Origin of the sequence: Kitasatospora sp. NPDC017646 (genome assembly GCF_044329365.1) — a bacterium.
In the GTDB taxonomy this organism is placed as follows: domain Bacteria; phylum Actinomycetota; class Actinomycetes; order Streptomycetales; family Streptomycetaceae; genus Kitasatospora.
In genome coordinates, this window is the sequence record NZ_JBIRJC010000004.1 from 8,455 (window position 1) to 105,901 (window position 97,447).

Annotated in this window: 88 protein-coding genes, 3 tRNA genes, 1 other RNA gene and 5 pseudogenes; 52 read left to right on the top strand and 45 right to left on the bottom strand. The window is 73.2% G+C overall.

The genetic code is table 11. The annotated features are described in order from the left end of the window. Positions 1-261: 261 nt before the first annotated feature. A complete protein-coding gene (locus tag ACH4J0_RS08225) occupies positions 262-762 on the bottom strand; it encodes a MarR family winged helix-turn-helix transcriptional regulator (RefSeq protein WP_396237528.1) in 501 nt (166 codons plus the stop codon). A gap of 39 nt (positions 763-801) precedes the next feature. Further along, complete coding sequence (locus tag ACH4J0_RS08230) at positions 802-2,478, bottom strand: FUSC family protein (protein ID WP_396237530.1); 1,677 nt, start codon at positions 2,476-2,478, stop codon at positions 802-804. Between the two features lie 167 nt (positions 2,479-2,645). Here ACH4J0_RS08230 and ACH4J0_RS08235 point away from each other — a divergent pair, with 167 nt between their 5' ends. Further along, a complete protein-coding gene (locus tag ACH4J0_RS08235) occupies positions 2,646-3,434 on the top strand; it encodes an alpha/beta fold hydrolase (RefSeq protein WP_396237532.1) in 789 nt (262 codons plus the stop codon). Between the two features lie 79 nt (positions 3,435-3,513). Next, the gene (locus ACH4J0_RS08240) at positions 3,514-4,140 is read left to right on the top strand and encodes an RraA family protein (protein ID WP_396237534.1); all 627 of its coding nucleotides are present in this window, start codon (positions 3,514-3,516) and stop codon (positions 4,138-4,140) included. Positions 4,141-4,296: 156 nt separating this feature from the next. Here ACH4J0_RS08240 and ACH4J0_RS08245 read toward each other — a convergent pair whose 3' ends face one another. Then, positions 4,297-5,115: an isocitrate lyase/phosphoenolpyruvate mutase family protein gene (locus ACH4J0_RS08245; protein WP_396237536.1), complete on the bottom strand. Its 819-nt coding sequence runs from the start codon at positions 5,113-5,115 to the stop codon at positions 4,297-4,299. A gap of 113 nt (positions 5,116-5,228) precedes the next feature. Between ACH4J0_RS08245 and ACH4J0_RS08250 the strand changes: the two genes are divergently transcribed. Continuing rightward, positions 5,229-6,266 (top strand): DUF5937 family protein, encoded by a 1,038-nt coding sequence (locus tag ACH4J0_RS08250; protein ID WP_396237538.1) that lies wholly within the window; start codon positions 5,229-5,231, stop codon positions 6,264-6,266. Between the two features lie 152 nt (positions 6,267-6,418). After that, on the top strand, positions 6,419-7,093 hold the full coding sequence (locus ACH4J0_RS08255; RefSeq protein ID WP_030288117.1) for a Crp/Fnr family transcriptional regulator: 675 nt from the start codon (positions 6,419-6,421) through the stop codon (positions 7,091-7,093). A gap of 82 nt (positions 7,094-7,175) precedes the next feature. Here the strand turns inward: ACH4J0_RS08255 and ACH4J0_RS08260 are convergent, their stop codons facing one another. The 5 genes from ACH4J0_RS08260 to ACH4J0_RS08280 all read right to left on the bottom strand — a co-directional run bounded on the left by ACH4J0_RS08260 (position 7,176) and on the right by ACH4J0_RS08280 (position 9,980). Continuing rightward, positions 7,176-8,009, bottom strand: a complete 834-nt coding sequence (locus tag ACH4J0_RS08260) for an MBL fold metallo-hydrolase (protein ID WP_396237540.1) — start codon at positions 8,007-8,009, stop codon at positions 7,176-7,178. 150 nt (positions 8,010-8,159) lie between these two features. Continuing rightward, positions 8,160-8,333, bottom strand: a complete 174-nt coding sequence (locus tag ACH4J0_RS08265) for a hypothetical protein (protein ID WP_396237542.1) — start codon at positions 8,331-8,333, stop codon at positions 8,160-8,162. Between the two features lie 94 nt (positions 8,334-8,427). After that, complete coding sequence (locus ACH4J0_RS08270; RefSeq protein WP_396237544.1) at positions 8,428-9,294, bottom strand: NUDIX hydrolase; 867 nt, start codon at positions 9,292-9,294, stop codon at positions 8,428-8,430. Positions 9,295-9,357: 63 nt separating this feature from the next. Next, positions 9,358-9,825, bottom strand: coding sequence for a RidA family protein (locus ACH4J0_RS08275; protein WP_396237546.1), 468 nt, complete (start codon positions 9,823-9,825; stop codon positions 9,358-9,360). Continuing rightward, positions 9,822-9,980, bottom strand: a complete 159-nt coding sequence (locus tag ACH4J0_RS08280) for a DUF4177 domain-containing protein (RefSeq protein WP_094743074.1) — start codon at positions 9,978-9,980, stop codon at positions 9,822-9,824. Before ACH4J0_RS08280 ends, ACH4J0_RS08275 begins: the two co-directional genes overlap by 4 nt. 247 nt (positions 9,981-10,227) lie before the next feature. Between ACH4J0_RS08280 and ACH4J0_RS08285 the strand changes: the two genes are divergently transcribed. Together ACH4J0_RS08285 and ACH4J0_RS08290 are read left to right on the top strand one after the other, a co-directional pair. Continuing rightward, a complete protein-coding gene (locus tag ACH4J0_RS08285; RefSeq protein ID WP_396237548.1) occupies positions 10,228-11,301 on the top strand; it encodes an ArsA-related P-loop ATPase in 1,074 nt (357 codons plus the stop codon). Between the two features lie 17 nt (positions 11,302-11,318). Next, positions 11,319-12,473: an ArsA family ATPase gene (locus ACH4J0_RS08290; RefSeq protein ID WP_396238257.1), complete on the top strand. Its 1,155-nt coding sequence runs from the start codon at positions 11,319-11,321 to the stop codon at positions 12,471-12,473. Between the two features lie 51 nt (positions 12,474-12,524). On the opposite strand, the gene ACH4J0_RS08295 is transcribed toward ACH4J0_RS08290, so the two are convergent. Further along, a complete protein-coding gene (locus ACH4J0_RS08295; protein WP_030240986.1) occupies positions 12,525-12,848 on the bottom strand; it encodes a WhiB family transcriptional regulator in 324 nt (107 codons plus the stop codon). Positions 12,849-13,352: 504 nt separating this feature from the next. Here ACH4J0_RS08295 and ACH4J0_RS08300 point away from each other — a divergent pair. Further along, complete coding sequence (locus ACH4J0_RS08300) at positions 13,353-15,608, top strand: transglycosylase domain-containing protein (protein ID WP_396237550.1); 2,256 nt, start codon at positions 13,353-13,355, stop codon at positions 15,606-15,608. 95 nt (positions 15,609-15,703) lie between these two features. Here ACH4J0_RS08300 and ACH4J0_RS08305 read toward each other — a convergent pair whose 3' ends face one another. Then, positions 15,704-16,156, bottom strand: a complete 453-nt coding sequence (locus ACH4J0_RS08305) for a GatB/YqeY domain-containing protein (RefSeq protein WP_396237552.1) — start codon at positions 16,154-16,156, stop codon at positions 15,704-15,706. 86 nt (positions 16,157-16,242) lie between these two features. On the opposite strand from ACH4J0_RS08305, the gene ACH4J0_RS08310 reads away from it, so the two are divergent. The 3 genes from ACH4J0_RS08310 (at position 16,243) to ACH4J0_RS08320 (ending at position 18,054) form a co-directional block, all read left to right on the top strand. After that, positions 16,243-16,911: a CGNR zinc finger domain-containing protein gene (locus ACH4J0_RS08310; protein WP_396237554.1), complete on the top strand. Its 669-nt coding sequence runs from the start codon at positions 16,243-16,245 to the stop codon at positions 16,909-16,911. A gap of 24 nt (positions 16,912-16,935) precedes the next feature. Continuing rightward, complete coding sequence (locus ACH4J0_RS08315; protein ID WP_396237556.1) at positions 16,936-17,880, top strand: metallophosphoesterase; 945 nt, start codon at positions 16,936-16,938, stop codon at positions 17,878-17,880. A gap of 100 nt (positions 17,881-17,980) precedes the next feature. Further along, positions 17,981-18,054: transfer RNA gene (locus ACH4J0_RS08320), tRNA-Pro, on the top strand. Positions 18,055-18,361: 307 nt separating this feature from the next. Here ACH4J0_RS08320 and ACH4J0_RS08325 read toward each other — a convergent pair. Next, positions 18,362-21,148, bottom strand: coding sequence for an ATP-binding protein (locus tag ACH4J0_RS08325; protein WP_396237558.1), 2,787 nt, complete (start codon positions 21,146-21,148; stop codon positions 18,362-18,364). Between the two features lie 156 nt (positions 21,149-21,304). On the opposite strand from ACH4J0_RS08325, the gene ACH4J0_RS08330 reads away from it, so the two are divergent. The 4 genes from ACH4J0_RS08330 (at position 21,305) to ACH4J0_RS08345 (ending at position 25,876) form a co-directional block, all read left to right on the top strand. Next, positions 21,305-21,682, top strand: a complete 378-nt coding sequence (locus tag ACH4J0_RS08330) for a nuclear transport factor 2 family protein (RefSeq protein ID WP_396237560.1) — start codon at positions 21,305-21,307, stop codon at positions 21,680-21,682. 144 nt (positions 21,683-21,826) lie between these two features. Beyond that, positions 21,827-23,260, top strand: coding sequence for an MFS transporter (locus ACH4J0_RS08335; protein WP_396237562.1), 1,434 nt, complete (start codon positions 21,827-21,829; stop codon positions 23,258-23,260). A 94-nt stretch (positions 23,261-23,354) separates the two neighbouring features. Continuing rightward, positions 23,355-25,205, top strand: a complete 1,851-nt coding sequence (locus tag ACH4J0_RS08340; RefSeq protein WP_396237564.1) for a S9 family peptidase — start codon at positions 23,355-23,357, stop codon at positions 25,203-25,205. Beyond that, positions 25,202-25,876 carry a hypothetical protein gene (locus ACH4J0_RS08345; RefSeq protein ID WP_396237566.1) on the top strand — a complete coding sequence of 225 codons (675 nt, stop codon included), beginning with the start codon at positions 25,202-25,204 and terminating at the stop codon, positions 25,874-25,876. The genes ACH4J0_RS08340 and ACH4J0_RS08345 overlap by 4 nt, the downstream gene beginning before the upstream one ends. A gap of 74 nt (positions 25,877-25,950) precedes the next feature. Here ACH4J0_RS08345 and ACH4J0_RS08350 read toward each other — a convergent pair whose 3' ends face one another. The 10 genes from ACH4J0_RS08350 to ffs all read right to left on the bottom strand — a co-directional run bounded on the left by ACH4J0_RS08350 (position 25,951) and on the right by ffs (position 35,967). After that, positions 25,951-26,742 carry an SURF1 family protein gene (locus tag ACH4J0_RS08350; protein WP_396237568.1) on the bottom strand — a complete coding sequence of 264 codons (792 nt, stop codon included), beginning with the start codon at positions 26,740-26,742 and terminating at the stop codon, positions 25,951-25,953. A gap of 84 nt (positions 26,743-26,826) precedes the next feature. Next, on the bottom strand, positions 26,827-27,999 hold the full coding sequence (locus tag ACH4J0_RS08355; protein ID WP_396237570.1) for a hypothetical protein: 1,173 nt from the start codon (positions 27,997-27,999) through the stop codon (positions 26,827-26,829). After that, positions 27,992-28,537: a SigE family RNA polymerase sigma factor gene (locus ACH4J0_RS08360; protein WP_396237572.1), complete on the bottom strand. Its 546-nt coding sequence runs from the start codon at positions 28,535-28,537 to the stop codon at positions 27,992-27,994. Before ACH4J0_RS08360 ends, ACH4J0_RS08355 begins: the two co-directional genes overlap by 8 nt. Positions 28,538-28,973: 436 nt before the next feature. Then, positions 28,974-30,035 carry an aspartate-semialdehyde dehydrogenase gene (locus ACH4J0_RS08365; protein ID WP_396237574.1) on the bottom strand — a complete coding sequence of 354 codons (1,062 nt, stop codon included), beginning with the start codon at positions 30,033-30,035 and terminating at the stop codon, positions 28,974-28,976. Between the two features lie 28 nt (positions 30,036-30,063). Continuing rightward, on the bottom strand, positions 30,064-31,344 hold the full coding sequence (locus ACH4J0_RS08370; RefSeq protein WP_380417395.1) for an aspartate kinase: 1,281 nt from the start codon (positions 31,342-31,344) through the stop codon (positions 30,064-30,066). 358 nt (positions 31,345-31,702) lie between these two features. Then, complete coding sequence (locus ACH4J0_RS08375; RefSeq protein WP_396237577.1) at positions 31,703-32,410, bottom strand: DUF5063 domain-containing protein; 708 nt, start codon at positions 32,408-32,410, stop codon at positions 31,703-31,705. Beyond that, positions 32,403-33,002 carry a recombination mediator RecR gene (gene recR / locus ACH4J0_RS08380; RefSeq protein ID WP_396237579.1) on the bottom strand — a complete coding sequence of 200 codons (600 nt, stop codon included), beginning with the start codon at positions 33,000-33,002 and terminating at the stop codon, positions 32,403-32,405. The genes ACH4J0_RS08375 and recR overlap by 8 nt, the downstream gene beginning before the upstream one ends. Positions 33,003-33,144: 142 nt before the next feature. Beyond that, positions 33,145-33,483 carry a YbaB/EbfC family nucleoid-associated protein gene (locus ACH4J0_RS08385; RefSeq protein WP_396237581.1) on the bottom strand — a complete coding sequence of 113 codons (339 nt, stop codon included), beginning with the start codon at positions 33,481-33,483 and terminating at the stop codon, positions 33,145-33,147. Positions 33,484-33,588: 105 nt separating this feature from the next. Beyond that, positions 33,589-35,784, bottom strand: a complete 2,196-nt coding sequence (locus ACH4J0_RS08390) for a DNA polymerase III subunit gamma and tau (protein ID WP_396237583.1) — start codon at positions 35,782-35,784, stop codon at positions 33,589-33,591. Positions 35,785-35,876: 92 nt separating this feature from the next. Further along, positions 35,877-35,967, bottom strand: an RNA gene (gene ffs, locus ACH4J0_RS08395) — signal recognition particle sRNA small type. A gap of 110 nt (positions 35,968-36,077) precedes the next feature. Here ffs and ACH4J0_RS08400 point away from each other — a divergent pair. Both ACH4J0_RS08400 and ACH4J0_RS08405 read left to right on the top strand, forming a co-directional pair. Further along, positions 36,078-36,162, top strand: a tRNA-Ser gene (locus tag ACH4J0_RS08400). A gap of 204 nt (positions 36,163-36,366) precedes the next feature. Beyond that, positions 36,367-37,431 (top strand): PP2C family protein-serine/threonine phosphatase, encoded by a 1,065-nt coding sequence (locus ACH4J0_RS08405; RefSeq protein WP_396237585.1) that lies wholly within the window; start codon positions 36,367-36,369, stop codon positions 37,429-37,431. Between the two features lie 178 nt (positions 37,432-37,609). Here ACH4J0_RS08405 and ACH4J0_RS08410 read toward each other — a convergent pair whose 3' ends face one another. Further along, complete coding sequence (locus ACH4J0_RS08410; protein ID WP_396237587.1) at positions 37,610-40,348, bottom strand: SpoIIE family protein phosphatase; 2,739 nt, start codon at positions 40,346-40,348, stop codon at positions 37,610-37,612. A gap of 283 nt (positions 40,349-40,631) precedes the next feature. Here ACH4J0_RS08410 and ACH4J0_RS08415 point away from each other — a divergent pair, with 283 nt between their 5' ends. The 4 genes from ACH4J0_RS08415 to ACH4J0_RS08430 all read left to right on the top strand — a co-directional run bounded on the left by ACH4J0_RS08415 (position 40,632) and on the right by ACH4J0_RS08430 (position 43,463). Then, complete coding sequence (locus ACH4J0_RS08415) at positions 40,632-40,994, top strand: helix-turn-helix transcriptional regulator (RefSeq protein WP_396237589.1); 363 nt, start codon at positions 40,632-40,634, stop codon at positions 40,992-40,994. After that, complete coding sequence (locus tag ACH4J0_RS08420) at positions 40,978-41,391, top strand: STAS domain-containing protein (RefSeq protein ID WP_396237591.1); 414 nt, start codon at positions 40,978-40,980, stop codon at positions 41,389-41,391. The genes ACH4J0_RS08415 and ACH4J0_RS08420 overlap by 17 nt, the downstream gene beginning before the upstream one ends. A 171-nt stretch (positions 41,392-41,562) precedes the next feature. Beyond that, positions 41,563-42,024, top strand: coding sequence for a pyridoxamine 5'-phosphate oxidase family protein (locus ACH4J0_RS08425; protein WP_396237593.1), 462 nt, complete (start codon positions 41,563-41,565; stop codon positions 42,022-42,024). Positions 42,025-42,089: 65 nt separating this feature from the next. Next, entirely contained in the window at positions 42,090-43,463 is a 1,374-nt protein-coding gene (locus tag ACH4J0_RS08430; RefSeq protein ID WP_396237595.1) for a GAF domain-containing protein, read from the top strand. A 78-nt stretch (positions 43,464-43,541) separates the two neighbouring features. Here ACH4J0_RS08430 and ACH4J0_RS08435 read toward each other — a convergent pair whose 3' ends face one another. Then, the gene (locus ACH4J0_RS08435) at positions 43,542-44,750 is read right to left on the bottom strand and encodes a PP2C family protein-serine/threonine phosphatase (protein WP_396237597.1); all 1,209 of its coding nucleotides are present in this window, start codon (positions 44,748-44,750) and stop codon (positions 43,542-43,544) included. A 472-nt stretch (positions 44,751-45,222) separates the two neighbouring features. Between ACH4J0_RS08435 and ACH4J0_RS08440 the strand changes: the two genes are divergently transcribed. Further along, a complete protein-coding gene (locus ACH4J0_RS08440) occupies positions 45,223-45,669 on the top strand; it encodes an ATP-binding protein (RefSeq protein WP_396237599.1) in 447 nt (148 codons plus the stop codon). Between the two features lie 24 nt (positions 45,670-45,693). Here ACH4J0_RS08440 and ACH4J0_RS08445 read toward each other — a convergent pair whose 3' ends face one another. Further along, positions 45,694-45,831, bottom strand: coding sequence for a hypothetical protein (locus ACH4J0_RS08445; protein WP_396237601.1), 138 nt, complete (start codon positions 45,829-45,831; stop codon positions 45,694-45,696). A 223-nt stretch (positions 45,832-46,054) separates the two neighbouring features. On the opposite strand from ACH4J0_RS08445, the gene ACH4J0_RS08450 reads away from it, so the two are divergent. Continuing rightward, positions 46,055-46,534 (top strand): DUF5994 family protein, encoded by a 480-nt coding sequence (locus ACH4J0_RS08450; RefSeq protein WP_396238259.1) that lies wholly within the window; start codon positions 46,055-46,057, stop codon positions 46,532-46,534. A 65-nt stretch (positions 46,535-46,599) separates the two neighbouring features. Here the strand turns inward: ACH4J0_RS08450 and ACH4J0_RS08455 are convergent. Then, positions 46,600-46,752: pseudogene (locus tag ACH4J0_RS08455) on the bottom strand (VOC family protein); the annotation flags it as partial. An 89-nt stretch (positions 46,753-46,841) separates the two neighbouring features. Between ACH4J0_RS08455 and ACH4J0_RS08460 the strand changes: the two are divergent. The 5 genes and pseudogenes from ACH4J0_RS08460 to ACH4J0_RS08480 all read left to right on the top strand — a co-directional run bounded on the left by ACH4J0_RS08460 (position 46,842) and on the right by ACH4J0_RS08480 (position 51,070). After that, a complete protein-coding gene (locus ACH4J0_RS08460; RefSeq protein WP_396237603.1) occupies positions 46,842-47,222 on the top strand; it encodes an ArsR/SmtB family transcription factor in 381 nt (126 codons plus the stop codon). Beyond that, positions 47,219-47,968: an aquaporin gene (locus ACH4J0_RS08465; RefSeq protein WP_396237605.1), complete on the top strand. Its 750-nt coding sequence runs from the start codon at positions 47,219-47,221 to the stop codon at positions 47,966-47,968. Before ACH4J0_RS08460 ends, ACH4J0_RS08465 begins: the two co-directional genes overlap by 4 nt. Before the next feature lie 36 nt (positions 47,969-48,004). Then, positions 48,005-48,424, top strand: a complete 420-nt coding sequence (locus ACH4J0_RS08470; RefSeq protein ID WP_396237607.1) for an arsenate reductase ArsC — start codon at positions 48,005-48,007, stop codon at positions 48,422-48,424. Between the two features lie 49 nt (positions 48,425-48,473). Continuing rightward, positions 48,474-48,889, top strand: a pseudogene (locus ACH4J0_RS08475) (GNAT family N-acetyltransferase); the annotation flags it as partial. Positions 48,890-49,414: 525 nt separating this feature from the next. Further along, positions 49,415-51,070: an arylsulfotransferase family protein gene (locus tag ACH4J0_RS08480; protein ID WP_396237609.1), complete on the top strand. Its 1,656-nt coding sequence runs from the start codon at positions 49,415-49,417 to the stop codon at positions 51,068-51,070. A 138-nt stretch (positions 51,071-51,208) separates the two neighbouring features. On the opposite strand, the gene ACH4J0_RS08485 is transcribed toward ACH4J0_RS08480, so the two are convergent. The 3 genes from ACH4J0_RS08485 to ACH4J0_RS08495 all read right to left on the bottom strand — a co-directional run bounded on the left by ACH4J0_RS08485 (position 51,209) and on the right by ACH4J0_RS08495 (position 53,356). Then, a complete protein-coding gene (locus tag ACH4J0_RS08485; RefSeq protein WP_396237611.1) occupies positions 51,209-51,853 on the bottom strand; it encodes a hypothetical protein in 645 nt (214 codons plus the stop codon). Beyond that, on the bottom strand, positions 51,850-52,437 hold the full coding sequence (locus ACH4J0_RS08490; protein WP_396237613.1) for an RNA polymerase sigma factor: 588 nt from the start codon (positions 52,435-52,437) through the stop codon (positions 51,850-51,852). Before ACH4J0_RS08490 ends, ACH4J0_RS08485 begins: the two co-directional genes overlap by 4 nt. Before the next feature lie 250 nt (positions 52,438-52,687). Beyond that, complete coding sequence (locus ACH4J0_RS08495) at positions 52,688-53,356, bottom strand: hypothetical protein (RefSeq protein WP_396237615.1); 669 nt, start codon at positions 53,354-53,356, stop codon at positions 52,688-52,690. Positions 53,357-53,466: 110 nt separating this feature from the next. On the opposite strand from ACH4J0_RS08495, the gene ACH4J0_RS08500 reads away from it, so the two are divergent. The 3 genes and pseudogenes from ACH4J0_RS08500 (at position 53,467) to ACH4J0_RS08510 (ending at position 56,163) form a co-directional block, all read left to right on the top strand. After that, positions 53,467-54,138, top strand: a complete 672-nt coding sequence (locus tag ACH4J0_RS08500; protein WP_396237617.1) for a TetR/AcrR family transcriptional regulator — start codon at positions 53,467-53,469, stop codon at positions 54,136-54,138. A gap of 308 nt (positions 54,139-54,446) precedes the next feature. Continuing rightward, on the top strand, positions 54,447-55,139 hold the full coding sequence (locus ACH4J0_RS08505; RefSeq protein ID WP_396237619.1) for a transglycosylase family protein: 693 nt from the start codon (positions 54,447-54,449) through the stop codon (positions 55,137-55,139). A gap of 709 nt (positions 55,140-55,848) precedes the next feature. Continuing rightward, a pseudogene (locus ACH4J0_RS08510) lies at positions 55,849-56,163 on the top strand (hypothetical protein). Between the two features lie 53 nt (positions 56,164-56,216). Here the strand turns inward: ACH4J0_RS08510 and ACH4J0_RS08515 are convergent. The 3 genes from ACH4J0_RS08515 to ACH4J0_RS08525 form a co-directional block, all read right to left on the bottom strand. Then, positions 56,217-56,864, bottom strand: coding sequence for an isochorismatase family protein (locus ACH4J0_RS08515; RefSeq protein WP_396238261.1), 648 nt, complete (start codon positions 56,862-56,864; stop codon positions 56,217-56,219). Between the two features lie 82 nt (positions 56,865-56,946). Beyond that, positions 56,947-58,128 (bottom strand): 3-deoxy-7-phosphoheptulonate synthase, encoded by a 1,182-nt coding sequence (locus tag ACH4J0_RS08520; protein WP_396238263.1) that lies wholly within the window; start codon positions 58,126-58,128, stop codon positions 56,947-56,949. 47 nt (positions 58,129-58,175) lie between these two features. Next, positions 58,176-59,519 carry an NADP-dependent malic enzyme gene (locus tag ACH4J0_RS08525; protein ID WP_396237621.1) on the bottom strand — a complete coding sequence of 448 codons (1,344 nt, stop codon included), beginning with the start codon at positions 59,517-59,519 and terminating at the stop codon, positions 58,176-58,178. 283 nt (positions 59,520-59,802) lie between these two features. On the opposite strand from ACH4J0_RS08525, the gene ACH4J0_RS08530 reads away from it, so the two are divergent. The 4 genes from ACH4J0_RS08530 to ACH4J0_RS08545 all read left to right on the top strand — a co-directional run bounded on the left by ACH4J0_RS08530 (position 59,803) and on the right by ACH4J0_RS08545 (position 66,629). Further along, on the top strand, positions 59,803-61,857 hold the full coding sequence (locus ACH4J0_RS08530) for an anthranilate synthase family protein (RefSeq protein WP_396237623.1): 2,055 nt from the start codon (positions 59,803-59,805) through the stop codon (positions 61,855-61,857). A 115-nt stretch (positions 61,858-61,972) separates the two neighbouring features. After that, positions 61,973-63,307 (top strand): peptide ligase PGM1-related protein, encoded by a 1,335-nt coding sequence (locus ACH4J0_RS08535; RefSeq protein WP_396237625.1) that lies wholly within the window; start codon positions 61,973-61,975, stop codon positions 63,305-63,307. Between the two features lie 46 nt (positions 63,308-63,353). Beyond that, on the top strand, positions 63,354-64,673 hold the full coding sequence (locus ACH4J0_RS08540) for an MFS transporter (protein ID WP_396237627.1): 1,320 nt from the start codon (positions 63,354-63,356) through the stop codon (positions 64,671-64,673). A 225-nt stretch (positions 64,674-64,898) separates the two neighbouring features. Next, a complete protein-coding gene (locus ACH4J0_RS08545; protein WP_396237630.1) occupies positions 64,899-66,629 on the top strand; it encodes a LuxR C-terminal-related transcriptional regulator in 1,731 nt (576 codons plus the stop codon). A 258-nt stretch (positions 66,630-66,887) separates the two neighbouring features. Here the strand turns inward: ACH4J0_RS08545 and ACH4J0_RS08550 are convergent, their stop codons facing one another. Together ACH4J0_RS08550 and ACH4J0_RS08555 are read right to left on the bottom strand one after the other, a co-directional pair. Continuing rightward, positions 66,888-67,853 (bottom strand): molybdopterin-dependent oxidoreductase, encoded by a 966-nt coding sequence (locus tag ACH4J0_RS08550; RefSeq protein WP_396237632.1) that lies wholly within the window; start codon positions 67,851-67,853, stop codon positions 66,888-66,890. Between the two features lie 214 nt (positions 67,854-68,067). Further along, positions 68,068-69,594, bottom strand: a complete 1,527-nt coding sequence (locus ACH4J0_RS08555) for an MFS transporter (protein ID WP_396237634.1) — start codon at positions 69,592-69,594, stop codon at positions 68,068-68,070. Between the two features lie 259 nt (positions 69,595-69,853). Between ACH4J0_RS08555 and ACH4J0_RS08560 the strand changes: the two genes are divergently transcribed. Beyond that, the gene (locus tag ACH4J0_RS08560; protein ID WP_396237636.1) at positions 69,854-70,630 is read left to right on the top strand and encodes a TetR/AcrR family transcriptional regulator; all 777 of its coding nucleotides are present in this window, start codon (positions 69,854-69,856) and stop codon (positions 70,628-70,630) included. Positions 70,631-70,658: 28 nt separating this feature from the next. Here ACH4J0_RS08560 and ACH4J0_RS08565 read toward each other — a convergent pair whose 3' ends face one another. After that, positions 70,659-71,486, bottom strand: a complete 828-nt coding sequence (locus tag ACH4J0_RS08565; protein ID WP_396237638.1) for an isocitrate lyase/phosphoenolpyruvate mutase family protein — start codon at positions 71,484-71,486, stop codon at positions 70,659-70,661. Further along, positions 71,483-72,742 (bottom strand): hypothetical protein, encoded by a 1,260-nt coding sequence (locus tag ACH4J0_RS08570; RefSeq protein ID WP_396237640.1) that lies wholly within the window; start codon positions 72,740-72,742, stop codon positions 71,483-71,485. The genes ACH4J0_RS08565 and ACH4J0_RS08570 overlap by 4 nt, the downstream gene beginning before the upstream one ends. Before the next feature lie 82 nt (positions 72,743-72,824). On the opposite strand from ACH4J0_RS08570, the gene ACH4J0_RS08575 reads away from it, so the two are divergent. Then, positions 72,825-73,652, top strand: coding sequence for an ArsR/SmtB family transcription factor (locus tag ACH4J0_RS08575; RefSeq protein ID WP_396237642.1), 828 nt, complete (start codon positions 72,825-72,827; stop codon positions 73,650-73,652). A gap of 121 nt (positions 73,653-73,773) precedes the next feature. Here the strand turns inward: ACH4J0_RS08575 and ACH4J0_RS08580 are convergent, their stop codons facing one another. From ACH4J0_RS08580 to ACH4J0_RS08595, 4 genes are all read right to left on the bottom strand, one after another. Then, a complete protein-coding gene (locus ACH4J0_RS08580; protein WP_396237644.1) occupies positions 73,774-74,265 on the bottom strand; it encodes a DinB family protein in 492 nt (163 codons plus the stop codon). Next, complete coding sequence (locus tag ACH4J0_RS08585) at positions 74,265-75,059, bottom strand: VOC family protein (protein ID WP_396237646.1); 795 nt, start codon at positions 75,057-75,059, stop codon at positions 74,265-74,267. The genes ACH4J0_RS08580 and ACH4J0_RS08585 overlap by 1 nt, the downstream gene beginning before the upstream one ends. A 131-nt stretch (positions 75,060-75,190) precedes the next feature. Continuing rightward, complete coding sequence (locus ACH4J0_RS08590; RefSeq protein WP_396237648.1) at positions 75,191-77,602, bottom strand: germacradienol/geosmin synthase; 2,412 nt, start codon at positions 77,600-77,602, stop codon at positions 75,191-75,193. Between the two features lie 270 nt (positions 77,603-77,872). Beyond that, positions 77,873-78,220: a DoxX family protein gene (locus ACH4J0_RS08595; RefSeq protein WP_396237650.1), complete on the bottom strand. Its 348-nt coding sequence runs from the start codon at positions 78,218-78,220 to the stop codon at positions 77,873-77,875. Between the two features lie 295 nt (positions 78,221-78,515). Between ACH4J0_RS08595 and ACH4J0_RS08600 the strand changes: the two genes are divergently transcribed. Then, positions 78,516-79,169, top strand: coding sequence for an HhH-GPD-type base excision DNA repair protein (locus ACH4J0_RS08600; RefSeq protein ID WP_396237652.1), 654 nt, complete (start codon positions 78,516-78,518; stop codon positions 79,167-79,169). Between the two features lie 25 nt (positions 79,170-79,194). On the opposite strand, the pseudogene ACH4J0_RS08605 reads toward ACH4J0_RS08600, so the two are convergent. Then, positions 79,195-79,314: pseudogene (locus tag ACH4J0_RS08605) on the bottom strand (KTSC domain-containing protein); the annotation flags it as partial. Between the two features lie 214 nt (positions 79,315-79,528). Further along, entirely contained in the window at positions 79,529-81,010 is a 1,482-nt protein-coding gene (locus ACH4J0_RS08610) for an MFS transporter (protein ID WP_396238265.1), read from the bottom strand. Positions 81,011-81,140: 130 nt separating this feature from the next. Between ACH4J0_RS08610 and ACH4J0_RS08615 the strand changes: the two genes are divergently transcribed. Then, the gene (locus tag ACH4J0_RS08615) at positions 81,141-82,214 is read left to right on the top strand and encodes a helix-turn-helix transcriptional regulator (protein ID WP_396237654.1); all 1,074 of its coding nucleotides are present in this window, start codon (positions 81,141-81,143) and stop codon (positions 82,212-82,214) included. An 11-nt stretch (positions 82,215-82,225) separates the two neighbouring features. Here the strand turns inward: ACH4J0_RS08615 and ACH4J0_RS08620 are convergent, their stop codons facing one another. Further along, on the bottom strand, positions 82,226-82,744 hold the full coding sequence (locus ACH4J0_RS08620) for a YbhB/YbcL family Raf kinase inhibitor-like protein (RefSeq protein ID WP_396237656.1): 519 nt from the start codon (positions 82,742-82,744) through the stop codon (positions 82,226-82,228). Between the two features lie 83 nt (positions 82,745-82,827). Here ACH4J0_RS08620 and ACH4J0_RS08625 point away from each other — a divergent pair, with 83 nt between their 5' ends. Both ACH4J0_RS08625 and ACH4J0_RS08630 read left to right on the top strand, forming a co-directional pair. Continuing rightward, positions 82,828-83,544, top strand: coding sequence for a rhomboid family intramembrane serine protease (locus ACH4J0_RS08625; protein ID WP_396237658.1), 717 nt, complete (start codon positions 82,828-82,830; stop codon positions 83,542-83,544). A gap of 87 nt (positions 83,545-83,631) precedes the next feature. Next, positions 83,632-84,798 (top strand): hypothetical protein, encoded by a 1,167-nt coding sequence (locus ACH4J0_RS08630; protein ID WP_396237660.1) that lies wholly within the window; start codon positions 83,632-83,634, stop codon positions 84,796-84,798. Positions 84,799-84,957: 159 nt separating this feature from the next. Here the strand turns inward: ACH4J0_RS08630 and ACH4J0_RS08635 are convergent. After that, a pseudogene (locus ACH4J0_RS08635) lies at positions 84,958-85,083 on the bottom strand (helicase HerA-like domain-containing protein); the annotation flags it as partial. A gap of 173 nt (positions 85,084-85,256) precedes the next feature. On the opposite strand from ACH4J0_RS08635, the gene ACH4J0_RS08640 reads away from it, so the two are divergent. Both ACH4J0_RS08640 and ACH4J0_RS08645 read left to right on the top strand, forming a co-directional pair. Beyond that, on the top strand, positions 85,257-85,553 hold the full coding sequence (locus tag ACH4J0_RS08640) for a type II toxin-antitoxin system VapB family antitoxin (protein WP_014136828.1): 297 nt from the start codon (positions 85,257-85,259) through the stop codon (positions 85,551-85,553). 254 nt (positions 85,554-85,807) lie between these two features. Further along, positions 85,808-86,476: a LytR C-terminal domain-containing protein gene (locus ACH4J0_RS08645; RefSeq protein WP_396238267.1), complete on the top strand. Its 669-nt coding sequence runs from the start codon at positions 85,808-85,810 to the stop codon at positions 86,474-86,476. A 71-nt stretch (positions 86,477-86,547) separates the two neighbouring features. Here the strand turns inward: ACH4J0_RS08645 and upp are convergent, their stop codons facing one another. Beyond that, entirely contained in the window at positions 86,548-87,183 is a 636-nt protein-coding gene (gene upp / locus ACH4J0_RS08650) for a uracil phosphoribosyltransferase (protein ID WP_189913140.1), read from the bottom strand. A 162-nt stretch (positions 87,184-87,345) separates the two neighbouring features. Here upp and ACH4J0_RS08655 point away from each other — a divergent pair, with 162 nt between their 5' ends. From ACH4J0_RS08655 to ACH4J0_RS08690, 8 genes are all read left to right on the top strand, one after another. After that, complete coding sequence (locus ACH4J0_RS08655) at positions 87,346-87,582, top strand: hypothetical protein (protein ID WP_396237663.1); 237 nt, start codon at positions 87,346-87,348, stop codon at positions 87,580-87,582. 292 nt (positions 87,583-87,874) lie between these two features. Further along, a complete protein-coding gene (locus ACH4J0_RS08660; RefSeq protein ID WP_396237665.1) occupies positions 87,875-88,426 on the top strand; it encodes a tRNA adenosine deaminase-associated protein in 552 nt (183 codons plus the stop codon). Between the two features lie 50 nt (positions 88,427-88,476). Then, positions 88,477-89,004: a tRNA adenosine(34) deaminase TadA gene (gene tadA, locus ACH4J0_RS08665; RefSeq protein ID WP_396237667.1), complete on the top strand. Its 528-nt coding sequence runs from the start codon at positions 88,477-88,479 to the stop codon at positions 89,002-89,004. A 68-nt stretch (positions 89,005-89,072) separates the two neighbouring features. Beyond that, a tRNA-Ser gene (locus tag ACH4J0_RS08670) sits at positions 89,073-89,159 on the top strand. 450 nt (positions 89,160-89,609) lie between these two features. Further along, positions 89,610-89,774 carry a hypothetical protein gene (locus ACH4J0_RS08675; protein ID WP_396237669.1) on the top strand — a complete coding sequence of 55 codons (165 nt, stop codon included), beginning with the start codon at positions 89,610-89,612 and terminating at the stop codon, positions 89,772-89,774. Positions 89,775-89,786: 12 nt separating this feature from the next. After that, positions 89,787-90,080, top strand: a complete 294-nt coding sequence (locus ACH4J0_RS08680; protein ID WP_396237671.1) for a Dabb family protein — start codon at positions 89,787-89,789, stop codon at positions 90,078-90,080. 276 nt (positions 90,081-90,356) lie between these two features. After that, entirely contained in the window at positions 90,357-91,196 is an 840-nt protein-coding gene (locus ACH4J0_RS08685) for an RNA polymerase sigma factor SigF (RefSeq protein WP_396238269.1), read from the top strand. Between the two features lie 144 nt (positions 91,197-91,340). Beyond that, positions 91,341-92,228 carry an RNA polymerase sigma factor SigF gene (locus ACH4J0_RS08690; RefSeq protein ID WP_396237673.1) on the top strand — a complete coding sequence of 296 codons (888 nt, stop codon included), beginning with the start codon at positions 91,341-91,343 and terminating at the stop codon, positions 92,226-92,228. A 12-nt stretch (positions 92,229-92,240) separates the two neighbouring features. On the opposite strand, the gene ACH4J0_RS08695 is transcribed toward ACH4J0_RS08690, so the two are convergent. After that, positions 92,241-93,089 carry a tyrosine-protein phosphatase gene (locus ACH4J0_RS08695; protein ID WP_396237675.1) on the bottom strand — a complete coding sequence of 283 codons (849 nt, stop codon included), beginning with the start codon at positions 93,087-93,089 and terminating at the stop codon, positions 92,241-92,243. Between the two features lie 455 nt (positions 93,090-93,544). Between ACH4J0_RS08695 and ACH4J0_RS08700 the strand changes: the two genes are divergently transcribed. Together ACH4J0_RS08700 and pelF are read left to right on the top strand one after the other, a co-directional pair. Beyond that, a complete protein-coding gene (locus ACH4J0_RS08700) occupies positions 93,545-95,833 on the top strand; it encodes a hypothetical protein (protein WP_396237677.1) in 2,289 nt (762 codons plus the stop codon). 114 nt (positions 95,834-95,947) lie between these two features. After that, the coding region (gene pelF, locus ACH4J0_RS08705; RefSeq protein WP_396237679.1) for a GT4 family glycosyltransferase PelF at positions 95,948-97,447 on the top strand (1,500 nt) is incomplete at its 3' end.

Genomic DNA, 97,447 nt, shown 5'->3' on the forward strand with positions numbered 1-97,447 from the left:
GGCGGGGGGCGGGCCGGGTGTGGCGGGGGGTGGCGGGGCTTGGCGCGCTGCCCGCCCCGGGGGGCCCGCCGGGGGGGGGCCGGGGGGGGCCCACCCCCGGGGGGGGGGGCCCCCCCCGGGGGGGGCCCACGGCCGTCAGTTGGTGTCCCAGGCCGTCGCGGTTGCGGACCGTGGCCAGTACCGAGGCCGCGAAGAAGGCGACGGCCACCAGGAGGACGATGCCCCGGGTGAGGCGGGTCATCGGGTCCGGCCGGAGGGTGTTCACCGCAGCGGGCGGCCGATGGTGCCCTCAAGGGTGTTGAGCAGGCCGGCCAGGGCCTCGGCGAGGCGGTCCTGTTCGTCGGGGGTGAGACCGGAGAGCAGGGCGCGGTCGTAGGCGACGAGTTCCGGGATCAGACCGTCGACCAGCTCCCGCCCGGCGTCGGTGAGCGAGAGGTGGGCGACCCGGCGGTCGCGGTCGTCGGTGCGGCGGCTGACCAGCCCGCGTTCCTCCAGCAGCCGCAGGCGCTTGGTCACGGCGGCGCCGGAGGCGAAGCTCTCGCGGGCCAGCTGGGTGGGCGTCAGCTCGACGTCGACCCGGCGCAGGGCGCCGAGGATGTCGAACTCGGCGCGGGTGAGGCCGGCCCGGGTGAGCGGGTCGGGCGTCTGCTGGAGCAGCGCGGCGCAGCGGTTGATCCGGCCGAGGACGGCGATCGGGCCGGTGTCCAGGCCCGGATAGGCGCGCTCCCACTGGCGCAGCACACCTGCGACGACGTCCTCCACGTGCGCTGCTCCCGTTCTGCGACCGACCGTCCGTCGATCCTAGGGCGTGGCGGCGCGCGCTCCGGCTCCGCGCCGCTCCAGCAGGGCTGCCAGCAGGTGGTGGGCGTGCTGCTCGGTGTCGGCGGTGCGCCGGTGGGGGAGGGCGGGGCGGCGCCACTCGCCGGTGGCGGCGTCGGCGGCCTCGCGCAGCTCCAGCAGGGCGGCGGCCAGTCCGCTGCGGGCGGCCGCGGCCGCGGCCTCGGAACCGACGGCCGCGACGGCGGCCCGGGCCTCCCGGGTGGCGGTCTCGGCCCCGGCCAGGGCCCGGGACAGCCGGGTGGCGGTGCGGCGGTTGGTGACCAGCAGGCAGGCGGCGAGGCCGGTGAGCGCGCCCACGCAGGTGTCCAGCCAGCGGTCGGCGACCAGGGTCCGGGCGGGCTGGAGGCCCGCGAACTCGGTCATCAGCAGGGCCATCGGGGTGACGAAGGCCGTGGCCAGCCAGTAGCTGCGGGCGATCGTCGCCTCCGCACCGAACTGGCACAGCAGCCCCAGCCCGATCGGCGCCACCGGCCCGGAGTGGGCGAGGGGCAGCGCGGCGGTGAACACCACCAGGCCGATCAGGTTGCCCAGCACCCGTTGCAGCGCGCGCTGCCAGGAGAGCGTGCTGTTGGCCTGGAACACCGCGGCCGCGGTGACCACCGCCCAGTACGGCCGGCCGACGCCGAACGCCAGCGAGAGCCACCCGGCGGCGGCGCAGCCGACGGCGACCCGCAGGGCGATCGGCAGCAGCGCCGAACCGGGCCCCACGGCCCGGCCCAGTGCCTGACGCGGTGACGGGCGGGGGCCGGGGCGGTGGGCGCGCAGTTCGGCGGCCTCCGCCCCGGTGAGGTCGGGCAGCGGCAGCGGGCGGCCCCGGCGCAGGTCGCGGGCCCAGGCCGCGTACCGCTCGGCGGCAGCGCCGGCAGTGTCCGGCTCGGCGGCGGCGTCGGAAGGGGCCGCCCCAGCGGACGTGGCCAGAGCCGACTCCGCGTGGACGAGCAGCCGCTCGGGCGCGTCACCGAGGGCGCGCCACCGGGCCGGGGAGGAGAGGGCAAGGCTCTGCCGGGCCGCGTCGACCGCGCCGACCAGGGCGGTCCGGGTGGCCGCGTCCGGGGTGCCGGGCGCGGTGCGGGCCAGCCGGGCGGCGGCCTCCAGCGCCCGTGCGGTGGCGATCCGCTCGGGCCCGTACGGGCGCAGCAGCGCCGGGGCCATGCAGACCAGCCAGGCCAGTGCGGCTCCGAGTGCGGTGAGCGCCAGGTGCGGCGGGAGGTCGGCGGGGCGCTGCGGCACGAAGGCGCAGCTGGCGGTGGTGAAGGTGATGATCAGGCTGCCGGGCGGACCGATCCGGGCGGCGTCGCAGCACAGTCTGTGCAGCGCGGCGAGCCCGGCCGCCACCGCTACCAGCACCACGGCGTCGCGGGTCAGCGCGGCGGCGGTGAGGGCGGCGGCGGTGCTGAGCACGGTGCCGAGCAGTACGCCGACCAGGGTCCGGGCCCGGGTGCGGTAGGGCAGGCCGTGGCCGTACAGCGCGCCGAGGCCGCCGGCCGAGGTGTAGAGCGCGAGGTCGAGTCGGCCGAGGGCGAGCAGGGTGAGGTTGAGGGTGCCGAGGGTCACCACGGCGCTGAGCGCGGGCTTGTGCCAGATGTCCCCGGGCGGGCCGACCCGGAGTGCCTGTCGGAACTGGGCGGTTGTGACCATGCAAAGAGATTAGCAGGTAATTTACCCGCGAAACATTTCGGGGTCCCCGCGTCGCGGTCATGAGGTCACGAGGTTTCGCGAAGGGAATCCTCCGCCGGAGCGATGAGTTCTGCGGCGAGCCCCGGTCTACCCCTGCGACCGACTCGTACGACCGAAGGAAGACCCCCATGGCCTCCGTGATCTCCGCCGACGGCACCACCATCGCCTGCACCGTCACCGGCTCCGGCCCGGCCGTCATGCTGGTCGACGGGGCGATCGGCCACCGCGCCTTCGACCCGGGCGTCGCGGTCGCCGAGCAGCTCTCGGCCCACCACACCGTGTGGGCCTACGACCGGCGCGGCCGCGGCGCCAGCGGGGACACCGCGCCGTTCGCCGTGGAGCGCGAGATCGAGGACCTGGCCGCCGTCGTCGCGGCGGCCGGCGGCTCGGCCGCCGTCTTCGCCATCTCCTCGGGCGCCGCGCTCGCGCTGCGGGCCGCCGCCACGGGCGTCGGCATGAGCCGACTCGCCGTCTACGAGCCGCCGTTCAGCACCGCGCAGGGACAGGCCGAGCGCTTCGTCGGGTACGTCACCGAGCTGGAGGCCGCGCTCGCCGAGGGGCGGCGCGGGGATGCCGTCGCGGCCTTCATGACCTTCGTGGGGATGCCCGGGGAGATGGTGGACGGGATGCGCTCCGCCCCGGTGTGGCCGGTGCTCGAGGCGGTCGCGCCGACCCTGGCGTACGACGCGGCGGCGCTGGGCGCGCGGACCGGGGCGCCCGTGCCCGTCGAGCTGCTGGCCACCATCGCGGTGCCCACCCTGGTCCTGGACGGCGGTGCAAGCCCGGAGCTGCTGCGGGCCCCCGCCCGCGCGGTGGCCGGGGCCGTACCGGGCGCCGAGTACCGGACGCTGGCCGACCAGACCCACGAGGTGGCGGCCGAAGCCCTGGTGCCGGAGCTGCTGGAGTTCTACGCCTGAGCGCCCGAGCCACGACCGAATCCCCGTCCGCCTCCGCGTCCTAGTCTTCCGACGGACCGACTTCGAGGAAAGAGGAAGCATGGACGGGGACTTCAAGGACTTCGCGGACATTCCCACCACCACCCTGGCCGACGTCCTGGGCCGCGCCCAGGTCATGGACACCGGCCTGCGCCCGCTCTGGGCGGGCATGCCCCGGGTGGCCGGACCGGCCTTCACCGTGCAGTGCCCGCCCGGCGACAACCTGATGCTGCACGCGGCGATCTACCGGGCCGAGCCCGGCTCCGTGATCGTGGTGGAGTCCGGCGACCTGGACCACGCGCTGGCCGGCGGCAACGTCTGCGCGGTGGCGCAGCGCCGGGGCGTCGCCGCGTTCGTGGCCGACGGCCTGATCCGGGACCTCGGCGAGGTACGGGAGCTGGGCTTCCCGGTGGTCGCCAGGGGCGTCATCCCGATCCCCGGGGCGAAGGAGCGGCTGGGCACCCACGGCGGCCCGGTGCGCTGCGGCGGCGTGCTGGTGGCGCCCGGCGACATCGTGGTGGCCGACGAGGAGGGCGTCGTGGTGGTGCCCGCCGCCGAACGGGCGAGGGCCCTGGAGGCGGCCCGGGCGAAGCTGGCCAAGGAGGCCGCCGAGACCCTGGACGACTGGGAGACCGCCCATCACGCCCGGATCGAGCAGAGCCTCGCCGAGCTGGGCTTCACCGGCTGACGCCTCCGGGAGCCGTGACCACGGCCCGCCGGTACCGCGCGTCGGTACGGTCCGTCAGCACAGCGGGCCAGTACCGCGCGTCAGTAAAGCCCGTCAGTAGAGCCCCTCGGCACAGTCCGTCAGAACGGCGCGACATTACGCCCGCCGACGGAGCCGTCAGTACAGCCCGTTCAGTTCCCCGAAGCCGAGCGCCCCGTCGAGCTCCGTCAGCGTTCCGGCGCCGAGCAGTTCGACGGCGGCCCGGTGGGCCGTGGTGTACGCGGCCTGGGCGAGGCCGGTGCCGACGCTGATCCGCCGCACCCCCGTGGCGGCGAGTTCGGCGACGCCCGGGCCGCCCGCCCCGGCCATCGCGTTCACCGGCAGCGGGGAGCGCCGGCACAGCTCGGTGAGGGCGTCGAGGTCCAGCAGCCCGGGGACGAACAGGCCGTCGGCGCCCGCTTCGGCGTAGGCCTCGGCCCGGAGCAGCACGTCGTCGAGCCCGCCCAGGCCGAACAGGAACACGTCGGTCCGGGCGTTGACCAGCAGCTCGGGCAGTCCGGCCGCCGCTGCCGCGCTACGGGCGGCGCGCAGCCGCTCGGCCTGTTCGGCCACCGGGAACAGCGGCCCGCCGACGGCCGTCGAGTCCTCCAGGTTGACCCCGGCCGCGCCGACACCGACCAGTTCGGTGACGGTCGCGGCCACATCGGCGGGCAGCGGCCCGTACCCGCCCTCGGCGTCGACGGTGACCGGCAGGTCCACCGCGGCGACGACCCGGCGGGCCGCTTCGACCGCCGCCGCCCGGTCCATCCGCTGGCCGTCGCCGTGGCCCAGCGACCAGGAGACGCCGCCGCTGGTGGTGGCGATCGCCCGGGCGCCGGCCGAGGCGATCACCGCGGCGCTGCCCGCGTCCCAGGCGTTGGGCAGGACGAGCAGGCCCTCCGCGACGAGCTCGCGCAGCCGCAGCGCCCGCTCGCGGGTCTCGGAGGTGGTGGACATATCGGGTCACCGGCTTTCGTGCGGATCGGTGGGGACGCGGTCATCCTGCGCCCCGGCCCGAGCCCGCCACCAGTGATTAAGCTGGGGCCGAATCTTCCGAAGGGGGCCTGCAGATGCGGACGGAACTCCACTTCTCCGCACAGGACTTGGCACTGACCCGGTTCGCCGTCAGTCCGATGCAGGAGGTGGTGACCAGCCTGCGCGCACTGGCCCACTCCCCCGCCCCGGCGCTGCACCGCCGCTGGGCCGGGCAGGTGCGCGCCCGGCTGGCCGCCGCCGGGCTGGACCGGGGCCGACTGGCCGCGATGGTCCCGCCCGACGGCCACCTGCCCGACTTCCTCAACCCCGCCCCGGCGGGTTGCTCGACCACGCTCGCCGAGGAGCTGGGCGCGATCGCCGCGACCGGCGCCGAGCAGGTCCGGGCCGACCTCGACGTCCTGGCCGCCGAGGCGGGCGGACGGCTGCCGGCCGCACTGGTGCCGCTGCACCGCGACCCGGCCGGCCAGCTGCCCCGGCTGGCCGCCGAGATCGAGGCGTACTGGGAGCTGGCGCTCGCCCCGTACTGGGCGCGGATCCGGGCACTGCTGGCGGCGGACGTCTTCCACCGCTCCCGGCAGGCCGCCGAGCACGGCACCGCGCGGATGCTGGACGACCTGCACGGGACGGTCCGCTGGGACAGCACCGCGCTGCTCCTGGAGCAGCGGCACTGCGCCGTCACCCGGCTGACCGCCGGGGCCGGGCTGCTGCTCGTGCCCTCGGCCTTCGCGTGGCCGCGGGTGCTCACCAGGGTGCTGCCGCCGGACCCGCCGCAGCTGGTCTACCCGGCGCGCGGCACGGCCGCTCTGTGGGAGGAGCGGACCGGCTCGGCGGCGCGGACCGACGCGCTGGCCGCCGTCCTCGGCCGGTCCCGGACCCGGTTGCTGGCGGAACTGGACTCCCCGGCCTCGACCACCGAGCTGGCCCGCCGAACCGGACTGTCCCCGGCCGCCGTCTCCCAGCACCTCACCGCCCTGCGCGCGGCGGGCCTGACCAGCGCCCACCGGGCCGGACACGCCGTGCTCTCCGCCCGTACCGCGGTGGGCGATTCCCTGTTCGATCCCGACGGACAAGCGTTCGACCGATCGGCACCCGTCGGACGTCCCGACCCGTGACCCGCCGGTACGAATGGCCCCGCACCGCACCCCCGGACACACCCCCTCCTCATATGATCGGAGCGACATGCGCCATGCTTGGTGATGCAGAACACTGAACGGAACTTGCGCCGGACGGCCCACCCGCCGGACGGCCGAGAAGGAGGAAGCACGTGGACGACGTTCTGCGGCGCGCCGCACTCTTCGCGGCACTCGACGACGAACAGGCCGGCGAGCTGCGCGCTTCCATGACCGAGGTCACCCTCGCCCGTGGTGAGTCACTGTTCCACGAGGGCGACCCGGGCGACCGGCTGTACGTCGTCGCCGAGGGCAAGGTGAAGCTGCACCGCGCCTCGCCGGACGGCCGCGAGAACATGCTGGCCGTGCTCGGCCCCAGCGAGATGATCGGCGAGCTGTCGCTGTTCGACCCGGGCCCGCGCACCGCCACCGCCAGCGCGCTGACCGAGGTCAAGCTGCTCGGCCTCGGCCACGGCGACCTCCAGCCCTGGCTGCACGCCCGCCCCGAGGTCTCCATCGCGCTGCTGCGGGCCATCGCCCGCCGACTGCGCCGGACCAACGACGTGATGTCCGACCTGGTCTTCTCCGACGTGCCCGGCCGCGTCGCCAAGGCCCTGCTGGACCTCTCCCGCCGCTTCGGCGTGCAGTCCGAGGAGGGCATCCACGTCGCCCACGACCTCACCCAGGAGGAACTGGCCCAGCTGGTCGGCGCCTCCCGCGAGACGGTCAACAAGGCGCTCGCCGACTTCGCCGGCCGCGGCTGGCTGAAGCTGGAGGCGCGCGCGGTGGTCCTGCTGGACGTCGAGCGGCTGTCCCGCCGCTCGCGCTGACGTTCCGAGCACCGCGGAGGGCCCGTCCGGCAGCGGACGGGCTCTCCGGCGTTCCCGGGCCCGGCCCGGCCCGGGTCCGGGGTCAGTCCCGGTCCGGGATCAGTCCGTGCTCCTCCAGGTACTCCAGCTGGGCGCGCACCGACAGCTCGGCGGCCGGCCAGAGCGCCCGGTCCACGTCGGCGTAGACCCGGGCGACCACGTCGGCGGCCGTCCGGCAGCCCGCCTCGACGGCGGTCTCCACCTGGGCGAGCCGGGTGGCCCGGTGCGCCAGGTAGTAGTCGACGGCGCCGAGCGCGTCCGCGAGCACCGGCCCGTGGCCGGGCAGCACGGTCCGGACGCCGTGCTCGGAGGCCATGGTGTGCAGGTGGCGCAGCGAGTCCAGGTAGTCCCCGAGCCGGCCGTCCGGGTGCGCGACCATCGTGGTGCCGCGGCCGAGGACGGTGTCCCCGGTGAGGACCGCGCCGTCGTCCGGCAGGTGGAAGGTCAGCGAGTCCGAGGTGTGGCCAGGGGTGGCGACCACCCGCAGGTCGAGGCCGCCGACGTTCAGCCGCTGCCCGCCGACCAGTCCCTCGGAGCCCAGCCGGTGCGCGGGGTCCAGCGCCCGCACCTCGGTGCCGGTCAGCTCGGCGAAACGCGCCGCGCCCTCGGAGTGGTCGGCGTGGCCGTGGGTCAGCAGGGTGAGCGCGATCCGCTTGCCGCGCTCCTCGGCGAGGTCGAGCACCCGGCGCAGGTGGCCCTCGTGCAGCGGGCCGGGGTCGATCACCACCGCGAGGTCCGAGCCGGGCTCGGAGAGCAGCCAGGTGTTGGTGCCGTCCAGCGTCATCGGCGACGGGTTCGGCGCCAGTACGCACAGTGCCCGGGAGGTGGCCTCGCCGCCGACCACGGCGGCGGGGTCACCGGGCAGGAGTCCGCTCATGCGCCCGCCTCGCTACGCTCGGTGGGCGCTTCGCGCAACGCGCCCCCCTCGATGATTCGCTCGCTCCGCCCGCTCATACGCCCGCCCCGCTACGCTCGGTGGGCGCTTCGCGCAACGCGCCCCCCTCGATGATTCGCTCGCTCCGCCCGCTCACCGGCCGCCCTCGCCGTCGCGGTGCAGGGCCCGCAGCGGCAGGACCCGGACGAGTGCGCGCTGGGCGACCTCGACGAACGGGACCTGGCTGTCGCAGGCCGCGGAACGGGGGTTCAGTCGGCGGGCGGGCAGCTCGGGCGCCGTCCGGCGAGCCACGTCGTTGTGGTTCATCGGTCGTCGGTCCTTTCTGGTCGTCTGATCGGCATCTTTTCAGCGGTGGTCAGGAAGTTACGGGCCCGGTGTACGTGGCTCAGGTGCCGCCGGGTCAGGAGCCCTCCGGGAACTCTCCGTCGATGGTCAGTTCGTCGTACCCGGGCCAGCGGACCGTCATCCGGTCGCCGCGCACCTCCGCCCGGCCCAGCACCGGCTCCAGCGTCCGCCCGGCGGCCGCGGCCAGCGCCTCGGCGGCGGTCCGGACCGGCGACAGCTCGCGCAGCACCGTCACGGTCGGCGGCAGCATGCCGAACCGGCCCTCGTGGTAGCCCCGGACCGCCTCGGCCGGCGTCAGCCAGGCGACCCGGTCGGCCTCGCCGACCTCCAGCGCCGCGCGCTGACCGGCCGGCAGGGCGGCGACGAAGAACCAGGTGTCGTAGCGCCGCTCCTCGAACTCCGGGGTGATCCAGCGGGCCCAGCCGCCCAGCAGGTCACTGCGCAGCACCAGGCCGTGGTCCCGCAGGAACTCGGCGAGGGACAGCTCGTGCGCCTCCAGCGCGGCCCGTTCCGCGGACCAGTCGCGCGGCTCGGCCACGCTCCCCGCGTCCGGGCCGGCCAGCAGCACGCCGGCCTCCTCGAAGGTCTCGCGCACGGCCGCGCACACCACCGCCCGCGCCGTCCGGGCGTCCACCCCGAGGCGGCGCGCCCACTCCTCGGGCGACGGCCCGGCCCAGCCCGGCTCGACCTCGGCGTCACGCGGGTCCACCCCGCCGCCCGGGTAGGCGTACATCCCGGCCGCGAAGGCCATCGAGGTGCGACGGCGCAGCAGATAGGCCTCCGGCCCGTCGGCGCAGTCGCGCAGCAGCACGACCGTCGCGGCGGGCCTGGGCGCCGCGGGGGTGAGCAGGCCGGAGTCGACCGCCCGGATCCGGGCGGGCCAGCCGGGCGGCATCGGGAGCGTCGTTGCTCGATGGTCCATGCCCGGATGCTAAGCGCACGGAGGTGGGGTTGGACAGGCCCAACCCCGCCTCCGCGATCACATTCAGGCGCTCTTGACGCGCACCTGGATCTCGACCTCGACCGGGGCGTCCAGCGGCAGCACCGCGACGCCGACCGCGCTGCGGGCGTGCACACCGGCCTGGCCCAGCACCTGGCCGAGCAGCTCGCTGGCACCGTTGATCACGGCCGGCTGGCCGGTGAAGTCGGGGGCCGAGGCGACGAAGCCGACGACCTTCACGACCCGCTCGATCCGGTCCAGGTCGCCGATCACGGACTTCACGGCGGCCAGGGCGTTCAGCGCGCAGGTCTGCGCCAGCTCCTTGGCCTCCTCCTGGGACACCTCGGCGCCGACCTTGCCGGTGCTCGGCAGCTTGCCGCCGACGACCGGCAGCTGGCCGGAGGTGAACACGAACTCACCGGACTGCACGGCCGGCACGTACGCGGCGACCGGGGCGGCCACCGGCGGCAGGGTCAGACCCAGCTCGGCGAGCTTCGACTCCACCTTGCTCATGCGTTCTTCTCCCGCTTGAAGTAGGCCACCAGCTGCTCCGGGTTCGGGCCCGGCACGACCTGGACGAGCTCCCAGCCGTCCTCGCCGAAGTTGTCCAGGATCTGCTTGGTGGCGTGCACGAGCAGGGGCGCCGTCATGTATTCCCACTTGGTCATGGCCAGACTCTAGACGAGCCGTCCCGGCGATCGCCGCCGCCCGCCGACCGGCGTGTGAGGTGAGGCACAAAGGGGGCATGATTCAGTCCTCGTACCCCGGGTGCTCCGGGCATCGGGAGCGCTCCCTGGTTACCCTCGCGAGAGGGCACCCTCATGGAGGGACACCCCGCCCGCGCGCGGGCACCCCCGGCAGGGGCACCTCGCGGGAGGGGACGCCCGTAGGGACGGAGACGGACGGAGACGCAGCGTGGCACGCACCCCCGGCCAGGCGGCCCGGCGCGACCCCGACTGGGAAGGCGTCCGGCTTCACGTGGTCAGCGGCAAGGGCGGCACCGGGAAGACCACGCTGGCCGCCGCGCTGGCCCTGGCCCTGGCCGCCGACGGCGGACGGGTGCTGCTGATCGAGGTCGAGGGGCGGCAGGGCATCGCCGAGCTGTTCGGGATCGCCGCACTGCCGTACGAGGAGCGCCGGATCGCCTCGGTCTCCCGCGCCCAGCTGGGGCTGCCGGCCGGGGAGGCGCCCGCCGGCGAGGTTCTCGCGCTGGCGATCGACCCCGAGCAGGCGCTGCTCGAGTACCTGGAGATGTTCTACAAGCTCGGCCGGGCCGGCAAGGCGCTGCAGAAGGTCGGCTTCGTCGACTTCGCCACCACCATCGCCCCCGGCGTGCGGGACGTGCTGCTCACGGGCAAGGCCTGCGAGGCGACCCGCCGCAAGGGCCCGGACGGGCGGCGCCGGTACGACGCGGTGGTGATGGACGCCCCGCCGACCGGGCGGATCACCCGGTTCCTCAACGTCAACTCCGAGGTCGCCGGGCTGGCCCGGATCGGCCCGATACACACCCAGGCGCAGGCAGTGATGCGGGTGCTGAGGTCGCCGGAGACCGCCGTGCACCTGGTCACCCTGCTGGAGGAGATGCCGGTGCAGGAGACGGTCGACGGCATCACGGAGCTGCGTGACGCGAAGCTCCCGGTGGGCGGGGTGATGGTCAACATGGTCCGGCCGCCGGTACTGGACGCGGCGGCGGTCGCCGCGGTGGACGGGGACCACCGCGAGGAGGTGGCGCTGGCCCTCGGCGAGGCCGGGCTGGGGGGCCGCTCCCGCAGGGCGGAGACGGTCCGGGCGGCGGTGGAGCCGCTGCTCGACCCGCTACTGGAGCAGGCCAGGGAGCACGCCGAGCGGGTCGAGCTGGAGCGCGAGCAGCGCGCCGACCTGCAGCAGCTGCGGCTCCCGACGTACGAACTTCCGCTGCTGGGCGAGGGCCTGGACCTCGGCGGGCTGTACCGGCTGGCGGGCGAACTGAAGCGGCAGGGGGCGGCGTGACTCCGGCGAACAACGGCATGGCGTCGACCGGAAGCCGGCTCGCGGTGGACGGGCTGATCGACGACCCGAAGACCAGGATCATCGTCTGCTGCGGCTCCGGCGGCGTCGGCAAGACCACCACCGCCGCGGCGATCGGCCTGCGGGCCGCCGAGCGCGGCCGCAAGGTCGTGGTGCTGACCATCGACCCGGCCCGGCGGCTGGCCCAGTCGATGGGCCTGACCGAGCTGGACAACACCCCCCGGGTGGTCAAGGGCGTCACCGGCGACGGGGAACTCCAGGCCATGATGCTCGACATGAAGCGGACCTTCGACGAGGTCGTGCTGGCCCACGCCGAGCCCGAACGGGCCAGGGCGATCATGGAGAACCCGTTCTACCAGTCCCTGTCGGCCGGCTTCGCGGGCACCCAGGAGTACATGGCGATGGAGAAGCTCGGGCAGCTGCGCGCCGCCGAGGAGTGGGACCTGATCGTCGTGGACACCCCGCCGTCCCGCTCGGCGCTGGACTTCCTGGACGCGCCCAACCGGCTCGGATCCTTCCTGGACGGCCGGGTGATCCGGATCCTGACCGCGCCGGCCAAGGTCGGTGGCCGCAGCGCCATGCGGTTCCTCAACGCCGGGATGGGCCTGCTCACCGGCACCCTGGGGAAGATCTTCGGCGCCCAGCTGCTCACCGACGTGCAGACCTTCGTCAGCGCGATGGACTCGATGTTCGGCGGCTTCCGCGAACGCGCCGACCGCACCTACCAGCTGCTCAAGGCGCCGGGCACGGCGTTCCTGGTGGTGGCGGCGCCGGAGCGGGACGCGCTGCGCGAGGCGGCGTACTTCGTGGACCGGCTCGCCGCGGACCGGATGCCGCTGGCCGGGCTGGTGCTCAACCGGGTGCACGGCACGGGCGCGCCGCAGCTCACCGCGGAGCGGGCGCTGGCGGCCGCCGAGGCGCTGGAGGAGAACGGCTCGGAGCACTCCGCGCCCGAGGCGGAGCTGCTCGCGGCCGGGCTGCTACGGCTGCACGCCGAGCGGATGCAGATCATGGGGCGCGAGCGGCGCACCCGGGACCGCTTCGTATCGGTGTACCCGGACGTGCCGATCGTGGAGGTGGCGGCGCTGCCGGGCGACGTGCACGACCTGGACGGCCTGCGGGCCATCGGGGAGCGGCTCAGCGGCGCGGCGTGAGCACCCCGGGGGGCCGGTGCGGCCGACGGAGCCGGCGCCCTGCCGTCGGGCTCAGCCGGCCTGGGCGTAGTCCGTCAGTATCACTCCGGTCGCGAGGGACTCCTCGTACTCGGTGCGGGCCGTCTCCAGCAGCCTGCGCCACGAGATGACCGTCGGGCGGCGGCGCAGCAGCGCCCGGCGCTCGCGCTCCGTCATCCCGCCCCAGACCCCGAACTCCACCCGGTTGTCCAGTGCGTCCGCGAGGCACTCCGTACGGACGGGGCAGCCGCTGCACACCGCCTTCGCCCGGTTCTGTGCCGCCCCCTGGACGAACAGTTCGTCCGGATCACTCGTGCGGCAGGCGGCCTGCGCACTCCAGTCGTCAACCCAGCCCATGCCGGCGCCGTCCTCTCCCGATGATTCGAGGCTCCCCCACGGCGGCAACGGCATACTCACCGTTGCCAGTTGAGGACGTTACGGAAGAAGGACAGCTTGCAACAGCCCCTTCGGGCTCAATCTCGAATGACCCGATCGGACTATGGGTATCGGTCATCTCACTCGTTGGAGTGATCGCAGGTCGCGGGCCTTGCCATGGCGGAAGCCCCCACTCTCGCCGCAAGTGCCGTCACGGAGCGCAACCATCTACTCGAACACGACAGGCCTCGGCCGCCTCAAAACCCGTGTGATTCCGGGTAATTCGGGCAAGTCTCTCCACTCACAAGAGTGAATGATGTTGACGCACCGAAGCTGTCGCAAGCTTGTGACAAGCCTAGGCGAACACCTGCCCCCATGTGCGGGAATCGGGGACGTAGGGTTCTCCCCATGGCACCGAAGCGCCCACCGGCATCCCAGCCCCCAGGCAACCCCGGAGCTCCGCGCCGCAAGAGCAGCGGATCACCGATGGACCACGTCGGCAACGGCGTGAAGTTCCTGGGCGTCAGCGTGCTCTCCGGAGTCCTGCTGGCAGGCCTCGCCCTGCCGGCCGTCGGCGCCATGGGGCTGACCGCCAAGGACACGGCGGAGAGCTTCCAGAACATCCCCGACGACTTCAAGACCCCGCCGCTCACCCAGGCCACCCAGATCTTCGACGCCAAGGGCGGCCTGATCGCCAAGGTCTACGAGCGCGACCGCACCGTCCTGACCGCCGACCAGATGTCGCCGTACATGCGGCACGCCCAGGTCGACATCGAGGACGCCCGGTTCTACGAGCACGGCGCCGTCGACCTCAAGGGCATCCTGCGCGCGGTCGGCAAGAACGCGGAGAGCGGCACCGCCTCCCAGGGCGCCTCCACGCTGACCCAGCAGTACGTGAAGAACGTCAACGTGGAGAAGGCCGGCGACGACCAGGCCGCCGTCCTGGAGGCCCAGCGCAAGACCCTGGGGCGCAAGATCCAGGAGCTCAAGGTCGCGATCAAGCTGGAGGAGGACCTGAGCAAGGACCAGATCCTCACCAACTACCTCAACATCACCTTCTACGGCCACCAGGCCTACGGGGTCGAGGCCGCGTCCCAGCGCTACTTCAGCAAGAGCAACAAAGACCTGACCATCGCCGAGGCAGCCACCCTCGCCGGTCTGGTCCAGAACCCGTCGCAGTACGACCCGGTGCGCTACCCCGACAACACCGTCAAGCGCCGCAACGTCGTCATCGACAAGATGCTGGAGAACAAGCACATCACCGCCGACCAGGCGAAGGAGGCAAAGGCCGCCCCGCTGGGCCTGAAGTACAAGGACCCACAGAACGGCTGCATCACCGCCCAGGCCGGCATGGGCTTCTTCTGCGACTACGTCCGCCACGTCGTCAAGCAGGACCCGGCCTTCGGCAAGTCCGCCGACGACCGCAAGAAGCTGTGGGACACCGGCGGTCTGAACATCTACACCACGCTGGACCCGGACAAGCAGGCCGCCGCCCAGAACGCCGTCACCAAGAAGGTCAACGTGACCGACCAGGTGTCGGCCGCGGCGACCATGATGGAGCCCGGCACCGGCAAGATCCTGGCCATGGCCCAGACCCGCCCGTACGGCCTGGACCCGAACAAGAACCAGACCGTCGTCAACCTCAACGTCGACGCCTCGATGGGCGGCGGCAACGGCTTCCAGACCGGCTCGACCTTCAAGCCGATCATGGCCGCGGCGGCGCTGGAAGCGGGCATGTCGAACACCCAGGCGTTCCCGTCGGAGAACAAGATCGACTACCCCCAGATGTCGACCTGCAACGGCACCTGGAAGAACACCGACAAGCCCAAGGCCACGGTCAAGAACGAGTCGGCCAGCGAGGTCGGCCCGTACGAGCTCAAGCAGGCCATGGCGCTCTCGGTCAACACCTACTTCGTCGAGATGGAGCAGCAGGTCGGCCTCTGCGCGATGAAGCAGATGGCCAACAAGCTGGGCATCACCCAGTCCGCAAAGGGCGACCCGTTCCAGGAGGTGCCCTCGATGGTCCTCGGCACCCTGGAGCTCTCCCCGCTGACCATGGCGAACGTCTACGCGACCTTCGCCGCCCGCGGCAAGTACTGCACCCCGATAGCGATCAACAAGATCACCACGGTGGACGGCAAGGAACTCAAGGTCCCGCAGTCCCAGTGCAACCAGGTCTTCTCCGAGCAGACCGCCGACTCGGTCAACACCGTCCTGCTCAACGTGACCGAGAAGGGCACCGCGGCCGCCCTCGGCCTCGACGACGGCCGCAAGATCGCCGGCAAGACCGGTACCACCGACGAGAAGAAGGCCGCCTGGTTCGACGGCTACACCCCGTCGCTGGCCACCGCGGTCTGGCTCGGCGGCCCGGCCGGCGGCGTCAAGATGAAGAACATCAACATCGGCGGCAAGCACTTCGACGAGGTGTTCGGCGCCGACGGCCCCGGTCCGATCTGGCAGATGGCGATGAACCAGGCGCTCAAGGGCACGCCGCTGGAGCCCATCCAGACCACCAACATCCCGGACCCCCAGCCGACCACGCCCCCGCCGGGCACCGCCCCGACGACCGACCCGAACGCCCAGCCGCCACAGCAGCCGGCGCAGAACCCGCCGCCGCCGGCCGCCCCGGGGAACGGCGGCCCCGGTGGGGTGATAGGAGGAGGGTTCACCCTCCCGCCGGGCATGATCGGCGGCGGCGGGAACGGGAACGGGAACGGCAAGCACGGCGGCGGCAACGGCTGACCGGCCCTCCTCCGTACGAACGGCGAAGGGGCGCCCTCCGGATCTTCCGGGGGCGCCCCTTCGGCGTGCCGTCCGCTGCGCGGGGGATGGTCCGGTCAGGCCAGCGCGGCCTTCACCGCGGCGGCCACCCGGCCGCCCTCGGCCAGGCCGTCCACCTTCGGCTTCACCAGCTTCATCACGGCGCCCATCGCCTGCGGGCCGCTCGCCCCGCTCTCGGCCACGGCGGCGGCCACGATCGCGGCCAGCTCCTCGTCCGACAGCTGCTTGGGCAGGTAGCCCGCCAGCACCTCGCCCTCGGCGCGCTCCCGCGCGGCCTGGTCCGCCCGGCCACCCTGGTCGAAGGCCTCGGCCGCCTCGCGGCGCTTCTTCGCCTCGCGGGTGATCACCTTGAGCACCTCGGCGTCGGACAGCTCGCGCTTCTCCTTGCCCGCCACCTCCTCGCTGGTGACGGCGGACAGCGTGAGCCGGATGGTGGACGAGCGCAGCTCGTCCCGGTCCTTGATGGCAGCCGTGAGGTCCTCCTGCAGCTGCGCCTTGAGCGTCGTCATGGCCACGAGTCTCCCACCTGCACCGTTCGGTCGCCTGCCATTAAGCGCCGGGCATCGTCGGTCGGGCCTGTAACTACCCTGGTTACATGACCGATCGAGACGGAGCACCGGACCCCGCGCCCGGCCTGGTCCTCACGGCTCCGGGCGACACCGCCTTCCTGTTCGACCCCGGTGCCCTCTGCCTCGAACTGCTCACCACCGGCGGCCCCGGCGACCTCTCCCGGTTCGAGGCCCTGCACCGCCCGCCCGACCTCACCGACTGGCTCCCCCGCTCCCGGCTGCGGCTGCCCCCCGGATCCGTCCGGATCACCGCCGAGCAGCTCACCGACGCCCGCACCCTGCGTGACGCCCTCTGGCGGCTCGCCGCGGCCCGCGCCCACGGCACCACCGGCACCGCCGCGGACCACGCCGCCCTCAACCGGGCCGCCGTCCACCCGCCCCTCGTCCCGCAGATCGCCCCCGACGGCACCGCGGCCGCCCCGCTGCCCGCCGACGGGGCGCAGCTGGTCTCCACCCTCGCCCGGGACGCCATCGCCCTGCTCACCGGCCCGTACGCGGACCGGATCCGGGAGTGCGGGGCGCACGACTGCCGGCTGCTCTTCGTCGACACCTCGCGACCCGGGCGGCGGCGCTGGTGCTCGATGGAGCGGTGCGGCAACCGCAACAAGGTCCGGGCCCTGCGCGCCCGGCGCGAGTCCGAGGAGCCCGCCGCGGGGGCCGTTCCCGCAGCGACCCACCGGACGTTCACCAGCTGATCCACCGTCTGAGAGCATGGGCTGATGCGACCGCTGTACTCCGTCCCCCTCGGTGTCGCCGCCGCCGGCGCCGCCTGCCTCGCCTACTCCGTCGGGTACGAGGTGCGTGCCTTCCGGCTCCGCCGGGTCGAGGTCCCCGTCCTGCCCCACGGCGCCAAACCCATCCGGGTCCTCCAGGTGTCCGACATCCACATGGTGAGCGGCCAGGGCAAGAAGCAGCGCTGGCTGCAGAGCCTGGCCGGTCTGCGCCCGGACCTGGTGGTGAACACCGGCGACAACCTCTCCGACCCGCTCGGCGTCCCCGCCACCCTCGACGCGCTCAGGCCGCTCATGGACTTCCCTGGCGTCTACGTCTTCGGGTCCAACGACTACTACGGCCCGGCCCGCAAGAACCCGGCCCGCTACCTCCAGGCCATGCGCAGCGGCGTCCACGGCATGAACAACCCCGACGGCACCGGCAACCGCGGCATCAGCGGCGCCGTCCACAACCCCTGGGAGAAGCTCCGCGACGGCTTCGACGCGGCCGGCTGGCTCGACCTGACCAACACCCGCGGCCGCCTCACCGTCAACGGCCTGGACCTCGAGTTCACCGGCCTCGACGACCCGCACATCCGCCGCGACCGCTACGCCGAGGTCTCCGGCGGCCCCTCCGCCGACGCCGACCTCTCCCTCGCCGTCGTCCACGCGCCCTACCTGCGCGTCCTCGACGCCTTCACCGCCGACCGCTACCCGCTGATCCTGGCCGGGCACACCCACGGCGGCCAGCTCTGCATCCCCTTCTACGGCGCCCTGGTAACCAACTGCGACCTCGACACCCGCCGGGTCAAGGGCCTCTCCACCCACCAGGCCGGCGGCCACCGCTCCTACCTCCACGTCTCGGCCGGCTGCGGCACCAACCGCTACACCCCGGTCCGCTTCGCCTGCCCCCCGGAAGCCACCCTCCTCACCCTCACCCCGACCCCCCGCTGACCCCGACCGGACGCCCGCCCGAAACCGGATTTCGTGTCTCGGCGAGCGTCCGGTAGAGTTCTACTCGTCGCGAAGGAGACGGAGCGACAAACAGAAGGACCGGGGTGTGGCGCAGCTTGGTAGCGCGCTTCGTTCGGGACGAAGAGGCCGTGGGTTCAAATCCCGCCACCCCGACCCAGTACAGAGGGCCCATCGGAGAAATCCGATGGGCCCTCTGACGTTGTATCCGGAAGATTCCCCAGCGACCCGGGCCGTACGCGCCCCGCAGTGATGCCCGTCACCTGGGAGGCCCGGAGCCTTGTCGAGCGACTCCGCTCCGCTCACCAGCAGGACCGCCGGTGGGCCGGTACGGGTCGTCCGGGCCGAAGAGCCGAAGGGGGCCGGTACGGCGGGGTGCTCCGGTTCGAGGGGCGCCGGTTCGAGAAGGGGCGGTCGGACTCCCCGGTCCGACGCTAGCGGCTGGTGCTCCCCGGGTGAGCGCTCAGAGCACGGTGGGCAGGGCCGTGCGGGAGGTGATGCCGAGTTTGGGGTAGGCCTTGTAGAGGTGGTGGGCGACGGTGCGCGGGCTGAGGAAGAGTTGGGCGGCGATGTCGCGGTTGGTGAGGCCCTGGGCGGCGAGGCGGGCGATCTGGAGTTCCTGGGGGGTGAGGGAGTTCAGGGGGGTGTGGGGGGCCTGGGGCGCGGGGGTGCCGGTGGCGGAGAGCTCGGTGCGCGCGCGGGTGGACCAGGGGTGGGCGGCGAGGCGGTCGAAGGCCTCCAGGGCGGCGGTGAGGTGGGGGCGGGCGTCGGTGCGGCGGCGGGTGCGGCGGAGCCACTCGCCGTAGAGCAGGGCGGTGCGGGCGTGTTCGAAGGGCCGGTGGGTGGTGGCGTGGAGGTCGAGGGCCGCGCGGTAGGCGGGTTCGGCGAGCTCGTCGGGGCCCAGGAGGGCCTGGCAGCGCAGGCGTAGGGCTTCGGCCCAGGGACGGTCGGCGGCGGCGGTCCAGCGGGCGAAGCGTTCGTAGGGTTCGGCGGCGCGTTCCGGGGTGCCGAGGCGGACGGCGGCTTCGACCAGGTCGGGGACGGCCCGGGTGGCGCTGACGTGGTGGCGGTGCGGGCCGGTGGTGAGGGCGTGGAGGCGGTCGGCGGCGCCGGCGGCGCGGCCCTGGCCGAGGTCGAGCAGGGCGAGCGCCCACTGGACCCACGGGTGGCCGGCGGCGGGGGCGGCGGTCTGTGGGCCGGTGGTGGCGAGGGCGGTGGTGGCCAGGTCGGTGCAGCGTTCGGTGCGGCCGTCGAGCGCGGCCAGGTAGGCGAGCAGTGCGCTGAGTTGGCTGACCCACTGGTGCTGGCCGGTGTCCTGGGCGAGGTCGAGCGCCTCGATGGCGGTGAGTTCGGCGTCGGCGTGGCGGCCGTGGAAGAGCTCGGCTTCGGCGAGGAAGAACTGAAGGGTGGGCATCACCCCGAGGCTGCCCTTGGCACGGGCCTCGGCGACCAGTTCGCCGCCGAGCTCGACGGTCTCCTCGTCGCGGCCGAGGACGAGGGTGGCGCCGCAGAGTTGGACCAGGTCGGCGGGGCTCTCGGCGCCGGCCCGGCGGGCGGCTTCGACGGCCTCCCGGGCGGGCGGCAGCGCGGCCGCGGGCCGGCCGAGGGCGGGGAGGACGGCTGCGGGCAGGTAGCGGGCGAGCGGGGCGAGGGGGTCGTCGGCGGCCAGCGGGAGCGCGGCGAGTCGGTCGAGCACGTCGGCCACCGGCTCCTCCCCCGCGTACCAGGCGGCGTGGAAGGCCTGCACCAGCATCCGGGCGGCGTGGGCGGGTTCGACCGCGGCGTCGTCCACGGCGGCGTGGTCCACGGCGAGGGCGGCGTCGAGCAGCAGCCGGTAGGCCGTCGGGTACGAGCCGCGCCAGAAGTGCGCGGTGGCCCGGACGTGGTCCAGCAGGGCGTGGGCGAGGGGGTTGTCGGTACGGGCGGCGGCCTCGTCGGCGAGTGCCTCGGCCCGGACCAACTCGCCTTCCTCGGTGGCGGCTTCGGCGGCCAGGACGAGGCGGCGGGTGGCACCTTCGCGGTCGGGGGTGAGCCGGGCGGCCCGTTCGTACGCGGCCGCGCCCCCGTGGCCGCCGCGTCGTCCGGCGCGGACGGCGGTGCGCTCCAGCGAGTCGGCGAGGGCGGCGTCGGGGGCGGTGGCGGCGAGGGCGAGGTGCCAGGTGCGGCGGTCGCCCTCCGGGAGGGCCTCGGCGATGGTGCGGTGGACCGTGAGCCGCTGGTGGTGCGGGGCGCGCTGGAGGATGGCGGAGCGCAGCAGCGGGTGGCGGAAGGCGATCCGGCGGTCCGGGGTGACGGTGACCAGACCGGACTCCTCGGCCGGGGTGAGGTGTTCGGCACCGACCCCGAGCGCGGAGGCGGCGGGCAGCACGACGTCGAGTTCGCCGCTCTCCTCGGCGGCGGCGACCAGCAGCAGGGTCTGGGCGGCCGGGGGCAGGCCGGTGACCTGGCCGTGGAAGGCGATCAGCAGTCGGCTGGTGAGCGGCAGGCCGCCCGAGGTGTGCGCCTGCGGGCCGGTGGCGACGGGGAGTTCGGTGAGGGCGAGCGGGTTCCCGGCGGCTTCGGCGAGCAGCCGGTCGCGGACGGCGGCGGGCAGGTCGGGGCCGGCCCGCTCGGTCAGCACCCGGGTGGCGTCGGCCTCGGCCAGTCCGGTCACCAGGATTTCGGGCAGGCCGAGTTGACGCTCGGCCGGGGCGGTGCCCTCGGTGCGGGCGGCGAGCAGCAGGGCGACGCCTTCGGCCTGGAGGCGCCGGGCGGCCAGCAGCAGGGCGTCCAGGGAGGCCCGGTCGAGCCACTGCACGTCGTCGATAACGCACAACAGCGGCTGTTCGGCGGCGAGTTCGGCGAGAAGTCCGAGGGTGGCGAGGCCGACCAGCAGCCGGTCGCCCGGCCCGGCGGCCGGTTCCGCAGCGGCCGGTTCCGCAGCGGCCGGTCCTGCTGCGGCCGGCCCGTCGCCGAGCCCGAACGCCGCCTCCAGGGCACGCCGTTGCGGCCCGGGCAGGACGTCCAGCCGGTCCAGGCCGGGTGCCAGCAACAGGCTCAGCCCGGCGAAGGGGAGTTCGGCCTCGTACTCGACGCCCGCGGCCCGGATCACCCGGAAGGCCTGCCCGGCCCGCGCGACGGCGTCGTCCAGCAGGGCGGTCTTGCCGATCCCAGCCTCGCCGCGGAGCAGCAGCGCCCCGCTGCGCCCGTTCCGTGCCTGTGCCAACAGGCCGTCGACAGCGGCCTGTTCGTGTTCCCTCCCGTACAGCATGCCCCGACCCTACCCAGCCCGCCGCCGGTACCCGGGCGCAATACCTACGTAGGCAGGTACGGATACGTGACCGATTCGCCGCCGACCGCCCGTCCCTACCTTTGTGAGCAGCGGGAACGAGCCCGCCAACCACCCACCGGAACACGGGAGACGACCATGACCGAGATCACCACCGCCGCCCTCCAGCAGCTGGCCGAGCGCTACCTCGCGGTGTGGAACGAGACCGACCCGGCGGCCCGCCGCAAGCTGATCGACGAGGTGTGGGCCGAGGACGGCCGCTACACCGACCCGCTGGCCGCCGTCGTCGGCCGGGACGCGATCGACGCGCTGATCGGCGCGGCCCAGGCCCAGTTCCCGGGGCTGGAGTTCACCCTCGGCCCGGTGGACGCGCACCACGACATCGCCCGGTTCACCTGGAACCTCGGCCCGGCGGGCGCCGAGCCGGTGGTGATCGGCTTCGACGTGCTGGCGGCCACCCCGGAGGGCCGGATCGGCACCGTGCACGGGTTCCTGGACCGCGTGCCGGGCGCCTGAGCAGCCGGGAAACCCCACCACTGGGGCGCCGCACCCCACGGCGGCGCCCCTCCCCGCCCCCACCCGTCACACCCGCCCCTACCCGTCGCACCCCGCCCCCTCCCGCCCCCACGGCGGCGCCCCACCCCTGGAGGAGAGCCCGAGATGAGCACCGCCCTGGACACCCGGCGGCCCACCGAAGCCGCGGCCGCCCCGGCGGCACCCGCCCCCAGGGGCCTGCTGCCGGTCGTCCTGACCGCCACCTTCATGACCGCCCTCGACACCTTCGTCGTCAACGTCGCCGTCCCCTCCGTCCAGGCCGATCTGGGCGCCGGCCCGGCGGTGGTCCAGTGGGTGATGGCCGGGTTCGGCCTGGCCCTCGCCGTCGGGCTGGTCACCGCCGGCCGGCTCGGCGACCGGTACGGCCGCCGCCGGGTGTTCGCGCTCGGCCTGGCCCTGTTCACCCTCGCCTCCGCGGGCTGCGGCCTCGCCCCGACCGCCGCCGCGCTGGTCGGTGGCCGGGTCGCCCAGGGCCTGGCGGCCGCGCTGATGGGCCCGCAGGTGCTGGCGATCCTGCGGACGGCGTTCAGCGGCGCCGCGCAGGCCCGGGCCTTCGCGCGGTACGGGCTGACCATGGGCATCGGCGCGGTGTTCGGCCAGCTGATCGGCGGGCTGCTGATCCGCGCTGACCTTCTCGGCCTCGGCTGGCGCAGCTGCTTCCTGATCAACCTGCCGATCGGTCTGGCCGCCCTGGCCGCCGTCCGCCGCTGCCTGCCGGAGTCGCGCGCCCCGCAGCGGCCGGGCCTGGACCCGGTCGGCGTGCTGCTGGTGTCCGCCGCGCTGACGGCCCTGGTGCTGCCGCTGATCCAGGGCCCCGGGCTGCACTGGCCGCTGTGGACGCTGCTCTGCCTCGCCGCCGCCGCCGTCCTGCTCGCCGCCTTCGCCGTCCACCAGCACCGCGCCACCGCGAACCGCGCCACCGCACACGGCAGCCCCCTGGTCGACACCCGGCTGTTCCGCAGCGGCGCCTTCCGCACCGGGCTGCTCGCCCAGCTCGTCTTCTGGCTCGGCCAGGCCTCCTTCTTCCTGGTCCTCGCCCTGCACCTGCAACTGGGCCGCGGGCTGGACGCGCTCGGCTCCGGGCTGGTGTTCACCGCGATCGGCCTCGGCTACCTGCTCACCTCGAACGCGACCCACCTGGTCACCGCCCGCCTCGGCGAGCGCCGCACGATCACCGTCGGCGGGCTGCTGATGGCCGTCGGGCTGGGCCTGCTCGCCCTGGCCGCCCACGACGCGGGGGACGCGAGCGTCTGGTGGCTGGCGCCCGGGCTGTTCGTCGACGGCCTCGGCATGGGCCTGGTGATCGCGCCGGTCACCACCGTCGCCCTGGCGGCCGTCGAACCCGGGCTGGCCGGTGCGGCGGCCGGGGTGGTGGCCACCGTGCAGCAGGTCGGCGGGGCCGTCGGGATCGCGCTGATCGGCCTGGTCTACTACGGCGCCGGCGACCCGGCCGCCGCCTTCGGCCGCAGCGTGACGGCGCTGGCGGTGCTGGAGCTGGTGCTGGTGGGACTGGTCAGGCTGCTGCCGCGCCGTTCGTGAACACAGCACGCGACACGGCGGGAGCCGGGGCGGGTGGGGGTGAACCCCCACCCGCCCGTTCCGTTCCGTCCCCCCGATCGGGTTGGATGGTCGGATGAGCGAGGAGAAGAGCGCCGTACCGGCGTGGGAGCAGCGGTTCCGGGCAGCACGCGTGTCACTGCCCGACTGGGCCGAGGACGCACCCGACCGGGCGCTGTACGTGTCCAACGCGACCGGCACCTACGAGGTCTACGCCTGGGACCGTGCCACCGGCACCCACCGCCAGGTCACCGACCGCCCGAACGGCACCACCGACGCCGAGCTGTCCCCGGACGGCGACTGGGTCTGGTGGTTCGACGACCACGACGGCGACGAGTTCGGCGTCTGGCGCCGCCAGCCCTTCGCGGGCGGCCCGGACGAGGAGGCCGTGCCCGGCCTCGCCCCCTCCTACTCGGCCGGCCTGGCCCTCGGCCGCGACGGCACGGTGGTGGTCGGCCGGTCCACCGACGAGGACGGCACCACCCTGCACCTGCGCCGCCCGGGCGCGGCCGAGGCGGTCGAGATCTACCGGCACGAGGAGTACGGCGGCGTCGGCGACCTCAGCCACGACGCCACCCTGCTCGCCATCGACCACACCGAGCACGGCGACGCGATGCACTCCGCGATCCGGGTGGTCCGGCTCACCGGCAGCGGCACCGAGACCGTCGCCGAGCTGGACGAGGTGACCGGCCGGGACGAGCCGCGCGGCGTCGCCTGCCTGGGCTTCGCCCCGGTCGAGGGCGACACCCGACTGCTGGTCGCCCACCAGCGCACCGGCCGCTGGGAACCGATGATCTGGGACGTCGCCACCGGCGCCGAGACCGCCCTCCCGCTGCGCGACGAGCAGGGCCGCGAGCTGCCCGGCGACGTCTCCGCGCAGTGGCGCCCGGGCGCCGCGGAGCTGCTGGTCGAGCACGAGTACGAAGCGCGCAGCGAGCTGTTCACCTACACGCTCGCGGACGGCCTGCTCACCCGCCTGGAGACCCCGCGGGGCACCGTCGGCGGCGCCACCGCCCGTCCGGACGGCACGGTGGAGTACCTGTGGTCCTCCGCCGCCGAGCCCTCCGCCGTCCGTTCCACCGCCGGGGCGGTCGTGCTGCGGGCGCCCGGCCCGGTGCCGCCCGGCTCCGTCCCGGTCGAGGACGTCTGGGTGGACGGGCCCGGCGGGCGGGTGCACGCCCTGGTGCAGCGTCCGCGCACGGCCGGCCCGGGCCCGTACCCGACCGTCTTCGAGATCCACGGCGGCCCGACGCACCACGACAGCGACTCCTTCGCGGCCGGCCCGGCCGCCTGGCTGGACCACGGCTTCGCGGTGGTCCGGGTCAACTACCGGGGCTCGACCGGCTACGGCCAGGCCTGGACCGACGCGCTGCACGAGCGGGTCGGCCTGATCGAGCTGGAGGACATCGCGGCCGTCCGGGAGTGGGCGGTCTCCAGCGGCCTGGCCGACCCTCAGCGGCTGGTGCTCACCGGCGGCAGCTGGGGCGGCTACCTGACCCTGCTGGGCCTGGGCGTGCAGCCCGACAACTGGTCGCTGGGCGTCGCCGCCGTGCCGGTCGCGGACTACCACACCGCGTACGCCGACGAGATGGAGGCGCTCAAGTCGCTGGACCGCACGCTCTTCGGTGGCACGCCGGAGGAGGTCCCGGACCGCTTCACCGCCTCCTCGCCACTGACCCACGTCGAGCGGGTGCGGGTGCCGGTGTACATCAGCGCCGGGGTCAACGACCCGCGCTGCCCGATCCGGCAGATCGACAACTACGTCGAGCGGCTGGAACAGCTGGGCAAGCCGCACGAGGTGTACCGGTTCGACGCCGGGCACGGCTCGCTGGTGGTGGAGGAGCGGATCAAGCAGCTGCGGCTGGAGATCGACTTCGTCCGGCGGCACCTCGGCGTCCCGGGCGGGAGCACCGGAGAGGCTGGGTGAGACGTCTGCTGGCGCTCGCGGGGGCGGCGGTGGCCGGGGCGCTGGTGCTCAGCGGCTGCTCGGGCTCGCACGGCGACGAGGCCGACTGCCCGCCGCCGGTCGCCCCGCGGCCGACGAGCCCGGCGGCGGGCGTGCCGGCGGGCGTGCCGACGGCTGCCGCCACTCCGACGGGCACGACGACAGCGGCCGACGCGCCGTCCGGCTCGGCGACGAAGGCGAGCGCACCGGGCGCCGGGCCGGCCTTCGGGGCGGTGCTCGTACGGGCGTCGTACGGGCCCGGCTCGACGGAGTCCACAGGCGGGGAGGAGGACACGGCCGAGCGCGCCGGCTCTAGCGGCTCGCACGGGTCGAGCGGCTCGCACGGGGCGAGCGGCTCGCACGGGTCGAGCGGCTCCAAGGGCTCGTCCGGCTCGAAGGGCTCGTCCGGGTCCAAGGGCGGGGGCACCACCCACCACCACATCGACCATTACGGCTCGGACGACGTGGTCGGCGTCCACGGCGTCCACTGCCGCGGCGGCTCCGCGCCGGTGAACGACGACACGGCGGCGCCGTTCGGCGGCGACCAGAGCCCGACGGCCCCCTCGCAGTCCCCGACGGCGACCGTGGTGCCGACGCCGGCCGCACCCCCGGCCAAGCCCCTGCCGACGCCGACCGGCAAGCCGTCCAGGTAGACCGGTCGGGCAGGCCGGTCGGGCCGGCCGCCCAGGTGCCGGCCAGTCCAGGTGCCGGTCCGTCCAGGTGCCGCTCAGTCCAGGACCGGGTCCAGTCCCAGGGCCCGGTCCTGCTCCGCCTCCGCCTCCCGGCGCATCAGGCGGAACCACATGAAGATCACGAACCCCGCGAAGACGAACCACTCCAGGGTGTAGCCCAGGTTCTGGAACGCCCGCAGGGTGAGCCCGTCCCCGCCCTGTGGCTGGACGGCCGGGACCGCGGTCAGCCCGGCGGGCACCTGGTCGGCGGCCACCCAGCCGTCGTACCAGCCGTCGTACTCCAGCACGTTCAGCAGCGAGGCCCGGTTGATCATGCCGAGCTGCCCGGCCGGCAGCCCGCCCGCGACCGCGCCGTTGCTGCCGACCGACTCGTTGGCCTGGAGCCGCCCGGCGACGGTCACCTGCCCGGTGGGCGCGGCCTCGGCCGCGGGGGCGGAACCGGACGGGGCTCCGGGCGCCCAGCCCCGTACCACGGCGACGGCGTGTCCGTCGGCGGTGCGCAGCGGGGTGAGCACGTAGTAGCCCTGCTTGCCGTCCAGTACCCGGTTGGGGACGAGGAGTTGGTGCTCCGTGTCGAAGCTCCCGGTCACCGTGACGGGCTTGCCGACGGTCTCCGTGGTCACCTGCGGGGTGGCCGGGCCGAGCAGCGCGTCGATCGGCCGGGCCTCACCCGGAGCGGTGAGCGAGGCCTTGCTCTCCTGGTGGGTGGAGACGCGGTCCTCGAACCGGCCGAGCTGCCAGGAGCCCAGCCAGACGCACACCGCCACGGCCGCCATCGCCAGGGCGGTGCCGCCCAGCCAGCGCGGAGTCAGGAGGAACCGGTACACACCCCCCACGGTAACCACTCCTCACACCGCTTCCGACCACAGGGTCCGTCGCCGGACGGCGCGGCGGCCGGGGCGGGTGCCCGCTCAGCCCGTCGCGGGCGTCCCGGTCGGCTGGGCCACGGAGCCGCCGGCCGGCTGCACTCCGCCCCGGTAGAACGTCCCCCCGCAGCCGACCGGCAGCGAGGCCGTCGCGGCCTCCGGGCTGCCCGGGGCCGGGGTGTGGGCGATGGTGGCGGTGGCCTGCGCGGAAGTGGGGTTGCCGCTCGGGGTGGCCGTCGGGCTCGGCGCCGAGGTGGTTCCGGGGGTGGGCGAGGAGCTGGCCTGCGGGTTGGCGCTCGGCGCGGCCGAGGCGCCGGAGGCCGGGGCGGCACCGGAGGCGGCGGGGGCCTGGGTGGTCAGGGAGGCCTGGGTGGTCAGGGAGGCCTGGTTGGCGCCGGTGGTCGGCGCGGTGGTGAAGCCACCGGAGCCGCAGCCCTGGTCGGGGATCCACGCGAACGGCACCCGGTACCCGGCCTGCGGAGCGAGCACCGGCGGTTCGGCGTCCATCGCGGGCAGGCTGGCCGCCGGGTCGCCCGGAGCGTGGTCGGCGGTGCGGACCCGGCTGCGGTCGGTGCCGCTGACGCCGGTGACGGCCACGGCGCCCGGTCCGCCGAGGCGGCAGCTGTGCCCGGAGACGTTGTACACGGTGAAGGACCCGTAGATCCGGCCCTGGGCGTCCGCCAGGCCGACCTGTGCGGTGCCCTGTCCGAGGTCCGACCGGGTGCAGAGCGGGAGGATCCCGCCGTCCCCGGTGCCGGTGGCCCCGGTGGGGGTCGCGGTACCGGGGGGGGTGGCGTCCGCGCCGGGGCTGGGCGAGGCGGTGCCGACACCCGTCGAGGGGCCGGCACCCCCGCCGCCGGTGCCGGTGTGCGCGCCTGCACCGGTGGCACCGCCACCGACCGCCGCGCCGCTCGGGGCCGCGAGGGTCGCGCCGTCGGCGGTCGTGGAGCCGGGGCCGCCGGACAGTCCCAGGTGGTCGCCCTCGTGCAGGACGGGCAGGGCGATCGCGACCGCCAGGGCCAGCGCCGCCGCGCCCGTCCAGGCCCCGCGGCGGGCGGCCCGGCGCCGGGGTACGGCCTGGCGGATCCGGGGCAGGGCGCCGGCTCCGGGCTGGATCCCGGCCACCGCGTGCTGCATCAGCTCGCGCAGCGCCCGTTCCTCGGAGGAGAGGCCGGGGACGTCGTCGTCCTCGGGCCGCTGCCGGAGGCCGTCAGCCATGTCCGGCCTCCATCTGGATCCGGAGGGCGGCGAGTCCGCGCGAGCCGTACGCCTTCACCGAACCGAGTGAGATGCCCAGGGTCTCGGCGACCTGCGCCTCCGTCATGTCCACGAAGTAACGCAGCACCAGAACCTCCCGCTGACGGCGTTGCAGACCCTTCAACGCGGCCTTCAGCTGGTCGCGCTCCAGGGCATCGTAAGCACCTTCTTCTGCACTGGCCATGTCAGGCATGGGCTTCGGCAGCAGTCGAAGACCGAGGATCCGGCGGCGCAGTGTGGAGCGCGACAGGTTGACCACCGTCTGCCGGAGGTAGGCCAGGGTCTTCTCGGGCTCGCGCACCCGGCGCCGGGCGGCGTGCACCCGGATGAAGGCCTCCTGCACGACGTCCTCGCAGGTGGACAGGTCGTCCAGGAGCAGCGCGGCGAGCCGCAGCAGGGAGCGGTAGTGCGCCTTGTAGGTCGCGGTGAGCAGGTCCTCGCTGGTACCCGCGTCGGTACCGGCGCCGGAGTCCGCCGCACCGGGTGCGGCCGCCGTCATCTGGTCTTCTTCCGGCCTACTCGGCGACCACGGGGCGCGCGACGGGAAGGTCACCACGGCCCTCGCCGGGATGCCCGCCCTTGCCCCCACCATCACGTTCGCCACGCCCGTTGGACACTCGATCCCCTGTCATGGTTGCCCAGCCCGGGGCCCATTCTTCCGCATCGGCCGAAGAGGCCTCCAGGGGATTCCCACGGGATTCCGGACGGATTGTGTCGAGGAGCGGACACAGGTCCGGACATCCTCGGGCACAAGGGGCCCTCCGAACCGGGCCGGTGACGGTTCCTGGGGAACCCCGGGGCCCCGGCCGTCCTGAGACCGGCTGTTCCGAGACCGGCCGTCAGCTGGGACCGGCTGTTCCGAGACCGGCCGTCAGCTGGGACCGGCCGTCCTGAGACTGACCGTCAGCTGGGATCGGCCGTCCTGAGACTGACCGTCAGCTGGAACCGGCCGCCAGCTCACCGGCCACCAGCTCGGCGATCTGCAGCAGGTTGAGCGCGGCCCCCTTGCGCAGGTTGTCGCCGCAGAGGAAGAGGTCGAGCGCGTCCGGCTCGTCCAGCGCCCGGCGCACCCGCCCGGCCCAGACCGGGTCGGTACCGACCACGTCGTTCGGAGTGGGGAACTCCCCGGCCGCCGGGTCGTCGTAGAGGACCACGCCGGGCGTCTCGCGCAGGATGTCCTGGGCGTGCTCCTGGCTGACCTCGCGCTCGAAGCGGGCGTGCACTGCCAGCGCGTGGGTGCGGACGACCGGGATGCGCACGCAGGTCGCGGAGACCCGCAGGGCGGGCAGGCCGAGGACCTTGCGGGCCTCGTCGCGCAGGCCGAGTTCCTGGGCGGACCAGCCGCCCTCGCGCAGGCCGCCGGTCCAGGGCACGGCGTTGAGGGCGAGCGGGGCGGCGAACGGCCCCTCGTCGGCGATCACCGCGCGCAGGTCGCCGGTCTGCCGACCGACCTCGGTGCCGGCCACCAGCTCCGTCTGCTCGCGCAGCGCCGCCACGCCGGCCCGGCCCTCGCCGCTGGCGGCCTGGTAGGTGGCGACCACGAGCTGCTCCAGCCCGTACTCGGCGTGCAGCGCGCCGACCGCCGCGACCAGCGTGAGCGTGGTGCCGGCCGGGCTGGCCACGATGCCGCGCGGACGGATCCGCAGCGCGGCCGCGTTGACCTCGGGGACGACCAGCGGCACGTCCCCGGCGGTGCGGAAGGCGGCCGAGTCGTCGACCACCACGATGCCCTTGGCCGCCGCGATCGGCGCCCACTGGGCGGAGACCGCGTCGGGGACGGCGAACACGGCGACGTCGATCCCCGCGAAGGCCTCCTCCGCCAGCGGGACGACCCCCACCGCCTCCCCGCGCACCACCGGCGTACGGCCGGCCGAGCGCGGCGAGGCGACGAGTCGGACCTCGCCCCAGACGTCCTGACGGAGCGAGAGCAGGCCGAGCAGCACCTCGCCGACCGCGCCGGTGGCGCCGACGACGGCGAGGTTGGGGCGCCGGATCACGTCCGGGCACCCCTGCCCGGCTGCCGGGTCATCGCCCGGTGCCGCCGTAGACCACGGCCTCGTCGCTCTCGCTGTCCAGGCCGAAGGCGCTGTGCACGGCGCGGACCGCCTCCGGCACGTCGTCGGCGCGGGTGACCACCGAGATGCGGATCTCCGAGGTGGAGATCAGCTCGATGTTGACGCCCGCGGCGGACAGCGCCTCGAAGAAGGTGGCGGTGACACCCGGGTTGGAGCGCATGCCGGCGCCGACCAGCGAGATCTTGCCGATCGCGTCGTCGTAGCGCAGCGACTCGTAGCCGATGCCCTCCTTGACCCGGCCGAGCGCGTCGATGGCCTTCTGGCCCTCGGTCTTCGGCAGGGTGAAGGAGATGTCGGTCAGGCCGGTCGACGCGGCGGAGACGTTCTGCACCACCATGTCGATGTTGACCTCGGCGTCGGCGATGGCGCGGAAGATGCGCGCCGCCTCGCCCGGCTTGTCGGGCACGCCGACGACCGTGACCTTGGCCTCGGAGGTGTCGTGGGCGACTCCGGAGATGATGGCCTGCTCCATCTCGCCCCCTTCGGGCTGGTTCGGGTTGTCGTTGCTGACGATCGTCCCGGGAAGACCCGAGAAGGACGAGCGTACGTGAATCGGGATGTTGTAGCGGCGGGCGTACTCCACGCAGCGGTCGAGCAGCACCTTGGAACCGGACGAGGCCAGCTCCAGCATGTCCTCGTACGCGATCCAGTCGATCTTGCGCGCCTTCTTCACCACGCGCGGGTCGGCGGTGAACACGCCGTCCACGTCGGTGTAGATCTCGCAGACCTCGGCCTTGAGCGCGGCGGCCAGCGCGACGGCGGTGGTGTCGGAGCCGCCGCGGCCCAGCGTGGTGATGTCCTTGCTGCTCTGGGACACGCCCTGGAAGCCGGCCACGATCGCGATGTTGCCCTCGTCCAGGGCGGTGCGGATGCGGCCCGGTGTCACGTCGATGATGCGCGCCTTGTTGTGGACGGAGTCGGTGATGACACCGGCCTGACTGCCCGTGAAGGACTGGGCCTCGTGGCCCAGGGATTTGATCGCCATGGCCAGCAGCGCCATGGAGATGCGCTCTCCAGCGGTCAGCAGCATGTCGAACTCACGGCCGGCAGGGAGCGGTGACACCTGCTCCGCGAGTTCGATGAGCTCGTCCGTCGTGTCGCCCATCGCGGACACCACGACGACGACCTCATGGCCGGCCTTCTTGGCATCAACGATTCGGCGGGCAACGCGCTTGATGCCTTCGGCATCCGCAACGGATGAGCCGCCGTACTTCTGCACGACAAGGCCCACGTGCGCTCCTCGACTAGTGTCGTTCTCCGGGGGCGCCAGGCCCCCGTACCCCCGGGGGGAAGGGGGGTGCGGTCCGCGCCAGTCTACCGAGCAGGGGTGCCCTGACCGGCGCCTTCCATATGGTGAGACGGGGGTTTCAGCAGGTGGGCGGCGATTCGGACGGCGCCACCGGCAGGTCTGCGGGGCATTCGGCGCCGCTCCGCAGAATCCTCGGAGGAATGGCCGGTGCCGCGGCCGGATTTGTTTTTCGGGCGGTTTGTTGAGGCATTCGTCACAATGGACCTCCGCATCGGCCACCACCGGCCTCTGCTCGCTCTGGATTAACCGGCCGAGCGCCGGACTGACGGCGAGCGCCGGACTAACGGCCGAGACCGAGCTCGGCCGCCATCAGGTCGCCCGCCTGCTGCTCCAGCTGCTCGTCGGTGAGCCCGTCGTCGTCGATGTCCGCGCCGTCCGCCGCCGCACCCATCGGGCTGTCCAGCCGGACGTGGGCGATCAGCGACTGGAGCGCCCGCAGCACCGCCGAGCAGGTCGTGCCCCAGTTGGAGAGGTACGAGAACTGCCACCACCACAGCGCCTCGCTGACCCGGCCCTCGCGGTAGTGGGTCAGACCGTGCTGGAGCTCGCTGACCACACCGGCCAGGTCGTCCGAGATCCGGAAGGCGTTCGGCTTCTCCGGCGGACCGTACGGGTCGAAGACCTCGTGGTAGACGTCGATCGGCGCGAGCAGCTCGGCGAGGCGCTCGCGCAGCTGCTCGCCGTCCGGCTCGGGCCCGGCGTCGGGCTCGAAGCGGTCCTCCGGGACGACGTCCTCGATGGCGCCCAGCCGGCCGCCCGCCAGCAGCAGCTGCGAGACCTCCAGGAGCAGCAGCGAGACCGCGCTGCCCGGTTCGTCACCCTTGGCGACCTCGGTGACGGCGAGCACGAAGCTCTCCACCGAGTCGGCGATCTGCACCGCGAAGTCGTCCGGCTCGGAGCCGTGGCCGTGGGTGTGTGGGGCGTGGGCCTCGGGCTCCGGGTGGAGCTTCGGGCCGTGGGGCTGCTGGTTGATCGTCCGGTCAGACATCGAGCAGTCGTCTCCCTTCGAAGGCGCGGCCGAGGGTGACCTCGTCCGCGTACTCCAGGTCCCCGCCGACGGGCAGGCCGCTCGCCAGCCGGGTCACCTTCAGGCCCATCGGCTTGCAGAGCCGGGCCAGATAGGTGGCGGTCGCCTCCCCCTCCAGGTTGGGGTCGGTGGCCAGGATCAGCTCGGTGACCGTGCCGTCCGCGAGGCGTGCGAGCAGCTCGCGGATGCGCAGGTCGTCCGGGCCGACGCCCTCGATGGGGCTGATCGCGCCGCCCAGCACGTGGTAGCGGCCGCGGAACTCACGGGTGCGCTCGATGGCGACGACGTCCTTGGGCTCCTCGACCACGCAGATGACACCGAGGTCGCGGCGCGGGTCCAGGCAGACCCGGCACTGCTCGGCCTCCGCGACGTTGCCGCAGACCACGCAGAAGCGGACCTTGTCCTTGACCTCCAGCAGCGCGTGCGCGAGGCGGCGCACGTCGACGGGGTCGGACTGCAGCACGTGGAAGGCGATCCGCTGGGCGCTCTTGGGCCCGACGCCGGGCAGCCTGCCCAGTTCGTCGATCAGGTCCTGAACCACGCCCTCGTACAACGTCGCGCCTTCCCTCGGATGGTCGGTGTGCTCCTGGTCGGAGGTACTCCGGTGCCATCATCCAACGAATCGGGCGCCGGACACACCGGCCGACGCCCGACTCCCACAGAAATCACATGAGGAACGTCCTGGAAGGGACGTCCTAGAAGGGCAGACCCGGGATACCGCCGCCCAGGCCCTGGGTGAGCGGACCCATCCGCTCGGCCTGCATCTTCTGGGCCGCCGCGGCCGCGTCCCGGACCGCCGCCACGACCAGATCGGCCAGGGTCTCGGTGTCCTCCGGATCGACGGCGGCCGGGGCGATGGTCAGCGCCACCAGCTCACCGGAACCGGTCACCGTGGCCTCGACCAGGCCGCCGCCCGCCGAACCGTTCACCCTCGCGTCGGCCAGCTCCTGCTGGGCCTTCGCGAGTTCCTCCTGCATCTTCTGCGCCTGCTTGAGCAGCTGCTGCATGTTGGGCTGACCGCCACCGGGAAACACGGCTCACTCCTTGCTGTCACGCGGTTCTTCGTTCGTCACCGCTGAGCCTACGGGCCCGGACCCGCCCGTGGGGCCGCTCCCGGGTGCCCTGATCGCCCTGGCCGGCTAGTTGCCGCGGTGGTGGATCTCCTCCAGCACCGTGGCGCCCAGCTCGCGGATGATCAGCTCCTGGCCGGAGAACGCCTCCTCGTTGAGGTCCGGGTCGTCCTCCTCCGGGATGTCGTCCTCCGGAGCCACCGACTGCACCGGACGGACCGGGGGCACCGGCGCGGCCGGCGGGGCCTGCACCGGCGCGGGGGCCGGGGTCGGCGGCTGGGGCTGCGACTGGACCGGGGCGGGCGTCTGCACCTGCGGCTGGGGCTGCACGGGGGCGGGGGCCGCCATCGGCGGCGCGGCAGCCGCCGGACGGGCCGGGGCTCCCCAGCCACCGCCGGCCGGGACGGGAGCTCCCGGGGCCACGCCGCCGCCACCGCCGCCTCCGGACGGGTCGACGATGCACTCGATCCGCCAGTCCACGCCCAGCGCGTCGGACAGCGCCTGGCGCAGCACGTCGTCGCTGTTGCTGCCGACGAAGCTGTCCCGGGCACCCGCGTTGATGAACGAGACCTGGAGGGTGCTGCCGTCGAACCCGGCCACCTGGCCGTTCTGGCTGAGCAGGATCCAGGTGAAGCGGCGGCGGTTCTTCACCGCCTCCAGGATCTGCGGCCACAGCTGCCGGACCTGCGCCGCGCCCTGCTGCGCGGCCGCGGACGGCTGGCCACCGGCGGGGGCCGGGGCCCCGGGGGCCTGCTGGACCGGGGGCGGGGTGGGCGCGGTCTGCGGGACCGCCTGCGGCTGCTGCGCGGGCGCGGCGGCGGGCACGGGAGCGGACGCGGCGGCCGGAGCCGGTGCGCCGCCCGCAGGCGGGAAGCTGCGCGGGATCGGCCAGGCGCCCGGGGCGGGCCCGGCGGGGGCCGGGGGCGGGGGCGCCTGCGCGGGGGCGGGCGCCGCGGCGACGGGTGCGGGTGCGGGCGCGGGCGCCGGGCCGGGCACCTCCACCGACGGAGCGGCCGCCGGTGCGGCCACGGGCGGGGCCATCGGCGCGGCGGCCACCGGAGCGACGGCCACCGGCGCCATCCCGGCCGGCGCGGCGAAACCGCCCGCGGCCGCCCGGCGCTCCAGCTTGTCCAGTCGCGCCTGGAGCGACAGCTCGTCGCTGTACGCGCCCGGCAGCATCACCCGGGCACAGATCAGCTCCAGCTGGAGCCGCGGCGCCGCGTTGCCGCGCATCTCGGTCAGCCCGGTGTTGACGATGTCGGCCGCCCGGCTCAGCTCGGTCGCGCCGAACGCGTCCGCCTGCGCCTGCATCACGGCGATCCGGTCCGCCGGGGCGTCGATCAGCCCCTTCTCCCCCGCCTCCGGCACGGTGGCGAGGATCACCAGGTCGCGCAGCCGCTCCAGCAGGTCGGTGACGAAGCGGCGCGGGTCGTGGCCGCCCTCGACCACCCGGTCGATCACCTGGAACACCGTCGCCCCGTCGTGCGCGGCGAAGGCGTCCACCACCTCGTCCAGCAGCGCCGAGTCGGTGTACCCGAGCAGTGCCGTGGCCATCTGGTAGGTGACGCCGCCCTCGCCGGCACCGGCCAGCAGCTGGTCCATGACCGACATCGAGTCACGCACCGAGCCCGCGCCGGCCCGTACCACCAGCGGGAACACCGGGTCCTCGACCTGGATGCCCTCGCGGCCGCAGACCTCCGCCAGGTAGTCGCGCAGCGTGCCGGGCGGGACCAGCCGGAACGGGTAGTGGTGGGTGCGGGACCGGATCGTCCCGATCACCTTCTCCGGCTCGGTGGTCGCGAAGATGAACTTGAGGTGCTCCGGCGGCTCCTCGACCACCTTGAGCAGCGCGTTGAACCCGGCCGAGGTCACCATGTGCGCCTCGTCCAGGATGAAGATCTTGTACCGGCTGTGCACCGGCGCGAAGAAGGCCCGCTCGCGCAGCTCGCGCGCGTCGTCCACACCACCGTGCGAGGCGGCGTCGATCTCGATCACGTCGATCGAGCCGGGCCCGCCGGTCGCGAGGTCCCGACAGGACTGGCACTCCCCGCAGGGCGTCGGCGTCGGCCCCTGCTCACAGTTCAGACAACGGGCCAGGATGCGCGCGCTCGTCGTCTTGCCACAGCCGCGCGGCCCGCTGAAGAGGTACGCGTGGTTGACCCTGTTGTTGCGCAGGGCCTGCTGGAGCGGAGCGGTCACGTGCTCCTGCCCGATGACCTCCGCGAAGGTCTCGGGGCGGTAGCGGCGGTACAGGGCTAGGGACACACCACCGACGATATCGGGACGGGCCGACAAACGCGTCGCCCCTTCACCCCGGCCCCCGCTCCGCGGGGCCGGCCGACGTTCCCGGGGAACGCAAAGACCCCCCGTGCACCCGCCAGAGCCCTCCTACCCTTGCTGCCTTCCGGCCCTGGGGGGGTTCAGAGAGATGACGCCACACGAGGGGCTGACCCCCACACTACCGGATCCCGGCCCCGACGATCCACAGGCCACCCCCGGCCTCCGGCCTGGGGATAGGTGGTCGCGAGCACCCCGAAACATGTACTAAGCTCTCCCACGGAGGATTCGCCTAGAGGCCTAGGGCGCACGCTTGGAAAGCGTGTTGGGGGCAACCCCTCACGAGTTCGAATCTCGTATCCTCCGCCTTCACGAAGGCCCGAACCGCTCAGCGGTTCGGGCCTTCGTCGTCTGGTCGCAAGCCCTGCAGGCAACCACCAGCGTGTCCGAAAGATCGCGTAAGTCCGTGATGTGACAGGCTGGCCGAAGCCTGCGCTCTGGGCCTTGATCGGCCGGGACGGGAGATGCACCGTGAAAGTCCTGCGACCCACGCTGGTGAAGGTGCCGTGGATGCTCGCGGCGCTGGTCCTCGTGGCCGGCCTCCTGCTGGACCGTTTCGCGCCTCAGCCGTACACGGGACTCCCACTGGTGGCAGCCGCACCGCTCATCGCGGGTGCCACACTCTCCTTCCGGTCCGCGCTCGCCGTCGTGTGTGTCGCGTGCGTGGTCTCGGTGTCGGTGGACCTCGAACGCGGGCGTCCGGCGACACCACTGATTGTGGATCTCGCCGTGGTCGGCGTGATCGGCGCGCTGGCTCTCACAATCAACCGGCTGATCGTGCGGCAAGGGCGCGATCTGGCACTGGCCAGGGATGTCGCGGAGGGGGTCCAGCGGGCGGTACTCCCGGAGCCGCCGAGGACGGTCGGGCCGCTGGCCGTGGCTGCGGGGTACACGGCAGCGCAGGCCGAGGCACGGATCGGCGGCGACTTCTTCGCAGTGCAGGAGACGCCGTTCGGGGTGCGGATGATCATCGGCGATGTACGGGGCAAAGGCATTTCGGCCGTCGCCGCCGTGTCGATCGCGATCGGAATCTTCCGTCATGAGGCCGAGTCCGCTCCCACCTTGGTCACGTTGGGACAGCGGATGGACGAGGCGGTGAACAAAGACACGGCCCGGAGCGGCCCGGTGCCCACCATGGAGGGCTTCATCACCGCCGTACTGGCCGAGGTCTCCCCCGACGGCGAGACACTGAGCCTGGTGAACCACGGGCATCCGCCCCCGTACCTGATTCACGACGGACAGCTCGTGCGGCTCGATCCGGCCGTCCCACAGCTGCCCCTCGGCCTGGGGCTGGGCGATCTCACTCCTGACGGCCCCGCGCCCGCCAATGTCGTACGGCTGCCCCCGGGGGCCTCGCTGCTGCTGGTGACCGACGGTGTCACCGAGGCGCGGGACAAGCGGGGGACTTTCTACGATCCACTCGCCTCAGAGCGCATGCGCAGGCAGTTCAGTGATCCCGATGCAGTGGTGGATGCCCTCACCGAAGACGTCGGCCGCTGGACCGGGGGCAAACGCGACGACGACATGGCCATCCTGGTGGTCACCCGGCGCCACCGCCCTCCCCGCGTCGCCTGATCAGGAAGCGAACTCCCACAGCGCCGCCTCGCCCACGGCTCCAATACGGGAGAGGTGTGCCGCGGCCGGGGTGGTCAGGGGCTGGTCAGCGGCATAAGGAGGACCCACGAGGCCGACGTGATCCTCGCCCGGCTCGGCGACTGCACCAGCGTCCAGGACCACCTCCGCCACTCGGGCTCTACAGCAACCTCGCCTCGAACTGGAACTCGGGTGCGGTCAGCGGTTGCTCGGCCCAGATGACCTTGCCGCGGGCCGTGTACCTGGTCCCCCACCGCCCGGCCATCTGGGCCACCAGGAACAGGCCCCGGCCGCCCTCGTCCGTGGCGTCGGCGTAGCGCAGGTGGGGGGCGGTGCTACTGCCGTCGGAGACCTCGCAGACCAGGCTGGTGTCGCGCAGCATGCGGACGCGGATGGGCTCGGTGCCGTGGCGGAGGGCGTTGGTGATCAGTTCGCTGAGGATCAGCTCGGTGGTGAAGGTCAGTTCCTCCAGGTCCCAGGCGGTGAGCTGGTCGCCGCATGCGTTGCGGAGGCGGGAGACGGCGGAGAAGTCGTCGGGTACGTCCCAGGTGGCCACCTGAGACGGCTCGAACAGGCGAGTGCGGGCGACGAGGAGGGCGATGTCGTCACTCGGGTGTGGCGGGACCAGCGCGTCGAACACGGCCCGGCAGGTCTCCTCCGGGGATGCGTCGGCACGGGCCTCCACCAGGGAACGGCGCAGCGCGGCGAGTCCGGTCTCCAGGTCGCGCTCGCGGTTCGTGACCAGCCCGTCGGTGTAGAGGACCAGTGCGGTGCCGGGTGCCAACTGGAGCTCGGTGGTTTCGAAGGGCAGGCCGCCCACACCGAGTGGCGGGCCGGCGGGCAGGTCGACGAACTCCACGTTGCCGTCGGTGTGTACCAGGGCGGGCGGGGGATGGCCCGCCCGTGCCATGGCGCAGTGTCCGGAGACCGGGTCGTAGATCGCGTACAGGCAGGTGGCGCCCGTGACGGTCCCCGTCCTGTCGTCTTCGGCGGGTTCGCCCAGGTCGAGGTGGGCGACCAGTTCGTCGAGGCGGGCGAGCAGCTCGTCCGGTGGCAGGTCGAGGGCGGAGAAGTTGAGGACGGCGGTGCGCAGTCGGCCCATGGTGGCGGCGGCGTGCAGGCCGTGGCCGACGACGTCGCCGACGACCAGTGCCACGCGGAAGCCGGGCAGCGGGATGACGTCGAACCAGTCCCCGCCCACCCCTCGCTGGGCCGGCCGGTAGCGGTAGGCCGCCTCCAGGGCGCTCTGCTCGGGCAGTCCCCGGGGCAGCAGGCTGCGCTGCAGTGCCTCGGCCATCCGGTGCTCACGGGTGTAGCGGCGGGCGTTGTCGATGCTGATCGCCGCGCGGGCGACCAGTTCCTCGGAGAAGGTGACGTCCTCCTCCCCGAACGGCTCGGACTCCCCCGCGCGCCAGAAAGTGGCCGTGCCCAGGGTCAGGCCGCGCGCCTTGAGCGGTGCGGAAACCAGCGAGTGCACCCCGTACGCGAGGATCCGGTCGGCGGTCTGCGGGTCGCGTGCCCGCCAGGCGTGTGCCTGACGCAGGTCGGCGGCGAGCGCGGCGCACCCGCTTCCCAGGGCGGTCTCTTCCGGCGTGCCGGGCAGCGGGCTGATCTGCGAGCCCACCGGGTAGAACGGCCGGTCCTCGCGGATGCCTCCGGCCGCCACCCGGCGGATCCGCGGGCCTCCCGCGATGCCCGTGCCCGGGAGCGGCTCGTCACCGCGCAGCACCGCCTCGGCCAGCTCGACGGTGGCGAAGTCCGCGAAGCGCGGCACCACCACGTCGACCAGCTCCTGGGCGGTCCGCTCCACGTCCAGGGTGGTGCCGACCCGCAGCCCCGCGTCGTAGAGCAGCTTCAGCCGGGCCCGCGCCGCCTCGGCCTGCCCGGCCAGCGCCCGCAGCTCGGTGGTGTCCCGGATCGTCGCGACGCTGCCGGGCCCGCCGCCGAACGGCGCCGTGGGGCGGTTGTTGACGGCGAGCAGCCGGTCCTCGGCCGGGTACACCTCGTCGGTGGCGGCCCGCCCCGACGCCAGCAGCTCCGCCAGCCCCGGATCGAGCCCCAGCTCGGTGACGGGCCGCCCCTCCACCTCGGGCGGCAGCTCCAGCAGCCGCCGCGCCTCGTCGTTCGCCAGCACCGCCCGCCCGTCCCCGCCGACGATCAGCACGCCCTCGCGCACCGCGTGCAGCACCGCGTCGTGGTGCTCGTACATCCGCGTCATCTCGGCCGGGCCCAGCCCGTGGGTCTGGCGGCGCAACCGCCGCCGCACCAGCACCGCCCCGCCCGTGCCCACCGCGAGCGCGGCCGCCGCGCCGCCGAACAGGACCGGCAACTGCCTGCTCACCGCGCCGCCCGTGTTCACGATGTAGTACCCCACCGAGAGAAAACCGGCGACCGAACCATCCGGCCTGGTGATCGCCACGGTGGTGTCCACGTCGGGTCCCAGCGGTATGTTCTCGGTCACGGTGTACGGCCCCTTCAGGGCCGGTAGGTAGTTGCCGTAGACGTGCTTTCCGATCAGCTCGGGATGGGCGGTCTGGGCGTAGCGGGTCCCGTCGGTACCGAAGATCACGATGTAGTCGAAGCCGCCACTCCTCTGCACGTCGACGGCCAGGGGCTGCAGCACCGCGGTCGGATCGGCGCTGTCGAGAGCAGCCGCCAACCCGGGATAACGCGACAACGTGACGGCCGCAGCACGCGTGCTGTGCGCCGCATCACTCGTGGCGAAGCCGCGGGCCTGCAGGACGAGCGCCGTCAGCGCCGCGCCGACCAGCAGGACCACCACGACCAGCAGCCACAGGAACACCTGCCCGGCGACACTGGGCACCCGCAGCCCCGAGCGCAGCCGCCCCCAGGCGGACCGGTGTCCCCCCGGTCCGTCCTGTGCCTTGCTCAAGGGCATGCTCCCTGTGTGCATCCGGGCTGTCCCCGCGCTTCCGGGTCCCCTCCTCCACGCTGCCACCCGGCCCGAAGACGCGCACGTGCGAGGCCCACGGCGGGCAGGAGAGATCGCCGGCCGGGAACTCGCTCTCGGGTCTCGAAGCGGCACCCGGGGTACCCCACCGAGCCCACCGGAGTTCGGCCGGCGGTGGCCGGACGGCGCGCGGGGCGGCCGGACGGCGAAGACCATTGACGATCCCGGACTCGGGCATTCCGAAACCGGAATCCGAGGGCATACTTGTGGTATGCGGGACGAACAGGGGCCTCGGACGAGGTGGACCTTTCTGACGCATCACGCACGTGTACTGGTGGCGATCTCGCGTGACGCGGAAATCCGCCTGCGGGATCTGGCGACGACGTGCGGAGTGACCGAGAGGGCCGTACAGGCGATCATCAGCGACCTGGAGGACGCCGGCTTCCTCACCCGTACGCGGCACGGACGCCGCAATCACTACCACGTCGTCGGCGGCACGTACTTCCGCCATCCCGCCGAGGCCCACCACGAGATCGCAGGCCTGCTGGCACTGCTCGGCGGCCCCGGTCTCCGCCCCGGCTCCGGCCACCAACAGACGCTTCCTACCGGTGATCATCATGGTGAGCATCCGTGAGACCGCGCCCGACCGCCTCCAGCACCTCACACCGCATCTGCGAACCACCACCACGGTGGTTGACGGAGAGGCAGTGATCGTCTGCCTCGACGGCGAGGTGGACCTGGAGGACCGCCGTCCCTTGCAGCAAGCCCTCGCACGGGTGGTGCAGACCCGCCCGCGCCGGCTGATCGTCGATCTGACCGGCCTGGCCTTCTGCCACTCGGTATGCCTCAACGCCCTCCTCGCTGCCCGCCGGCGCGCGACGGCCGCCGGTGTGGAGATGGTGCTCGCCGCCCCGCCGCCTCAGACCAGACGAGTACTGGAGATCACCGGCGTCGACGAGGTCTTCACGATCTGCTCAAGCGTCCGCACCGCCCTGGCGGACGCCTACGCCGCCAGCCGGCGGACAGGATGAGGTGGTGACCGGACACAGTGGCCGCAGGACACCGTCCATGTCTACGCCCCGTGCGGCAGGCCACCTGCCGCACTGCCGATCGGTCGAGCCCCCGAACAGCGGCCGGACGGCGGCCGAGCAGGGCCAAGTGACCCATGCCGCGGCGCGTGCCGGGACGAGGACCATGGAGGCGTGGACGAGGCGACGCAGGTACCCGGTGGGCTGGAACGCCAGGAATGCCTGTCCCTGCTCGCGGGCACCGGCTACGGCCGAGTGGTGTTCACCGCGCGGGCCCTGCCCGTCGTCGCCCCGGTGAACTACCTCCTCGACGAGGATGTCGTGATCGGCGCCGGTGCCGATGCACGCCTCCAGCGGCTGGCGGAGGGCGACGTCGTGCTCTTCGAAGCGGAGGGTGCCGACTCCGGCACCGCGTGGAGCGTCAGTGTGACCGGCTACGTCCACCCCGTGACCGATGCCGGGGAAGCCGATCGCCTCATCAGCCGCACGGGGTCCGAGACGCCCTGGGTTCCCGGCCCGGCAGAATCCCTGCTGCGGATCACGACCACGCAGGTGGACGGCCGGACGTTCCCGATCACCGGAGCCGGTCCCGGCCGTGCCGGGCTCCCGTACCCCGGCGCTACGCCCAACGCCTGAACGGCCCGCGAACGGGCATAAGGACTGTGCCGGGAAAGTCGTGAGACGTGCGGAGGTGCGGCCCGGTGGGAACTCCTGCGAACGGTCCGCCCGGTGAGCTGCCCGGCTTCGTGCACATCCCCGACCCCGCCCGTCTGGAACTCGACCGTGCCGTCCAGGCCGTCGTGACGCGAGCCAATGACGTCCTGCACGCGGAAAGCCGCCTGCGTGACCTCCTGCGGGCGGTTCTCGCGGTCACCACGGACATCGCCTCACCAGGGGTGCTCGACCACCTGGTGAACGCCGCCCGTGAGCTGCTGGGAGCCCACTTCGCCGCCCTGGCCGTACTCGACGACGAAGGTCGGCTCGTCCAGTTCCGGCACAGCGGCATCGAACCGGCCGCCGCCCGGGAAATCGGTCCGTGGCCCCGGGGCGAAGGTGTCCTCGGCCGCCTGCGGACGCAGTCCGGTCCGCTGCGGATCGACGACATCGACGCGGCCCCTGACACGTACGGCTTCCCGCCCGGCCATCCGCCCATGCGGACTTTCCTCGGCGTGCCGATCCGGGCCCGCGGCCGGACGTTCGGAGCCCTCTACCTCGCCGACAAGCAGGGATCCGGCACCGTGCCGGCACCGTTCACCACGGAGGACGAGGAACTCCTCCAAGCGCTGGCCGGTGCCGCGTCGGCGGCCGTCGACAACGCCCGGCTCTACGAACAGGCCCAGCGCAGGGAGGCGTGGCAGCACGCCACGGCCCTGATCAGCTCCGCCCTCCTGGCCCGTACCGAGCCGGACCAGGTCCTCGCGCTGATCGTCGAGCAGGCGCGGCAGGTCGCCGACGCCGACATCGCGGCGATCGCCCTTCCCGAAACCCCAGAGCGCCTGGTCATCCGCATCGCCGCCGGCCAGGACGCCGACTGCGTCACCGGCCACCACCTGCCCACCGCACAGTCCCTGACCGGCCTCGTCCTGACCCGCGGCGAACCGCTGATCACCGCCGACCTGTCCACCGACGAACGCGCCCACCAGCCGGACACCGTCCTGCCCACCGCACCCGGCCCGGCCATGTTCGCCCCCCTGACCGCCCGCGGCAGCCGCACCGGGGTCCTATTCGTCACCCGCCACCCGGGCCGGGCGGGATTCGACCACGACCAGCTGGACATGCTGACCGTCTTCGCCGCTCAGGCCGCTCTCGCCGAGCGGCTCGCCGCCGAACGCGCCGACGCCGAGATCGTCACACAGGTCCGTGACCACGAGCGCATCGCCCAGGACCTGCGCAACCGTGTCATCGAGGGCATCTTCGCCATCAGTCTCACCCTCAACGGCCTGGCCACCACCGCACCGCCCGACCGGCAGCAGCACCTCCTCGACACTGTCGGCCGCCTCGACACCGTCATCCGCGACATCCGCGCCACCGTCTTCGACCTCCAGCACCCCGACCCGGGCCCCGGAGTGCCCTGACCTGCGGTGCGCTCCGGGGGCGGTGCCTGGTCGACCCGGTGGGCGGTCGTCTGTCCGTCGCAGTGGGACGCCGACGGCTCAGCGCCACTCGATCGCGAACAGGGTGGCGTCGTCGCTCGTGCGCCCGCCCCGCTCCTCCTTGAGGACGTGGGAGAGCATGCGCACCATGGTCCGGAGCCCGGTATCCGAGCGCTCGACGCGGTTGACCCAGTCGATGAGCTGGTGCTCGCCGAACTGCTCCCCGCCGGGCGCGCGCTCCTCGACCAGGCCGTCGGTGAAGCACAGCACCCGGTCCCCGTGCCGCAGTAGCCGCTCACTGATCACCGGCTGCTCGCCGCCGAACCCGACCGGCAGGGTGGGGGCGCTCTCCAGCCGCTCGACGACGAGACGGCCGCGGATCAGCAGTGGTGCCGGATGGCCGGCGTTGACCCACTGCAAGTGGCCGGTAACGGTGTCCAGGCGCATCATCTGCGCGGTCACGAAGTGGTCCGGCCCGAACTGCTCGGCGATGGCCCGGTCCATGAACGCGTAGATCTCCGCCAGTCCGATGTCGGCGCGCCGGGCGTGCCGGTACGCACCGATGGCGACGGTCGCCATGGTGGCGGCATCCAGTCCGTGGCCCATGGCGTCGATGGTCGCCACGTGCAGGAGGTCGTCGTTGAGCGCGTAGTCGAAGCTGTCCCCGGCCACGTGGTAGGCGGGTTCGAGGATGCCCGCCACGGCGACCAGGGGGACCGTCATCGAGAGCGGCGGCAGGAGCGACCACTGGATCTCGGCGGCCACGCTCATCGGCTGGAGGCGCCGGGCCTGGAAGATCCGGTCGGTGAAGGCGTTCTTCGTGACCAGCAGATCGGCGACCAGGGCGCAGAAGACCCGCAGCAGTCGGCGGTCGTCCTCGTCGACGGCGTCCAGGGTCAGGGCCAGCACCCCCACCTCGCCACCGCCGTCCGGCAGGGGCAGGTACACCCGCAGGCCGTCCTCCTGCGGTTCCTCGACGGGAACACCACGCAGGAACACCTCGCCCGCGGGTGAGTCGTCGATCGGCACCGGCTCTCCGGCTGTCAGCCCCCGCCCATGCAGGGGTGCCAGGACCAGCTGTCCGTAGTCCTGCAGCAGGAGGACCGGGTCGCGACCGCCGAATCGGCGCACCGCGTCGGCGACCAGTGGAGCGATCATCTGGGGCGGCAGTTCCTGGGTCCGGTCCAGCAGCGGGCCCAACAGCAGGTGTTCGCCGGTACCGTACGTCCGACCGGGTTCCGGCGTGGCGGATGGCTGGTCACCGCTCATCCTCGCTCACCGCCGTCTTGCTCCCGTCGTCGGGGCCGGCGCCGCTTCTGCCGAGCCGGGCGCCCCGGATCCGTGAACCGAGGCAGCTCCTTCCATTACGCCCCACTGCCGGGCGATGCGCTCTCCAACCGGTCGACAGGATGCCGAGGGCGTGCGGAGCACGGCACGGTTCCACCATGGCTTCGGCTCCGTGGCGTCCGGCCCCGGCCGTTCACCGTGCGGAGCCGACGCGGCCGGGCGAATCCGCCGCAGGTCCGGAGGCCCACGGTTCCGCGAGTCCGGGCCGCTCACCCGTCTTCCTCGGCCCCTGCCGGACCGACGCCCCCTGCCCGACCGCGTGGCCACCCGGCCGGCACGCGCACTGCCCGGCCCGGCCCGGCGCGTGAGCCTCGCCCGAACGGGTAGCCGTCACGGTGCGACGAGACTTCGTCATCCGGGCGCCATGGGCCCGGACCGATGGGAAGCGACCACCATGTCCGCAGCCGTCCATCACCACCGCCACCTGACTTTCACCGCAGGCAGCGGAGCCTCCTCGGTGAACGAAGGGCGGGCGTTCACCCGCCAAGCCCTAGCCGATTGGCGCCTGACTTCCTCCACCACCGGCGACGACGCCCAACTGGTCGCATCAGAACTGCTCACCAACGCCGTCCGGCACACGGCAGGTCCCCTCGCCATGGACCTGGACGATGACGGCTCGCGCCTGCGCATCACCGTCACGGATCCGCGGGCCGACATCACCCCGCCCCATCCCGGCAGCCACCGGCCTGCCCGGATCGGCGGCCACGGCCTGTTCATCGTCGACCGCCTCGCCCTGCACTGGGGGGCCTTCCCCGAAGGCTGCGGCAAGACCGTCTGGGCCGACCTCCTCCTGCCAGGCCGGGCAACCGACCCGGTCGCCGTGAGAGCACGGTCGTCATGACGACGGCAGGACGGACGCGACGGTTCAAGCGGAGGGAACGGCGAGCAGGGCGGCAGCGCGGCCTGCGGTGAGGACGCCGAGGAGGTAACCGTCCGCGTCGACGACGGGCCAGACGGCCAAGTGCTTGATCCGCATCGCGACCGCGGCCAGGCGCAGGCCCATGCTCGGCCGCGTGAACGGGCCCCGTTGGTGCGCCGTGGAGCAAAAGGGTACCGGGATGCGGAAAGTCCTGGATAGTGCGAAGCCTACTCGACGGTCCCTTCGATGAGGGCGCCCGGGGAGTACCGTGGGTAGCAACCGAGGACATTCCGCACACCGGTATTCACGCTGGTGTCGCCCTGGGTCATGACAGGTCCCTCGCGGACCGGACGGGCGGCCCCAGATGATGCCGATCCCCCTCCCCACTCCTTTCTCGCCCGGGCCGTGGGCGCCCGGCGCCCCGCTCCTGCCACGCCTGGTGCTGGAGCCGACGATGGCGCGGGACGGAATCTTCGACGGGGCGTGGTGGCCCCGCTCCAGTCACGTCCTGGCCGAGCTGCCGGACCTGATCACCGCGCTCGGCGCCCACCTGGGCCGCATCGTCAGGGTGGGCCTCGACTCCGCGGCCTGGGACGAAGTGCCCCGGTCGGTCGTGGTCAACGGCTGCACCGTCAAGATCAACTGGTTCGCCGCGAGCGACGCGACGATCAGCATCACCCGAGGGTTCCAGGACCACTTCCTCCTGCTGGTGGTACCGCCCCGCACCAGCAAGCAGACGGCGTCCTCGGCGATGGTGGGGGCCTCGGTAACCGGCAACCACACCCCGGCCTCCGAACTCCTGCTCGGGCAGACGTCCGGCCCCCGTCAGCAGTGCGTCACGGAGTGACATGAGGGCCTTTCTGGTCGCCGGTGACGGTCGCAATCCACACCTGGCCAGAAGGCCCTCACTCATTTCAAGAGGACGAGCTTGAGCGGGGGCTCGGCGACGGCGAAGTCCGCGTAGCCGGGGCGACGCCTGGCGGGCTCGGCGCCGAAGAGCTCGGAGTAGAAGGCGGCGGAGCCTTCGAGGTCGGCGACGCGCAGGGCGAGCTGAACACGGGACATGGCGGTCCTCCCCGATCCGGAGCTTGTTTCGACAGTTGTCGATACGCCGCGGGCTTGGCGCCGGATTAGATGGGCGTCAACATAGACACATGTCGAATTTGGAGCTGAAGGTGCTCGACCAGGACGAGGCGGCGGTCGCGTGCTGCTCGCCGATGGTCCGCGAGCCGCTGGGCGAAGAGGCCGCCGTCGACCTGGCGAAGATGTTCAAAGCCCTGTCGGACCCGGTGCGGCTGCGACTGCTGTCGCTGATCGCCTCGCACGAGGGCGGCGAGGCGTGCGTCTGCGATCTGACCGGGCCGTTCGACGTCTCACAGCCGACCATCTCCCACCACCTCAAGGTGCTGCGCGAGACCGGCCTGGTCGGCTCCGAGCGGCGCGGGACCTGGGTCTACTACTGGGTGCTGCCCGCCGCCCTGGCCAAGCTGTCCTCCCTGCTCCAGGCTCCGGCCGCCACCGGAGGGTCCAGATGACCGAGATGGCTCCGCTGGGCCGCCGGGCGGCCGTCGAGTTCGTCGGGACCGGCGCGCTGGTCGCCGTCGTGGTCGGCTCCGGCGTCCAGGCCACCAAGCTCTCCCAGGACATCGGCATCCAGCTGCTGGCCAATTCGCTCGCAACCGTGTTCGGCCTCGGCGTGCTGATCCTGCTGCTCGGCCCGGTCTCCGGCGCCCACTTCAACCCGGCCGTGACCCTGGCCGCCTGGTGGACCGGCCGCCGCGACGGGGGCGGGCCGGCGCTGCGGGAGGTCGCGGCCTATGTCCCGGCCCAGGTCGCCGGGGCGATCGGCGGCGCGGTACTCGCGGACGCGATGTTCGCCGAACCGCTCGTACGCTGGTCGACGCATGACCGCTGGGCGCCGCACCTGTGGCTGGGCGAGGTCGTCGCGACTGCCGGACTGGTCCTGCTGATCTTCGGCCTGGCCCGCGTCGGCCGCGCGCACTTCGCCCCGGCCGCAGTCGCCTCCTACATCGGCGCCGCCTACTGGTTCACCTCCTCGACCAGCTTCGCCAACCCCGCCGTGACGATCGGCCGCGCATTCACCGACACCTTCGCCGGCATCGCCCCAGCCTCCGTCCTGCCGTTCATCGCCGCCCAGCTCGTCGGCCTGGTCGTCGGTGTCGCACTGGTTGCCATGTTGTTCGGCCGGCCGACGCCCGCCGCCGAGGACGACGTCGTCGTCCCGCACGGCGACCACCACCCGGTCGAAGCCGCCCGCTGACGCAGCCTCCCGCTTCGGAAACCAAAGGACCCTTTCGTGAGCACTCCCACCGTCCCGTCCGTGCTGTTCGTCTGCGTGCACAACGCCGGCCGTTCCCAGATGGCCGCCGCCTTCCTCACCCGCCTCGGCGGCGACCGGGTCGAGGTCCGCTCCGCCGGCTCCGCCCCGGCCGACACTGTGAACCCCACCGTGGTCGAGGCCCTGGCCGAGGTGGGGATCGACATCTGCGCCGAGACCCCGAAGGTGCTCACCACCGAGGCGGTCCAGGCGTCCGACGTGGTGATCACCATGGGCTGCGGCGACGCCTGCCCCTACTTCCCCGGCAAGCGGTACCTGGACTGGAAGCTCGACGACCCGGCCGGCCAGGGCGTCGGCGTTGTCCGCCCGATCCGCGACGAGATCGAGCGGCGCGTCCGCGGCCTGCTCGCCGACCTCGGCGTCGAGGCCGCCGGATGAGCGAGGCCGTGCGCATCGCCACCATGACGCCGAGCACGCCGACCAGGTCCTGGCCATCTACGAACACGGCATCAACGAGGGCAGCGCCACCTTCGGGACCACCGCCCCGACCTGGGCCGCGTTCGACAGCGCCAAGCTTCCTGACCACCGCCTGGTCGTCCTCGACACCGACAACCAGGTCCTCGGCTGGGCCGCCGTCACCGCCGTCTCCGACCGGTGTGCGGATGCGGGCGTCGTCGAGCACTCCGTCCACGCCCCCCTGACGCGCGCGGGCGAGGAGTCGGAGCCGCGCTCCTCGACGCCCTGATCGCCTCGACCGAGGCCGCCGGGATCTGGACCATCCAGTCCGGCATCCTTTCCGGGAACGCCGCCGGCCTCACCCTCCACACCCGCGCCGGCTTCCGCGTCATCGGCACCCGCGAACGCATCGGCCGTCACCACGGCATCTGGCGCGACGTCACCCTGTCCGGCGGGGCGGAGCGCTGCGAAGTGGCTGGTTCGGGTGCGCCGACAGCACGTGGGTGGAGTCGCTTCGGGCCCGGCCGGCTGCCCTGAGCAGCCCCCTTCTCCCGGGCGGTGATCTTCACGAGTTCGAATCTCGTATCCTCCGCCCCGCCCGCCAGGGCAAACGAAAGGCTCCGACCGGAATCCGGTCGGAGCCGTCGTCGTGTCCCGTCCCGGTCGACCTTTTCGGGCCCCGGTAAGTCGTCCCCGTCGACGTCCTTGACCCCGTGCCGGATGAAGCCACCGCGGGGCATCATCCAGCCGGCCGGGCGGGACCGCTCGCCCACCGGCCAGCCGTCTGGTCTGTCCGGGTGCCATCTGTGGGCCATACCGGTCACCCAGGACGCAGGCCTCTGGGGCGAAGGCCGCAGGCCCGTACAACCTCGTGTGGGGCACCGGCTTCCGAGCCGCTCCCGGGCAGGACGGCCAAGGCCGTGCGGCCACCAATCCGATTCCGCAAGGGTGAGCAGCAGAAGGAGGAGGGACGTGCCTGCAGCTATGGGTGTCTGGCACCGCTGGATGGCCGCAGCGACGGTGATGGTGACGGCTGGGGCGCTCGGCTCGCTCGGGGCAGGCACGTCCGCAGCGTCCGACCTGATGGGATGGGACCGTGCCCAGTGCGCGACCCAGCCCGCCCCGCCGGCGACGAACGTACCGCCACCGATCACCTCCGGCAGCGATGTGTGGAGCTTCGTGTCCGCGCCGGAGCTGCATCCCATGCGGGTCACCGTGACCACGCGACGACCGGGCACGGCCCGGGGGGACGTCTTCGTCTCCCCCTACAACCTCACCCAGCCGGTCGGCCAGACCGGGGCGCTGATGCTCGAGGACTCGGGCGATCCGGTGTGGTTCCGCCCGCTTCCCGTCGCGAACCTCGAGAACGGCGACTTCCGGGTGCAGGCGTACCACAATCCCCGGACCGGCGTCACACAGCCTGTGCTGACGTTCTGGCAGGGGACCATCGCGATCCCCCCGTACTACACCAACCTGCCCGGCGGCGCCCCCGAGCCGGGAGGCTGCTACTACGTCTACGACGACCACTACCGCCCGATCAGGACGGTCTTCGCCCGGCACGGCTTCTACCCGGACTTCCACGAGTTCCTCCTGACGCGCCGGGGGACCGCGCTGTTCATCGCGTCCAAGCCGGTCCCGATGGACCTCACCCCGTACGGGGGGCCGAAGAACGGAGCCATCGAGGACAGCGAGATCCAGGAGGTCGATCTCGCGACCGGGAAACTCGTCTTCTCATGGGACATCCTCGACCACGTGAACCCGGCGGACTCCGAGGTGTCGGCCTCCTCGGCGTCCTCGTCCGGCGGGGTGTGGGACGCCTACCACGTGAACTCGATCGACGAGGGCCCCGACGGCCAGCTGCTGATCTCGGCCCGGAACCTCTGGGCGGTCTACGACGTCGCGCGGCGCACCGGCGACATCCGCTGGCAACTCGGTGGCAAGAGAAGCGACTTCAGCTTCGGCCCGAACGCGGACTTCTTCTGGCAGCACCACGCCCGGTTCCGGCCGGGAAACCGGATCAGCATGTTCGACGACGGCTGCTGCAACCAGCCGGACGGCACCCCCGAACAGCAGTCGCACGGCCTGATCCTCGACCTCGACTTCCCCAACCACCGCGCGACCGCGGCGCGGACCTACTACCACGCGCCGGGGTTGTACGCGGCGTCCCAGGGAGACACCCAGGCGCTCACCAACGGCAACGAGTTCGTCGGGTGGGGGCAGGAGTCGTACTACTCGGAGTACAGGGGCGCCGGGAACACCGAGGGCGACGGCTCGAAGAACCTGCTCTACGACGCCACGATGCCGGGCTCCGACATCTCGTACCGGGCGTTCCGCCACGAGTGGGTCGGCAAGCCGTGGTACCCGCCCGGTGCGGCGGCGCGCGACGGTGGCAGCGGCGGGCGGAGCATCGTCTACGCCTCCTGGAACGGTTCGACGGAGACCGCAGCGTGGCAGGTGCTCGCCGGACCCGACGCCCGCTCCCTGTCGGTGGTCGTCGAGCGCGCCGACCGGACCGGCTTCGAGACGGCCGTCACGACGGACAACCCGGGACCGTACTTCCAGGTGAGGGCGCTGAACGCGAAGGGCGAGGTCATCGGGACGTCCCACGTCGTGACCCGCTCCGGCTGAGATGGGGGCGTGCCCGATACCGAGTCGGAATCCGCGGGAGGAAGCGCTCCCCGGGCGAAAGGCCCCGGCCGCTCCTGTCGGGGCCTTCGTCGTCTCCTGGAAGCCCTTGACGCCTGTTGGCGTCCTCGGCCGGCCGGCTCAGCCCTCGCCGACTCCGTTGGTCTGGGAGAGGGGGAAGCAGCTGGGAGTCTCCGAGGTCAGTGAGATCTCCAGGCTGCCGACGGTGCTCGGGTGGAGCGCGCCCTTGGGGGCGACGTCGAGCAGCAGCAGGCTTTCGCCGGGCGGGATGGCGGCGGGATGCAGGATCGCGATGCGGCCGTTGCCGGGATCCAGGGACATCACCGACTCCAGCCGGCTGCTGTCGGTGGCCACCGGGGTGTGGCAGGAGGCCGAGGGCGTCATGACCAGCGCGGGCACGCCCACCGAGCGCAGGGCGCTCTGGAGCCCGGACCACTCGGCGCCGATCAGCTGGAAGGAGACGGTGCCGTCCTTGTTGGGGGTCACCGTGTAGGAGGCGGTGCTGAGCTGCACCGCGGCCGAGCCGCCACCGGCCGTCGGGGAGGCGCCTGCACCGGCCTGCGGCTCGGGGGCCACGCTGGTGGCGCCGTTGTGCGGCATCAGGACGACCGCCGTGACCGCGGCGGCCAGCCCGAAGCCGGTCACCACCAGCCTGCGGGAGCGGCGCGGCCGGACCCGGACCGTGGCACCTGTGGCGGGCAGGTTCGCGGCACGGGCGGCGAGTTCGGCGCCGAGCCGCTGCTGGAAGTTCAGGGGCGTGGTCACGAGGCGGCCTCCAGGAGAGCGTTCACGGACGTGCTGGTGTCGCTGGTCTGCGGAGCGACCTTCTGCAGCGACTTGCGGGCCCGGTGCAGCCGCACGCGGGCCGTGGCCGCGCTGATGCCCAGCGTCTTGGCGGCCTCCCGGACGGCCAGCCCGTCGACGGCCACCAGATCCAGCACCGCGCGCAGCGGCTCGGACAGGGCCGCGTGCCGAACGGCCAGTGCGCGGGCCTCGCGGGCCGCGTCGATGCGTCCCTCGATCGCGGACACGTCCTGATCGTCCAGCAGCCGCTGACCGGCGATCCTGGCCACCGCATTGAGCTCGCGGGCACTGCCGCGGAAGTGCGCGGCCAGGACGTTGCGGGAGATCCCGTACAGCCAGGCGACGGGCGAGCCGCGGCGGGCATCGTAACCGTCGGCCTGCTCCAGCGCCGTCAGGAAGATGTCGGCCGTCAGATCGGCTGCCAGGTGCACGCTGTCGGTGCGCCGGGTGACGAAGCCGAGCACGGTGTCGAACTGCTGCCGGTAGAACACGGCGAACGCCGCCGGGTCGCGCGAGGGTGGTGCTATCGGGTGCTCCGCTGACACGGATGACTCCTTGGGACGACGAGCACTGCCTTACACCTCTACTTGGCTCCGGCACTCGAAGGCGTTACACGCGGCCCTTCCGGCGGCTCGCCGCGGCTTGGTGCTCAAGGCCGCTCCGCCGGCCCTCCGGGGCCGAAGCAGGCTGCGCCTCTGCCCACCAGGCCGAAGGCCCCGACCGCTCAGCGGTCGGGGCCTTGGTCGTGTCCGTGTGAGCCCCCCGAGGCGCGGGCGGCCGTGGGGGCGCCGAAGGTCAGGCCGTCCGCCCGGCACCCGGGCGGACCAGGCGGCGGCGGACCGCCCACGCCACCGCCGCGAGGGCGAAGCCGTAGACGCAGACCAGTCCGTGGCCGTTGTCCTGGGCGAGCCACATCGCGAGGCCGAGCACGGGGACGCCGGCCGCCAGGGCGATCTCCTTGGGGAGGCGGGTGCGGGTGAGGAAGGCGAGGGCGAGGGTCGCGCCGAGGAAGTAGGTGGCACCGGAGCTGCCGGCGAAGTTGCGGGGGTCGGTGCTGGGACCGTCACCGAAGCCGAGCAGGTCGTCGATCCGGCCTGGCAGCAGGATGCCGGCCAGGAAGAAGCCGAGGGTCAGCGCGCCGCCCCAGTACCACTGGGCGAGCGCGGCGACGGCGGCGAGGGTGACGAGGTTCCACAGGCCGCCGAAGAGGCCGCCGTTCTGCATGAACACCGAGGTGAACTCGCGCCACCAGCCGGACTTGGCCGGGTCCGCGTCCAGCGCGTCCATGGCGCCGGACCACACCAGCTGGAGCAGCACCCCGCCGACGGCGACGGCGGTCAGGACGATCGCCGCCCACGGGAGCGGCCGCGAACGCAGGGTGTCGCGACCGACCACGCCCAGCCCGCAGTTGACCATCATGACCATCAGCGCGGCCGTGGTCACGTTGAAGAGGATCGCCCCCATGGTCCTGTCCCTCCCCGGCTCCGACGCGTTCCAACGCCGTTCGAAAATCTGATGGAGCAAAGCTAGCACAGTTTTCGAACGGCGTTGGAAAACGCTGTACGGTGAACCTCATGAAGCTCACCAAGGACCGCATCGTCGACGCGGGCATGGCCGTCTTCGCCGAGGTCGGCTACCAGAACCTGTCGATGCGCCAGGTCGCCGACCGGCTCGACGCCCATGCGGGCAGCCTCTACTACCACGTACGCGGCAAGGACGAACTGCTCGCCCTGATGGCCGACCGGGTGTGCCGCCAGGCCTACGACGCCGGCACCGAGGCCCTGGCCGCCCTCCCCGCCGACGCGAGCTGGCAGGACCGCGTCGAGGCCCAGGCCACCGCCCTGCGCCTGAGCATCAAGGAGCACCCCGGAGGCGCCCAACTCCTCGCCGAGAGCCCCGGCATGCTCAGCGCCGGTGCGCTCTCCCTGATGGAACGCCTGCTGGGCACCTTCGTCGACGCCGGGCTTCCCGCCGAGCACTGCGGCATCGCCGCCGACACCGTGCTCAGCCACGTCACCGGCTTCGTGCTCCAGGAGCAGAACCAGCCGTCCTCCCCACCGACCGTCACCGCCGAGCTCTACGCCGAGTTGTGCGAGCGCTTCCCCCTGGTCATGGGCGACCTGATCCCCCGCATCAGCCAGGACGAGAAGTTCACGCGGAGCCTCCGCCTGCTCCACACCGGCTTCGCGGCGCTCTCCCAGTCGATCCCGCCCCGCCGGCCGGTGACCCCTCCGAACCCCGCTTGAGGCCTCGGACGGCGGGAAGCGGGCTTGCATCGAGACCGTGTCGAACGCACGACCCCTCCGCCGTGATCGAAGGCCCGGCCCGCTGCGAAGCGGGCCGGGCCTCCGTCGTCCCCCGGGGGCGGTCCGGCGGCTCCGCGGCTTCCCCGGCCGCGATCGCCGGAGGACGGCGTCCGGACCGTTCGAGTGGTGTCGGACCGCCGACGGGACGCAATCACGGTGTGTCTGGCGACCGTCCGGGCTCGCGTGACGCATGAGTGGAGAAGGCGTTTCAACGCGCCTGATCCCTGTCCCCGAGGTGCGGAGTGTTCATGTCGCCGCTGTCCGTGGTCCGTCGCTCGCTCGTCGTTCTACTGCTTCCCCTGCTGGCACTCGCCGCCGTCCTCGGCGGCGCCAAGCAGTCCTCCGCGGTCCCGGTCCCCACCGGGGCCCGTGCCGGGGGAACCGACTGGGACGCCTTGGCCCGCTGCGAGAGCGGAGGGCGCTGGCAGGCCGCCACCGGGAACGGCTACTACGGCGGGTTGCAGTTCGACGCCGCGACCTGGCGCGCCAACGGCGGCCTCGCCTACGCGCCCCGCCCGGACGGGGCGACCCGCGAGCAGCAGATCGCGGTGGCCGAGCACCTCGCCGCGAGCCGCGGCCTCGCTCCCTGGCCGGTCTGCGGAGCCCGTGCCGGCCACGACGGCGGCCGCTCGAACAGCCACGCCGGCACCCACGCTCGTGACCACGCGCAACGGCCGCACGCTCCCGCCCCGCCCGCCCCGCGCACCGAGCGCAGCGAGCGCACCGCCCCGGCGGACACCCCCGCAGCCATCGACGAGGGAACGGACGCGGACGGAGCCGGCGTGGACAGCTGGATCGTCCGTCCCGGCGACACCCTCGGGGACATCGCCCAGGAAGTCGGCTCCCCCGACGGCTGGTCGACCCTCTACGCGCTCAACCGCCAGACCATCGGCGACGACCCTGACCTGATCCTGCCCGGCCAGGTCCTCGCACTGCGCTGACCCGCGGGAACGGCCGGCCATGCGCTCGCGGTCATCACGGCCGCGATCGGCAGACGCCTACGAGGGTGAACCGGCTCAGCTCGGACACCCAGGACGTGCTCACGCCATGCTGTCCGACTCCGGACGGTCCGGTCGGCGACAGCCGGAACGACTTCCGGCGGCGTCCGCGAACGGCGAATCTGTTCATCGCCGCCAGGGGAGCACCCCGAGCGCCACCCTGACGAAGCGCCAACCGCGGGGCGCGCTACCGGCACAGGCCAGTCCCGTGCACCAGCAGTGAAGGACCCCACACTGCTCCGCATCCGTATCGCCCGGGCCACCGCAGTCGCCGAGAGCCTCAGTCGGGGCGGGATGAGCCGGCCGTGGAGATCATCCACGCCGACGGGCCGACCTCCTGTTCCACCTGCTGACCCTGGATCCCCCCGACGCGCCCGGCGCCCTCGAGCGCACCCACACGCCCTGATCACCCGAGGCCACCGGACTTCGCCTCGGCTCAACCTGCGCTACCGGTCGCCCGAGCCGTTCACGGCGGTCGAGGGCATCACCGCGGGCTGGGCACCACGCCCGCCGGGCCCGGACCGCCCGGCCGGCGTCCAGGCCCGCGGCGCAGAACCGGTCAGGATTCGAGAACCCCCGGTCGGCGCGCGGCGTGAAGGCCATGGCACCGCACGGTTCTGATCCTCTGTCCACCACGAGAGGAAGGTCCGCCATGCAGCCGACCGACTCGCCCGCCGAGGAGTACACCGGGTTCACCGCCGAGGAGCGGGCCGCGATGAAGGAGCACGCCCGGGAGCAGAAGCGGACGGTGGCGCGGCGGGGGTCGCGGGCGGAGAAGGAGGCGGCGGCGGAGCTGGAGGTGCTGGCGAAGATCGCCGAGATGCCGGAGGCGGACCGGGTGCTCGCCGAGCAGATCCACTTCCAGTGCGCGCAGAAGTTCAAGTCGCGGTAGGCCTACGCCGTGAAGGAGCTGACCGCGGCCGACGAGGAGCGCATCAGCACGCTCGTCAGGAGAGCCGTGGGCTGAGACCGGCGGGAGGCCCGGGCCGCTGGTCGGCGGCCCGGGCCCGTTGGGGTGGCTCAGGAGACGGGAAGGGGGGCTTCGGCGCGGTCGGTGGCGGTGGCGCCGAGGGCGAGCAGGGCGGTGCGGGTGGTGGTGACGGCGGCGCAGTTGTTGGCGGCGTAGGAGAGGGCCATGCGGTGCCGGTCGAGGGAGAAGTCGGCGACGGCGTCGGCGATGAGGAAGGGCTGGACGTCGTGGGAGAAGGCGTCCACGGCGGTCATCAGGACTCCGACGTGGGCGTAGACGCCGCACAGGATGAGCTGGTCGCGGCCGCTGTCGCGGAGCAGTTCCAGCAGGCCGGAGCGGTGCAGGGCGCTGTAGCGCCACTTGGTGAGGACGTGGTCGCGCGGCTGCGGGGTGAGGGCGGAGACGATCCGGCGGTCACCCGGTTCGGCGCGCATGCCGGGGCCCCAGAAGTCCTTGAGCAGGCCGCGCTGTTCGTCGTCCATGTCGCCGGGCTGGGCGGTGTAGACGACGGGGACGCCGAGGTCGACGCAACGGGCCCGGAGCAGGCGGCAGTTGTGCAGGAGTTCGGAGGCGGGTGAGCGGTCGGCGGCGAAGGGGCGCAGGAAGTACTCCTGCATGTCGTGGACGAGCAGGACGGCACGGTCCGGGTCCGGTGTCCAGGGCACCCGGCTCTCCGGCAGGTCGCGTTCGGTGGGCATGGGGTACGGCGGGATCGGGCTGATGCTCAAGGCGGGACCTCGTCAGGGTGTGGTGGCAGGGGCGGGAAGGGGGCGGCGGCGGTCAGGGGCGCCAGGCCGCCGCGACGGTGAGGGACTGCTCCGGGTTCAGGCGCGGGTCGCAGAGCGTGGTGTAGGGGCCGAGGCGGCCGGCGTCGGCGACGGCAGGGTCGTCGGCGACGCACTCGGCCACCGGGTCGGGCGTCGCCTCCAGGTGGAGACCGGCGGCGACGCCGCCGCCGCGGCGCACCGCCGCCAGGAACTCGCCGACCTCCTGGACCACGGCGGACAGCGCCCTGGTCTTGCGGCCGTCGGGCGCGCTGACGGTGTTGCCGTGCATCGGGTCGCACAGCCAACTCACCGGGTGGCCGGCCTCGCGCACCGCCCGGGCCAGCTCCGTCAGCCGGTCGGCGGCCCGGCCCGCACCGAAGCGGGCGATCAGGGTGAGCCGGCCGGGCGCCCGGTCCGGGTCCAGTGCGCGGCACAGTTCCAGCAGTTCGGCGGGGGTGCAGCCCGGGCCGACCTTGCAGGCGACCGGGTTGACCACGTCGGCCAGCAGCCGCACGTGGGCGCCGTCCGGTTCGCGGGTGCGCTCGCCGATCCACGGCCAGTGGGTGGAAGTGAGCAGCAGCCGGTCGTCGGAGGAACGGCGCAGCAGCGGCAGTTCGTAGTCCAGCAGCAGGGCCTCGTGGCTGGTCCAGACCACCGGGTCGGGCAGCGGGGACCAGGTCTCCTCGTGGCGGCGCAGCTGGGCCATGGCCCGGGCGGCGGCGCGGTAGCCGGTGACCAGGCGCAGCGGGTCGGGGCGGCGGGCCATCGGCTGGGGGTCGGGCGCGTTGACGATGAGGCCGCGGAACACCGGCAGTTCGACGCCGTCGACGACCTCGGTGGGACGGGACCGGGGCTTGGCGAACTGGCCGGCGATCCGGCCGACCCGGACGACGGGCAGTCCGGTGTTCATCCGCAGCACGCCGGCCAGCGCGTCCAGCAGTCCGGCCTTGCGGGAGATGGCCTCCGGGGTGCAGTCGGCCGGGTCCTCGGCGCAGTCGCCGGCCTGGACGACGAGCAGCCGTCCGACGGCCGCCTCGGCGAGCAGGGTGCGCAGCCGGCGCACCTCGTCCCAGGCGACCAGGCCGGGCAGGGCGGCCAGGTCGGCGCGCACCTTGTCGACCAGCCAGGCGTCCCCCCAGTCGGGCTGCTGCCCGGCGGGGCGGCTGCGGTAGGGCAGGAGCTCCTCCTCGGACAGGGGGGCGCGGAAGGAGTCGAGTGCGGTGAGGGTGCTGGTGCGGTCGATCACGGTCGCTCCTCAACGGAAACGGAAGAAGACGGAACGGCGGCGAGCGGTGTGCCGGTGAGGAGCTCCTCCCGCGCGGCCGCCGGCTCGCGTACGACCGCCGGATCGCGTACGGCGACCGGCTCGCGTACGACCACCGACTCCCGGACGCCGGCCGGCTCGCGTACCGCAGCCGGTTCCCGCACGGCCGCGGCGACCGCGGCGGCGACGCCCGGGGCCACCCGCGGGTCGAGCACGCTGGGGACCACCCGGTCCGGGGCGAGGTCCTCCGCCGCCAGGGCGACGATGGCGTCGGCGGCGGCCAGCATCATCCGCTCGGTGATCCGGGTGGCCCCGGCGTCCAGGGCGCCGCGGAAGATCCCGGGACAGGCCAGCAGGTTGCTGATCTGGTTGGGGTGGTCGCTGCGCCCGGTGGCGACCACCGCGGCGTGCCGGGCGGCCAGTTCCGGCGCGATCTCGGGGGTGGGATTGGACAGCGCGAACACCACGGCGCCGGGCGCCATGGCGGCGATCAGCTCCTCGGGCACGGTCGCCGAGGAGACGCCGATGAAGACGTCGGCTCCCGGCAGTACGTCGGCCAGGCCGCCGCGCAGCCCGCGCGGGTTGGTCAGCTCGGCCAACTGGGCCTTGGCCGTGGAGAGTTCGGCACGGCCGTGGTGGATGACACCGCGCGAGTCCAGCACGATGACCTCCCCCGCCCCGGCGGCGACCAGCATCCGGGCGCACGCGGTGCCCGCCGCGCCGGCGCCGGAGACCACCACCCGCATCGACGGCAGCGGCTTGCCGAGCAGGTCGGCCGAGCTGCGCAGCGCGGCCAGCGCCACGATCGCCGTGCCGTGCTGGTCGTTGTGCATCACCGGGCAGTCCAGCGCCGCGTCCAGGGCGCGCTCCAGTTCGAAGCAGCGCGGCGCAGCGACGTCCTCCAGGTTGATCGCGCCGAACGACGGGCGCAGCCGGACGAGCGTCTCGACGATCTCGTCCACGTCCCGGGTGTTCAGCACCAGCGGTACGGAGTCCAGCCCGCCCAGCGCCTTGAACAGCGCCGCCTTGCCCTCCATGACGGGCAGCGCGGCGGCCGGGCCCACGTCGCCCAGGCCCAGCACCGCGGTGCCGTCGCTGACGACGGCCACCAGCCGGTGCGCCCAGGTGTAGTCGGCGGCCAGCCGGCCGTCCTCGGCGATCGCCCGGCTGACGTGGGCGACCCCGGGGGTGGAGATCGCGGAGAGCGCGCGGGCGTCCAGCGGTGTGATGGGGACCTGGGTGCGGAGCTTGCCGCCCCGGTGGGCCCGGAATATCTCGTCCTCGGTGAGCCTTTCGGCACGGTCCTGGTGTGCGACCGACACTGGCGTCCCTTTCTCGGGAGATCTCGGGGGAGCCTCGGGGATCCTCACGGGGCGCAGGGCGCCGGGTGTTCCGTTGCCGGGAGGTCCGTCGCGAAGGTGATCGTGTTCGACGCTAGTCGCGGCGCCGACACGGGTGGAACTACTCGACCGAGTGGGTCTGTCCCACCCGGCCGCCACATTCCCCGATTGACCTGCGAATTCGAGTAGTTGTGGGCCTCCCGGCCGTGCGGAAGTGTCGTTGCCATCCCCCTTTCCGCTCGCTCCAGCCGTTCCAGGAGGCGCCATGACCGGGCACACCCGGCCGCTGCACGACGAGGCCCCGGGAGGCCTGCTCGGCACGCTGCTCGCACCGGGCGGCGAGCCCGCCGCGTACGCCCTGCTGCACCGGCCGGAGAGCGGCGACGCCGACCGGGTCGAGGTACTGGTCGGCGAGCCGACCGAGCCGGCCTCCCTGGCCGAGCTGCCGCTGGAGGACGGGCCCGGGCACCCGGCGGGCGCCCGGCACGAGCTGCTGGTCGTCGTCCCGTTCCGGCAGGTCGCGGAGCGGGGCTTCGCCGCCCCCGACGACGGCGCCCCGCTGCTCGCGCTGCGGGTCACCGACCAGGAGTCGGTCGACCTCGCCGATGCGCTGCGCCTGCTGCCGGACGACCGACTGGCCGTCCGCAACGCCGAGTTCGCGCTCGACGACGAGGCGTACGCGGAGCTCGTGCGGACCGTGCTGACCGAGGAGATCGGCCACGGGCGCGGTGCCAACTTCGTCCTGGAGCGCCCGTTCACCGCCGAGATCGACGGTTTCGGGGCGCGCGCGGCGCTGTCCGTCTTCCGCCGGCTGCTGGCACAGGAGCGCGGCACGTACTGGACGTTCCTGGTCCGTGCGGGCGAGCGCTACTTCGTCGGCGCCTCGCCGGAGCGGCACGTCAGCGCGATCGACGGGGAGGTGGTGATGAACCCGATCAGCGGGACGTACCGCTACCCGGCCGGTGGGCCGTCCGTGCCCGGGCTGCTCGACTTCCTCGCGGACCGCAAGGAGACCGACGAGCTGCTCATGGTGGTCGACGAGGAACTCAAGATGATGGGCCGGATCTGCGAGGACGGCGGGCGGGTCGTCGGCCCGTACCTCAAGCCGATGGCGCGGCTGGCCCACACCGAGTACCTGATCGAGGGGTACAGCACCCGGCCGATACCGGACATCCTGCGCGAGACGCTGTTCGCACCCACCGTCACCGGCAGCCCGCTGGAGTCCGCGTGCGAGCTGATCAGCCGTTACGAGCCGGACGGGCGCGGTTACTACAGCGGGGTGCTGGCCCTGGTCGGCCGGGACGCGGCCGGCGGGCGGTGGCTGGACTCGGCGATCCTGATCCGCACCGCCCGGATCGACCGGGCCGGCCGGCTGCGGATGGGCGTCGGAGCGACCCTCGTCCGTCACTCCGATCCGCGGGCGGAGGTCGCCGAGACGTACGCCAAGGCGGCGGGGATGCTCGCGGCCGTCCGCGGGACGCCGGACGCCGCCGGGCCGGCCCCGGCGGCCGTCGACACCTCGGGCTGGGCCTCGGACCCCCGGATCCGGGCCGCGCTGGCCGGGCGCAACGCCCAGCTCGCGCCGTTCTGGCTGAGCCGGCCGGACGGCACCGGAGACGACCGGACGGGCGGCGCCGCGGACGGAGGCATCCGGGGCCGGGTGCTGCTGGTCGACGCGGAGGACACCTTCACCGCGATGATCGGCCACCAACTCGCCGCGCTCGGGCTGGAACCGGAGATCCGCCGCTGGGACGCCCTGGCCCGGGGGGCGGGCGGCCGCGTCGAGCTCCACGGAGCCGACCTGGTGGTGGTCGGCCCCGGGCCCGGCGACCCCCGGGAGGTCGGCGACGCCAAGATCACCATGCTGCGCGCTCTGACCCGCCAACTGCTGGACGGCGACCGGCCGTTCCTGTCGATCTGCCTCGGCCACCAGGTGCTCGCGGGTGAGCTCGGCCTGCCCCTGGTCCGCAAGGCGCGGCCGAACCAGGGGCGGCAGCAGGTCGTCGACCTGTTCGGGCGGCAGCGCCGGGTCGGCTTCTACAACAGCTTCACGGCCGTGGCGGACCGCGACGAGTTCACGCCGCGGGCCCTGACCGGTCCGGCCACGCTCACGGCCACCACGGCCGCCATAGCCACCATGGCCCCGGTCGCGGTCAGTCGGGACGCCGGCACCGGCGAGGTGCACGGTCTGCGCGGACCGCACTTCCACTCGTTGCAGTTCCACCCCGAGTCCGTGCTGAGCACCGACGGCTTCGACGTCCTGCGCGAGTCCGTGACCGGTCTGCTCGCCGTACCGGCCGTCGCCGCGCACACCGCCTGAGCCACTGGCCGAGCCGCCGCCCGACCGCACAGCCCGACACCGCAGCCCGACACCACCCGAGCACCGCAGCGCCGCAGGACCCCCGACCCGTACCCCCCTCCGGAGAGGACCCGTCATGCCCAAACTGATCGTGAGCAACCAGCGGACCGACGAGATGATCGGCGACCTGGGCTCGCTGACCCCCGAGTACCGGCGCTACGTGGCCGGCCAGGCCCAGCGGATGGTCTGGCTCGCCGAAGCGGGCGACGTCCTGGTCCTCCCGGTCGAGCTGGACGAGGAGTTCCTCTCCTACGTCGCCGCCCTGAAGGGCATCGACCGCGGCTCCTGGGCCGTCGTGGTGCCGCCCGTCGGCAGCCTGGGCGAGGACGTGCTCTCCCGGGACCGGCTGGAGGACCCGGAGTTCGTCGCCCGGCTGAAGGCCGCCGTACGGGACCACGAGGTCCGCACCATCCTGCCGTTCCACTTCGACCGGGTCAGCGTGCGGCTCGCCCGCACCCTCGGGCTCGACCGGCACACCCCCGGCTTCCCGTTCGCCGCCCAGAGCGGCACCGCCCTGCTCAACAGCAAGGCCGCCTTCCGGGCACTGGCCGTCGGCCACGGCATCCCGGTGCCGTTCGGCACCGTCACCGACGACCGGCAGGAGGCGGAGGAGTTCCTCTGGGAGGCGATCGGCGCCGGGCAGCCCGTCATCGTCAAGCAGGACTTCCACGTCGGCGGCATCGGGAACGAGATCGTCAGCCCCGTGCCCGGGATTCGCCCGATCGGGGCGACCGGAACCGAGGTGATCACCGAACGCGCCGCGCTCGCCGCCCACCTGGACCGGCGCTGGGCGCACTACGCGGGCCCGCACCGGGGCCGGGTGGTCCTGGAGCACTACACCCCCGAATCTCCCGCCGTCTACTCCGAACTGCTCGTCACCGACGAGGGCGTGCGGCTCGTCGGCCACGGCGAGATGCGGATGAAGCCGGTGATCAACGGGCTGATCGTGCCCGCGCCGTCGGTCCGGCTGCCCGCCTTCGCCGCCTTCCTCGACGACTCGCGGCAGCTGTCCGAGACGCTCCACCGGATGGGCTACCGGGGCAGCCTCAGCGTCGACGCGATCGTCACCCCGGACGACACCGTCCTCGTCAACGAGATCAACGGACGGGTCGTCGGATCCGCGCACATCCACCGGATCGGCGAGGAGCTGGTGGGCGGCGACTACACCCGTGAGCGCATCCTGATCGAGAAGCGCCGGGTCGCCTTCCCCGACTTCCGGACGACCCTGGACAAGCTCACCGCCACCTCGCTGGCCTTCGACCCGGCCCGGCGCACCGGCGTCGTGGTGACCGTCCACGACAACGGCCGCACCGGTGGCTTCGGCGGCTGCTGCCTGATCGCGGAGGACGACGACGCCGCGCGGGTACTGGAGGAGGAAGTGGACGCCTTGTTCGGGACCGCCGGTGAGTGACCGTGGACGTCCGGCGGGCACCGGTCGGGAAGGAGAACGCCAGTGAGTGAGAACGCCAGTGAGTGAGGGCGAGCGCAGCACCGCCGAGCGCCGTACTGCTGAGCGCGGCACTGCCGAGGGCGGCGCGCTGGAACAGGAGGCCCGGGGCGAGCCCCCGGCCATGGGGTACCGGGAACTGCTCGGCCGCCCCGGGATCCGCCCCTGGCTGCTGGTCACCCTGGCGGCGAAGCTGCCGGTCGCCATGGCGCCGCTCGCCCTGGTCTTCCTGGTACGGGAGACCGCCGGCGGGTACACCCTGGGCGCCGTGCTCGGCGGGGCGTACGTGGTCGGCGAGGTCGTCGGCGCGCCGCTGCTCGGTGCCCGGCTGCACGGAACCCGGCTGCGGCGCGAACTCGCCCTCGGGCTGCTGGGCGGCGCGGGCGCCTTCGCCGGGCTCGCCTTCTGCCACTCGGCGCCGCCCGCGCTCGCCGTGGTGCTGGCATTCCTCGCCGGGGCCGCCCCGGCCGCGCACGCCGGCGGGCTGCGGGCGCTTCTGGTCGCCGCCGTACCGGAGCACGGGGTGGCCCGGGCGCTGAGCGTGGAGACCACGCTCACCCAGGGCATCTGGGCCGTCGCCCCGGCCGCGGTGGCGTTCCTGGCGCTCGGCGCGGCACCCGGCGCGCCGCTCGGGCTCGCCGCCTGCTGCGCCGCGCTGGCCGCGGTCGGGGTCCGGACGCTGCCCGCCGTCGGCACCGACGGGGAGCAGGCGGCCCACGGCGCGGGCGAACGGCCCTCGCGGGGGCGGGCGTTGGCGGCAGGATGGCCGGTCTACCTGACCAGCGCCGCCGCGATGGCGCTGCTGGCCACCGCCGAGCTGGTGCTGCCCGCCCTGCTGGAATCCCGTGGTCTGCCGGTCAGTTGGTCCGGTCCGCTGCTGACGGTGTTCTCGGTCGCCAGCGTCGTCGGCGGGCTGCTGTACGGCGCCCGCCGGTGGCCGGGCGGGCCGCGGGCGCAGAGCCTGGTGCTGCTGGTCGCGATGGCGGCGTTCGTCGCCCTGATCGCGGTGCTGCCCGGGCTGGTGGGCATCGCCCTCGGGCTGGTCCTGGCCGGGGCTTTCAAGTCCGGGGTGATGGTCACCCGCAACCTGTCGCTGCGGGAGCGGGTGCCGGCCGGGATGCTCGCGGCCGGGTACTCCCTGATGTACGCCGTGCAGGGCGTCGGTTACAGCCTCACCGCCTCGCTCGCCGCCGTCATCCTCGCCAACGCCGAGCCGGGCACGGCGGTGCTGTGCGGCGCCGGACTGACCCTGCTGCTCACCCTGGTCAGCGCCTCGGCCGAACACCGGTCGCGCGGAGTGCGGTTGGAGGCGCCATCGAACCGACCGTGAAGCTCGCGGCGGATCGCGCACGCACTGTTCGCTCCCGTGTCGTTTAACGGCGTGTTCACACCAAAGGCGGATCAAGCACCGTAGAATCCGTTACGTGTCCGTGGCCCAGGAGCGCCGCTGATGACATGGTGAACCAGCGCGAGACGATCGATCCGCGGCCACCACGCGCGCCGCGGACACGGGGAGAGCGGTGTGAACCCATTGTCCTTGTCCTTACCGTCGGCCGTGCCCAGCGGCGCGGCCGATCCGCTCGTCGGCATCACCGAGAAGCGCGTGGACTCGACGCTCCTGAGTTCCGCCCGGCTGCTCGCCACCCAGGGCAGCGCCGACCAGATCGCCGCACTGCTGCGCGCCCTCGTGACCGACCCGCTGGGGCTGCTGCGGGCGCTGGCCTCGGTCGGCTCCGTCGACCGCGCGGTCGAACTCCTCGGCACGGCCCTGACCCTCGGCCTGCCCCCGGAACTCAACGCCCGCCTGCGGTGCCTGCTGGTCGAACTGCGGCTCGCCGGCGGCGAGGTCCGGCTCGCCCTCGCCACCGCGGAGGAGATCCTCGGCCGCGGCGGCGTCGGCACGCCGGAGCTGCCGCCCACGGTGCGCAGCGCCGTCCTGGCCGGCCGCGCCTTCGGCCGGCACTTCCAGGACCCCGACCGGGGCCGCCGGCACGCCGAGTCCGTGCTGCGCGGCTACGACGACCGGACCGACCCGGACGCGGAGGTCCTGGCCGCCACGGCCGTCCTCTCCGACCTGGTGCTGGCCGACGGGCACCTCACCGAAGGGCTCCGACTGGCCCGGACCGCCGTGGACGGCGCCCGGGCCATGCCGTCACCGGTCTGGCGCGCCTACCTGCACCTGGTGCTGGCCGACCGGCTCCTCGACGTCGGGGCGTACGGCGAGGCCGAGTCCACCGTCCGGGCCGCCGTCGCCGACCTGATCGGACTGGGCGGCGGCGGGATGGACTCGATCGTCGCCCTCCACCGGGCCCGGCTGCTCAGCCACCGGGGCCGGCTCGCCGAAGCCCGCGACGAGGCACAGCAGGCGCTCGCCGCCGCGATGTGCCGGGGCACCCTGCTGTACGTGCCGCCGCTGCTGGCCACGCTCGGCCAACTCGCCCTGCGGTTCGGCGACCACGACGGCGCCGAGGCCTTCGTCCGCCGCTACCGCCAGACCCTCGCCGACGGCGCCGGCCGCATGCCCACACCGGTCTACGACTGGGTCGAGCTCCAGGTCACCGCGGCCCGGCACGGCGCGCACGCCGCGCTGGCGCAGATGGACGTGCAGTACCCCGTCCCGGCCCAGCGGGCCGCACTCTTCACCCGCCAACCGGGCGCCGCCGCCTGGTTCGTCCGCACCGCCCTCGAAGCCGGGGACCCGCACTGGGCCGCGATCGCCGCCCACGAGGCCGAACGGCTCGCCCGGGACAACCCCGGCGTCCCCACCCTCGCGGCCTCCGCCGTCCACGCCGTCAGCCTGCTCCACGGCGATCCGGACGGCCTGGTCCGCGCGGCCACCGAACACGGCCACCACTGGGCCCGGACCGCCGCAGCGGAGGACCTGGCGGCCCTGCTCGACACCCGCTCCCGCCGGCGCACCACCGAGACCGTCACCGAGGCCGTCACCGAGGCCCCGCCCCAGCCCCGGCTGCCCGCCCCACCGGCCACCCCCGCGCTGGCCCCGGCCCCCGCACCGGCCCTGCCCGTCCCCGACCCGGCGGCCCGCGCGGCCGAGGAGAACGCCGACGCCCTGAGCGACGTCGAACGCACCGTCGCCCACCTGGTCAGCCAGGGCCTCACCAACCAGCAGGTCGCCTCGCGCATCCAGCGATCCCCCCACACCGTCAACTACCACCTGCGCAACATCTTCAGGAAGGTCGGCCTCAGCTCCCGCGTCGAACTCGCCCGCCACGCACACCTCTGGACCACCGACCGCCCCGGCATCCCCGACCCCGGCATCTTCTGACCGTCCTCGCCCCCTTCCGCCCAGCATCCACCGCCCGTCCCGGCCCAGGCGCCGCCGAGCCGTCCTGCTGCCGAGGTAGCGGTCCGGCGACCGCTACGGCCCGGACCGCTCACCCGCGGTCCGGGCCGTCGGCGTCGGTGCGCCGGCCCGCCAGCGTCGGCGGTACTGCTGCCAGTGCTCGGCCCGGGCCGGCCGCGGAGGAGCCGGACACCGTCGAGGATGTGGGCAAGGCCGCTGCTCACCGAGGCCGCCCGGCGGTCACCGCCCGGCCGGACGTTCGCTGACCTCGGCGGTCACCCGTATCTCGTGGACGGCGTTGCGGTCCCCGGTGAGCGGCTGGACCCGTCCGGCGGAGTCGGTGGCCCGGCAGCGGATGCGGTGCGGGCCCGGGGCGAGGTCGTACCGGAACCGGAACCGCTGCCAGCCGAGGCCGGGGCCGCGCCGGTCCAGCTCGGCGGGCTGCCAGTCGGCGTCGTCCACGGCGACCTCGACGGCCGTCACCTCGGTGGAACTCCAGGCGTAACCCGCCAGATCGCGGGGCCCGGCCGGGAGGGAGCACCCGTCCCGCGGGGTGAGCAGCTTGCTGCTGACGTCCTTCTCGCGGACCGGCCGGGAATCGCTCTCCCCCGGCAGGACGCGGGTGTACAGCCGGGTGGTGAAGAGGTGCTCGGGGCGCTCGGCGGCGAGCACGATCCGGGTCAGCCACTTGACCGAGTTGGTGCCGAACATCCGCGGCGCCACCGCCCGCACCGGGTGGCCGTGGTCGGGGCGCAGCGGTTCGCCGTTCATGGTGTGCGCGAGGACGACCTCGGCGCGCGCCTCCTCCAGGGGCAGGTCCTTGAGGTAGCTCACGTCGCGCTCGCCCGCGAAGTCGCCGCGGTCGGCGCCTTCCAGCCAGACGTGCCGGGCCTCCGCGCGCGGGCCGGCCAGCGCCAGCACCTCGGCGAGCGGGACGCCGGCCCACTCCAGGTTGGTGACGGCGCGGGTCGGCACGGTGGGGCGCAGCGGATTGCCGAAGCACTCGTGGACGGCGGTGAACCCGGTCTGCGGAAGGCGCTGGAGGTCCCGGAAGTCCAGTCGCAGCGGGCGCTCCACCAGGCCCTCGACGGTGAGCGTCCAGGTGGCGGGGTCCAGCCGCGGGTGCCGGCCGAGATGGTTGCGGACGAAGACCTCCTCGACCGGTGTGAGGAAGACGTCGGGCGTCTCCGGGTCCGTCCTGAACATGCGTCACACCCCCGTGCGAGGACCACTGCTGCCGTGACCGACGGTACAAGGAGGAACTGACAACGGCCCGCCCGGGCCGCCGTCTCGGCGAGCGGGACGCCGGAGCGGGCCGGCCCGAGGGCGCGCGGCAGCCGCAGGATCCGGGCGTCAGCCGGGGCCGGTGGGGTGGTTACGGACGGTGGGGTGGTTGCGGCGGGCGGGGGTGCCGAGCCGCTCAGGAGCGGTCTCGGACCACCGCCTCGGCGGCCTGGACGGTCTCGACGGTCTCGGCCGGGGCCTGCGCCGCCGCCTTGCCGCGCATCAGCACCAGGGTGAGCGCCGCCGCCACCAGGACGGCGATCCCGCCGACCGTGAAGGTGGTGGAGGTGGCGGTGTTGAAGGCCTCCCGGGCGGCCCGGGCCAGGGCGGTGTCGCCGCTGCCGGCGGAGAGGGCGAGGGCGTCGGTGATCGCGTGCCGGGCGGGGGCGGGGGCGTCGGTGGGCATCGATCCGGTGTAGGTGCTGGAGAGCACGGTGCCGAGGATGGCCACGCCGAGCGCGGCGCCGGACTGCTGGATCGTGTCGTTGAGCGCGGAGCCGACGCCGGCGTGCTCGCCGGGGATCGCCCCCATCAGGGCGTTGGCCGCGGCCGGCGTGCCGAGGCCGGAGCCGATGCCGAGCACCAGCATGGCCAGGGCCACCTTGGTGAAGCCGTCACCGACCGAGAGGGTGGCCAGCAGGCCGAAGCCGCCCGCGATGATCACCATGCCGATGGCGGTCAGCACCCGGGCCGGCAGCTTCTTGCCGAGCGCGGCGCCGATCACGTTGAAGGCGAGCGAGGCGATGGCCAGCGGGATGAAGGCCAGGCCGGTGTCGGTGGGCGTGAACTCCAGGACGAACTGCAGGTACTGGGTGAGCACCAGCATCAGGCCGCCGATGGCGAAGGTGAGCAGGACGAGGGAGAAGCTCGCGCCGGTGAAGACCCGGTTGCGGAACAGCTTGAGCGGGACCATCGGCGAGTCGGTGCGGACCTGACGGACACCGAAGCCGGTGAGCGCGGTGACCGCGACGGCCATCGAGCCGAGGGTGCCGAGGTGGGCGAAGCCGTCCCGCGGGAGGACGATGATCCACCAGACCAGGGCGGTCATGCCGACCATCGAGAGCACCATGCCGGGCAGGTCGGGCTTGCGCCACGGGCCCTTGGACTCGGGCATCAGCACGACCGCCGCGACGATGGCCACCGCGGCGACCGGGACGTTCAGCAGGAACACCGCGCCCCACCAGAAGTGGGCGATCAGAGCACCGCCCAGCACCGGGCCGCCGACCAGGCCGATCATGGCCACCGCGCTCCAGGCGGCGATCGCCTTGGGCCGCTCCTCGTCGTCGAAGACGGTGATCAGGATGGAGAGCGTGCTCGGCATGATCAGGGCGCCGCCGACGCCCATCAGCACCCGGCCGGCGATCAGCTCACCGGGGCTGGCGGCGACCGCCGCGACCAGTGAGGCCGCGCCGAACAGCGCCAGACCGATGATCATCACTTTTCGCCGCCCGTACCGGTCGGACACGCTTCCCGAGGTCAGCAGCAGGCCGGCGAAGACCAGCATGTACGAGTCGATGATCCACTGGATGTCCTGCGCCCCGGCCTTGAGGTCCTCCGCCATCGGCGGGATGGACACCGTGAGCACCATGTTGTCGATCACCAGCACCAGGCTGCTGAGGCAGAGCACGACCAGGATGAGCCAGCGACGCGGGTGACGGTCCACCGCGATCCCCCTTCGGTTCGGCGCGTCGGCCGCGGCCCCGCGCAAGTCCTCGCGTCGGCGGCAGCCGCGCGGAAGTCCCGAGGCGTGTCCGACACGCCACACGGCGCACCCCGTCCGCCGGTCCCCGACCGAACGGTGTGCGCTACGCCGAACACTGTACGGAGGCCGAACACTGTTCGCAAGACCGGACGGTGTGCGGAGGCGGGGCCTATGCTGGTCGGACCGCACCCGACCAGGGGCACGTGGAATGGAGGGCCTGATGACGGCCAAGTCGGAGGACACCCCGCCGGAGCGACGCACCGGCGCACGGCCGGGCATGCCGTCGCCGTGGAACCGTCCGCAGAGACGACGGACCCAGCCCGCCCTCAGCCGCGAGCAGATCGTCGCCGAGGCATTCGCACTGCTGGACTCCGAAGGCATCGACGCGCTGAGCATGCGCAAGCTCGGCGCCCGCCTCAACGCCGGCGCGACCTCGCTCTACACCCACGTCGCCAACAAGGACGAACTGCTCGCCCTGGTCGTCGACCACGTCTTCGGCGAACTCCCACTGGCCCGGGCCGAGGGCGCCGAGGACCCGCAGGTCTGGCGCGCGGCCATCGTCGAGTCCACCCAGGCCATGCGCGCGGCCGTCGTGCGCCACCCCTGGATGGTCGCCGTGATGGGCGACGTCGGGATGGTCTACCTCGGCCCCAACTGGATGCGGCTCTCCGAGGCCCTGCTGGGCCTGATGGAGGCGGCCGGCTTCGAACTCGGCGAGGCCAACGACGTGATGGGCGTCGTCACGGGCTACACCATCGGCACCGCCAGCGTGGAGGCCGCCTGGCTGAGCGCGCTGACCAGGAGCGGCCAGGGCGAGCAGGAGTTCATGGACCAGCTGCTACCCGCCGTCGTCGAGGCCACCAGGGGGCACCCGCGACTGCACCGCCTCTACACCACCCAGGTGCCGGACGAGATCGAGGCCGGCCGGGACAGCAGCTTCCTCCGTGGCCTCAACGTGATCCTGGACGGGATCGAGGCGAGGCGGTCCAGGCCCTGAGCCCGGACCGCCACCAGCCGGCACGCCCTCAACTCCCGCTCAGCGCCCGGACCTCGGCGTAACCCGGCACCGGACCGACCGGCTCGTCCGAGGCCACGGCGGCGGCCGTCGCCACCACCGCCGCCAGCGCCGAGCGGTACAGCAGCGAGCCCAGGCTGACGCGGGCCACCCCGAGCGCGGCCAGCTCGGCGAGACCCGGACCGGTCGGCGTCCAGAGGATGTTGAGCGGGACGGACAGCCGGCCGACCAGCCGGGCGATCACCGCCGGATCGCCCAGCCCGGGCACGAACACGCCGTCCGCGCCCGCCCGTTGGTAGGCGTCCAGCCGCCGTACGGTTTCCGGCTCCGGGTCCTCGCTGCCGCACCAGTAGGCGTCGGTGCGGGCGTTCACGAACAGCTCGGGCACGGCCGCCTTCACCGCCGCGACCTTCGCCGCGTGGACGGCGGACGGCGCCGGCGTGCCGTCCGGGCGACTGTCCTCCAGGTTGATGCCGACGGCGCCGGCCTCCGCCAACTCCACGGCCAAATCAGCCACTTCGTCCGGATCGTCGCTGAAACCGGATTCCGCGTCGACGCTCAGCAGGAAGCCGTCGCGGCCCAGTCGGCGGGCCAGCCGCACGGTCTCCGCGCGGGTGGCGGCGGCACCGTCGGGCAGTCCGGCGGCGGCCGCCACGCCCAGGCTGGTGGTGCCGATCGCGCAGTGGCCGGCTGCGGCGAGGGCGGCGGCCGAGGCGTGGTCCCAGGCGTTCGGGAGCAGCAGCGGGCGGCCGGGGCGGTGGTGCAGGGCGGCGAAGGGAGTCATCGGCGCGGGCGCGGCAGTCGGCGCGGGCCGGGTCATCGGCGCGGGCCCGGTCACCGCGTCGGCTCCTGCCGCTCGATCGGACCCACGGAGTCCACGTAGTAGAAGCCGGTCCTGGCAAGGTGGCAGACGATGTGCCGGAAGCTCCAGCCCGACCCCGGCGAGTCGTCCAACTGCCGCTCCGGCAGCCCGGCGACCCGCTGGGCCCAGATCCGGCCGAGCCGGGTGAGGCGGCTGCGGGCCTCGTCCAGGTCGGCGGCGGTGAACGGCACCAGGTCGGCCGGGGTGGTGACATTGGAGGCGTGCCAGTGGTCGGCGGCGGCCGGCTCACCGGCCAGTCGGGCCTCCACCTCCGCCCAGTGGTCGAGGAGGTGGTCGGTGACCCGGCGAATCGCCTTGTGCGGCGTGTAGGTCCGGCCGTCGCCGTTGACGGACGGGCGGCCGTCCCAGGCCGTCCAGGTGTCCGCCAGGGCAAGCACGTGGTCGACCATCTCCGGTATGAGGGAGGCGAGTTCGGCCTGCGGGAGGGGCTCCTCGGCAGGCGGCCGGGAAGTGTCCGCCGGGTCGGAGGACCCGTACAGGATGCCCTCGGCGATCACCAGGGCGTGCGAGCGGCCCGGGCAGGGCCGGGGCGGGGCACCGAAGGCCAGCGGCTCGCGGCCCGGCTCCCGGGCGGCGTCGAGGTCGAGCAGCACGTGCGCCCCGGCGGGGACCGCGACCCCGCCGACCTCGGTCGCCCGGGCGGCGAAGCGGCGCATCGCCCGGACCGGCGGATCGTCCCGCAGGGCGGCGGCCGCTCCACCACTGCGCCGGGCGTGCTCCACCAGGGTCGCGGTGGCCTCGCAGGCCTGGACGAGCAGCCCGATCCGGTTCGCGGCCGTCTCCGGGTCGTCCTCTCCCATCGCGGGCAGCAGCCGGGCGACCGCCGCGTCCGCCGCGGGATCGTCAGGCTCCGGCTCGAAGTACGCCCGGGCCACCGCCTTCACGTCCCGGGCGACGACCTCCGGTTCCGCCAGGCCCAGCTCCCTCGCGAGCGCCCGCACCACCCGCAGCCGGACGTCCGGATCGAAGCCGCCCGCGGCCAGGACCCGCAGCTTGCCCGGGTCCAGCCGTTCCAGGTCGGCCAGCACCAGCGCCCGGCGCCGGGCGTGCGGCTCGCCCGCGCTGAACCGGGCGACGGTGGCCCGCAGCCAGGCGACCGTGCCGTACGGGCCGGGCGTCGCGGGCGGCGGGACCAGTGCCGGGTCGGCCAGGGCCGCGGTCACGTCCTCGTAGCGGGAGAAGGTCAGTTCATGGGACGTCGGATCGCTCATGCCGCCATCGTGGACCCGGGTCGTTTCGGCGCCGGCCGAACCGTGCCGGGTCGACCATGGACGCATGGCCGACCATGGACGCATGCCAGTGGAACACCGGGGCTCGCCGCTCGCCGCCTTCGCCGCGCTGCTCGCCGACCCCACCCGCGCCGCCTTCTGCTGCACGCTGCTGGACGGCCGCGCCTGGACGGCGGGCGAGCTGGCCCGCTCGGCGGGCGTCGCACCGTCCACGGCCAGCGAGCACCTGTCGCGGCTGATCGCGGGCGGGCTGCTGGCCGAGGAGCGGCAGGGGCGGCACCGGTACGTCCGGCTGGCCTCCCCCGCCGTCGCGACCACGATCGAGGACCTCGCCGTCTTCGCCCAGGCCGCGGCCGAGGCCGCCGCTCCCATCGCCGCCCTTCCCACCACCGACGCTCCCACCGGATCCGCGCTCACCGCCGCCGGTCCCGGCGGACCCGCGCTCACCGCCGCCGCGGCCGTGCGCGCCGGCCGCTCGGAGCCCCGCAACCTCCGCGAGGCCACCCGGCGGAGCGCCGAGGCCCGTGCCCGCACCTGCTACGACCACCTGGCCGGGCGCCTCGGCGTGGCCGTCGCCGACGCGCTGCTCGACCGCGGCCTGGTCACCGACCTCGCCGGGCCCGCCGTCACCGAGCGCGGTCACAGCTGGCTGGCCGCGCAGGCGATCGAACTGCCGCCGCGCGCCGGCCGCCCGGGCGGGCGCCCGGTGGTGCGCAGCTGCCTGGACTGGACGGAGCGCCGCAGCCACCTCGGCGGCGCACTGGGCGCGGCCCTCTGCCGGACGGCGCTGGACCGCGCCTGGGTCGAGCGGATCGGCTCCGGCCGGGCCCTGCGCGTCACCCCGGAGGGCTGCCGGGCGCTGCGCGAGCTGCTCGGCGTCGAGGTGTCCTGAGAGCACCGGGGCACCAGTCCGAGGTGCCGTGAGCGCGCCCGGGGCACCGACCGGGGCGTCCCGAGCGCAGCCCGCGCACCGGGCAGGGCGCCCCGAGCACACCCGGGAGGACGCCATCCGCTCACCCCATCGACTTCGCCCCGTCCAGCGACTCCCGGATGATGTCCGCGTGCCCGGCGTGCTGCGCGGTCTCCGCGATCAGGTGCAGCAGCACCCGCCGGGCCGACCAGCTCGTTCCCGGCTCGAACCAGGGCGCCGGCGGCAGCGGGTGGGCGGCGTCGAGGTCGGGCAGGCTCCGCACCAGTTCGTCGGTGCCGCGCGCCACCGCCTCGTACCCGGCGAGCAGCCCGGCCAGCGTCTCGCCCTCCGTCATCCGGAACTGCTCCGCCCAGTCTCCCTCGCCGTCGCCGCCGCGCATCGCCTCGGCGCCGCCAGTGATGAACCCCGCCCAGCGCGCCTCGACCGCGGCCACGTGCTTGACCAGGCCGCCCAGGCAGAGCGCGCTGGCCGTGGTGCGCCGGGCCGCCTGCTCGTCGGTGAGGTCCCGGAGGGTGCGGAGCAGCAGGCCGCGGTGCTTGTCGAGGGTCTCGACGAGTTCCTCGCGCTCCCCCATCAGACGTCCGCGGTCGGCGGCCGGTCGCCCTCCCTCCGACCGAGGTCGATCAGCCCGAAGGCCGCGCCCTGCTGGTCGCCGACCGCCGCGAACCGCCCGAACGGGCTGTCCATCGGCCCGAAGTACACCGCGCCGCCGTGCTCCTTCAGCCGCTCGATCGCGGCGTCGGTGTCGTCCACGGCGAAGTAGACGCTCACGTACGAGGGGGCACCGGGCGGCAGGACGCCTTCCGCTCCCATCCGGCCCAGCACCGGCCGGCCGCCGACCAGGAACATCCGGTAGTCGATCTGCTCGGACTCCATCTCCCGCGTGCCGTACGGGAAGACCGCCGGGAAGAAGGAGTCGGCCCGCCCGGGATCGCGGGTGACGATCTCGGCCCAGCTGTACGCGCCGGGCTCGCCCTGCTTCTCGAAGCCCTCGTGGGTCCCGCCCTGCCAGACGCCGAACACCACCCCGCCCGGGTCCCTGGCGATCACCATGGTGCCGAAGTCGCCGACCTGCATCGGGCCCATCACCACCTCGCCGCCGTTGGTCCGGATCCGCTCGGCGGTGGCGGCGGCGTCCGGCGAGGCCAGGTAGAGGCACCAGACGGACTGCGCCTGACTCCCCGGCACCGGCGGCACGATCGCGGCGACCGCCTTGCCGTCCGAGTACGCCTGGGTGTAGTTGCCGAACTCCGACGAACTCTCGCCGAAGGTCCAGCCCAGGACGTCACCGTAGAAGGCCTTGGCGCCCTCCAGGTCGGTGAACATCGCGTCGGCCCAACAGGGTGTGCCCTCAGGTAGCGCAGCCATCTCTCAGCCCTCGTCCATGACGGTGCGGACGCACGCCGGAAGGCGCGCACGGCCCCCGACTCGCCAGCCTAGCCACGACGCGGCGCACCCGCGCGGGATGGCCCGCGCGGGTGCGCCTGTCGTGCTCCGCCTCAGGTCGCCGGCACGGCCCCGCTCGACGGCGCGCGCAGCGAGGCGGTGCCCAGGCCGGTCGGGCCGAGCGGCAGCGCACCGGTGCCGGCCGCGGCACCACCCGGCGCGGTGACCCGCGCGACCTCCCCGGCCGGGGGAGCCGCGGCCGCCCGGGCCCGGACCGCGCCCGCGAGGTCCCGCTCGGCGCCGAAGTGCCGCTCCAGGTCCTCGGTGCGGTACCGGCGGCAGCCCTCGTGCCAGTTCAGGATGCCCGCGAGCCAGTTCTCCAGCTCCTCGACGTAGCCGCCGAGCATCTCCCGGGCCCGCACGCCGAGTTCGAAGTCCTCGTACATCACCGGGAGTTCCTTCCGCGCGACGTGCTGGAACTGGTCCAGCCGCGAGTGCATCAGGTCGTCGACGATCCGCAGCGCCGACGGGTAGTCGCAGTCGAAGAAGTTCTGCACCACCAGTACGGCGTTGTGCAGCTCGCCCTCGTACTCGACCTCCTTCTGGTACGAGAAGACGTCGTTCATCAGGCACGCGTAGTCCATCGCGGAGTTCTCCAGCGCGCGCATCGAGCCGTGCCGGTACACCTCCGCCGGGACGGTCTTCCCGTGGCCGAGGCGGGCGAGCAGCGTGGTAAGTTCGGAGCCGAAGGTGGAGCGGCGCATCTCCAGGTAGTCGACCGGGTCCGGGACGCGGTTCTGGATCTGGTTGCTCAGCTCCCAGATCCAGCTCGCCGTCATCACCTCGATCGACTCGCGCAACCTGGACCGGGCCTCGACGGTCATCGGGCCGACGGTGCGCTCCCAGATGTCGGCGAGGGAGCGCTCCAGCGCGTTGACCGGCTCCGGCACGGGCGCGCCGTCCAGCGGCATGAACAGCGGCAGCCGCGCGTTGGCGGCCTTGGCGCCGGCCAGGTCGCGGGTACTGCCGAAGATCCTCGGGTAGTAGTCGTCGGCCCAGGTGCCCCAGGCCAACCAGGCCGAGGCGACGTCGAGTTGGTCGGCCGTGGCCTCGGGATGAATGCCGGCCGCACAGAGCGGCAGGTCGTAGTCGCGCATCGATTCGGCGTCCCAGATGCCGGATCCGGGGACTCCGGGCTGCTCGGCCAGCAGGCCCACCCGCTCGGCCCACTCGATCACCCGCTCCCGCGCGCCGTCCAGGTGCGGGCTCAGCGACAGCGCGAACGGCAGCTCGAACTCCGGCAGCCGGGACGGCCCGACGGCCCGGAACGGCACGTGGCCGTGCGACCGCGCCCGCCGTACGGCCGGCGCCACCGGGGCCTCGGCGGTCCGGGCCCCCTTGCGCAGGACGTCCAGGGCCGAGGTCCCGATCCCGCCGATCGCGTACTGGTCCCACCAGTTGCCGGTCCCCGGCACCCCTGGCAGCTCCCCGTCCGAGCCCGGCGCCACCCCACCGGCCGGACCCGCCGCCGCCCCACCGCCGTTCATGTACCGGCTGGACCGCATGTGCCACTCGTGCCCGCCGGACTGCCAGTCCTGCAGCCCCTTGACGTACGCCATCACCCGGGCGCGGCCCGCCGGGTCGAGCCCGGTCTCCGCGAACAGCACCGGCAGTTCGGTGAACACGGTGTTCTCGAACTGCTGCAGCCGCGAGGTGAGCAGGTCGTTGACCGCCTCGGCGGCCTCCTGGGTGGAGCACTCCAGGAACCGCTCCAGCACCAGGATCCCGTTGCTCAGTTCGCCCTCGTCCTCGACCTCGCGCTGGTACGAGAAGATGTCGTTGCGCAGGTGCACGCCGTCGGAGAAGGCGTCCATCAGCACCCGCAGCGCACGGGAACCGGAGACCTCCTTCGGCACCTCGGCCCCGGCCGCGTACTCGACCAACTGCGCGGACCACGGCGCCCCGCCGACCTTGCGGCGCATCTCGATGTACTCGACCGGGTTGGCGATCCGGCCGGCGTCGATGTTGGCGAGCTCCCACAGCGACTCGTTGAGCAGGTTGCGGGTGCTCTCGGCGAACCGGATCCGCCAGTCCTCCCCCATCACCGGCACGGTGCGCCGCCACAGATCGGCCAGACCGGCCTCGACCGGGTTCTCCGGCTCGGGCACCGGGGCGGTCGGGTCGGCCGGCATGAACAGCGGCAACCGGTCCAGGTGCGCCTTGCCGGCCCGGCGGTCGTTGGTGCGCTTGTACATGTCGAGGAAGTGGTCGTCGAAGAAGAAGACCCAGACGTACCAGTCGGTGACCAGCGACAGCGCCTCGGCGGAGGCGTCGGGGTGGGTGTAGGCGCAGAGCAGCCCGTAGTCGTGGGCGTCCAGGTCGGCCTGCTCCCAGATCCCGGACCCCTCCAGCATCCCCATCTCCCGGGCCCATTGCGAGGAGTGGGCCCGCGCCCCGTCCAGATGCGGATTGAGGCGCGCCGGGTGCGGCACGTAGAAGGACGGCAGTTCGAACGGCTGGGTCACGGCGGGCGAGCCTTTCTGCGACGCGTCGGTTGGAGCCAGGATGACGTCCGGTCACACCGCCGCACCCCAACATCCAAAACAGTCATATGAAATGACCCATCTGCTCGAATCCGCGGCCGGTCCCCGGTCGACTCCCCCTGGCGCGACCGACCCCCCTCGATGGGCCCCGCGCTTCGCCCAGTGCTCCTACTCGGGGGAACCCCCTTGGGAGGAACCGCCGCCGGGGCGGGCCACCGGTCGGTGGGCCGCCCTCGCGGTGCGGGGTTCCGGTCAGGCCGCGAGGCCCAGGACGAGGGAGGCGGCGGCCGGGGCCAGGTAGATCAGGGGGAAGGGAATGTGGGCGTAAGCCCGGGCGCGGGCGACGGTGATCACGGCGCCGAGGAAGTAGAGGACGATGCCGACGGCGGCCGCGTAGCCGATGGCCGGGACGGCGAGGCCGACCAGCAGGCCGAGGGCGCCGGCGGCCTTCGCGACGCCGAGCCAGGTCCACCAGGCGCGCGGGACTCCGTACTCGGCGAGCGGCCCCACGACGTACTCGGCCCCGGCGAAGACGGAGTACGCGGAGAAGCCGACCATGAGGGCGCCGAGGACGGTGACGACGATGTGGGCGACGGACATTGGAGTGCTCCCCGTTCGGTGAATGGTCGGTCCGAGCCGGTCGGATCCGGTCGGGTTCGGGTCGAACACAGCACTGACCCGGCGCACCCGGTGGATGTGACAGCGGCGGACAAAAATGTTTCCGCGCCACCGCCGAGAAATGGCCAACAACCGCTCCGCCAACGAACAAAGCCGGTCTGACAAGGGCTGGAAACACCAAGACTTCCTCAGGTACGGGCGTGTTGACCGCGTCCGTCCAGGCCACGTCATCCAGACTGGGCGCCGACCGACGTCAACTCCGAGGAGGCCACACCTCATGAACGTCACCGTCCGGCTCGCCCAGCAGCCCGAGGCCGACGAACTGCTCGGACGGAGTGCGCTCGCCGCGCTCGTCGGCATGCTGCTGGACCAACAGGTCCCAATGGAATGGGCGTTCACCGGGCCACTGACCATCGCCCAGCGCCTGGGCCGGGACGACCTCGACGCCCACGAGATCGCCACCTACAACCCGGAGGAGTTCGTCGCCCTGCTCTCCGCCAAGCCGGCCGTCCACCGCTACCCGGCCGCGATGGCCAAACGGGTGCAGCAGCTGTGCCAGTTCCTCGTCGCGCAGTACGACGGCGAGGCCGCGGCGCTGTGGAAGGACGCCCGCACCGGCAAGGAGTTGCTCAGCCGCCTCAACGCCCTTCCCGGCTTCGGCAAGCAGAAGTCGCAGATCTTCCTGGCCCTGCTCGGCAAGCAGTACGGCGTACGGCCCGAAGGCTGGCGGGAGGCTGCCGGCGTCTACGGCGAGGAGGGCGCGCACCGCTCGGTCGCCGACATCACCGGCCCCGAATCACTCACGCTGGTACGGGAGTTCAAGCAGGAGATGAAGCGCGCGGCGAAGGAGGCCAAGGCCGCCGCCAAGCCCCGCACCACCGCCCGCGCCGTCGTCGCGACCGCCGTCGCGACCGCCTCCGGCGCCCGGTGAGCCCCCGGGCCGGGGACGGCAGCAGCTACCGGCGGATGGCCGCCCCCGCGTAGGCGTACCGTCCGCGGATCGACCGGACCAAGTAGCGTCCGTGGTTCTCCGCCTCGAGCAGTTCCCGGTGCACCCGCGCCGGCACGTCCGCCCACCGGTGAACTCCGGCTCCAGCACCCGCACCCGCACCCGCACCCGCGGGTCGTACCCGACCGAGCGCAGCACCGAGGAGTCCGACGCCGTACGGTCCATGGCCCTCCCGGGATGCGACAGGGGCCCCGGCCGCCCAGTGCGACCGAGGCCCTCATCCGCGCCGGAGCCCGCCCGGAGCCCGCTCGGAGCCCGACCGGGTGCCCGCCCCGGAGCCGTCACACTAGGACGGACTCCCGCTGCTCCACGCCGTTCGAGGCACCGTCCTCGACCGCCGCCCCGCGCTTGCGCGGCAGCGCGAACATCAGCAGGAACACCGCCAGCAACACCCCCGCGACCCACCACATCGCGTGCACGAACGCCCCGCCGAAGGCCGTCCCCAGCGCGTCCGGCGCGACCACGTCGTCCATCGCCCCGAAGAAGGCCACCGACACCAGGCCGAGCCCGAGCGCGTTGCCGACCTGCTGCACGGTGTTGATCAGACCCGAGGCCGAACCGGCGTGCCGGCGCGGCACCTCGGAGAGGATCGCGTCGGTGATCGGCGCGACGATCAGCCCCATCCCGAGGCCCATCACCACCAGCGGCAGCGCCATCTGCCAGGGCGCGATGCCCGTCCCGTACCGGTGCGCCTCCCCGATGTAGGTGAGCACGCCCACCGCCATGATCAGCGCGCCCGCCTGGAGCACCTTGCGCCCGAACCGCGGCACCAGCTTCTGCACCGACAGACCGGCCGCCGTGGAGACCGCGAGCGAGAACGGGATGCCGGTGGCACCCGCCTTGAGCGGGCTCCAGCCGAGCCCGACCTGCATGTAGAGCGTCCAGACCAGGAAGAAGATGCCGAGCGCGACGCCGAAGGCCAGCTGGACGCAGATCCCGGCCGCGAAGCTCTTCACCCGGAACAGCGACAGTTCGACCAGCGGCGAGCCGTCCCGCCGCGTCTTGGCCTTCTCGTACACCACGAAGAGCACGAACACCGGGAGGCTGCCGGCCATCGACAGGTAGCCCCAGAGCGGCCAGCCGGCCTCCCGGCCGTGGGTCAGCGGGTAGATCAGCATCAGCAGGCCGAGGCTGGCCAGCGCCACGCCGACCAGGTCCAGCTTGAGCGCGTGCTCGGCCTTGGACTCGTCGATGAAGCGGCGCCCGAGCAGCAGCCCGGCGATGCCGACGGGCAGGTTGATCAGGAAGATCGGACGCCATTGGAGGCCCAGCAGGTCCCACTCGGTGAGCAGCGCGCCGATCATCGGACCGGAGACCGCGCCCAGCCCGACCACCGCGCCGAACATCCCGAACACCTTGCCGCGCTCCTCCGCCGGGAAGGTCGCGTGGATGATCGACAGCACCTGCGGCACCATCAGTGCGGCCGTGCCGCCTTGCAGGATCCGCATGGCGACCAGCATCTCCGGGCCTGAGGCCAGCCCGCACAGCGCCGAGGCCAGCGTGAAGCCGCCGATGCCGATCAGGAACAGCCGCTTGCGGCCGTGGATGTCGCCGAGCCGCCCGCCGGTGATCAGCCCGATCGCGAAGGCCAGCGCGTAGCCACCGGTGACCCACTGGATGGCGCTGAAGGAGGCGCCGGTGTCCTGCTGGATGCTGGGGATGGCGATGTTGACGATGGTGACGTCCACCAGGTCCATGAAGGAGGCGACCATCACGATCGCCAGCGCGATCCACCTCCGCCGGTCGGCTCCCGCCGTACTCATTCCGTTCTCCTCGCTCGTCTTCTGCTGCACGTCGGAACGGTAACGGCCATGTAGGTCAGGTTCTGTCCCACTTCGTCGGGCATGCTTGACGGCATGAGCGAGCGCGGCGAGCGAATCATCGGAAGGCGCAATGAGTGACACCCCGGTCCGGCTGCTGAACCTGCTGTCCCTGCTGCAGACCCCGCGGGAGTGGCCCGGCAGCGAACTCGCCGAGCGGCTCGGCGTCAGCCCGCGCACCATCCGCCGGGACATCGACCGGCTGCGCGACCTCGGCTACCCGGTGCAGGCCACCATGGGCGCGGTCGGCGGCTACCGGCTGGTCGCGGGCACCGCGATGCCGCCGCTGCTGCTGGACGACGAGGAGGCGGTGGCCATCGCGGTCGGCCTTCGGGCGGCCGCCGGGCACGCCGTCGTCGGCATCGAGGAGGCCTCGGTACGGGCGCTCGGCAAACTGCTCCAGGTGCTGCCGAGCCGGCTGCGGCACCGGGTGGGCACCCTGAACACGGCCACCGTGCCGCTGCTCACCGGGGACGGCCCGACCGTCGATCCCGAGGCCCTGACCCTGCTCGCCGGCGCCGTCACCAACCACGAGCGGCTGCGCTTCGCCTACCGGGCCCGCGACGGGGCCGAGACCCGGCGCAACGTCGAGCCCGAGCGGCTCGTCTCGACCGGCCGCCGCTGGTACCTGATCGGCTACGACCTGGACCGGGACGACTGGCGGCTCTTCCGGGTCGACCGGCTCACCGAACCGTTCGCCACCGGCGCCCGCTTCACCCCGCGCCCGCTCCCGGCCGAGGACGCCGCAGTGTTCGTGGCGAGCCGGCTGCGCGGCCACACACCGACGCACACCATGGTGGCCACCGTCCACCGCCCCGCCGCCGAGGTCGACGGCTGGATGCCCTGGACCGGCGACTACGAGCTCGAACCGATCGACGACCACAGCTGCCTCCTGCGCTCCCGGGCGGACTCCCTGAAGTGGCTGGCGGCCGGACTGCTGATGCTGGACTGCGACTTCGAGGTGCACGAGCCCCCGGAGCTGCGCGAGCACCTGCGCACGATCGCGACCAGGGCCGACCGCGCGGCGAACCGGGGGAACCGGGAGAACCGGGGGAACCGGGAGAACCGGGAGAACGGGGAGAACGGGGAGAACGGGGAGAACCGGAACGGGGCCCGGCCGGACGGCCGGGCCCCGACGGGGAACTGACGAGCGGAGGATCAGACCCCGTACTCGGCCGTCAGCAGCGCCCGCCCGAGGGTGTGGAAGGTGAGGTTGAAGCCGATCTGGGCCGCCGGGGTGTCGGCGGTGACGTCCAGCTCCTCCACGTCCAGCGCGTGCACCGCGAACACGTACCGGTGCGGAGCGCCGGGCGGCGGGGCGGCGCCGTCGTACTTGTTGGCCGGGAAGTCGTTGCGCCCGTGGAAGGAGGCCGCGCCCGGCAGGGCGTCGTCCGAGGAGCCGGCGCCGCGCGGCAGTTCGGCGGTGTCGGCGGGCAGGTTGACGGCCAGCCAGTGCCACCAGCCGGAGCCGGTCGGAGCGTCCGGGTCGAAGCAGGTGACGGCGATGCTCCGGGTGCCGTCCGGCAGGCCCGACCAGGCCAGTTGCGGCGAGAGGTTGCCGCCGCCGTGGATGAACTCCTGGCCCAGCGTGCCGCCTTCGGTGATGTCCCGGCTGCTCAGCTCGAAGGACGGCACCTGCGGCAGGAACTCGTACGGCAACGGCGGACGAACACTCATGGGGTGCACCTCTCACGCTCGGAATGACACGGATCACTGTAATGGGGTGCACGACCGATCCGGCCGCCCCTACAGTCGACGTCATGGCCTCGGAACGCACCGGCAGCACGGCGAGCACGCTCGATCCCGTCACGATGATCGCGGACGCCCGTCGGGCGCTCTTCACCATGGTCGGGGTACTGGCCGCGATCTGGCTGATCCAGCTGGTGAACTGGATGGACGACTACGACCTCGGCCGCCGCTTCGGTGTGATCCCGCAGGACGTGACCAGGCTGCCGAACGTCGTCACCGCGCCCTTCCTGCACTGGAACTGGGCCCACCTGGAGGCGAACTCGGGCCCGCTGTTCGTCTTCGGCTTCCTGGCGGCCTACCGCGGGGTGAAGAAGTTCCTCGGCCTGACCGTGCTGCTCGCCCTGACCAGCGAGCTGACGGCCTGGGTCTTCGACCCCCCGAACACCGTCGGCGCGGGCGCCAGCGGCGTGGTGTTCGGCTACTTCGGCTACGTGGTGCTGCGCGGCATCATCGACCGCAACCTGATCGACACCCTGATCGGCGTGGTGCTCGGCGCCTCCTACGCCTACATGGTCACCAGCGCCCTGCCCGGGGTGGCCCCGGGGATCAGCTGGGCGGCCCACCTGGGCGGCCTGGTCGGCGGGCTGGCCGGCGCCTGGATCTTCCGCAACCGGGCCCCGCGCCCGGCCGCCGCCAAGACCGCCGAGGCCGTGGCCGGGGCCGGCACCCCCGCCCCGGACAGCCCCAACGCCGCCCTGCTCAAGGAGCTGGACGACCTGGGCCTCTGACCCGACCGGGTGCACCAGGTATAGACCATTCCCAACCCTGCGGCTAGCGTGAACGACCCACCCCGTCCCCAGCTCCGGAGCCGCACCGTGGAGTCGTCCGTCCTCGCCTTCGCCACCGACCTGCTCGACGAGGGCGCCGACACCTTCTTCGGCAACCTCACCGACCGCGCCGGTGTCGGCGGCGTCACCCTGGCCTCCGTCTACCACGAGGCCCGCGACGTCTTCCCGCACAACCCCCGCCGGGTGATCCGCTACCTGGAGCCCGGCGCCGCGTACTTCCACCCCGACCCGGCCCGCTGGGCGGGCCGCCGCCTGGCGCCCGTCCCGTCCACCGCGATCGGCGACCGCGACCCCTTCGCCGAGGCCGCCGCCGAGGCCCGCCGCCGAGGCCTGAAGCTGCACGCCTGGACGGTCTTCTGCCACAACGACCGGCTCGGCTTCGCCCACCCCGACTGCGCTCCGGCCAACGCCTTCGGCGACCGCCACCTCACCGAGCTCTGCCCGGCCCACCCGGAGGTCCGCGAGTACGCGCTCACCCTGGTCGAGGAGCTCGCCCGGTACGGCGTGGACGCGATCCGTGCCGAGTCCCTGCACTTCCACGGCCTGCGCCACGGCTACCACCACGAGCGCTACTTCGAGGAGCTGGGCCCGACCGCCGAGGCCCTGCTCGGCGTCTGCTTCTGCCCGCACTGCCGCGCCGCCGCCACCCGCGCGGGCGTCCCGGCCGAGCAGGTCGCCGAGGCCGTCCGGGCCGAACTGCGCCGCCGCCTGGCCGACCAGGAGGCCGCCGCGGAGCCCGCCGACCTGAGCACCCTCGCCGACGGCGCCTTCGCCGCCTACGTGGACGCCTCCGCCGCCACCGTCACCTCGCTCGCCGCCGAAGTCACCGAACGGGCCCGCCGCCACGGCATGCGGCTGAGCTTCATGGACGGCGGTGGTCCGGGCAAGGGCTGGCTGTCCGGCATCGACCTGCCCGCCCTCGCCGGGGCCACCGACCAGATCGAGACCCTCGGCTACACCAGGACCGCGGAGGCCGTCCGGGAGAAGCTCGCCGCCTTCGCCCTGCACGGCGTCCGCCCGGAACGGATGGCGGTGATCCTGCGCCCGATGGCCGCGGACTGCGACGGCCCGGAGAACCTCGCCGCCAAGATCGCCGTCCTGCGCCGGCTCGGCGTCCCCGAGGTCGAGTTCTACCACTACGGGCTGATGCGGCTGTCCTCCCTCGACCGGATCGGCGCGGCCCTCGGAAGCTGACTCACCGCCGCCGCCCGGACGTCCCGAACAGGCTGCGCGAGAGCTCCTGCCCGGCTTCTCGCACGCCGGCTCCGGGTCGATCGCGTCCCGGTGGCGCGCCGTCAGGGGCGGGGCGTCCACGGTCGGCCGCGACGCCCGGCCCCGAGCCGGCACGCCCCGGGCGGAGAGTCGTTCCGCGACCAGCCGGAGGGTCCCGGTCCTCCCGGTGCCGGTGGCCCCGGCGACCAGCCCGTGCCGGTCGAGCACCCCGGGCGGGACGCGCACCCACGCGTCGGGGTGGTGCACGCTCCCGGACGGGATCGGAGGTCGGAAGCACGGCCCGAACCCGACCGTGACCGGGCGATGTTCACGACATTTCCCATCAAACAGTCGCAATCACCCACCCGTGGCTCACAACCGTGCGCGTGGCGCCCCCGCCGCTGCTGCGTCATCCGCCGTCCGAACGGTAGGCTTTCCGTGTGATCTTCAAGCGCATCGGCAATGGGCGGCCGTACCCGGATCACGGCCGGACGAGCACCCGCCAGTGGGCTGACGTCGCCCCGCGTCCGGTGCGGCTCGACCAGCTGGTGACCACCAAGGGCCAACTCGACCTGGAAACCCTGCTGGCCGAGGACTCGACCTTCTACGGGGACCTCTTCGCCCACGTGGTGAAGTGGCGCGGCGACCTCTACCTGGAGGACGGGCTGCACCGGGCCGTACGGGCCGCGCTGCAGCAGCGCCAGGTGCTGCACGCCCGTGTCCTCGAAATGGACTGACGGCCGCCACGGCCACCTCCCCGGACCGCCCCCTCGCCGCCTGGCGGAGGGCGGTCCGGGCGTACCCGGGTACCTCCTTTCGGGTACCGGGGTACTCCAGTGGATGATCGTTTAGTACCTTCGCAGCTGTCCGGCACTACGCTGCTGACTACGGCCGCGACCAGGGGGTCCGCCCGCACCACGGGGGTGCCCCCTGCCCGGCCCACCCGTCATCCCGACCCCGCCCCGGCACGAGGGGGAGACAAACCGTGAGCATGTTGACTCCCCAAGGCCTCAAGGGGAAGCAGTACCGCGTCACCGGCAACGCCTACCCACGGCTGGGCCGGCCCCCGAAGAAGAGTCGCAAGGTGATCGCCGCGCTCGCGGCCCTGCTCGCCCTGGCCCTGATCGGCCTCGGCGGCGTGCAGCTGTACGACATCTTCCGGGGCAAGGACAGGAACGCCTCCGCCCAGGCCTGCGCCGACCAGTCCGGCAAGCCGCTGGCCGCCCCGACGCCGGGCGCCCCCGCGGCCTCCGGCGCCCCGGCCGCCGCGGTGGACCCGCACGCCGTCCCCGCGCCCACGGCCGTCACGGTGAACGTCTACAACGCCACCACCAAGGCCGGTCTGGCCGGGCGGACCGCCGACGAGCTCAAGAAGCGCGGCTTCGTCATCGGCAAGGTCGGCAACGCGCCCGCCGAGCTGGACAAGAAGGTGCCCGGCACCGCCCAGGTGATCGCCGGCCCGACCGGCGCCGCCGCCGGCACCCTGGTCAGTTCCCAGATCGCCGGGGCCACCATCACCTCCGACGCCCGCACCGACGCCAGCGTGGACTTCGTGATCGGCGACAGCTACAACGCCCTGCTCGACGAGAACCAGGCGGCCGCCGCCCTCGCCCTGGCCACCAAGCCGTCCCCCACCCCGAGTGCCAGCGGGAGCTGCTGACCGCACGACAGCAAGAGCAGAGCCCCCGGCAGACGCAGTGCCGGGGGCTCTCGGACGTTCGGGGGAAGGGGTCAGCCGGCGGTGCCGTACAGCCGGTCGCCCGCGTCGCCCAGGCCGGGGACGATGTAGCCGTTCTCGTTCAGCCGCTCGTCCAGCGCGGCGGTGACCACGGTGACCGGCAGATCGGCCAGCTCGCGCTTCATCACCTCGACGCCCTCCGGCGCGGCCAGCAGCACCACGGCGGTGACGTCGGTGGCACCGCGCTCGATCAGCATCTTGATCGCGGCGACCAGGGTGCCGCCGGTGGCCAGCATCGGGTCGAGCACGTAGACCTGACGGCCGGAGAGGTCGTCGGGCATCCGGGTGGCGTACGTGGAGGCCTCCAGGGTCTCCTCGTTGCGCACCATGCCGAGGAAGCCGACCTCCGCGGTCGGCAGCAGGCGGGTCATCCCGTCGAGCATGCCGAGGCCGGCCCGCAGGATCGGCACGACCAGCGGTCGCGGGTAGCTGAGCCGGGTGCCGAGCGTGACCGCCACGGGGGTGGTGATCTCCACCTCGTCGGTGCGGACGTCCCGGGTGGCCTCGTAGGCGAGGAGGGTCACCAGCTCGTCGGTCAGGCGACGGAAGGTCGGCGAGTCGGTGCGCTCGTCGCGCAGGGTGGAGAGCTTGTGGGCGACCAGGGGGTGGTCGACGACGTGGAGACGCATGTACCGAGGTTAGCCCGGTCCTGGACGCCTGTACGACACGCCGTGCCAGGCCGCCCACCGGCCTCGGTCACCTTTCCGTGACACGCCGTGACGAAGGACGAATGTCCGGACCGGACCGGTTCCTGTGGTATCAACCCGGCCGTTCTGGGAATGTCACGTCTTATGACGAGCAACCCGAAGGCCGGGGACGGCTCGGCGGACGAGCCCGTCGACGGGGCGGCCCTTCGCGCCGGCCCGCCGCAGGACCCCCCGTCGACCGAGTCGGAGCGCCGCAAGCGGCGGGCCGTCTTCCTGCGCGAACTCGCCGAGGCCCGCGAGCTGAGGGAACGGGTCCAGCCCCGGCGGACCAAGGAACGGCGGATGCGCGAAGCGATGCGGATGCGAACCTTCCGCATCTGACCGGGGCCGTGCCCGGTCCGCCCACCCCTCCGACCCCGCCCCGCCACGGCCCGTCGTCACTCCGACGGGCGTTCGGGCCAAAATTCGACCGGCTCCGGACGGCCCCGGTCCGGCTCCGCCGTCCGCCGCCCGGCCCTTCCGACACGACCTGCAAAGACGCGCTGCCGAACACCCCCCGCAAGGGCGGGCTTTCTGTCACGATTCCGATGGGACGGTCCGAACAAGCGGACCGCCTCTGGCGCGGGGGCGGCCAGATTTTCGCGTCGCCCGAGCGCGCCGACAGCCGAGACCGATGATCTTGGGAGTGTCCCTGGTGGCGTACTTCGCTGCAGTGCTTGCTCGCACCGAGGACGGGTGGGATGTGAGCGAGACGGAGCTCGACGACGTCGAAACCCTGGCCGATCTGGCCGATCTGGCCCGCGGCTCCGCGCAGGACGACGACAGCGTCCTGATCTTCATCGAACAGGAGGACGTCTGGTTCGCCGTCGTCCGGGTGGACGGCGAGGACGACCCGCGGATCTTCGTCTCGGACGGCGCCGCCGCCGCCCGCAGCTCCTACGGCTCCGTCCTCACCGACGAGCTGGTCGACCAGGCCGGCGAGAGCGAGTTCGGAGACCTGGACCACCTGCTCGACGAGGAGGCCGAGGACCAGGACGACGAGGACGCGGACGGCCGCGGCGGCGTCCCGGTCGGTCCGCTCGGCGACGCCCACCTCCTCACCGAGTTCGGCCTGGCCGCCGACGAGCTGCTCGCCCTCAGCGGCGAGGGCGCGGTGCCGGGCGACGCCCTGGAGGAGATCGCCGAGGCCCTGGGCTGCGGCGAGGTCCTGGAGGCGGTCCGGTAGCGGCACCGGTCAGGCCGGTGCCCATCACCGGATGCCCGACACTGGATGCCATGCAGCCCGCATCCATCCCGCTGACCGTCCCGCACGTCCCCCCGCTGCCCGCCCCCGTCCGCCCCGACCCGGTCCGCGACCGCTGGGCGGCGCCGATGCGCCTCGCCATCGCCGAGGCCGCCCTGGCGCCGGCCACCGGGGACGTCCCGGTCGGGGCGCTCGTCCTGGGCCCCGACGGCGAGGTGCTCGGGCGCGGCCACAACGAGCGCGAGGCGGTCGGCGACCCGACCGCACACGCCGAGGTGGTCGCGATCCGGCAGGCCGCCGGGAGGACCGGGGAGTGGCGGCTCAGCGGCTGCACCCTGGTGGTCACCCTGGAGCCCTGCACGATGTGCGCCGGCGCCATCGTGCTGTCCCGGATCGACCGGGTGGTCTACGGCGCCCTCGACGAGAAGGCCGGCGCGGCCGGCTCGCTCTTCGACGTGATGCGCGACCGCCGCCTCAACCACCGGCCCGAGGTGATCTGGGGCGTCCTCGCCGAGGAGTGCGGCGATCAGCTGCGCGCCTTCTTCGACACCCACCGCTGACCCCGCCCGGCAGCCGGCCCCGGACACGGATTTCGTGACCGCGCCACCCGTCCGGTAGAGTTCCCCTCGGTAGCGTGTCCGAGCGGCCAAAGGAGCACGCCTCGAAAGCGTGTGTGGGGGCAACTCCACCGTGGGTTCGAATCCCACCGCTACCGCTGGAAAGCCCGAGGGCCCGTCCGATCAGGACGGGCCCTCGGCGTTTCCGCGCACCCTCGGACGCGGAAGAGGCCCCGCACTCCGGGCCCGTGACCACCACGGCCCGGCTCGTACGGAGCCTTGGAAAGGGGGGAGCGGCCCGGGGGGACCGACCGCTCCCCCGGCGGAGTCCCCCGACCGGCGCCGCGTCGGGGGAAGCCGCGACGACCGGTCCCACAGCGGGGATCTCCGGATCCGCGTGCCGGGGATTCCTGCCGGGTCCACGGCACGTCACCCATCCTGTCGCCCGGTCGGCGGCAGGGCACCCGGAGAAAGGCCCCACTCATGGGGACCTTCGTCCCGCCGGGCCAACGCGCCGCACACTTGATAGGCCGTCCGGTGGATAAGCTGCCCTGCAGGCCGCTCGGGGACCCGGATGACGGCGGCCCACCGCAGGGAGGAAGGTCACGATGGCGCAGGCGAAGAAGATCGGCATGGCCCTCCTGCTCATCTTCGTGCTCTACTCGATCATCACCTCACCGGCCCGGTCCGCCGAACTCGTCCAGCTGGGCTTCGAGGGCATCTCGAACGCGGCCAAGTCGGTCGGCACCTTCATGACCGGTCTGATCAAGTAAGGAGCGGCCATCGTGATCCGCCACCTGGTCCTGTTCAAGCTCAACGAGGGCGTCGCCAAGGACGACCCGCGCGTGCTCGCCGGCGACAAGGCCTTCGCCGAACTCGGCCCGTTGATCCCCGAGCTGCGCGAGTGGGAGTGCGGGTGGAACACCACCGAGCGCGACATCGCGTACGACTACGCGATCAACAGCCTGGTCGAGGACCGTGAGTCCCTCCAGTCGTACCTGACCCACCCCGCGCACCAGGCCGCGGCCGGCCAGTGGCGCGAGTTCGCGACCTGGGTGATCGCCGACATCGAGGTCTGACCTCCACCCGGCCGTCCCCCGGACGGACCGCGCCCGCCCCGCCCGGCTTCCGGGCGGGGCGTCCTGCTCGGTCCGGAACGACCCTTGCGGCGCCTCGCCGGCGGGCGCCGCCGGGGTCGCGCACCCCACCAACACACCTCCACCGGGTGCTTGCCCGACCTGCGCCCGCCTTGTGATGCTATGACCGGTTTTGCCGGACATGGCGAGGTGTGAACCAGCCCCGACACCCGATCCGCAGGGCCCGCCGTTGTCGACTTTGGGAGGGGTGACGTGTCCGTGGACGAGGTGTTGGCTGCGATCATCAGCCCGGCCGGCGAGCTCCGCCCTGACGGGTTGCGCGGCCCCGGCGGACGGCCCGCCGTGGACGTCCGGACGCTCACCCGGGTGCTGTTCGAGCGGCTCTCCGAGCTGCCCCCCGACGCCCCCGAACGGGAGCGGGTCCGGGCCGCGCTGATCGAGGTGAACATCCCGCTGGTCCGCTACGCGGCCACCCGCTTCCGCAGCCGCAGCGAGCCGATGGAGGACGTCGTCCAGGTCGGCACCATCGGCCTGATCAACGCGATCGACCGCTTCGACCCGACCCGGGGCGTCCAGTTCCCCACCTACGCGCTGCCGACCATCCTGGGCGAGATCAAGCGCTACTTCCGGGACAACGTCCGCACCATGCACGTCCCGCGCCGGCTCCAGGAGCTGTGGGTGCAGGTCAGCGGCGCCATGGAGGAGCTGACGGTGCTGCACGGACGGGCGCCCAAGGTGCCCGAGATCGCCGCCAGCCTGCGGATCCCCGAGGAGGACGTCCGGGCCTGCCTCGACGCCGGGCGCGCCTACAACGCGGCGTCCCTGGAGGCCGCCCAGGAGCACGAGGGCGGCCTCGCCCTGCTGGACCGGCTCGGCTACGAGGACGCCGCGCTGGCCGAGGTCGAGCACCGCGACATGGTCCGCCACCTGCTGGTCCAGCTCCCCGAGCGGGAGCGGCGGATCGTGATGCTGCGGTTCTTCGCCAACCTCACCCAGTCTCAGATCAGCACCGAGCTGGGGATGTCCCAGATGCACGTCTCCCGACTGCTCTCACGGATCCTGACGAGGCTTCGGACCGGCAACTCCTGGGAAGAGTGAGATCGCAGCGCGTTACCCCCGCGTGACGTCTCGCGACGTTCGGGTTTGCCGTGGACCGCGTTCCGGTATGGAGGGGGTTGGGCCCTGCCGGGAACCTCCCTGCGACGGCCCCCGTTCAACTGTCAGTCACAAGGGGGTGGGTGCATGTCCGGAGAGCTGGGCACTGCGGAGATCCACGCTGGTCAGGCCAAGGGTACGGCGGTCGCCGAGGACCGGATCCCGCTCCAACGAGCCGGCTCCGACGCACCCGCCGAGGCGCCGCCCGGCTCCGGGCTGGACACCCGGACGCTCTCCCGCTCGCTGTTCCTGCGGCTGGCCGCGCTGGAGCCCGGCAGCGAGGAGCACACCTACGTCCGCGACACCCTGATCGAGCTCAACCTGCCGCTGGTCCGGTACGCCTCGGCGCGCTTCCGCAGCCGCAACGAGCCGATGGAGGACATCGTCCAGGTCGGCACCATCGGCCTGATCAAGGCGATCGACCGCTTCGACCCGGAGCGCGGGGTGGAGTTCCCTACCTTCGCGATGCCGACCGTGGTCGGCGAGATCAAGCGCTTCTTCCGGGACACCAGTTGGTCGGTCCGGGTGCCGCGCCGGCTCCAGGAGCTGCGGCTGGCGCTGACCAAGGCCGGGGACGAGCTGTCCCAGCGGCTGGACCGCTCCCCCACCGTCGCCGAGCTGGCCGCCTGCCTCGGGGTCAGCGAGGAGGACGTGGTCGAGGGACTCGCGGTGGGCAACGCCTACACCGCCAGCTCGCTCGACTCCAGCCCCGGCGAGGAGGACAGCGAGGGGCCGCTGGCCGACCGGCTCGGCTACGAGGACCTCGCGCTGGAGGGCGTGGAGTACCGGGAGTCGCTCAAGCCGCTGCTGGCCAAGCTGCCGCCGCGCGAGCGCCGGATCATCATGCTGCGGTTCTTCGGCAACCTCACCCAGTCCCAGATCGGCGAGGAGATCGGGATCTCCCAGATGCACGTCTCCCGGCTGCTCACCCGGACGCTCACCCAGCTCCGCGAGGGGCTGATCAGCGAGGGCTGACCCCCGGCGGGCTCAGACCGCCGCGCCGTCCAGGAGGTTGGCGCGCAGCCCGTTCAGCACGTCCTCGTCCAGCCCGAGCCCCTCCCGCCAGAAGGCGTCGAAGCCGCTCCAGCCGGCCTCGACCTCCGCGAAGGCCGCGTCCAGGTAGTCGCGGTCGGCCCGGAACACCGGCCGGAGGAGCTCGGGCTCGCGCATCAGGCCGCGGCTGCCGAAGTCGTCCAGCACCCGGTCGACCACGGCGGCGGAGCGCTCGTTGGTGAGCAGGTAGTCGGCGAACACGGTCTCGCGCTCCACGCCCAGGGCGGTCAGCACCAGCGCCGCCGCCCAGCCGGTGCGGTCCTTGCCGGCCGAGCAGTGGAACAGCAGGGGCACGCCGTCCGGGTCGGCCAGCAGCCGCAGCAGGGCGGCGAAACGCTCGCGGGCCACCAGGTCGGTGACGAACCAGCGGTAGAGACCGGTCATCATGGCGGCAGCCCGGCCGTCGCCGAGCAGACCGCGCTGCTTGCGCGGGTTGCGGTCGGCGAGGGCGGTGCGCAGCGTCAGGTTGATGTCGAAGTCCCTCGCCAGCAGCGGGAGGTGGTGCGTGGCCACGCCCTCCGGCACTCGGTCGGGGCCGGCCTCGCGGATCTCCTCGGCGCTGCGCAGGTCGACCACCGCGCGCAGGCCGAGCGCGCCCAGCGGGTCGAGGTCCTCGGCGGTGACACGGTTCAGGCCGTCACTGCGCAGGACCACCCCACCGCGCACCGCGCGCCCTCCGGCCGTCCGATAGCCGCCCAGGTCCCGTGCGTTGACCGCGCCGCGCAGTCCGAGGCTGCGCCCGACCAGGACCGCCCGGTCCGGCTCCGGGAGCACATTCCGCACGGCCCCGATTCGCTCGGATGCGATCCGACCATCGACCACCCGCGAGCCTCCATTGCATATTCGGACTGTCACATGGCACAGCGGTGCCCGATATTGCATGAACCTGCCCATTGGAGCGGCAAGATGTGCAAGAGTGTCAGGCGCAACGACGACAGTGTAGGTGCCCCACGGATCCGTGTGAGCCGCACAGTCGGTAACCACCTGTAGCAGTCGGCTTCCGGTTTTTCATTTTCAATTCATTATTTGCGCGGGCGGTCCGTTTGCGGTCACAATCAGCGCCTCCATGGCTTCACCATGAACGTTGGTAACAGGTTCGCTGCACTCTCGCCCAATTGGTCCCTCGCACTGCCGATCCTCGACCAGGATGGGCGCCGGGCAGCCTGCTGCCTGCGAACAGCTACACGGGCAGGCGAGCGCCGAGCAGCGCGGGGCCTGACCCAAGGGGAGGATCAGACATGGGTCGAGCGACCCGAAGAGTTGCCGCATGCGCAGCGGCAGTTCTGCTGGCCAGCGGCCTGCAGACCACCCTGGCCCACGGCGCCACCACGCCGCCCAGGATCGACCTCACCGTCCTGGTCATCGACGACGGGGGCCCGTCCGTCGCGGCGATCACCGCCGAACTGAAGAGCCAGGGCACGCCGTACAAGGTCGTCAGCCTCAATGACCCCAACCGCCCCGTCATCAACTCCGCTTTCCTGAGCGACACGGTGAACGGGCTCCCCCGGGGCAAGTACCAGGGCATCGTGCTGCCCAACGAAAACCCCTTCCCCAACAGTGCCGCCGAGATGACGGCGATCGCCACGTACGAAGCGGCTTTCAACGTCCGGCAGATCGACGCGTACACGTGGGCCAGCCCGGCGGTCGGCCTGAACTACGCCGAGAATCCGGGATTCGTCGGCACCCTCGACGGATTCCAGGCGGCCACCACCGCGGCCGGGACTTCCGGTCCGTTCGGGTACCTCAAGGGCAGCGTCCCGTTCGAGGACAACGACCCCAAGGTCAGCGAGAGCTACGGCTACCTGGCGACCCCGCTCGCCAACCTGCCGTCCGGCGCCTCCTTCGTCCCGCTGGTCGACGCCTCGATACCGAACACGACCAGCCGCGGCTCGCTGGTCGGTGAGTACACCCACGACGGCCGCAAGGAACTGGTCGTCACCTTCGTCTACAACCAGTACCAGCAGCAGTACCGGCTGCTGGCCCGCGGCATGGTCGACTGGATCACCCAGGGCGTCCACCTCGGCTACGACCGCAACTACTTCGCCACCCACGTGGACGACGTGCTCCTGGCCGACGACCGCTGGGACACCGTGCTCAAGTGCACCCCCGGTGACGTCACCTGCCCGCCCGGCACCCCGGACAGCGCCAACCCGATCCGGATGACCCCGGAGGACGCGCAGTACCTCAAGCAGTGGCAGACCGCCAACAACTTCACGCTGGACCTCGTGTTCAACGGCGGCGGCAGCGAGGACTGGAAGGCCGACCACCAGACCACGGTGGACCCGACCGCCGGCCAGCTGATCTCCGACCAGAACAGCTACCGCTGGGTCAACCACACCTACACCCACCCGTACCTGGGCTGCGTGCAGGACGTCAGCGTGGTGCCGTGGAAGTGCACCAAGGACGCCTCGGGCAACACCGTCTGGACCGACCAGAACACCATCTCCACCCAGATCAAGCAGAACTTCGACTGGGCCGCCACCAACGGCCTCAAGGTCGACCCGCAGGTGCTCGTCACCGGCGAGCACTCCGGTCTTCTCACCGCCCCGCAGGAGACCAGCGACAACCCGAACCTGGCGCCGGCGCTGGCCGCCAACGGCATCAAGTTCACCGGCAGCGACGCCTCCCGCGAGCCCGCCCAGCGGGCCGTCGGCTCGTCCACGCTGACCGTGCCGCGGTACCCCATGAACGTCTTCTACAACGCCGGTTCGGCGAAGGAGGAGGCGGACGAGTACAACTGGATCTACACCAGCAAGGCCAACGGCGGCAGCGGCGTCTGCGAGAACAACGCCAACTCCACCTGCCTGGCCGCTCCGCTGGACACCACCACCGGCTACGAGTCGTACATCGTGCCGCTGGAGGCCCGGATCGACCTCGGCCACGTGCTGAACAACGACCCGCGCCCGCACTTCGTGCACCAGTCGAACCTCTCCGAGGACCGCATCCTGTACCCGGTGCTGGACAAGATCCTCGGCACCTACCGTTCGCTCTACGCCGACAGCACCCCGATCGTGAACCTCGGTGAGCGCGAGATCGGCCAGGAGTTCCAGAAGCGCGCGGCGTGGAACAACGCCCTCGCCTCCGGCCAGGTCACCGCGTACAAGATCGGCAACACCGTCACCGTCAGCGCGCCGGCCGGTGTTCAGATCCAGGCCACCATGCCGACCGGAACTGCTCAGAAGATGGCCATCGGTACGGCCGCCTTCGGTTCGGCCTACGCCGGTACGCTCTCGGGCTGGGTGTCCCCGGGCGCCCTGCAGAGCAGCGTCACCCTGCAGCTCCCGTCCGCCAGTGCGCCGGCCGCCCCGGCCGCCGTCGCGCCGAGCGTCGCGGCCAAGTCCGTGCCGGCACCGGCGCCGGCGGACAAGAAGGTCGTGCCGCAGGGCGTCGCCACCCCCGTCCCGGCGGGTCCGGGCGACACCACCCGCAAGCCGGCCGCCAAGTCCCTCGTGCCCGGCAGCGGAGCCCCGGTGCCCGGCAAGGACGTGGTCCAGGGCAAAGGCGCCCAGCACTCCGGCAACCGGTAACCCGTAACACCCCTTGGCGGGGTCGGGCCGGGCGACCGGCCCGGCCCCGCCACGGCTCCCGCTCCGGCCACCCAGGCCGGACAAACGACGCAAGAACAGGAGGGGGGACAGGAGATGCGCGTCACCCTGCTCACCGAGGGGACGTACCCGCACCAGCACGGCGGTGTGAGCGTCTGGTGCGACCAGCTCGTTCAGGGCATGCCGGACGTCGACTTCGACATCGTCGCCGTCACCGGAACCGGTCAGGAACCACTGGCCTGGGAACTGCCCGCCAACGTACGGTCGGTCACCACCGCACCGCTGTGGGGCCCCGCCTCGGAGGCCCGACCGCCGCGCGGCAAGGAGATGCGGCGCTTCCTCAACGCGTACGAGCGCTTCCTGCACTCCATCCTCGACCCGGTCTACACCACCCACTTCGGCACCGAGCTGTACGGCTTCGCCGACCTCGCCCGGCGCGGGCTGCTCAGCCCGGCGCTGCGCAGCGAGCGCGCCCTGCGCACCCTCCAGCACGTGTGGACCCGCGACTACCTGCCCACGGCGGTGTCCCGGCCCACCCTGCACGACGCGCTGAACGCCACCGACCTGCTGGAGCACGCGCTGCGGCCGCTCTCGGTCGACCCGCCCACCGACGGCGTCGCCCACGCGGCCAGCGGCGGCCTCGCCACCCTGCCCGGGCTGATCGCCGCCCAGCAGTACGGCGTACCGTTTCTGCTCACCGAGCACGGCATCTACCTGCGCGAACGCTACCTCGGCTACCGCACCGGCCCGTACCGCTGGCCGGTCAAGGCACTGCTGCTCGGCTTCTACCGGATGCTCGCCGAGGAGAGCTACCGGCAGGCCGCGCTGGTCACCCCCGGCAACCGGTACAACCGGCGCTGGGAGGAGCGCGGCGGCACCCCCTCCGCCCACATCCGCACCGTCTACAACGGCGTGGACCCGGCCGCCTTCCCGCCCGCCGGACCGGAGCCCGAGACCCCGACCCTCAGCTGGGCCGGCCGGGTCGACCCGATCAAGGACCTGGAGACGCTGATCCGGGCCTTCGCCATCGTCCACCGTGAGATCCCCGAGGCGCGGCTGCGGCTCTTCGGGGGCACCCCCAAGGGCGGCGAGGCGTACCGGGACGGCTGCATAGCCCTGGCCGCCGAGCTCGGCGTAGCCGACTCGGTGGCCTTCGAGGGCCGCGTCGCCGACATCACCGACGCGTACGCGGCGGGCAACGTGGTGATGCTCTCCAGCATCAGCGAGGGCTTCCCTTTCACCCTGATCGAGGCCATGTCCTGCGGCCGCGCGACCGTCTCGACCGACGTCGGCGGCGTGCGCGAGGCGGTCGGCGACACCGGCCTGGTCGTCCCGCCGCGCGAGCCCGAGCCGATGGCGGCCGCCGCGATCGAGCTGCTGCGCGACCCCGCGCGGCGCGCCCGGCTCGGCGAGGGGGCCCGGCTGCGGGTCATCGAGCAGTTCACGCTCCGCCAGAACATCGACGGCTTCCGGGGCATCTACACCGAGCTCCTGGGCACCTCCCGCTGGATGCCCGGCGGGATGGTCGCCGTCACCGACGAGGTCCCCAGCCCCGACTGGGAGCCGCGGCTCACCGTCGCTCAGCCTCAGCGCAGC

Bases quoted from the DNA above. Each gene is read 5' to 3' on its own strand.
- ACH4J0_RS08230 (WP_396237530.1), bottom strand. From the start codon at position 2,478: ATGGTCACAACCGCCCAGTTCCGACAGGCACTCCGGGTCGGCCCGCCC.
- ACH4J0_RS08235 (WP_396237532.1), top strand. From the start codon at position 2,646: ATGGCCTCCGTGATCTCCGCCGACGGCACCACCATCGCCTGCACCGTC.
- ACH4J0_RS08240 (WP_396237534.1), top strand. From the start codon at position 3,514: ATGGACGGGGACTTCAAGGACTTCGCGGACATTCCCACCACCACCCTG.
- ACH4J0_RS08245 (WP_396237536.1), bottom strand. From the start codon at position 5,115: ATGTCCACCACCTCCGAGACCCGCGAGCGGGCGCTGCGGCTGCGCGAG.
- ACH4J0_RS08250 (WP_396237538.1), top strand. From the start codon at position 5,229: ATGCGGACGGAACTCCACTTCTCCGCACAGGACTTGGCACTGACCCGG.
- ACH4J0_RS08260 (WP_396237540.1), bottom strand. From the start codon at position 8,009: ATGAGCGGACTCCTGCCCGGTGACCCCGCCGCCGTGGTCGGCGGCGAG.
- ACH4J0_RS08265 (WP_396237542.1), bottom strand. From the start codon at position 8,333: ATGAACCACAACGACGTGGCTCGCCGGACGGCGCCCGAGCTGCCCGCC.
- ACH4J0_RS08270 (WP_396237544.1), bottom strand. From the start codon at position 9,294: ATGGACCATCGAGCAACGACGCTCCCGATGCCGCCCGGCTGGCCCGCC.
- ACH4J0_RS08275 (WP_396237546.1), bottom strand. From the start codon at position 9,825: ATGAGCAAGGTGGAGTCGAAGCTCGCCGAGCTGGGTCTGACCCTGCCG.
- ACH4J0_RS08280 (WP_094743074.1), bottom strand. From the start codon at position 9,980: ATGACCAAGTGGGAATACATGACGGCGCCCCTGCTCGTGCACGCCACC.
- ACH4J0_RS08290 (WP_396238257.1), top strand. From the start codon at position 11,319: ATGGCGTCGACCGGAAGCCGGCTCGCGGTGGACGGGCTGATCGACGAC.
- ACH4J0_RS08295 (WP_030240986.1), bottom strand. From the start codon at position 12,848: ATGGGCTGGGTTGACGACTGGAGTGCGCAGGCCGCCTGCCGCACGAGT.
- ACH4J0_RS08300 (WP_396237550.1), top strand. From the start codon at position 13,353: ATGGACCACGTCGGCAACGGCGTGAAGTTCCTGGGCGTCAGCGTGCTC.
- ACH4J0_RS08305 (WP_396237552.1), bottom strand. From the start codon at position 16,156: ATGACGACGCTCAAGGCGCAGCTGCAGGAGGACCTCACGGCTGCCATC.
- ACH4J0_RS08310 (WP_396237554.1), top strand. From the start codon at position 16,243: ATGACCGATCGAGACGGAGCACCGGACCCCGCGCCCGGCCTGGTCCTC.
- ACH4J0_RS08315 (WP_396237556.1), top strand. From the start codon at position 16,936: ATGCGACCGCTGTACTCCGTCCCCCTCGGTGTCGCCGCCGCCGGCGCC.
- ACH4J0_RS08325 (WP_396237558.1), bottom strand. From the start codon at position 21,148: ATGCTGTACGGGAGGGAACACGAACAGGCCGCTGTCGACGGCCTGTTG.
- ACH4J0_RS08330 (WP_396237560.1), top strand. From the start codon at position 21,305: ATGACCGAGATCACCACCGCCGCCCTCCAGCAGCTGGCCGAGCGCTAC.
- ACH4J0_RS08335 (WP_396237562.1), top strand. From the start codon at position 21,827: ATGAGCACCGCCCTGGACACCCGGCGGCCCACCGAAGCCGCGGCCGCC.
- ACH4J0_RS08340 (WP_396237564.1), top strand. From the start codon at position 23,355: ATGAGCGAGGAGAAGAGCGCCGTACCGGCGTGGGAGCAGCGGTTCCGG.
- ACH4J0_RS08355 (WP_396237570.1), bottom strand. From the start codon at position 27,999: ATGGCTGACGGCCTCCGGCAGCGGCCCGAGGACGACGACGTCCCCGGC.
- ACH4J0_RS08360 (WP_396237572.1), bottom strand. From the start codon at position 28,537: ATGACGGCGGCCGCACCCGGTGCGGCGGACTCCGGCGCCGGTACCGAC.
- ACH4J0_RS08375 (WP_396237577.1), bottom strand. From the start codon at position 32,410: ATGTCTGACCGGACGATCAACCAGCAGCCCCACGGCCCGAAGCTCCAC.
- ACH4J0_RS08405 (WP_396237585.1), top strand. From the start codon at position 36,367: ATGCTCGCGGCGCTGGTCCTCGTGGCCGGCCTCCTGCTGGACCGTTTC.
- ACH4J0_RS08410 (WP_396237587.1), bottom strand. From the start codon at position 40,348: ATGCCCTTGAGCAAGGCACAGGACGGACCGGGGGGACACCGGTCCGCC.
- ACH4J0_RS08415 (WP_396237589.1), top strand. From the start codon at position 40,632: ATGCGGGACGAACAGGGGCCTCGGACGAGGTGGACCTTTCTGACGCAT.
- ACH4J0_RS08420 (WP_396237591.1), top strand. From the start codon at position 40,978: ATGGTGAGCATCCGTGAGACCGCGCCCGACCGCCTCCAGCACCTCACA.
- ACH4J0_RS08435 (WP_396237597.1), bottom strand. From the start codon at position 44,750: ATGAGCGGTGACCAGCCATCCGCCACGCCGGAACCCGGTCGGACGTAC.
- ACH4J0_RS08440 (WP_396237599.1), top strand. From the start codon at position 45,223: ATGTCCGCAGCCGTCCATCACCACCGCCACCTGACTTTCACCGCAGGC.
- ACH4J0_RS08445 (WP_396237601.1), bottom strand. From the start codon at position 45,831: ATGGGCCTGCGCCTGGCCGCGGTCGCGATGCGGATCAAGCACTTGGCC.
- ACH4J0_RS08450 (WP_396238259.1), top strand. From the start codon at position 46,055: ATGCCGATCCCCCTCCCCACTCCTTTCTCGCCCGGGCCGTGGGCGCCC.
- ACH4J0_RS08460 (WP_396237603.1), top strand. From the start codon at position 46,842: ATGTCGAATTTGGAGCTGAAGGTGCTCGACCAGGACGAGGCGGCGGTC.
- ACH4J0_RS08465 (WP_396237605.1), top strand. From the start codon at position 47,219: ATGACCGAGATGGCTCCGCTGGGCCGCCGGGCGGCCGTCGAGTTCGTC.
- ACH4J0_RS08495 (WP_396237615.1), bottom strand. From the start codon at position 53,356: ATGGGGGCGATCCTCTTCAACGTGACCACGGCCGCGCTGATGGTCATG.
- ACH4J0_RS08500 (WP_396237617.1), top strand. From the start codon at position 53,467: ATGAAGCTCACCAAGGACCGCATCGTCGACGCGGGCATGGCCGTCTTC.
- ACH4J0_RS08505 (WP_396237619.1), top strand. From the start codon at position 54,447: ATGTCGCCGCTGTCCGTGGTCCGTCGCTCGCTCGTCGTTCTACTGCTT.
- ACH4J0_RS08515 (WP_396238261.1), bottom strand. From the start codon at position 56,864: ATGCCCACCGAACGCGACCTGCCGGAGAGCCGGGTGCCCTGGACACCG.
- ACH4J0_RS08530 (WP_396237623.1), top strand. From the start codon at position 59,803: ATGACCGGGCACACCCGGCCGCTGCACGACGAGGCCCCGGGAGGCCTG.
- ACH4J0_RS08535 (WP_396237625.1), top strand. From the start codon at position 61,973: ATGCCCAAACTGATCGTGAGCAACCAGCGGACCGACGAGATGATCGGC.
- ACH4J0_RS08550 (WP_396237632.1), bottom strand. From the start codon at position 67,853: ATGTTCAGGACGGACCCGGAGACGCCCGACGTCTTCCTCACACCGGTC.
- ACH4J0_RS08560 (WP_396237636.1), top strand. From the start codon at position 69,854: ATGACGGCCAAGTCGGAGGACACCCCGCCGGAGCGACGCACCGGCGCA.
- ACH4J0_RS08570 (WP_396237640.1), bottom strand. From the start codon at position 72,742: ATGAGCGATCCGACGTCCCATGAACTGACCTTCTCCCGCTACGAGGAC.
- ACH4J0_RS08575 (WP_396237642.1), top strand. From the start codon at position 72,825: ATGCCAGTGGAACACCGGGGCTCGCCGCTCGCCGCCTTCGCCGCGCTG.
- ACH4J0_RS08580 (WP_396237644.1), bottom strand. From the start codon at position 74,265: ATGGGGGAGCGCGAGGAACTCGTCGAGACCCTCGACAAGCACCGCGGC.
- ACH4J0_RS08585 (WP_396237646.1), bottom strand. From the start codon at position 75,059: ATGGCTGCGCTACCTGAGGGCACACCCTGTTGGGCCGACGCGATGTTC.
- ACH4J0_RS08595 (WP_396237650.1), bottom strand. From the start codon at position 78,220: ATGTCCGTCGCCCACATCGTCGTCACCGTCCTCGGCGCCCTCATGGTC.
- ACH4J0_RS08600 (WP_396237652.1), top strand. From the start codon at position 78,516: ATGAACGTCACCGTCCGGCTCGCCCAGCAGCCCGAGGCCGACGAACTG.
- ACH4J0_RS08610 (WP_396238265.1), bottom strand. From the start codon at position 81,010: ATGAGTACGGCGGGAGCCGACCGGCGGAGGTGGATCGCGCTGGCGATC.
- ACH4J0_RS08615 (WP_396237654.1), top strand. From the start codon at position 81,141: ATGAGTGACACCCCGGTCCGGCTGCTGAACCTGCTGTCCCTGCTGCAG.
- ACH4J0_RS08620 (WP_396237656.1), bottom strand. From the start codon at position 82,744: ATGAGTGTTCGTCCGCCGTTGCCGTACGAGTTCCTGCCGCAGGTGCCG.
- ACH4J0_RS08625 (WP_396237658.1), top strand. From the start codon at position 82,828: ATGGCCTCGGAACGCACCGGCAGCACGGCGAGCACGCTCGATCCCGTC.
- ACH4J0_RS08645 (WP_396238267.1), top strand. From the start codon at position 85,808: ATGTTGACTCCCCAAGGCCTCAAGGGGAAGCAGTACCGCGTCACCGGC.
- upp (WP_189913140.1), bottom strand. From the start codon at position 87,183: ATGCGTCTCCACGTCGTCGACCACCCCCTGGTCGCCCACAAGCTCTCC.
- ACH4J0_RS08655 (WP_396237663.1), top strand. From the start codon at position 87,346: ATGACGAGCAACCCGAAGGCCGGGGACGGCTCGGCGGACGAGCCCGTC.
- ACH4J0_RS08660 (WP_396237665.1), top strand. From the start codon at position 87,875: ATGATCTTGGGAGTGTCCCTGGTGGCGTACTTCGCTGCAGTGCTTGCT.
- tadA (WP_396237667.1), top strand. From the start codon at position 88,477: ATGCAGCCCGCATCCATCCCGCTGACCGTCCCGCACGTCCCCCCGCTG.
- ACH4J0_RS08675 (WP_396237669.1), top strand. From the start codon at position 89,610: ATGGCGCAGGCGAAGAAGATCGGCATGGCCCTCCTGCTCATCTTCGTG.
- ACH4J0_RS08690 (WP_396237673.1), top strand. From the start codon at position 91,341: ATGTCCGGAGAGCTGGGCACTGCGGAGATCCACGCTGGTCAGGCCAAG.
- ACH4J0_RS08700 (WP_396237677.1), top strand. From the start codon at position 93,545: ATGGGTCGAGCGACCCGAAGAGTTGCCGCATGCGCAGCGGCAGTTCTG.